The following is a 115,343-nucleotide window of genomic DNA, read 5'->3' as shown; positions in this document are numbered from 1 at the left end:
GATCGCCGCGGTCAGGATCATCGAGACGATCAGGGCGAACCAGCTCGGCCCGTGCTTCGCCTTCTTCGTCGATGGGGGCGCGACAACGGCCGAGGGCATCTGCTGCGCCCCCTCAGGCGCGCCGGTCCAGGCCGACGGGCCCTGAGGTCCGCGGCCCCCGGGGGCCGCGGACGGCATCCAGGCCCGGGGCGCCTGCGCCTCAGCCGGGGCCTGCGCGCCGTGGAAGGCCTGCGCGCCATGCGGCGCCTGCGCCTCAGCAGGCGCCGAGGCGGCCGTCATCGGCGTCGTCTCGTCCGCAAGGGGCGCTCGCGTCGCGCCCTCATCGCAGGCGGGGCTCATCGGCGCCGTCCGATCCTGCGCGGCGGCCGCCTCGACCGCGGGGGCGGCCTCGGGGCCGAGGGGAAGCGATTCTCCGGGCTGATCATTCGGGGGAAGGATCCGCGTGGATTCCTCTGCGCCCGCCTCGGGTTCCGGTGTCGGGACCTGCGGAGCTCCGGGACGCTGCCCCTCGTAGGGATCCGATTGCGTGTCGCTCATAGACTCCTTCTTTCCAAGCGGCCGATCGTGGCTGATGACACCAGTGTGCAGGCCTTGGCTTCCCTGTTACTGAATCTGATCTGTACGTTTGCTGTGAAGGCCGAGGCCCTGTGCCGCCTTCTTCACGTCCTGGAGCTCATCGGGGCGCGAGCAGACGATCCTGCACACGACGACGCCCCGCGGGGCGCGGTCGAGAAGAGCGCGCAGCTCTTCGCGCGTCGACGCCTCCCGGTAGGCGAGCCCGTGCGCCCGGGCGAGCCCCTCGATCGAGGTGGGCTGAGGGGTGGCGAACCAGCGGCCGAAAGTCGGGGCGTTCTCCGAGCGCCCGTGCTCCAATCCCCGGAAGATGCCGCCGCCCCCGTCATCGGCGACGAGGATGAGGAGATCGGGCGTCGGCTCATCCGCGGGGACGGCGAGCGCGCCGGCGTCGTGGAAGAAGGACAGATCGCCCATGAGGGCGGTGACCGGCTCCCCGGTGCCGAGGGCGAGGCCCATGGCGCTGGCGATCGTCCCGTCGATGCCCGCGAGCCCGCGGTTGGAGACGACCCGACGGGGGCGACCGCGCTCTCCGACCAGATCGGCGGCGCGCACCGAGTTGGAGGCCCCCAGGAAGAGCGTCCGGGAATCGGCGGACCACACGGTCCGGGCCGCATGAAGGACGCTCAGGGGGGCGGCGTCGAGGACGCCTCCGATCCTTTCACCCGCGGATCGGGCGAGGGCGCGCCACTGCTCGAGCCAGGAGCCGTCCGGGATCCGCCCGTCCGGATCTGCGGGCGGCGCCGCGAGCGCGGGCACGACGAGAGCCGCGGCTCCCGCGACGTCGGTCCATTCATTCGTCGGATCCACGACGATGATCCGCAGATCCCGACGGGCGAGGAGGGCCGATACGGGCCGCGACAGCGTCGGCCTGCCCGTGACGATGACCTGTTCGATCCGCTCGGCCAGCCCGGATTCGAGGAGCGACTGCTCGAAGGGGATACGGAGCTCATCGAAGGCGAGGCCGCTGGTGGGCTCGGCGAGGATCGGGAGCCGCGCCGCCGCGGCCCAGCGCGACGCCTCGGGATCAGCGGCGTCACCGGCGATGATGACCGTGCGCAGACCGCCTTCGACCGCCTGCTCCCATTCGAGCGGAACGGGCGGGCTCGGATGCACGCGCGCGGGCGCGGACCCCTCCAAGGAGAAGGGGGGAGCCGCGATCGAGCCCCCCCGGGGCGTGAGGGGATCCCGGAAGGCGATGTTGATCTGAACGGGGCCCGCGCTCCCCGAGGGCAGCCCCTGGGCGCGGGCGAGGACGCGCCCGATGCGCGAGACCAGACCCGGACCGGGCGGGGAGTCGGCGGGCAGATCGAGGCAGGCGCGCGCATGCGGCCCGAAGATCCCCGCCTGCGTCGTCGTCTGGGATGCTCCCACCCCTTGCATCTCCGCGGGCCGATCCGCGCTCACCACGATCAGGGGAAGGCGCGAATGATGGGCCTCGGCGACTCCCGCGTGCAGTTCCGCAACCGCTCCCCCGGAGGTCGTGACGATCGCGACCGGCGCCGGACGGCGCCTGAGAGCAGGATCGTCGGGGGACGAGTCGTCTCGCCGGCCCGCCCTCGACAATCCGACCGCGAGGAAGCAGGCCGAACGCTCGTCGAGGCGGACATGGGCGCGGACGAGGCCGGCGTCGACCGCGGCCGCCAGCGCATAGGCGAGCGGCGCCGATCGCGAACCGGGGCAGTAGACGACGTCGCGCACCCCCGCCGAGATCAAGGCGGAGAGCAGCAAGCGGGCGAGCAGTTCGGAGGGATGACTCATCGGCGCTCCCCGAGGTGTACGGCCATGGCGTCGAGGCGATCGATCCAGCGCGCGCGAAGGGCCTCATCGACCGGCGAGGCGAGGAGTCGCAGATCGGGCTCGAGCTCGCGAAGGGGCAGCGAGCCGGCCTCGACCCGCACGGGCTCGGCGACGACATCGGAGGCGAGGAAAGAGGCGGTCGCGAGCCCGCAGGCGAGGACCTCCCCGGGGATCGACGCGGCGGCGCGGACTGCGACCTGGAGGCCGATCGAGGATTCGAGGGCGGAGGAGACGACCAGTCGCAGGCCCGTCTCCTCCCCGATCCTCAAAGCCCTGCGGATCCCGCCGAGCGGAGCGATCTTGATGACCGCGACATCGGCGGCGCCCGCGCGCGCGACCGCCACGGGATCCGAAGCGCGGCGAATGGACTCGTCGGCGGCGATGGGAGCCCGAACCGCGCGACGCACCCGCGCGAGCTCCTCGACGCTCGCGCAGGGCTGCTCCACGTACTGAAGACCGCCCACCGCCTCGGCCGCCTCGTCGAGGAGCTCGATCGCGGCGATCGCCTCATCCGCCGTCCACGCCGCGTTCGCATCCACTCGGACGCGGCCCTCATCCCCGACCGTCTCGGCGAGCGCCCGGGCAACCGCGCGCACCCGTTCAGCGTCGTCCTCGAGACGCGCTCCCGGATCGGCGACCTTCACCTTGGCGGTCGCACAGCCCCGCGATCGGATGACGCGATCCCGCGCCGATTCGGCGGAGACCACCGGGATCGTCACATTCACGGGGACCGCATCGCGGTGAAGACGGGGCCCCGGCGAGGAGGCCGCATCGATCGCCCCCTCGAGCCACGTCGAGGACTCGGCCGGATCGTAATCCCAGAAAGGAGCGGCCTCCGCCCAGCCGGACTCCCCGTGGAGCAGGAGGCCGTCCCGGCTCGTCACCCGGCGGAAGCGGACGTTCATCGCGAGATCGTAGACGAGGACCTCGTCGATGCCCCCGAGGACCGCGCGCACGTGCGAGGGGAGGGCGCGGATGTCGATCCGCGAGAGCCGGGCGGAGTTCCGAGGTAGGGGCATGGCGTCCATCATGCCCGCCTCCGAGGATCTTCGCCCGCCCCGACGACGAGCATCGCCGAGGCCGGTCCCAGGAGCGCATGCCCCGTGCACTCCGATCCCGAAACGGCGTCACGGCCGATGATCGCCGAGAGCTCGCGCGCGCGATCGGCATGATTGAAGAGGAGCAGCGCCCCGGATCGACGCGCGCACTCGACCCCGTCGGGCATTTCGGGATGCGGGGGCGCCAGATGCGCGACTGCGGCAACGAGGGCGAGCAGCCCGCGGCTGGTCGCGGCGTCCAGGCGCGCCGAGATCCTCCACAGCCCGCCCGATGCGATCGGCTCGCGAGTGATGGCGGGCCCTGAGGCGTCGGGGACGGAGGCGATCAACTGCGCCGAGGCCCCGATGCCCCGAAGCGGCGGTGGCGAGGCGTTCAGGGTCCTCGGAGCGGGAGCCGGATCGCCCAGGAGGTCCATGGCGCGGTGCAAGAGCGGCGACACGTCCCGGAGCAGGGGTCCCGGCCCGTCCCCCGGCGAAGGCACGCCGCCCCCCGACTCAAAGAAGGCCCGATGCGCCCGGGAGATGCGATGCGCCACTATTCCCGAATCCGCGAAACGCGGATGCCCGTCCTCAGCGGACTCGTCCCGGATCACCTGGAGGCCCCGCCCGCACAGGTCCTCGATGAGCTCGCACCCGAGCCCTCCCTCGACGATCGCAAGACGGCACGCCCGCGTCAGCGCGAGCCCCCGTTCATCGGGCCGCAGGATCCGGGGAGCGTACCCCGCCTCCCAGGCGCTTCGGTGCCAGGCCCTGAGCGGCCCGGATCCTTCCGGATCCGCGCAGAGGAGAACGATCCCGGCGAGTTCATCGTCGCGGGCCGCGAGGGAGCCCAGCGCCTCGTCGAGTTCGCTCCCCGCGGCGACGAGGCTCTCGCCCGCGCCGCCCTGCGCACCCGCGGCTCCGTGGGCGGCGGCGAGGACCGCCCGCCCGGATCGTTCGGACTCGCTCATCCGCGCAGCGTCCTCGAATCGGGCGATCCAGGAGCGCGCACCCGCTTCGGCGCGCGCGCAGTCCAGGGCGAAGGCGAGGCCGTGCGCGGATGCCGGAGGGATCGTGAAGACGGGCATCTCGGTCATGCCCGAAGACTACCCGGCCTCACGGGCGTCTCCATCCGCGCGGACGCGGAGCGGTCGGCGAGGAACGACCCGGCCTCCCCGCCGCTCCCCCGGTGACGGGGGCGCGGCGGGCGCGGGGTCTCGGGGAGGCGGACGAAGGCCTTGCGGCGCAGGAGGAGCCCCTCCTTGCGTAGGCTTGCGGCATGAGCGCGCTTTCCTTCATCTCCGACACCTTCGATCCGAGCCGGTGGCGCGAAGTCGCAGGCTTCGACCTCCACGACCTCACGTACCACCGCGGGATCTCGCGCGGGGCGGAGGCGGACGGCCGCCCCGCGGGCGAGGACATGCCGGTCGTGCGCATCGCCTTCGACCGGCCCGATATCCGCAACGCCTTCCGGCCGACGACCGTCGACGAGCTGTACCGCTGCCTCGACCACGCGCGCCAGACGAGCGACGTGGCGGCAGTCATCCTCACCGGCAACGGCCCGAGCGCGAAGGACGGCGGTTATTCCTTCTGCTCGGGCGGCGACCAGAGGGTGCGCGGCGCCGACGGCTATCGCTACGAGGTCGAGGGTGCCGACTCGCAGGCCGACACCGCGACCCGGCGCGAGCAGGTCGACCCCGCGCGCGCCGGCCGCCTGCACATCCTCGAGGTGCAGCGTTTGATCCGGCAGATGCCGAAGGTCGTCATCGCGGCGGTGCCCGGTTGGGCGGCGGGCGGCGGGCACTCCCTCAACGTGGTCTGCGACCTGTCGATCGCCTCTAAGGAGCACGCGGCCTTCATGCAGACCGACGCGAACGTCGGATCCTTCGATGCGGGCTACGGCTCGGCCCTGCTCGCCCGCCAGGTCGGGGACAAGCGGGCGCGCGAGATCTTCTTCCTGGCGCACCGCTACGACGCCGAAACGGCCGAACGCTGGGGGGTGGTCAACGCCGCGGTCCCCCATTCCCGTCTCGAGGAGACGGCGCTCGAATGGGCCGCCACGATCGCCTCCAAGTCCCCGCAGGCGATCCGCATGCTGAAGTTCGCCTTCAATCTCGCCGACGACGGAATGGCGGGCCAGCAGGTCTTCGCGGGGGAGGCGACGCGCATGGCGTACATGACGCCCGAGGCCCAGGAGGGCCGCGACGCCTTCCTCGAGCACCGCGCGCCCGACTGGAGCGGGCACCCGTATTACTACTGAGACGCGGATGCGGGTGGGGGCGGACTCCGAAGAGTCCGCCCCCACCCGCGTTCCGCCGATCGCGCCCCCGTCGAAGGGATCGGCCTCAGTAGTGCGAGACCACCGTCGTACCGATCTCCGACCAGTCGTAGATGAACTTCGCAGCGGTCACCGGCATGTTCACGCAGCCGTGCGAGCCGCCCGGTCCGGACCAGCCGAAGGAGGAGCGCCACGGTGCACCGTGGAAAGCGTAGGAGCCGGTGAAGTAGGTGACCCAGGGAACGTCCGGAGTCTCGTACTTCGTCCCGTCGGAGTTGAGGCCGCGCATCGTCTGCGAAGCATACTTGAGGTAGACGTGGTAAGTGCCCGTCACGGTCGGCGTATCCGGAGCGCCCGGAACCATGTAGTAAGGACCGCCCACGACGGTGGCGCCCTCGTACGCGGTGATGGTCGCGGTCGAGAGGTTGATATCGACCCACTTCTCACCGGGGGCCGCCTGGTAGACGAGGTTCTCCGCGCCCTCCGCGACGAGGCGCTCCTCGTAGGTCGGGGCGACTTCGTCGTAGGTGATCTCGCCCGAGTAGGCCCGCCCCGAGTCGAGCGCCGAGACCAGGGCGTCCCCGAGGGCGTCCACGTTGTTGGCGGTCCTGCCGGCGACGCCCTCCTTCGCGACGGTCAGCACCGTGCCCTGGGTGTTGACGTTGTGGATGCCGTTGACGACTTCGATGTTCGTGCCCTCGACGGTGGACTTGACCCAGGCGTCCGATTTCGCGGCGTCGACCGACACCTTCACGCTGCCGTCGTCCTGCGGATCGGTCTTGACCCACGAGGCCTTGTCGGCGGCGGAGGCCTTGAAGGCGTCAACGCCGTCGGTGAGGACGACCTCGAGCGCGACGATCGCGTTCGCGGCGTCGGCGGCGGCCGAGGCCGCTTCGCTCGTCACCTTCGGGCTCACCTCGCGGGCCTCGAGCGAATGGGATCCCGAGGCGAGGGCGGCGCCCTGGGCCATCACGGCCTTCTTGACCGCCTCCTCATCGACCAGCGATCCGGAAGCGGACTGCGTCGCGGTGAAGGTCACGCCGTCTTCGCCGAGGGCCACCTCCGCCTCTATGACGGGGGTGCCCGTGGTGGTGGCGAGCTCGGTCGCGAAGGAGGCGAGGGCCTTCTCATCCGTCTTGAGGACCGGAGTCACATCCTGCGAATTGAAGAGGGCGCCGATCTTCGAGCCGAATCCCGCATTGGGCGCGAAGACGGCATCAGCGGTCTTCTCCGCGTCCACCGTGACGCCCGCGTCGGCGAGGCTCGTCTCGGTCGCGGTGCCGTTGATGTCGAAGGTGACCTTCGTGGCCGCGGCGCGCCGCTCGATCAGGGAGACGACTTCGTCGCGGGACATGCCGGTCACGGATTCACCCGCGACCGCGACGCCGGGAAGCGCCCGGTCGGCGTAGGAGAGGGCGTAGGCGGCGGTGGCGCCGACGAGGACGACAACCAAAGCGGCGACCGAGGCGATCGCCACCTTCATCTTTGTCGAAATTCGCGTAATCATCGGGCTCATGGTATCCCGCTGTGACTGCGCGCGCCCACAAGGTCCTCGTTTTCACCATGGGGCGCGCGCCACAGCGGCCCGGAGGAGGACCGCAACTTCGCAGTTCCTCAGCGGACGGCCTAGGCTGTTCGGGTCGAATCGGAGGGCCGGTCCGGTCCTCACCATCCGCTCCACGTTCATCGCCCAGGAGGTCCCGATGTCCCCAGCGCGCATCCTCGTCGTCCCCGGCGGCACGCAGATCGGGGCCGTCGCCCTCGCGAATGCGGCGATCCACAAGCTCGTCGAACTCCACGAGGAGCGCCTCGCGGACCCCGGGCATCCGGCGCCCCGCACGCTCGTCGCCCTGCGTGATCCCGGCGAGGTGCCGCCCTCGTCGCTCAGGCAGAGCACGGCGACGCCCGCGCAGGCCTTCCCCGCGGATCGCTTCCCCGCCCTGGCGGAGCGGATCGACGACCCCTCCTTCTTCGAGGGCGTGGACCTCATCGTCTCGACCTCCGGTTCGACCTCAGGATCGCCCCGCCTCGTCGGCCTCTCGATCGAATCCCTCGTGGCCTCCGCGAATGCCACCCATCGTGCGCTGGAGGGCCCCGGCCGCTGGATCCTCGCACTCCCCGCGCACCACATCGCGGGGGCGATGGTCCTCGTGCGGGCCGCCGTCGCCGACACCGCCCCCCTCATCGTCGACAGCCCGGGCGCCTTCGATCCGAGGGCCCTCCTGCCGGCGATCGCGGGCGCGACCCAGGAGCGCGACGTGCCCGGCTACCTGTCGCTCGTCCCCACGCAGCTCGCCGCCTGCCTCGAGGCGGGCGAGGAGGTGCTCGCCCCGATGCGGGCCCTGGCCGCGATCCTCGTCGGCGGGGCGGCGGCCCGCAACGGCCTGCTCGAACGCGCCGAGCACGCCGGTCTCAAGATCGTGACCACCTACGGAATGACGGAGACCTGCGGCGGGTGCGTCTACGACGGCGTGCCCCTCGAGGGCGTCCAGGTCCGCGCGGTCGACCGTGACGGCTCGAGCCGCTTGGCGATCGCAGGCCCGGTCCTCATGACCCGCTATCTCGACGCCGATTCCCCCTTCTTCGACGAGGGCGGGAGCACCTGGCTCCTGACGGGCGACCTCGGAGTCATCACCGGCGGCGGTCTGGTGCGCGTCGAGGGCAGGGCCGACGACGTGATCGTCACCGGAGGGCTCTCGGTCGCACCGGGGCAGGTCCTGTCCGCGCTCCTGTCGGCGCCCGGGATCGCGGACGCGTGGGTGACCTCGACCCCTGACGACAAGTGGGGGGAGCTCGTCACCGCGATCGTGGTCCCCGCTCAGATGCCGACCTCGCCCGAGCAGATGGCGGGCCTGGGGCGCGCGATCCGCGACCACGTCGGGTCCCGCATCGGCCGCGCCTACGCGCCCCGGCGCGTCGTGGCCGCCGATGCCCTGCCCTCCCTCAACGGAGTGAAGATCGACAGGATCGGCGCGCGCAGGATCGCCGAGGACGAGGACCGGCCCGAACGCGACTGGCGCAGGTGACCCGCCAAGACCGCCCCCGCTTGTGAATCGCCCGGAACGGCAAGGAGTTTGAGAGATGGCGACCCTACCCCAGTGGATCGAAGGCGCTCGCCCGCGCACCCTTCCCGCAGCCGCCTCCCCCGTGATCCTCGGATCGGCGGCGGCCCACCACCTCGGCGGATTCGACCCGCTGCGCGCGCTGCTCGCCCTCGTCGTCGCCCTCGCCCTGCAGATCGGCGTCAACTACTCGAACGACTACTCCGACGGGATCAGGGGCACCGACGCGGAGCGGAAGGGGCCCCTGCGCCTGACCGGTTCGGGCCTGGCCGCACCGAAGTCCGTCCTCGGCGCCGCCCTGGGCTTCTACGCGTTCGCAGGGTTCGCCGGACTGGCCCTCCTCGCCCTTTCCGGGCAGTGGCTCCTCCTCATCCCCGGAATCCTCGCGGTGCTCGCCGGATGGTTCTACACGGGCGGACGGACCCCCTACGGATACATGGGCATCGGCTTGTCCGAACTCTTCGTCTTCGTCTTCTTCGGCCTCATGGCCTGCGTCGGAACCACGTGGACGCAGATCCAGGAGGCGCCGGCCTGGCTGTGGGGGCTCGCCTCGGCCCTCGGACTGGAGTCCGTGGCCCTCCTCATGGTGAACAACATCCGGGACATCCCCTCCGACACCGAGTCCGGGAAGCGGACCCTCGCGGTGCGCCTCGGCGACGGCGCCTCCCGGAGCGTCTTCTCCGCCTGCTTCACGATCGCCGTCGTCATCCTGGGAACCGCGCTCCACGCGCTGGGCTTCACGGTCTTCACCTCGGTCTGCCTCATGCTCCTCACCGCCCTCGGCGCCGCACCGGCCGTGCTCCCCGTCTCCACGGGCGCCGCGGGCGCGGCCCTCATCCCCGCGCTGCGCAACACGGGCCTGTTCACGCTCGCCTACGCCGTCCTCGCGAGCATCCTCCTCCTCATCGCCTGAGCGCTTCGCCGAGGGCGCAACTCCCGCAGGGGCGTCAGGGCCCCCGAGGGATAAAATTGCCGGATGCTGAGGATTCTCATCGCCATTGCCTGGATCGCCGTCACCGTGTACGCGATCGCCGACTGGTTCCGCACGCCCGAGGAGGAGCTCTGGGCGCGGATGCCCAAAGCGATGTGGCTCGTCCTCATCCTCATCACGATCCCCTCCTTCTCCCTGGGCTCCATCGCCTGGATCGTCCTCCGCGCCGTTTCGCGCGCCGAAGCCGGGCAGTCGCCCCTGCCCCCGCTCCCCATGCAGCGCCCCGCGCAAGCTCGGCCCGAGAAGCCCCGTCCGCTCGCGCCGGATGACGACCCCGAGTTCCTCTTCAGGATCGAGCGCGACATTCAGCGCGAGAAGCGGCGCAGCGCCGAAGCGGGTGGCGGGGACGGAGCGGACGAATCCCCGGCGGCGCAGCCCGAGACGCGCGACGAGGGCGAAGGCGAGGGGGCCGAGGGCGGTCCGCGCGAGTAGGCGGGCCGACCGGACCCTCAGCGCTCGGGGCCCTCAGCGTTTGAGGGCGGCCGCCGAATCGCCCGGGGTCATGTCCTGGGCCTCGGCGACCAGGTCCGCCGCCGGTTCGGAGTACCCGATCGCCACGAGGGTCGAGCCGACGAACTCGAATGTCGTGAGCGATGCGAGCGAGCAGCGCCTCGACCAGGGCGCGTGGGCGAGGGGCTGCTTGCGCGCGAATCGGGTGAGGACCGTGATCGGGCTCTGATGCGAGACGACGAGGGCCTCGCGCCCCTCGGCGATCCGCAGGGCGGAGGAGAGCGCCGCGCTCATCCGCGCGGCGATCTGCGCGTAGGGCTCGCCCCAGCTCGGCCGCAGCGGGTTCGTGTAGTACCTGAGGTTCCCGGGCTTGAAGAAGATCGCGCGATCGGAATTGACCGCTTCGCCCTCGAAGACGTTGCCCGCTTCGATGAGACGCGGATCCGAGAGGATCGGCAGGCCGTAGGCGCGGGCCGTGGGCGCCGCGGTGAGCTGGGCGCGCAGGAGCGGGGAGGCGATCACCGCGCTGATGTCCGCGCCCTCTGCGACCAGGTGATCCGCGACTCTTCGGGCCATCGCCCCGCCGAGCTCGGTGAGGGCGAAACCGGGGAGGCGGCCGTAGAGCACGCCTTCAGGATTGTCGACCTCGCCGTGGCGCATCACGTGGATCTTCGTCGAAATCATGCCCCCAGTCTCCCACGCTTCGACGAGGCGCGCGCCGCCGCGGGGCGAAGCGAAGGGCCCGGCCGATCGGCCGGGCCCTCAACACTCACTTCTTGTTGCGACGCTGGTGACGCGTCTTGCGCAGCAGCTTGCGGTGCTTCTTCTTCGCCATGCGCTTGCGGCGCTTCTTGATCACGGAGCCCATGGGGTTCCTCCCTCGTGTATGAAAAAAGATGCGCGGCGGAGGTTACCACCGCTCGTCGTTCATGCCCGAGCGGGCACAGCAGCGACCATTCTACCCGCTTCAGCCGCCGATCCCGGCCGCACGCCCATCTGTGTGATCGGCGAGACCCGACGCGATGAGCGCGCCGACGGCGGCCTCGGGGACGCGGAAGCTCTTCCCGACCCTGATCGCGGGCATTTCTCCGGAGTGGATCAGGCGATACACGGTCATTTTCGACACGCGCATGAGTTCCGCCACCTCGGACACCGTCATGAAACGGGGTGCGGACTTCTGATCCATGAAGACTCCTGAGCTCATCAAAGCGGGACCCGGAACCCTGCGTCCTATGATTCACCCGCTTCAGGGCCATACTAGTGGTTGAGGGCGCCTTGTCGGCAACTTCGGAGGAGGAGAATCCTTCTCCCCGGACGGCCGAGCGCACCCCCTCGCTCACTATCCGTAGTCTTGTGCCGATCAAGCGCTCCCGATCGGAGGAAGGACGGGCCCGTGGCGCACCACGAGAAGCCGATCGACCTGCCCCTCGGCACGACGGCCCGCGCGATGGGGGCTTCGGGCCGACGAGCCCCCTCCCCGGCATCCGCGGAGGAGTTCGATGCGGCCCCCTCGCCCCTCGTCCGCCGGGTGGGCCGCACGGATCCCGCCCCGGAGGACACCCCCGTCGACCGCTTCAAGGCGTGGTTCGTCCGCCAGGCCCGCTACGCGCCCGCGCGCCTCGCCCTCGGCGTCTTCGCGCTCATCATCGCGGTCATCACCGCACTCCTCAGCCTGCCGATCGCGACGATCCCCCAGCGCCCGGTCTCCTTCGTCGACATCCTCTTCACCGCTGTTTCCGCGGTGTGCGTCACGGGCCTGACCACGGTGGAGACGGCGACGAGCTGGACGCCCTTCGGTCAGGGCGTCATCGCCCTCGGCATCATGATCGGCGGCCTGGGCGTGATGACCCTCGCCTCGATCCTCGGCTTCGCGGTTTCGCGCCACCTCGGCCTGACCCAGCGGATGCTCGCCGCCCAGGAGACGAAGTCGGACGGGCTGGGCCAGATCTCCGGCCTCCTGAAAGCGGTCATCGCGACCTCGCTCACCGCTGAATCCCTCCTCTTCCTCATCTTCCTCCCCCGGTTCCTCACGATGGGCGAAACCCTGGGCAGGGCGGTCTGGGAGGCCATGTTCATGGCGATCTCCGTCTTCAACAACGCGGGCTTCGTCATCCTCGTCGGCGGCCTCGCCCCGCACGTCTCCGATTGGTGGCTCCTCGCACCGATCGTCCTGGGGACCTTCGTGGGCGCGATCGGCTTCCCCGTCATTCAGGACCTCGCCGCCCGGTGGCGCACCCCGAGCAAGTGGGCGCTGCACACGAAGCTCACACTGTCGGTCTACGCGATCCTCGCGCTCGTGGGGACGGTGATGCTCGCCCTCACCGAATGGACTAATCCGCTCACACTGGGGTCGCTCGACACCTCGACGTGCCTGCTCAACATCCTGCTCGCGGGCGTGAACTCGCGCTCCTCGGGGCTGTCGGCCCTCGATGTCGGCGTCATGCGGCCGCAGACGCACTTCGTCCAGGACGTCCTCATGATGATCGGCGGCGGCTCGGCGTCGACCGCGGGCGGCATCAAGGTCACGACTTTCGCGGTGCTCGTCCTCGCGGTGATCGCCGAGGCGAGGGGCGATCAGGACATCGAGACCTTCGGGCGACGGATCCCGCCCTCGGTCGTGCGCCTTTCGGTCGCGGTGTCCCTGCTGGGCCTGACGCTCGTCGCCGTGTCCGTGGTGGTCCTGCTGTCGCTCACGAACTACTCGCTCGACACGATCCTCTTCGAGACGATCTCCGCCTTCGCGACGGTCGGCCTGTCGACCGGCATCACCGCGACGCTGCCGCCCCTGGGCAAGTACGTGCTCATCATCCTCATGTTCGCCGGGCGGACCGGCTCGATGACCATGGCCGCGGCTCTTGCGCTGCGGGACCGTTCGCGCGTGATCCGCATGCCCGAGGAGCGCCCGATCATCGGTTAGAGGACGCGAGGCTCCGCTGATCGACGAGGGGCGCCCGGCCCCGGCCGGCGCGGGGCGCCCGGCAGACCGCGTCCCCGAGATCGGGCTCTTCGGGGCATAATGGCGAGCATGGCTCACGAGGATGCACGCGAACTCGCCTCCGGAACACTCGTCATCGGACTCGGTCGTTTCGGTTCGGCTGTGGCCGTGACGCTCGACAAACTGGGGTACGAGATCCTCGCGATCGAGAAGAACCCCGCGCGCGTTCAGGCCTTCGCGGGGCGCTTCCCCCTCGTCGAAGCGGATGCGACCTCGATGGAGGCCCTCGAGCAGCTCGGGGCCCGCGAATTCCGCGCCGCAGTGGTCGGCGCCGGATCATCGCTCGAGTCCTCGGTGCTCATCACCGCGAATCTCGTCGACATGGGGATGCCCTCGATCTGGGCGAAGGCGATCTCCCGGGAGCACGGCCGGATCCTGAGGAGGATCGGCGCCCACCACGTCATCTATCCGGAATTCGACGCGGGTCAGCGCACGGCCCACCTCGTCGGCGGCCGGATGATCGACTACATCGAGATGGAGAAGGACGGCTTCGCGATCATGAAGCTGCGCCCCCCCAAAGAGGTGCACGGCTTCACGGTGGAGGACCTGGATCTGCGAGGGCGCTACGGCGTGAATCTGCTCGGCGTCCTGCGCCCGGGAACGCCCTTCGAGTACGCGACCTCGAAGACGCGCATCAACCCCGAGGACATCATCATCGTGTCCGGCGACGCCCGCCTGCTCGAGTACTTCGCGAACCGCCCCTAGACGGCGCGCCCGCGGCGCTCTAAGCAGTGCCGCACATGCCCATGCCCGCCGTTAGGCTTCGAGCATGGTGAAGGCGAAGACGATCTACCGCTGCACGGAGTGCGGCTGGACGAGCCCGAAGTGGGCGGGCCAGTGCCGGGACTGCTCCGCATGGGGCACCCTGGAGGAGGCCGCGCCCGGCGGCGCGATCGCGGGGGGCACCGCTGCGGTTGCGCCCCGTCGACCGGCGCTCCCCATCGGGGATGTCGACGGCGAACGTGCGCGCTCGCGCCCGACCGGTGTAGGGGAGCTGGATCGCGTCCTCGGCGGGGGCGTCGTCCCGGGCGCCGTCGTCCTGCTCGCCGGCGAACCCGGGGTGGGCAAATCGACCCTCCTCCTCGATGTGGCGGCGCGCGCCGCCCGCGGGACCGGGGACCATGGCCCGGTCCTCTACGTGACCGGTGAGGAATCCTCCTCGCAGGTCAAGGCGCGGGCGATGCGCATCGGCGCCTTGGACGACCGCCTCCTCCTCGCCGATGACAACGACCTCGCCTCAGTGCTCGGGCACGTCGACGCGGTCTCCCCTTCGCTCCTCATCGTCGATTCCGTGCAGACCGTCTCATCGGGCCAGGTCGAGGGCGGGGCCGGGGGCGTCGCACAGGTGCGCGCCGTCGCGGCCGGCCTCATCCGCGCCGCGAAGGAGCGCGATCTGCCGGTGCTCCTCGTCGGCCATGTGACGAAGGACGGGGGCATCGCGGGTCCGCGGGTCCTGGAGCACCTCGTGGATGTCGTCTGCCAATTCGAGGGGGACCGCCATTCGCGTCTGCGCCTCTTGCGGGCCGTGAAGAACCGCTACGGGCCGACCGACGAGGTCGGCTGCTTCGAGCTCGTGGAATCCGGGATCCGCGAGGTCCCCGATCCTTCCGGCCTGTTCCTCTCGGAGTCCTCGGCGAATGTCCCGGGGACCTGCGTGACGGTCTCGCTCGAGGGGCGCCGCCCGATGCCGACCGAGGTCCAGGCCCTCGTCGCCTCGAGCGCCGCGGGATCGCCCAGGCGGACGACCTCGGGCGTCGATCATTCCCGGGTCGCCATGATCCTCGCGGTCCTCCAGGCCCGGCTCGATGTCGACCTGTCCTCCTACGACGTGTACGTGTCGACCGTCGGCGGCGCGAGGAGCGCCGAACCGGCGATCGATCTCGCGATGGCGATCGCCATCGTCACGGCTCATGAGCAGATCGTCCCCCGGCCGGGAACGGTCGCGATCGGCGAGATCGGATTGACCGGGGAGATCCGCGCATCGACCGGCGTGGGCCGCCGCCTGCAGGAGGCCGCCCGTCTGGGATTCACTCGGGCGATCGTGCCGGCGAAGGGTTCGGAGGATCTTCCGCGGATCGACAGTCTCACAGTGCTGACCGTTTCCGACCTCGCGACCGCGATCCGCGCGGCGCTGCCGTAAACTTCGAATCGAAGCCGGTGCGTAGGAAGGCGGGATTGTGACATCCGATTCGGTGATCCTCAGGGAGGCCCTCGCGGCCGTCGCCCCCGGTACCGCCCTGCGCGAGGGCCTTGAGCGGATTCAGCGTTCGCACACGGGCGGCCTCATCGTCCTCGGTTACACGCCGGAGGTCGAGGCGATCTGCTCGGGCGGCTTCGACCTCGATGTGGACTTCACGGCCTCGCGCCTGCGCGAACTGTGCAAGATGGACGGGGCGGTCGTCCTCGATATCGAGAACATGAGGATCCGCAAGGCGAACGTTCAGCTCCTGCCCGATCCGACGATCCCCACGGATGAATCCGGGATGCGCCACCGAACGGCTCAGAGGACGGCGCGCCAGACCCACCTCCCGGTCCTGTCCCTTTCCGCCTCGATGAGGATGATCTCCGTCTACGTCGGCGAATGCCATCGCCTCGTCGAGGAGCCCGAGTCCCTGCTCTCACGCGCGAATCTCGCGGTCGACACGCTCGACCGCTATTCGCAGCGACTCGACGAGGTGCTTCAGACTCTCACCGTTCTGGAGATGCGCGATTCCGCGACGATCCGCGACGTCGCGACGGTCGTCCAGCGGATGGAGATGATCAGGCGCATCACTTCTGAGATCAACGGCTACCTCGAGGAGCTCGGCTCCGAAGGCCGCCTCCTGGCCCTTCAGGTCGATGATCTCGTTCGCGGCTCCGCCTCGGAGCGGGCGCTCGTCCTGCGCGACTACATCCGCTCCGCCTCGTCGATCGCGTCGGTCGATCAGCACCTGTCCGAGCTCGGCGGCGACAAGCTCGTCGATCTCAGCGCGATCGCGAATGTGCTGGGACTGGGCGTGTTCGAGGTCGCCGACCTCGATCGCGATATCCAGCCGCGCGGCATTCGCGCGCTCTCGCTCGTCCCCCACCTTCCGTGGAGCGTCATCAAGGAGGTCTCCTCCCACTGGCCGACCTTCCAGGAGCTGCGCGCCGCGAGCGTCGAGGACCTCCAGGGCATCGAGGGCATCGGCCCCTACCGGGCCAAGCTCATCCGCGAGAACCTCGATCATCAGGCCCAGATGGCGGCCAGCGGCATCGTCGGCTGGTGACCTCAGGGGACGATCTCGAAGACCGCTTCCCCCGTGACCGCCTCGCCCCCGACCACGACGACCGCGCGGTAGGTCCCGGCTTCGGCGTTCAGGGCCTCAGCGGGGGCGACGCAGCCCTCGGAGTAGACGCGGCCGTCCCAGCCGAGCGTTCCGCTCCAGGAGGCGCCCGGCGCCAGCAGGAGGGGCGTGGCATCGGGGGCGTAGCCCTCGCAGGCCGTCGAGTCGTACATGGTCTGCTCGCCGGAGATGACGCGAAGCCCCAATGCCCCCGCACGGGTCGTGCAGGCGATCGCGCCCGTGTTCTCGACCGACACGGACACCGTTTCACCCGCGCCGACCTTCGCCTGGGCGGCTTCGGCCGTGTAGCGCAGGGCGTCGGGCGCGCAGGCGGGAATGGTGACCCCTTCGCTCTCCGAGACGATCCCGTCACGGGTGGCCGTCTGATCCGCACGGAGCTCGATGACGGAATCCCCCGATTGGATGGTCTCCGCCTTGCGGATCGCGAGCGATTGGGGCTCCTCCTCGGCGGGCGCATCGCCTGAGACGAGGCCGACGATGCTGACGATCCCCCAGACGAGCAGGGCCACGACCGCCAGGAGGCCCGTTCCCGTGATGATGCGCCGGGGCCACAGGTTGGGGCGCTTGCGCACCGACGGTGAAGGGGAACGGCCTGATCCTCGAGTCATGATCGCCTCCTCGAAATACTGGCTGAAGGGTCGTGAGCGGGACTGACGGAGTCGGGACCGGGGAAGTGGCCCGGGGACTCCGCAGGGCCCTATGCGGGGCTGGCGCTCGGACGCGCGACCTCGCCGGGGTCCTTCGAGTCGTCATCGATGTCCGCGATGCACCAGCGTTCCACGACCACGGCGACGACGCACCACCAGAGGGCGCCCGCGCAGGCGAAGCCCGCCGCGAGGGCGTTCGAGGCCATGAGCGGCGCCTCGATGCGTCCCAGGCTGGCGACCAGCACGCCCGCCAGCACGCCCGCCGCCGCGGAGGCGACGTAGCCGGAGGCCCGCGCGGCGATCGCGATGCGCATCGCGGCGAGCGGCGTCACCCAGGTCCGCTTACGGTCCTTGAAGCGCCGGACATGAAGGCCCGCCCAGCCGAGCACGAGGCCGAAGACGGCGAAGAGCGGGGCGAGAAGCGGGGCGATGAGCAGCGGCGACCCGCCCGAGGAGACGAGGGCGAGACTGGCGGCCCCGGTGAGGACCGCGGCTCCGACGCCGAGGCCGAGGAGGCGGAGCCTCGAGATCGGCGTCATCGGCCTTCCTGCTCCCTCGTCACGGTGATCGGGCCTGAAACGGAGGGCCGGACGACCACCTTGCGCAGCAAGCCGGTCCGCGTGAGTTCTGAATCCGCGACGGGGCCGCGGAGCGCGTCTTCGGGCAGGCCCGGATCGACGATGGAGCGCCTCAGCGGGTGGGAGCCGCTCGTCTGCTCAGCGGGCGCGTCTAACGCCGAGGCCTCATCGACGATCCGCACGCACGCACCGGCGAAGTCCCAGGTGGGAAGGGTGCGCGAAGGGTGTGGCGCAGCCGGGGGCTCCCCGGCCCGGCCCGGGGCCGTCGAGGCGGTGCGAGTCCCGCTCGGCACCGGCGTCTCGGCGCCAGCGCTCGCCGATGCCCGCGCGTCGGCGTGCTCCTCCCTGTGCCCGAGGAGGGGGAGCCAGCGCGGGCGCCGCTTCGGCGCGTCGGCCTCGGCCCCTTCGGCGGGCGCGGCGGTGGTCGTCGGCGCTTCCTCGAATGCGGGCTCGGCCCGCGATCCCGCGTCTTCGTAGGTGCGAGTCGCCCCTTCGGCGGCCGATGCGGCCAGCTGAGGCGACACGGCCGATGCGGCGAGGGGACGGGGCGCGGTCGACCCCGTGAAGCGAGGGGATGCGGTCGGTCCGGTGAGCGCAGGGGCGGTGCTCGCCCGCGTTTGCGTCACGTCGATCGGGGCCGACCAGCGTTCCCACAGCTGCCGCCATACGAGGTCCAGGGAGCCCTCCGAGGGCGCGAGGCCCAGTCGGGACTCTTCGGGCACGAGATCGAGACGCGACTTCTGGACCGTCCTGTCACGGGGGAAGCCGAGCGGTGGCGCCGGGGGGTGGGCGACCGGCGGCGCCGGGACCGCGTTCTCCTCCAGGGCCTGAGCGATGAGGGCGTCCGACTCCGCCATGATCGTCCCGGGATCGCCGAGCCAATCGTCGACCGCGTCGATGATGCCCTCGATATCGGGGGCCTGCGCGAGGAGTTCGGCGACCTGCTCCCCGCCGAGTCGGGCCTGCGGATCGATGATGGACCAGGGCGCCAGCACGAAGGCCCGAACGCGGGCGCGCGGGTGCGGGAGGGTGAGATCCGCATCGGACATGACGATCCCCGCGTAGTCGATGAGGTCGACGTCGAGGGTCCTCGCGCCCCAGCGCTCGAGGCGTTCGCGCTTCGCCGAGGCCTCGAGTTCGTGCGCGAGTGCGAGCACTTCGCGCGGAGCGAGGGCGGTCGATGCGAGTACGACGGCGTTCCAGTAGTCGTCCTGGGGCGCCTGCCCCGGGGCGAGGACCGGCATCGTCCTCAGGAGGGGCGAAACGTCGAGCACGTCGATGCGCGGGTCGTCGATGAGGCGCTCGACCGCATCGGCCAGGGTCTTCGGGGCGTCGCCGATATTGCCGCCGAGGGCGAGCACGACGCGAACCGCGGGACGGGCGGGGGCCTCGGGGAGGCGGGCTTCGGGTACAACCCGGGCCCCGGGACGCGCGGGGATCTCGGGGACGGCCCGGGCCTCGGGACGCGCGGGGGCCTCGGGGACGTCTCGGGTCAATTCCACGGCGCCCCCGGCTTCACCGCAGCGACCCGCACGGACCGTGACGGACACGTCGGCGAAGGCCTGACGGATCGGGGCCTCCGGCTTGTGGACGGTCACCTCGACCCCGTGGACGCGCTCCATGGAGACGATCGCATCGGCGATCCTGTGGGCGAGGGTCTCGATGAGACGGACCGCGGGCCCCTTCACGATCGTCGAGACGACATCGGCGACTTCGGCGTAGGAGACCGTTTCGGCGATATCGTCGCTGCGCGCGGCATCGCGGCCGTCGACCCACAGGGCGAGGTCGACGACGAAGGGCTGGGGCGCCACGTGCTCCTCGGGAAGTACGCCGTGGACCGCCCTCGCCGATAGCCCGCGCAGAGCGATGACGTCGAGTGGACGGCTCATCCCAGGTCCCCATTCCCTTCCCGTGCGGCACGCGCGTTCCCGACGATCTCGTGTACGCGGACCGCCCATATGCCCGCCCGCGCGCACTTCACGGTGATCTCGGCGGTCCGCTCGTCGCGGTCACCGCCCATCGCCTTGACGAAGCGCTTGCGGGAGGCTCCGATGAGGACAGGGTAGCCGAGGTCCTTCAAGCGGCCCAGGTTATCGAGGATCTCCGCGCATTGGGCGTCGGTCAGGGAGAATCCCAATCCCGGATCGATGACGATCCTCTCCTCGTCGATCCCCCTGCTCAGGGCGTCCTCGACCTGGACGCTCAAACGCTCCGAAAGCGCGCCCATGAGGTCGTCCCCGTAGTCGAAGTCCTCCTCCGGCCCCGGCAGCGCCCGGAAGTGCTGGACGATGCAGGCGCAGTCCGAATCCGCGACCACGTCGAACATGTCCGGGTCCCAGCGGCCGCCCGAGACGTCGTTGATGATCGCGGCTCCGACATCGGCCGCCCTGCGGGCCGTGGAGGCGTGGAGCGTGTCAACGGACACGACGACCCCCTCCGCGGCGAGCTCGGCGACCACCGTCCCGATGCGCGCCCACTCCTCGTCAGCATCGATCCTCGTCGAGCCGGGCCGCGTGGATTCCCCGCCCACGTCGACGATGCGGGCGCCCTCGGCGATCATGCCGCGCGCGTGGGCGAGGGCGGCCTCGACCGTCGAGAAACGGCCCCCGTCGGAGAAGGAATCGGGGGTGACGTTGAGGATGCCCATGATGAGGGTCCGATCCTCGGGAAGCACGAGTCCCGAGGGGAGCCGCGGTCCGCCGATCCTCACCGTTCTCGCCGTCCCCCCAGGACGAGGGCCATCATCTCGGCGCGCGTCGTCCCGTCGTTCATGATGCCCCGCAGGGCCGAGGTCACGGTGGAGGATCCCGGCTTGGACACGCCGCGCATGGACATGCACATGTGCTCGGCCTCGATGACCACGGTGACGCCCTGGGGATGGAGGACCTCGTCGATCGCATCGGCGATCTGAGCCGTGAGGCGTTCCTGGACCTGGGGACGACGGGCGTAGCCCTCGACGACGCGCGCGAGCTTCGACAGGCCGGTCACGCGACCGCCGCGCGGGATGTACCCGACGTGCGCACGCCCGTGGAAGGGCAGCAGGTGGTGCTCGCACACCGAGTGGAAGACGATGTCGCGGACGAGGACGAGCTCGTCCGTGCCCGCGGTGAACTGCGTCCTCAGGTACTCCTTCGGATCCTCCTCGAGGCCGACGAGCATTTCACGCCAGGCGCGCGCCACGCGCGCGGGGGTGTCGACGAGGCCCTCCCGGGTCGGATCCTCGCCGATCGCTGCGAGCAGGTCGGCGGTCGCCTTCTCGACAGCCTGCAGGTCGTAGGTCATTCGCCCGCACCCTCGCCTTCGCTCACGCCATCGTCTCCTTCGCCCGCCGCCGTGGCCTCGGGCGCGCGCTCGATGCCGACCGGGCCGCCGAGCCTGGCGCCCTCGATCGCGGCCTCCGCCCCGTAGTTCCACACCGGGCGTTCATCCTGCTTCCTCACACCGGCGAAGATCTCGGCGAGCTGGGCCTCGTCAAGGGTCTCCTCCTCGAGGAGGCGCTCGGCGAGGCGGTCGAGGACGTCGCGGTTCTTCGTGAGGATCTCCCACGCCTCGCGCATCGCCGCGTCGAGGAGGAGGCGCACCTCGTCATCGATGATCGAGGCCATCTCATCGGAGAAGGCCCTCTGCTCGACGCCCGAGCCGTGGCCGAAGGCCTCGGTGTCGGTGGTGCCGAGCTTGACCAGGCCCACCCGCGAGGACATGCCGTAGTCGGTGACCATCGCGCGGGCGGTCTTCGTCGCCTGCTGGATGTCGTTGGCCGGTCCCGTCGAAGGATCGCGGAAGACGATCTCCTCGGCGACGCGCCCGCCCATCGAATACACGAGGTCGTCGAGCAGCTGATTGCGGGTCTTGTTGTAACGATCCTCAGTCGGCATCACCATCGTGTAGCCCAGCGCCCGCCCTCGGGGGAGGATGGTCACCTTCGTCACGGGATCCGTGTAGCGCAGGGCGGCCGCGCACAGGGCGTGCCCGCCCTCGTGGTAGGCGGTGACCGCCTTGTCGTGATCGTTCATCACGCGGGTGCGCTTCTGCGGGCCGGCGATGACCCGGTCGATCGCCTCGTCGATCGCGCGGTCGTCGATGAGGTCGGCGTTGGAGCGGGCCGTGAGCAGCGCCGCCTCGTTGAGGACGTTCGCCAGGTCGGCGCCCGTGAACCCGGGGGTCCGCTTGGCGATCTGGTGGAGGTCGACATCGTCGGTCATCGGCTTGCCCGCGGCGTGCACCTTGAGGATCGCCTCACGGCCCTTGAGATCGGGGGCCTCGACGGCGATCTGCCGATCGAAGCGGCCCGGGCGCAGCAGGGCGGGGTCGAGGATGTCGGGGCGGTTGGTCGCGGCGATGAGGATGATGTTCGCCCGTTCGTCGAAGCCGTCCATCTCGACGAGCAGCTGGTTGAGCGTCTGCTCGCGCTCATCGTTCCCGCCGCCGATTCCGGAGCCGCGATGGCGGCCGACCGCATCGATCTCGTCGACGAAGATGATCGCGGGCGCGGCCTTCTTCGCCCGGTCGAAGAGGTCGCGGACGCGGGAGGCGCCGACGCCGACGTAGAGCTCCATGAACTCCGAGCCCGAGATCGAGAAGAAGGGTGCATGGGCCTCGCCGGCGACAGCCTTGGCGAGGAGGGTCTTGCCGGTTCCGGGAGGGCCGTAAAGGAGGACGCCGCGGGGGATCCGCGCGCCGACGCGATGAAACTTGTCCGGGGAGGCGAGGAACTCGCGGATTTCCTCGAGCTCCTCCACCGCCTCGTCCTCGCCCGCCACATCGGCGAAGGTGATGTCCGGGCGCTCCTGATTGAACTCCTTGGCCTTCGACTGCGCGAAGCCCCCGAGCATCTTGGATCCGGACATCCGGCTCATGAGGAACCAGAAGGCCCCCAGGAGCAGGAGGATCGGGACGACCATCTGCAGGATCGCCAAGAACAGGGAGCCCTGCGGCCTCAGGGCGTTCCACCCCTTCGCTGGCGCCGCCTTGGAGACCGCCGTGAGGATGTCCTCGGTCTGCGAATAGGAGTAGGTGAAGTAGACCGACTTGCCGAGCTCGGCGGTCCGGTCCCCCAGGCCCGTCGACTTGTGGGTGTAGCTCTCCTTGAGAACGAGGTTCACCTGCTGGGTCGCCTCATTGAGGACGACGCGCTCGATCGTTAGCCCCTTGAGGATCTCCAGACCCTCTGAGGTGTCAACCTGTTTGGGCTGGAAGGTCTGCCACACGAACCAGCCCCCGATCGACAAGACGAGGAGCGGGACGAGGATCCACGCCCAGTTGATACGCTTCTGTTTCACATCCGCCATCCGGCAAGGCCTTTCAGTGCGCGTAGACGTGCGGGGCGAGCGTCCCGACGAAGGGCAGGTTCCGATACTTCTCGGCGTAGTCGAGGCCGTAACCGACGACGAACTCGTCGGGGATCTCGAAGCCGACGTACGCGACATCGACATCGACCTTCGCGGCGGCGGGCTTGCGCAGCGCGGTCGCGATCCTCACCGAGTTCGCGCCCCTCGACAAGAGGTTCGCCCGGAGCCAGGAGAGCGTCAGACCGGAATCGATGATGTCTTCGACGATGAGCACGTCACGGCCGGTCACGTCCTGATCGAGGTCCTTGAGGATGCGCACGACCCCCGAGGACTTCGTCCCCGAGCCGTACGAGGAGACGGCCATCCAGTCCATCTGCGAAGGAGTGTGGATCTTCCGCGACAGATCGGCCATCACCATGACCGCTCCGCGCAGGACGCCGACGAGGAGGAGCTCCTTGCCCGCGTAGTCCCTGTCGATGTCCGCGGCCATCTCCTGGAGGCGCTGATCGAGCTGATCGGCGGTGATGAGGACGTCCTTGAGCTCGTCTCCCATATCCGTGGTGTCCACGCGGTCCCCTCTTTCCGGTCGTGCGCCCTCATCACGAGGGCCCTACGGTCAAGACTGCCACACTTGCCCGCACGGGGGCGACGCGAGGCCCCCTCCCGGGGCGCGGAGCGGGCCCGGACGCGCCGCGCGGCGCCTCAGGTGCGCACGGCCACGAGGACGGGCAGGCCCCGGGGGTCGCGCGTCCGCTTCACCATGACCCCCGGCAGGTCCAGCGGCCCCTGGCCGTGCCAGTCGGTCACGAGCGCGTCGAGGGCGTCGATGTGGATGGAGGACAGCGCCGAGGGCCTCGCTCCGGCTTCGAGGGCGAAGCGGCGTTCGATCCGGGTCCGCACGGCACGGGGAAGGCCTTCGAGGGCGTGAAGCGACAGGGCGGGCGCTTTAGCGTCGACGGCGCGGAGCACGCGCCTGGCCCGCTCCCACTCCCGGGACGCCCACAGCTCGAGCGCCTCGTCGTCCCGTGAAGCGAGCTCAGCGCTTCTGGCCAGTGCGGGGATCGGATCGATCCTGAGAGCCTCGGCGAGCATCGGGATCGCGCGCGCACGCACGGCCGCCCTGCGCAGGGGCGAACCGTCTTCGGCGCGCCAGGGGCCCTCGGGCTCGTTCGACGGGTCCTCGATCCATGTCAGGCCCGCTTGCGCGCACGCCCCCCGGGTGTCGGCCCGGCGCACCCCGAGCAGCGGCCGGATCCATCGGACGCCGTCTTCATCGGTGGTGTCGGCGCTCATCGCCCTCAGGCTCGAGGCGCCGGAACCGCGAGCGAGCCTGAGCAGCACCGTCTCCGCCTGATCGTCCATGGTGTGGCCGAGCAGGACCGGCGCGCCCTCGTCGCGGGCGCACTGCGAAAGGGCGGCCAAGCGCGCCGAGCGGGCGGCCCCCTCGGGCCCGCCCTCATCCCCGACCTCGACGCGAACCACCCTGGCCCGTGCGCCGAGCCGCTCGGCGATCTCGGCGGCCCGGGCGGCTTCACGAGCGGAATCGGGCCTGAGGGCGTGATCCACGGTCACCGTGACGACGCGCAGCCCGGCCCTCGTCCCCGCGTCGATGACCGCGAGCGCGAGCGCGAGGGAATCCGCGCCGCCGGACAGGGCGACCACCGCACTCCCCCCTGCGGCGCAGCCTTTCAGCGCTCGGCGGACGGCGAGCGAGACCCTCCCGATCGCACCGCGCGGATTCGGGCCGACGATCCGGGACGCCGGGGATTCAGGAGGCACGCGCGGCCCAAGCATCGGGCCGGACGAGTTCGGCCGCGTCGGGCAGCTTCTCGGGGGCCGCGAGCAGGAGATCGAGCCGCCCGGAGCGCACGACGTCGAGGGCGAAGGAGGGGATCCGGTGGCGCTCATCCAGGAGGGGGCTCGACACCCCGATCCTCGTCGCCACGGAGCCCGCGAGCGAGGGGGAGGGCCCGTGGTGGCGGAGCCATTCCACGGAAGGCAGGCGAGCCGGGGTGATCGACGCCATCATCGCGTCGACGAGGGCCTCGGCCAGCACCAGTCGCTCCAGCAGGGATTCGACCCTCGCACCGGGGTCGACGAGGAAGGGGGCGCGCAGGACGAGCGCGCCGAGCAGTCCCGTCCTCAGGGCCACCCACTTCGACCAATCCGCTTGATCCAGCGAATAGCGGTGCGCGGCGGCCAGGGCGTTCGGCGGCACCAGGATCCGCGTGCGCGTCGAGGGGTCCCACAGGCCCGTCGCGCGCGTGGCGACGAGGCGCAGGACGCGCAGGCGCTTGCGGGCATGGTCGACGGACTCGAGGGGGGCCGCCGCATCCAGGATGCGCGCCAGGCGGATCGCGAGGGCGTGCCGATCGAGCAGGACGACCCTGGAGTCCGCGACGAGGTCGGCCTCGTCGAGGCCGGAGAGGCCCGTGAGCCGCGGAGCGGACCACGCAGCGGCCCTAAGGAGGCGCTTCGACATGCCTGATGCCGAGGCGGGCGAGGTCTGCGGCCCCGCGTACGACACGGCGTTCATGGCCTTGGCCATGGCGGTTGTGGTCATCGGGATCGGCATGGCCCTAGCTTACAAAGCGCGGGCTGGGCGCGGCACCCGTGCGCTTGAGGATTCCGGGAGGCCGCCGGCCGTCCAGCGGACCCGGTCGGCCGGCCGTCGCTCCGGGCTCGCTGCGGCCCGGAGGGGCGGTCACAGGGCCGCGAGCGAGGCGATGAAGCCGTCCAGGATCGGCCTCGTCGATGCGGCGCCCTGATCGGGAACGCCGTCCGCGCCCACTGCGAAGACCAGGAGACGGCCCGTCGTCGTTTCAACGATCCCCGCAAGGCTCGACACCGCTCCGAGGGACCCGGTCTTCGCCTGCGCATTCGCGAAGGCCGGGCCCTCGAGCATCCGCGTCGTCATCGTGCCGTTCAGGCCCGCCCAGGGCAGGGAGCGCGGGAGATCCGCAAGGGCGCCGGCGGATGCTGCCGCCGTCCGCAGCGCTTCGGCGAGGGTTCTCCCGCTCACCCGATCGTTGGTCGACAGTCCCGAGCAGTCCTCAAGGGCGAGGCCCCCGGTTGATACGCCCGCGCCCTCCAGGGTCTGACGGATGAATGCGGTCGCCCCGTCGAAGGAGGGCTCGGCGCCGCCGGCGCGGGCCGCGAGGCGGCAGTACTGCTCGGCCAGGGTGTTGTCCGAGGTGTGGAGCATCCAGCGGAGCTGTTCGGCGACCGTCGCCGATTCGATCGTGGCGAGCGTTTCGAATCCCTCGGGCGTCGGCGCCGGACCCGTCAGGCTCACCGCGACGCCGTGCGCGGCGAGGGCCTTAGCGAGGGTCGCGGCGACTGCGCGGGCGGGGTCGTCGAGGAATCCGACGTCCGAATCGCCCGCACGGCCCGCCCCGATCGCCATGGAGGCCGTCGGCCCGACGTAGTCGCGGGTCTCCTGGGCGATGAGCGCGCTCAGGCGGTCCTCGCCCGCGAAGGGCGGGGCGTCCCATGACAGGCTCGCCGAGGAGACTCCCGCTGCGCTCAGGGCGGCGGCGGCCTTCTGCGCGAGGTCGGCGATGCCCGCGCGCCCGGGAACGGAATCGGGGTCGGACGCCCCGCTGCCCAGGAGGAGGTCGCCCTCGGAGGTCAGGTGCAGTGATGATCCCGAAGCGAGGAGCGAGGTCGACAGGACGTCCGAGGGGTTCAGTGAGCTCAGGGCCGCAAATGCGGTCAGCGTCTTCGCGGTCGATGCGGGAGTATGCGCGTCCGCTGCGGCCTCCTCGAAGAGCACTTCGCCCGTTGCCGCGTCGAGGACGACGCCCCACGAGGACCAGCCGCCGCCGGCCGCGGCTTCACGAACGGGCGTCCAGAGCGGGGCGATCGTCCCCGGATCGACGGGGGTCCCCTCGGGGATCCTCATCCCCGCGCCTTCGAGGGGCGAGGCCTTCGGGAAGGCGGGCGGGGCGCTCAGGACCGGGGCCCGGGAAGGCGAGAGGAAACCCGGGACCTTACCCGCGAAGTCAGCCGCGCCATACCCCATAAGTCCCAGAGCGAGGACCGAAGTGCCTACAATCGCACCAGCAGTTCTGCGCCGCATGGGCCTCCTTCCGGGGTTCATCACCAACACACTAGCGGCACAGGCACGAATGGACTGATCCGACACCCGCGCTCCGCGGGCCAGAACAAGGAGGACGCGGTGGAATTCGATGTCACGATCGAGATCCCCAAGGGGAATCGGAACAAGTACGAGATCGACCATGAGACGGGCCGCATCCGCCTGGATCGCATGCTCTTCACCTCGACCCGCTACCCGGACGACTACGGCTTCATCGACGACACCCTCGGCGAGGACGGCGACCCGCTCGACGCGCTCGTCCTGCTGGAGGAGCCGACCTTCCCGGGCTGCGTGATCCGCTGCCGGGCGCTCGGCATGTTCCGCATGGCCGATGAGAAGGGCGGCGACGACAAGGTGCTCTGCGTGCCGGCTTCGGACCAGCGGGCCTCGTGGCGCACGGAGATCGAGGACGTCTCGGAGTTCCACCGCCTCGAGATCCAGCACTTCTTCGAGGTTTACAAGGACCTCGAGCCCGGCAAGTCGGTCGAGGGTGCGCACTGGGTCGGTCGCGAGGAGGCCGAGGCGGAGATCCGCCGCTCCTACGAGCGCCTCAAGGAGCACGAGGCGGCCAAGCACCGCGAGGGCTGAGTTCCGGGATCGGAAGCACCCGCGTCATCGGGGGCCTCGCGGCTGCGCGTCGCGAGGCCCCCGATATGGCGGAACGCCTGTGGGGGCGGTTCTGAAGAACCGCCCCCACAGGCGTTTCAGCTTCGGCCGATGAGCGGCGCAGGCCGGGTCAGAGCCTCGTGCCGAAGGGCATGAGCCCGTTCCAGTAGAGCGGGGCGACGTGGACGCTCGCGCCCGGATAGGGGGCTTCGATGATCTGCCCGCCGCCGATGTACATGGCGACGTGGTAGATCCCCCACTGGGTTCCGTTCGAACTCCAGAAGACGAGGTCGCCCGGTTCGAGGGCGTTGATCGAGACCTTCGCACCGACTCCGTACTGCGAGGAGGCGACGCGCGGGAGGGACACTCCCGCCTGGCCCCAGGCGAGGAGGACGAGGCCGGAGCAGTCGACGCCCGCGTAGGAGGTGCCGCCCCACACGTAGGGGATGCCGAGGAAGGTGCGAGCCGCGGCCACCGCCGCCGCTCCGCGCCCGGAGCCCGCGGGGGCGGGAGCCGGTGCCGGGGTCGGTGCGGGCGCGGGAGTCCATGTGGGCGTCGGCGCGGGGGCCGGGGTCGCCGCTTGCGCCGCGGCCTCTTCAGCGGCCGCCTGCTGCGCCGCGCGCTCCGCGGCTGCGCGCGCTGCGGCTTCAGCCGCGGCCTGGCGCTGCGCTTCCAGTTCGGCCGCGCGGGCCTGGATGAGTTCGACGGTCGTGTTCTGCTTCTTGGCGAGTTCGGCGATGTACGCCTCCTTCTCCGCAGCAGTCGTCTCCTCCAGGGTGAGCGCATTGCGGGCGGCGTTCTCGGCTGCTTCTGCGCGCTGAGCGACCTTCTGCGTGGCGCTCTCCTGAGCGGCGACCGCCTCATCGGCCGCCTTCTGCATGACGGAGGCGACCTGTTCGAGCGCGGCGACGCGCTGCATCTTCGCGTCGGCGGAGTTGGAGAAGGTCGCGAGCGAGGTCTGCTTCGTCTCGACGGTCCTCAGGCCATCGGCGTTGAGGTAGGGGGCGAGCGTGTCAAGAGTCGCGGCCCCCTCGCGGTAGGCCGTCTGGGCGACGGAGGCGATCTCCTTCTTCCCCTCGTTGAAGTCGGCCAGCGCCTTATCGGCGTCCTTCTGGGCGGACGCCGCGGTCGCCTTCGCCTCATCGAGCGCGACGCTCGCGACGTTGAGCTCCTCGGCGGCGATTTGAGCGGCCCGGCGCGCGGCTTCCGCGTCGGAGGCGACGGAGGCCAGTCGCACCTCGATCTGGGCGACCGACATCTTCGCCGCTTCCTCTTCGGCTTTCGCCCGGGCGATATCGGCTTCCGAGGTCGCGGCGAATGCGAGATTGGGGGCGACGAGGGCCGCAGTCGCGAGGATGGCGGCGAGGGCGACTCGCCGGGACTTCGTCCGCGTGATCGGAATGGGCACTGCTCCACCTGTCGTCGGGGCCAAGGGCGCGCACCGCGAAAACGGTGCTCCTCCCGGCGAGACTAGTCACTCGAATGACAATACGCAACAGGTTTCACAGTGATCATCAGTCGACACACATGCAACATTCGCCCCATCCACCACGGGGCGCCGTCCATCCCCTCTCCTCCCGGAGGACCGCCCTCGTCCCCGACGAGCCGCACCGGAGGCAGCAGCCGGAAGCGCCCGGGCCGAGCAGCGGATGTCACAAGCGTCCGCATCGCGGCCCGTCTCCCCCATCGCGGGGCTCCCCCATAGGCTCTCCACCATGAGCAAGCGAATGCCGAGCCGACTGCACGTCGGCCGCTGACCCCAGCGCACGCGACCCGCGCCGACGCGCAGTCGAGAACCCCAGCCCCGCGGCCATGCCGCATCCTCGCGGGGAGACCGGGCTCGACACCGGGCCGCCGTTCCGGCACGCACTCCCCGCTCCACTCACGATCAGACTGGAGCACCCCATGACCTCGACGAACGCCACCGACTGGAAATTCGAGACCAAGCAGATCCACGCCGCCTGGGATCGCGATCCCGCAACCGGCGCGACCGCCCTGCCGATCTACGCGACCTCCTCCTACGCCTTCGAGGACGCCGACCAGGCCGCAGCCCGTTTCGCGCTCAACGAGCTCGGACCGATCTACACGCGCCTCACCAATCCGACGACCGACGCCGTCGCCAACCGCATCGCGGCCCTCGAAGGCGGGGTCGGCGGACTCCTCGTCTCCTCGGGGCAATCCGCATCGGCGCTCACGATCCTCGCGCTCGGCACCGCCGGCAACAACGTCATCGCCTCCCCCTCCCTCTACGGCGGCTCGGTCACCCTCCTCAAGACGACGCTCGGGCGCCTCGGCATCGAGGCCCGCTTCGTCGCCGACCCCCGCGATCCCGAGCAGTGGCGCGCCCTCGCCGACGAGAAGACCATCGCCTTCTACGGGGAGACGATCCCCAACCCGCAGGGCGACATCTTCGACATCGAGCCCATCGCCGCCGTCGCGCACGAGATCGGGGTCCCGCTCATCGTCGACAACACCGTCGCGACCCCCTACCTCGTCCGCCCGATCGAATGGGGCGCCGACATCGTCGTCCACTCGGCGACGAAGTACCTCGGAGGGCACGGCGCCGCCATCGCCGGCGCCGTCATCGACTCCGGCAACTTCGATTTCGCCTCCCAGCCCGAACGCTTCCCCCTCTTCAACACGCCCGACGAGTCCTACCACGGCCTCGTCTTCGCCAGGGACCTCGGCGTCGGCGGGGCGCTCGGCGCGAACCTCGCCTTCCTCCTGCGGATCCAGACCCTCATCAACCGCGACCTTGGCGCCGTCACCTCCCCCTTCAACGCCTTCCTCATCGAGCAGGGCATCCAGACCCTCTCCTTGCGCGTCGAGCGCCACGTCGACAACGCCCTGGCCGTCGCGAAGCACCTCGAGGCCCACCGGCAGGTCGAATCGGTCTCCTACGCCGGCCTCGAGTCCTCCCCCTACCACGAGCTGCAGAAGAAGTACGCCCCCCGAGGCGCCGGCGGCCTGCTCTCCTTCGTGATCGCGGGCGGCGCTCAAGCCGGCAGGGCCTTCGCCGATTCGCTCGAGCTCCTCCCGACGGTGGCGAACATCGGGGATGCGAAGTCGCTCGTCATCCACCCGGCCTCGACGACCCACTCCCAGCTCACGCCCGCCGAGCTCAAGGCGGCGGGCATCGAACCCGGGACGGTGCGCCTCTCCATCGGCATCGAGCACATCGACGACATCCTCGCCGACCTCGAGATCGGCTTCGCCGCGGCGAAGGCCGTCAGCGCCGATTAAGACCCCGGGGGGCGGGCGCGCCCGCCCCCCCGGGCACGAACACCCGCCCCGCCCTCGTCCCCGCACCCGCCGACGCGAAAGGCCCGCCATGTCCGCCAGCGACTCCACCTCCCCCGCCGCCCCGGTGAGCGGCGCCTGGAAGGAGGGCGATCCCGTCGGCGAGCGCCGCTTCGCCGACCTGGGGGACCTGCGCCTGGAGAACGGGGCGGTCCTGCCGGGGGTGCGCCTCGCCTACGAGACCTGGGGCGAACTCGACGAGTCGAAGTCGAACGCCGTCCTCGTCCTCCACGCCCTCACGGGCGACGCGCACGTCCTCGGGGAGGCGGGCCCCGGACAGGCGACGCCGGGGTGGTGGCCCCAGATCGTCGGCCCGGGCAGGATCATCGACACCGAGACGCACTACGTCGTCGCGGTGAACGTCCTCGGCGGGTGCCAGGGCTCGACCGGCCCCTCCTCGCCGGCCCCCGACGGCGCGCCCTGGGGCTCCCGCTTCCCGGTCGTGTCGACGCGCGACCAGGTGCGGGCGGAGGCGCGGCTCGCCGAACTCCTCGGCGTCGAGGTCTGGAGCCTGGTGATCGGCGCTTCGCTCGGCGGGCACCGCGCGATCGAATGGGCGGTCTCCTTCCCCGATCGCCTCGCCCGTCTCATCGTCGTCGCCTCCGGGGCTCAGACGACGGCCGAGCAGGCCGCCTGGGCCCACACGCAGATCCGCGCGATCGAACTCGACCCCGCCTGGAGGGGCGGCGACTACCACCTCGAGGCGGAGGGGCCGACCCGGGGCCTCGCGCTCGCCCGCCAGATCGCGCATACGACCTACCGCTCCCCCGCCGAGCTCGACACCCGCTTCGGGCGCCTCCCCCAGCGCGAGGAGGACCCGCTCCACGGCGGGCGCCTCGCCGTGGAGTCCTACCTCGACTACCACGGCGAGAAGATCGTCCGCCGCTTCGACGCCGGTTCCTACGTCGCGCTCTCGCGCTCCATGCTCTCCCACGACATCGGCCGCGACCGCGGCGGGGTGAAGGAGGCGCTCGCGCGCGTCACCGCGCAGACGCTCGTCATCGCCGTCGACTCCGACCGGCTCTTCTACCCCGAGCAGGTCTGGCAGATGGCCGATGGCATCAAGGGCGCCTACTACCGCGAGATCCACTCCGATCACGGGCACGACGGCTTCCTCATCGAGGGCGATCAGCTCACCGCGCTCCTCGACGAGTTCCTCCGGCACCGCATCCCCTCGCGCGCCTCGATGTTCGCCCCCTGACCCCCTCCGCCGAGGTCATCACCTTTCTCCGCCGAGGTCATCACCTTTCTGCGCCGAAAGCATCACCTTCGCCCATCGAAAGCATCCATCTCCGACCCCGCCGAAGGCACGGGCGCCGTGCATTCGGCTTCTTCCGGCCTCGGCGCACGGGCGCGCTCGCGAACCCGATGGCCCCTCTTGACAACCCTTCGCCTCTCTGGTTCATTAGTCATGTAATGAACCAGAGAGGAGGAGGTGTCGCATGGACCTCGACGCCACAACCCCGATCTACATCCAGATCGCCGAGGACATCCGCCGCAGGATCCTCATCGGCGATCTCCTCGACGGCGACCAGGTGATGTCGACGACCCAATACGCGACGACCTACCGCATCAACCCCGCGACTGCGGCGAAGGCCTTCTCCGCCCTCGTCGACGACGGACTCCTCGTCAAACGACGCGGCATCGGCATGTTCATCGCCCACGGCGCCCACGCGCGACTCATCGCGCAACGCCGCAGCGACTTCATCGACGCGCGCCTCACCCCCCTCGTCGAAGAGGCGCTCGCCCTCGGCCTGGACCCCGAGGAACTCATCAACGCCATCCGCACACTCGCCGCCCCGCGCGCGCACGCCCCCGAGGAGCACCGATGATCCGCATTGATTCCCTCAGCCACGCCTACCCCGGCCAGCACTCCAAAGCCCTGAACGACCTGAGCCTCGAGCTGCGCGCCGGATCGATCACCGGAGTCATCGGCCCGAACGGCTCCGGCAAGACCACTCTCCTCAAAACCATCGGCGGACGGATCTCGCCCGATTCCGGCACGATCCTCCTCGAAGGCGAAGCGGCGACGCGCGAAGACCTCGTCGCCCACTGCCTCTACGCCGGCGACGATCGCGACCTCCAATCGACGACCGCGAAGAACGCGCTGCGCTACGCGCGCTTGCGCCCCACCTGGGACGAAACGGCCTTCGCGCGCCTCATCGACCGTTTCGCCCTCTCCCTCAAGGGCTCGCTCGGGCGCCGCTCACTCGGCCAGCGCAGCGCATTCACCAGCTGCCTCGCCCTCGCCGCGGGCGCCCCGATCACACTGCTCGACGAGCCCTTCGCCAACCTCGACGTTCCGACGCGCCTCGCCCTCGCCGAGGAGATCATCGCCGTGTCGGCCCAGTCCGACGGCGAACGCACGATCCTCATCTCGAGCCACCTCGTGTCCGAGCTCGAATCCCTCATCGAGCGCGTCGTCGTCCTCGACCGGGGGCGCATCCTGAGCGCGATGCCCGCCGAGGAGCTCAGATCGGCGGTGCTCGCCCTCGTCGGCGACCCGCAGGCGATCCGCGAACTCCTCAGGGCCGAAGCGGAGGTCCAGATCCTCGAGGAACGGCCCCTCGGGCGCCTCGCCGAGCTCCGCATCACCGGCCACTCCCGCGCACTGGTCGATGCCGCGCGCGCCCGCGGCATCGAGATCCAGCCGCTGTCCTTCCAGGACGCCTTCGTCTCCCTCATCTCCAAGGAGAAGTGACATGAGCACCCAACGGACCCGCCCCACCGCCCTCCGCGCGCCCGCACGCGCCCTCATCGCCGCGTCCTTCGCCGAGACCCGCTTCGCCTGGCCCCTCGTCATCGGCGTCTCCGGCGCGAACCTCGCCACCGGTGCGCTCATCGCCACCTTCGTCAATGAGCCCGTCGACTTCCCGGAGCTTCTGCAGGGCATCCCCCTCAACTGGGCCTTAACCTGGGCGATCTTCCTGGTCATCGCGCGGATCACCGAGGCCGCCGAGTCGACGGCCTCGACCGCCCTCGCCGGTGCGGGCCTGAGACTCCAGAACCGGGTCTCGTGGACGGTCCACCTCGTGTACGCCTTCATCGCCGCAGCGGTCTGGGCCGTCGGCCGCTCGACGATCCCCGGATCCGATGGGCTCGGAATCGCTCACGCCCTCGGCGGGCACTCCGCATTCGATGCGGGTTCCGGGGCCCTCGTCCCCCTCGAGGCCCTTGCGCTCTTCCTCGCACTGCTCGGAGTCGGCGCCATCGGCTCGGTGATCGGCCACGCCTTCCGCGTCGGACGGGCGAGGGGCGGTGTCGTCGCGATCGGCGTCTACGTCGCATGGCTGTTCGGCTGCGGGATGGTGCTCGCCTCCGTGTCGACGTCCGCCGCCAGCGGAGCGCTCGAAGCCGCGATCCTCATCATCGCGCTCGTCGTCCCGATCGTCTCGATCCCCCTCGCCTGGGTCCTCGCCGAACGCGGGCCGATCCGCACCGTCGGCTGATCCCCGCACCGTCGGCTGATTCCGCCCCTCTCCGCCGCTCCTCGTCCCGCTGCCTGCTTCACGCCCCTTTTTCACAGGAATCTGTCGAAAACCGCCGCGAAGCAAGCAGTGGGAGTCGAGGGCGGGGCGGATTCACTACACTCGGGTCATGACCGATCGGCCGAATGAACCCGCAGCCACATCCTCACCCCTCGACCACGAGGGCGAGGCCCCCTCGGCCCCGCAGATCGACGTCCTGGCCCCCTGGGGACCGGCCGGTCCCGCGCCCGAAGACGAATGGCGCGAAGACATCCTCGGCAGCGCCTACGAGTCGAGGACGATCCCCCTCCTGCCCGATGAGGAGGGCGAGGCCGTCGCCACCCTCATCCGCTACCTCCCCCACCGCGATCCGCTCGCGGGCCCGGAGGCCAAGGCCTTCCCGACCTCGGCCGCCCTCTATCTGCACGGCCGCAACGACTACTTCTTCCAGACCGAACTCGCGCGTTCAATGGCGGAGGCGGGCTCCGCCTTCTACGCTCTGGACCTGCGCAAATACGGGCGCTCACTGCGCCCCTGGCAGTCGGTCGGCTACGTCGACGACATCAGCGTCTACGACGAGGAGATCGGCGAGGCCCTGGACATCATCCGCACCGAGCAGGGCGACCTTCCGCTCATCCTCGTCGCCCATTCGACCGGCGGCCTGATCGCGACCGTGTGGTCGCATCGTCACCCGGGCGCCGCCGCCGGCCTCATCCTCAATTCGGCGTGGCTCGAGATGCAGACCATGGCGAATCTGCGCCCGGCCATGCAGCCGGTTCTGGGCAGGATCGCCCAGCGGAACCCGCATTGGGAGGTGCCGCTCGGCTCCGGGCCCGATCATTACGCGCGCTCGCTCAAGGACGGGTGGGCGGGTTCGGGCCTGCCGCTCCCCCCGGAATTGAAGGGTTTCGAGGGTGATCCCGCTGTGAAGGGCTGGGAATACGCCCTCGAGTGGAAGCGCCCGGGCTCCTATCCGGTGCCCGCGAAGTGGCTGGAGGCCATCATGGCCGGTCACGAGATCATCGAGTCCGAGGCGCATCTGGATTGCCCGGTGCTCTCGATGGTGTCGAAGGCCTCTTACACGGAGGAGGAGTGGTCGCCCCGGGTGTTCAGCTCCGACGTCGTCCTCGACGTCGACATCGTCGCCGCGCGGTCGTCGAATCTTTCGGATCAGGTGACGATCGCGCGTTTCCCGGGAAAGCACGACCTCTTCCTCTCCGATCCCGGTGTGCGCGCCGAGGTGTTCTCGACGATGCGGCGCTGGATCGGCGCTTTCATCAGCTAGGCGCCGGACGGGGTCTTGAATGCGGCGCCGGACGGCGCCCGCACGGTACGGTGCCGACGCGCGAGGGCCCTAGAAGATCCTCTCAAAGACCCTCCCTCCGGGCCCTCGGCGCAGGGGGTGATGGACCCGCCGGGGAGGGGTCAGTCGCGCGCGTGCCTGCGGCTCGATGCGCCTGCGGGGGCGTGGGCGTATTCGCGCGCGATCTCCCTGTTGATCTCGGCAACGGATTCCGCGAGCGAAGGGCCTCTGAGGTCGTTGATGCGCAGGTGCTCCCACGCGGGGACGAGGGCGGGCGCCGTCTGTTCGAGGTCGTGAAGGGAGGCCCACACCCAACCGGTCGATCGGACGAGTCCATCGCGGCCGAGGATCAGGCCGTCCGGCGCGTGGCAATCCGGATGCGCGACCAGTGGGACCTCCTCCCCGATGATCTGGGCGAGGACCTTCAATCCCTCGGCATCGTTGGCGAGCAGGGGGATCCCCTGTTCGCGGGCGCGGAGGATGTCAGACGGGACCTCCGGTTCAGCGGGGTCGAGCCGGGGCTGGGTCTGGGGTTCGATCTGGGGTTCGGGCTCGGTCTGGGGTTCGGGTTCAGGCCCGGATGCAGACTCAGGCCCGGGATGAGACGGAATCGGATCCGAAGGGCCGGGGGCTGCGGCAGGGGTCGGCTCCGCGGCGGGCGCGGCGGCCCCCTTCTGACGGGCCTCGATCTCCTGGACGGCCGCCGCCTGGCCGATGAGGACCTGGGGCGCGTGCCCGTAGAGGCGCGGCCCCACGGGGACGACTTCGAGGAAGGTCCGGCCGTTGGACATGCGGCGCAGGTTCACCTCGTGCACCTCCACGCCCGAGGTGGACAGGACGTCGAGCGCGGGACGGACCTGCGGATCGATCGCCCCTACGACCATGACGAGTCGGGGACCCGCCCCGGGGGAGGGCGGCATCGAGTCGCGGAAGAGCAGCCACCCCGCTTTGAAGGCTTCGACGCCGCCCTCGTACTCGCGGGCGAGGTCGGACCACGACAGGGCCGCGGCGTCGGCGAGCCGCGAGAGGGAGGTGATGAGCGTATCGGAGTCGAGACGCGGGACGACCTCGACGGAGACGACCTGCCCCGTCGCATCGAGGGCGGTGAGCCGCGGTGCCTCCCCGGCGTCCTGGGTCCGGACGATGTCGTTCCAGGTGATGGGGAAAAGCGGGCGCGACACGATCTCGAGGACCTGCGAGCAGATCGCGTCGATGATCTCAGCGGTGATGCCCGAGGGGACGGGCCGTCCGAACTGCGCGGGGATGAGCCGTCCGTCCTCGAACTCGAAAAGGGCCACCGGCCGTCCTTCCACTCACCGCACACGCTCACCCCATTGTTCCACAGTTGAAGGCGCGAAACCCAAGCCTGCGCCCTGGACGTCCCGTGTCGATCGTCGCGACACGTGGAAAGATCGGGCCATGAGCGTTGAATTCGCCTCGGAGATCGTCGGGCTTCGCGCATCGCACAGCGGTGCGCCGGTGGATCAGGACCCCGTCAATGGGACGACGGCGCTTCAAGCCGCCTCACCGGCCGATCCTTTCAGGGAGGACGGGGCCCGAGCCTTCCTCGACGCCCTCGCCGAGCGCCTCGAAGGCGAGCTCGACGCGACGAGGGGCACGCGCGCCCGGTACTCGAGCGATGCGGGCCTCTACCGGATCCCGCCGCTCGCCGTCGTCTTCCCCGCCTCGACCGAGGACGTCCTCACGACCCTCGAGCTCGCGCGCGAGCACGGCGTCCCGGTGACGAACCGGGGAGGCGGGACCTCCTGCTCGGGCAATGCGATCGGCCCGGGCATCGTCCTTGAATCCACGCGGCACCTCAACAGGGTCGTGTCGATCGACCCCGAAGCGAGCACCGCCGTGGTCGAGCCGGGCTGCATCGCGGCGGCCCTCCAGGCCGCAGCCGCCCCCTACGGGCTGCGATTCGGCCCCGATCCTTCGAGTCAGAACAGGGCGACGATCGCCGGAATGGTCGGGAACAACGCCTGCGGGCCCCATGCGACCGCGTGGGGGCGAACGGCCGACAACATCGTCGAGCTCGACTGCGTGGATGGTCTCGGCCGCCGCTTCACCGCGCGGCGCGAGCACGACCCGGAGCTTCCCGAAGTGCCCGGCCTGGCCGCCCTGATCGACGAGCACCTCGCGATCATCCGCACCGAGCTCGGCACCTTCGGTCGGCAGGTGTCCGGCTACTCGCTCGAGCACCTCACGCCGGAGAGGCACCGGAATCTCGCGGCGATGCTCGTCGGCACCGAGGGCACGCTCGTGACGATCCTGTCGATCACCGTGCGGCTCGTGCCGATCCCCGCCTCCCCGGTCCTCGTGGTCCTCGGCTACCCCGACATGATTCGGGCCGCAGACGACGTCCCCGCCCTCCTCGAGCACCGGCCCCTCGCCGTGGAGGGCCTGGATTCCCGGCTCGTCGACGTCGTTCGCCGCCACAACGGCCCCGGGGCCGTGCCCGAGCTGCCCGAGGGCGAGGGCTGGATGATGTGCGAGGTCGGGGGCGATTCCCCGGAGGATTCTCTCGAACGGGCCCGGGCGCTCGCCGCCGCGGCGCACACGGAGGCGGTCGGGATCTACCCGCCCGGTGAGGATGCGGCGCGGCTGTGGCGGATCCGGGCCGACGGCGCGGGGCTGGGCGGGAGGACCCCGTATGACCCGGCGACGGGGAAGGGCAATGAGCAGGGGTGGCCCGGCTTCGAGGATGCGGCGGTGCCGCCGGCGAATCTCGGCGCCTACCTGCGCGATTTCACCGCCCTCATGAAGGAGTTCGACATCGACGGGCTCCTCTACGGGCATTTCGGCGACGGCTGCGTCCACGTGCGCCTCGACATGCCGCTCGACACGGACGAGGGCGTGGCGCATTCGTGTCGCTTCCTCGAGCGGGCGGCGGCGTGCTGCGCTTCGCACGGGGGTTCGGTGTCGGGCGAGCACGGGGATGGGCGGGCGCGCACCGAGCTCCTCCGCTTCATGTACTCGCGTGAGATGCTCGACCTCTTCGGGCAGGTCAAGCACCTCTTCGACCCGAACAACCTCCTCAATCCCGGGGTGCTCGCCTCGCCGATCGCCCCGGTGTTGGCGACTTCGCGCGAGTCGCTCAGACGCGCGATGGCGGCGGGGATTCGGCCGGATTTATGGATCCTGCCGGGTGAGGCGATCGATTGGGACCTCGTCCCCGACCCGCAGCCCGGCGTCGACCTCGTCGATGAGTTCCTCCGCCGCCCGGCTTCGCGCAGCCTGCCCGCCGCGGGCGGTTTCGCCTTCCGCGAGGACCACGGCGATTTCGCGAATGCGATCCACCGCTGCACGGGGGTGGGCAAGTGCCGGGCGGGGGTGTCCGGCGCCTTCATGTGTCCGAGTTGGAAGGCGACGAAGGACGAGAAGGACGTGACCCGCGGGCGCGCGCGCATCTTGCAGGAGGCGGCGAACGGCGCCCTCGTCACCTCGATCGAGTCGCCCGAGGTTCTTGAGGCGCTCGACCTGTGCCTCGCATGCAAGGCGTGCTCTTCGGATTGCCCGGCGGGCGTCGACATGGCGAAGTACCGTTCGGAGGCTTTCTTCCGCCGGTATCGGGGCCGCTTGCGCCCTCTGTCGCACTACGCGCTCGGGATGCTGCCGCGCTGGACGCGCCTGTCGGCGAGGATCCCGGGCGCGGCGAGGATCGCCAACGCGGTGCTCGGCGTCGGGGCGCTTCGCAGGGCCCTCTTCTCCCTCATCGGCCTTGATGCCCGTCGCCCGATGCTGCCTTTGCAATCGGGGACCTTCGCGCGTTGGGCGAGGCGCCGCGGCTCCGTCGCCCCCGTGCCTCCCCTCGCCGAGGGCGCGGCTCCTTCGACGACTGCGGGCGGCTTCGGGCCCCGGGATCCGCAGGGGCGCCCCTATGTGCTCGTCTGGGCGGATTCCTTCTCGCAGACGCTCGATGACACAGGCGCCCGCGCCCTCGTGGAGCTGCTGGAGGCGAACGGCTTCGCGGTCATCGTGGCTTCGGATGTGTGTTGCGGGCTCACGTGGATCACGACCGGTCAGCTCGCCGGGGCGAAGAAGCGGCTCGGGAAGCTGCTCGGGGCGCTCGCTCCTTTCGCGGCGAACGGGATCCCGATCGTGGGTGTGGAGCCCTCGTGCACGGCCGTGCTGAGGGACGATCTCCTCGATCTTCTTCCCGAGGATCCGCGCTCGTCCCTCGTGTCGGGCAGGACGTTCACGCTGGCCGAGCTTCTCGCGCTGGTTCCCGAGGACGAGCTGTCGCTCCCGGATCTGTCGGGGGTGGAGGTCGTGGCGCAGCCGCACTGCCACCACTACTCGGTGATGGGCTGGGCGGCGGATCGCACGCTCCTCACGCGCCTCGGCGCGAGCGTCACCGAATTGTCGGGCTGCTGCGGACTCGCGGGGAACTTCGGCATGGAGAAGGGGCACTACGAAGTGTCGGCGGCTGTCGCCGACCAGTCGCTCCTGCCCGCGCTCGAGGAGCATCCCGACGCGGTCTACCTCGCGGACGGCTTCTCATGCCGCACGCAGGCGGCTCAGCTGGCAGGGCGCGGGGGCGTCCACCTCGCGACGCTGCTCGGCGGGGCGTCGTGAGAGGCTGGCTCTTGTCTCGGCGGTGTCGTCGACTGCGCCCCGCCCTCGCCGCCGCGCTCAGCGGACGGAGCGGAAGGCCCGTACTTTCGGCGCCACGGAGGCGACGAGGTCGTCGAGGTCTCCACGCGTCACACTGCGGAAATAGGTCGAATGGGTGCGTTTCACCGTCGCAATCGAATCCGATCCGACAAGGACGACATCCATCCGGGGGTTGTCGCGGTATAGGCGTTCCGCCTCCCGATATTCGGCGACCGCTGAATCGGCGTCGTCGATGAAGTCGCGCTGTTCGACGAGGCGGTCGAGCTCACGGTCGTAGACGAGGAGGTACTGGTGAATCGAGTCGGGCTCATCCGCCATTGTTCGCCTCCGTTTCATCGTCGTCTCGAGCATTCACCGGCAGCATATCGTCGAGCACCGCTTGCCACCGAGTGAGATCCGCGATGATCTCCTCCGAGGGGTCCTCGCCGCGGTCGATCGCCTGATAGACCTCCGAGAGCGATCGCGCGAATTCATCGACCGGGTGATGCCCGCCGTCCTACTTGAAGTTCCTTCCGAACTGCTGGCTCATCGCTTCGACGAGTTCGGCCCAGATGTGCATGTTGGCCGTGCGGAGTTGGATTTCAATGAGGCGACCATCGCGTTTGACGAGCAGGTGAATCGCACGGTACCCGGATTCTCGCGGTGCGGCGATGTAGTCCTTCTTGTGCACGAAGGCGTCGCTCCATCGGAGGCGGATGTGCTCGTCGAGATCGTAGAGGGCGGAGATCTCATCATCCTTGAGCACGACCCTGCACCCTCCGATGTCTCCCATTCGATCGAGGGAGAGTCCCGTCTCCCGCTCCGAAATCTTCTCGACGATCGTGTCCATTCGCTTGAGGCGTTGCGTCACCTCTGCATGGATTCCGAGTGTGCGGAGGAATCCTCGCAGGCCGTTGTTCACCTTCACGAGAGGAGCTGAGAAGGTCGCCCGATAGTCCGAAACGACTTCGAGGGCCGCATGGAACTCGTCCGCGCTGCTGTCTCCTCGGGCGTACCTCCGGATCGTGGAGCCGGCCTTGCGCACCGAGTTCTTTGACGGCCCTCTCGCCTGAACGGACATGTTCTTCTCTCCCTCGCCGGACCTGTTTTTCCCCGCCCGCAGACTAACGGGTCCCGGATCCCCGGAGGGCGGTGTCACACCCTCTCGCCCCGCACACATGCATCCGCCCCGCCCTCGCCGCTGCGCTCAGCGGACGGAGCGGACGGGGAGGATCGCGAGTGATCCGACGAGGACCAGGGCCCCCGAGGCGAGGTAGAGGCCGGGGTAGCCCCCGAGGTGTCCGAGGGAGAAGGCGGCGAAGAGCGGGGAGGCGATGTTCGCGGCCGCGATGGCGACGGTCATGACGCCCACGTCCCTGGCGCGCTTGCCGGGCACGGGCAGGACGGAGTTGACGAGGGCCTGGTCGACCGCGGTGAACAGTCCCCAGACGAGTCCGAGCATGATCGCGCCGGCAATCGCCGCGGGGAAGGTGGTGGCGATGGCCATGAGGACGCAGGCGAGGGCGATGCCGACTCCTGCGGCGAGGTAGAAGGGCTTGCGGCGCCCGACCCTGTCCGACCACATGCCGCCGATGATCGTCGAGATGATGACGAAGAGGGCGTAGACGCCGGTGAGGATGAGGACCCCGGTCTCCGGATCCGCGAGTCTGATGCGGTCGCGCAGGAAGTAGAGGAGGTAGAAGAGGGCGACGTAGTTGCCGAGGTTGATGGCGAAGCGTGCGATGAAGACCCAGATGAAGTCGGAGTATCCCTTGGCGAGGGATTCCTCGCCCTCGGCGAGGAGCATGTCGGTGGTTGATCCGGTGCCGACGAGGCCGCGCTTCCACGCGCCGGATGCCGCGAAGATCGCGACGAAGAGCACGACGATGCCTGCGGAGATGAGGTAGCCGAGCTCGACCCCTGCGAGGGCCGCGATGAGGGTTCCTCCGACGACGCCGAGCGTGTAGGTCGCCCCTTGCACCCCGGAGACGAGGCCGAATTGGCGCCTCGGCACCGCGTCCGGGGGCAGTGAGAGGGTTGAGGATCCGGCGATCGCGAGGAAGATCTGGAAGATGGACCAGGTTGCGAAGAGGAGCGCGTACGAGGGCGCGAAGGCTTGGATGACGAGGCAGGCGGCTGCGACTGCGTTGCCGATGAGGATCCAGGGCAGTCTCTTGCCCCAGCGCGAGCGGGTCCGGTCGGACAGGATGCCGCCGAGGAGGGATCCGATGACTTGGCAGGCGCCGCCGATGGTCATGAGGAGGGCGAAGGACGTCTCTTTGTCCTCCGGGCGGAATGCGAGGACTTGGAGGGCGATGAGGACTTGGACCGGGCCGGACCATGCGAGGTTCTGACCGGTGTAGAGGAGTCCGTAGGGGATCAACCATTCGCGTCCGACATTCTCCCTGCCGGTCTTCGCAGCCTCGTCGCTCATGCGCATGACCTCCTCGTCATCGGGCTGTCGCCTCCGTGCTCGGCGGGGGCTCCTTCGCCCGTTGCCGCCCTGTGGAACGGCATAAGTCTACGTCCGCATGCGCCTCTATCAGCGCAGGTGGCGAGGCATTTTGTCGGCGATTTCAGGGTTTCCGCCACGAGGGCGGGGCTGGGGCGGCGAGCTGGGTCGACACCAAGGAAGAAACTCTTCTCATTCAACTCGGTTTCCGAAATAGGGGCAGCGTAGGGTCCCTTCGACGCACGGAGCGGGTCGAGCGCCGCTGCTCGCCGCAGCGCTCGACCCGCCCACCCGCATCGCCTTCGTTCCGGGATCCGGATCCCTTCGAAGCCCTCCCCTCAGAGGGTGAGCCCGAAGACGGGAACGCCGATGAAGTACACGGCGAGGGTGATGAGGACGATGCCCCCGAGGTTGAGCCACAGGCCGGTCTTCGCCATGTCGCCGATCTTGATGTAGCCGGAGCCGTAGGCGACCGCGTTCGGCGGGGTGGCCACCGGGAGCATGAAGGCGAAGGTCGCGGCCAGCGCCACGGGGACGACGAGCAGCATGACGTTCATGGGATTGTCCGCGGTGATGCCGATTCCCGTGGCGACCCCGCCCATGATCGGGAGGAAGGCCGCGGCCGTCGCGGTGTTCGAGGTGAGCTCGGTGAGGAAGATGACGAGCGCCGCGACTGCGGCGATGATGACGACGATCGGGAAGGCGCCCAGCCCCTTCGCCTGCTCGCCGATCCAGAGGGAGAGTCCGAGTTTGGAGAACATCGCGGAGAGGGACAGGCCGCCGCCGAAGAGGAGGAGGACGTCCCACGGGAGGTCGTTCGCGGTCTTCCAGTCGAGGATCCTCGTGCCCGTTCGGACGTCGGCGGGGATGAGGAAGAGGACTGCGGCGGTGACCATCGCGATGAGGGAGTCGGAGATGTTGAGCTCGGATCCGGTGAAGTCGAGGACGATCGGGACGAAGACCCAGGACAGCGCGGCGAGGACGAAGACGACGGCGACGATGACTTCACCGCGGCTCATCCGGCCGAGCTCCTTCCACTGGCCCTCGATGAGTTCGCGCCCGCCCGGGATCTCGGAGATCTCGGGCCGGAAGAGGACGTAGACCATGAGCCACCACGCGAAAGCCATGAAGACGATGGCGAGCGGGGCGCCGACGAGCATCCACTGGCCGAAGCCGATGTCGATCCCGTAGTTCTCCGAGAGGGTCGCGACGAGGAGGGCGTTCGGGGGGGTGCCGATGATGGTGGCGACCGAGCCGATCGAGGCCGCGTAGGCGATGCCGAGCATGAGGCCGGTCGCGAACTTCTTCACCTTCTCGATCCCGCCCACGAGCCCGGCGACGAGGTTGAGGACGGACAGGCCGATCGGGAGCATGACGACCGCGGTCGCCGTGTTGGAGACCCACATGGAGACGAAGCCCGTCGCGATCATGAATCCGAGGACGAGGCGCCTGGGCTGGGCGCCGACGAGGAGGACGACCCCGAGGGCGATCCTGCGATGGAGGTTCCACTTCTGCATCGCGAGGGCGAGCATGAATCCGCCCATGAAGAGGAAGATCGTGTCCGAGGCGTAGGGGGCGGCGACTTCTTTGAAGCTCGCCACCTGGAAGGCCGGAAAGATGACGAGCGGGAGGAGGGCCGTGGCGGCGAGGGGGATCGCTTCGGTCATCCACCAGACTCCGAGGAGGACCGCCGCGAAGACGACGACCCGCAGACCGAGGTCGGTGAAGGGGACGAAGTCTTCGCCCGCCGAAGCGGCGGCGACTTCATTGACCTGATCGACGCCCGAGGCGGGGAAGAGGAAGAAGGCGAGGAGGGCCAGGGCGAGGCCGCCGACGATGCCGATGACCTGCCGCCTCCACTGACTCGCCTTGGGCGCTTCTTCGTCGAGGGCGCGTGGCGTTGATGTCGATGCGTGCGTGATGGGAACGCTCATGGCTGCACTCCTTCGGGCTGCCTTGAGGAGAGGACGGGGACTCGGCCACCATAAATGAGACTTAAGTCCTACTTTTGCGAAGGTGGGACTTCGGTCCCAAATTGTTACCTCTCGCAAGAATGCGCGGCGGACTCGCCCATCCGTTCAGCCCGGACCGCCCTCGGTGCGCGCCCTCCGCGCACACGCCTCCTGAGCGATGCGCGCGCCCTCCGGGTCACCGACTCGCGAAGCCGACGGGCAGGAGCGGGCACCCCGCGCAATGCAGGCGCGCCTCCTCCCCCGCGCCTGCGCCGCAGGCGCCCAATCCCGAGGCGCACAGGCTCTCGGCCCTGCCGAGCAGCCCCTGACGCTGCATCTCATCGACCATGAGCGCCGCCATCTGAGCGGGCATCCCCGCCTCAGCCGCCGCTGCGTTCACCGTCGCCCCTCGGCTCAAGGCGAGGAACAGGCGCTGACGCACCCCGATGGGACGCGGCGCGGGCAGCTGCCGCGCGCTCCCCGAGGACGCGCCCCGCCCGCGCCCCAGCAGCTTCACAGGAAGAGTCTTCCGATCTGGAAGATCGCGACCGCCAACAGCCAGGCCGCCACCAGCTGCACGCCGACGGCACCCGCGGTGATCCGCCCGCCGACCTGTCGCGCCTGCTCGGCGACGGTCGCGAGGCAGGGCGTGTAGGCGAGCACGAAGACCATGAAGGCGAAGGCCGCCAGGGGCGCGGCGTCCCCCGCCGTGCCTTGGAAGGTAGAGGTGATGAGTTCGGGCAGCGAGCCGAGGTCGGAGCCGCCCTCCTCCGCATCGCCCGCCGTCGCCGGGTCGAGGTTGTAGGAGGTGACGATCGAGGAGATCAGGGTCTCCTTGGCGACGAAGCCCGTCATGAGGGCGCCCGTCATGTGCCAGTCCCCGAAGCCCGCCGGTTCGAAGGCGGGCACGAGCAGCTGGGCGGTCGCTCCGTAAACGGAGTCCTCCATCGGGAGCTCCTCATCGGCGAAGGAGTAGCCGCCCGCGACGGGGATCGCCGACATGAGCCACACGACGAGGGTCATGAGGACGATCACCTTGCCCGCGCCCTTGACGAAGGCCCAGGCGCGCAGCCACGTGGATTTGAGCGTGACGAGCAGTCGCGGCATCTGATAGGCGGGCAGGACGAGCATGAGGGGGGCCTCGCTCGCGTTCCTGTTGAGGAAGGGGCGCAGGACGAGGGCCGCGATGATGACGAGCAGGATCGACAGGACGTACATCGCGAAGATCACCGTCCCCGCATGAACGGGGAAGAAGATCCTGGCGATCATGAGGTAGATCGTGAGCCGCGCGGCGCAGGAGGTGTAGGGGGTGATGAGCACCGTGATGAGGCGCTGGCGCGCGTTCGACAGGGTGCGCACCGCGGCGAGGGAGGGGAGGTTGCAGCCGAAGCCCATGATGAGCGGCATGATGACGCGCCCGTCGAGCCCGATCGCCCGCATCACCCGGTCGCCGAGGAAGGCCGCGCGGGCCATGTACCCGGAGTCCTCGAGGATCGAGATGAGGAGGAAGATGACGAACATCAGCGGGAGGAAGGAGGCGACGACGCCGAGGCCGGTCGCGAGCCCCCCGACGAGGAGCCCGTGGAGCCAGGTCCCCTGCCAGCCGAGGGCCGCAAGGCCGGCGTTGATGAGGTTGGCGAGGGAGACGGCCCCCGGGTCCTCGGAGGTGAAGAGCGCATCGAAGAAGTCCTGGACGGGCCCGACCCATTCGCCCGCGACTTTGAAGAGGAACCACATGAGCGCGAAGAACACGGGGATCCCCACGACCGGATGGAGGAGGAGCCGATCGATCCTGTCCGATCGCGACGGCTTCGCCTGGTCGGCGCGCGCGCCGAAGGCGTCGGCCTCGACCCCCTCGACCCAGGCGAAGAGGTCGTCGGCCACGGCGAGGGGATCCTTCTCGCGCATCTTCGCCGCGGCGGCCGCGGCCGAGGAATCGGGGGCGGGCTCGCGCATGAGGCAGTCGAGGCCGCGCCCGCAGCCGCATTCGGGGTCGAGGGCCTCGTCGGCGCCGCGCTCCTCCTGCGCCATCTCGAGGGCGCCGAGGGCGGCGGTCGCGCTGTACCCGGGGGCCGCGGGATCGGGCTCGATGCCCGCGACGCGCGGCCGCGTCCGCAGGGCGGCGCGGACCATGTCTTCAAGGGCGTCGAGGCCCTTGTGCGAGCGGGGGTCGATCGCCATGACGGGGACGCCGAGGGCGCGGCCGAGCGAGGCGACGTCGGTCGTCTCGCCCTCGTGGGCGGTGACGTCGGAGAGGGTGACGACTGCGGCGACGGGGCGGCCCGTGCGCGCGACCTGCGCGAGCAGGTAGAGCGAGCGCGTGAGGGCCGTCGCATCGAGGAGGACGAGGACGAGGTCGATGCCCCGGCCCCGAGCGGGGTCGGTGAAGGATCCGGGCGCTCCGGCGAGGGTGTCGACGACGACCTGCTCGTCGAGGGAGTTCGCGATGAGGGAGTAGGTGCCGGGCAGGTCGAGGATGCGGGCGCCGACGGCGGTCCATGCGCCGGCCATGACCTCGACGGTCGTGCCGGGCGCGTTGACGACGGCCTGGCGGGCGCCGGTGACGAGGTTGAAGAGGGTCGACTTGCCGACGTTCGGGTTGCCGACGAGGACGATCGTCGGATCGACCCTGAGGCGTTCTGCGTGCTCTTCGGGCACCGGGTTCGCCACGGCGGACGGGGCCGATGAGGGTGCGCATTTCGGGCAGCTCATGCGGCGACCTCCACGTCGATGCGCTTCGCGGAGCGTGCATCGACCGCGACGCGGGTGCCGGCGATGTTGAGGACGACGCCGCCGAAGGCGGCGCGGTTGGCGAGGTAGAACTCCGTGCCCGGTCGCAGTCCGAGTTCCTGGAGGCGGAGCCTGTGCGCGGGGTCGACGTCGATCCGCACGAGACGGCCGTGGCTGTTCCTGGGGCACTTCGAGAGCATCACGAAGGTAAGACTACACTTTGTTTTCTAATCCTTGATAAACAATCTCCCCCCCTCGGCCCCGCCGGCCCCGCCCTCGACTCAGGGGCATCAGTCGCTCCGAGGAGCCCAAGGCGCCCCGCCGGAGCGCACGGGGCCTTCGGAGGTCATGAGGACGAACTCCCATCCGCACCCGACCCCCCGCTCCTGCGCCCAGCGGCGGACCGCCTCCTCATCGACGCAATCGGCGCCCCCGACGACGAGGGCCGTCGAGAGCACCTCCGCCAGAACCCCCGAGGCGCACATCACCGTCGCCTGGCGGATCCCCGAAGACGCGAAACGCCCCGAGCGCGGATCGAGGATGTGCCGGGCGAAGGGGGAGGCGGCCCCGGGGAGCAGTGCTCCCGAAGTGGACAGGGAGCCCCGGGCGAGATCGACACGACTGCCCCATGAATCCTCGGGCCCTTCGGGATCGCGCAGGCCCACGCGCCAGGCGGACCCGTCCCTGCGCGAGCCGTGAACCGCGATCGAGGAGGTGCCCACGGAGACGAGGACCCCCTCCGCGCCCGCACTCGCCGCCGCGTCCCGGAGACGATCAGCCGTCTCCCCCTTCGCGATGCCGCCCAGATCGAGGCGGGGCCGCGGCCCCTCATCCCCGGCGATGCGCCAACGCCCCCTCGAATCCCTGTGAAGACGCGAGGGATCGCAGGCCCGCACGGCCCGCTCGACCTCCTCATCCGAGGGCGTCGGCGCGGGCCGGGCACCCCCGGCCCCGGGGCTCCGCGCTCCTTTGAGGCCCCAGAGCTCGACGAGCGCTCCGACCAGGGGCGAGAAGGCGCCGCCGCTCGCCTCCGACAGCTCCACGGCGTCACGGAGGAGCGCGTCGCTGCGCCGGTCCACCGGGCACCAGTCGGTACTCGCATTGATGCGGGAGACATCCGAATCACTGCGGAAGACGGACCACAGGGATTCCAGTTCGGCGACGAGCGCGCAGGAGTCGCGGGCGATCGCGGCGGGATCACCGCCCCGGCCCGCAACATCGATGCGCGTCCCCATCGCGGGGAAGGAGAATCGCCAATCGGACTCGCCCCCCGCCAGGGGGAGGGACAGATCGATGAGCGCCCCCATCACCCCTGCTTCCCGGTCCCGCCGAGGTCCTCGTCGAGCCCCGGGTCCCCCTCGCCCGTCGAGTCCTTCAGACCGGGGATGTCGATGCGGTCGGCGCCGGCGTCCTCGACCCCCTGGGCGGCGCTGATCGCCCGGATTGCGGCCTGCATGAACTGGCTGTGCGCGACGGTCGCACCGGAGATGACATCAACCTTCGAGGGGTCGTCCTCATCGGTGAGCTGCTGGGAGTAGCGGGCGAAGGACTCGACCGCCTTCTGCGCCCGGGCGTAATAGTCCTCGTTGAACACCTGGCCCGACGAGTCCTTCCCGTACTCGCCGTCCTTGTCCGAGCCGTCGGCGCGCTTCGTCTCGTAGACGGTCTTCGTGATGTCGCCGCCCTCGACGCTGATCGTGATGACCCCGACGGCGCCCTGATCGTCCGGATTCGAACGCGCGCTCCACTCCCCGTCCCTCATCGGCACCGACATGTCGATCGTGTACGAGGGCGAGCAGGCCGCGAGCATCATCGCGCCCAGTCCGACGGCCCCGATCCCCAAAGCGTTCCTCATCGCAGTGCGGCCTTGTCCTTTCCGGTCGCCCTGAAGGGGCGGTCCTGCTCGTGCAGAGTCTCCTTGAGGACCCTGCCGTGCTCGAGGGCGATCTCCCGCTGGCCGCAGCCCGCGACCCGGGCGTCGTGGGTGACGACCATGAGGGTCGTCCCCTCGCGGTGGAGCTGGCCGAAGAGGTCGAGGACGATCTCCTCGTTCCTCTCGTCGAGGTTGCCGGTCGGTTCGTCGGCGAGGATGAGCTTCGGGTAGTTGATGAGGGCGCGCGCGACGCACACCCGCTGCTGCTCGCCGCCGGAGAGCTGACGGGGAAGATGGGAGGCCCGATCGGCCAGGCCGACTCGGTCGAGGGCCTCCATGGCCTCGGCCTCGTCGGGCATCGAGTGGTAGTACTGGGCGACCATGACGTTCTCGAGGGCGCTGAGGTGGCCGATGAGATGGAACTGCTGGAAGACGAGGCCGATCGTGTCGCGCCGGATCTCGGTGAGCTCATCGCGGGTGAGGTCGGAGATGTCGTGCCCGTCGAGCAGGACCGTCCCCCGCGAGGGGGTGTCCATGCAGCCGACGATGTTCATCAAGGTCGTCTTCCCCGAGCCCGAGGGGCCGACGATCGAGAGCCATTGGCCCCGGGGGACCTGCAGGCTGATCTCGTCGATCGCGTGGAGGTCCCCGTAGATCTTCGACACCCCCCGCAGGTCGAGGAGGGGACGAGTCCGTTCTTCTTCAGTCATGCTTCTTCCTTCATTCTCCGCGCAGGACGAGGGCCGGATCGATGGCGGCGGCCCGTCTCACCGGGGGCAGGCAGGCGAGGACGGAGACGCCGATGGAGGCGAGGACGGTGATGACGAGGATCAGGACCGGCGCGTCGACGCTGCGGTGGAACACGTTGAGGGCGACGCCGGATGCGAGGGCGTAGCCGAACAGGGCGCCGAAGCAGCCCCCTACGAGTCCGAGCAGCGCGCTCTCCCCGACGAATTCGACGATGACGGAGCGCGACGAGGCGCCGAGGGCCTTGCGGAGGCCGATCTCGGTCCGGCGTTCGGCGACGACGGCGACCATCGTCGTCGAGACGCCGATCATCGTGAGGGCGAGGACGATTCCCGTGATGATCGCGAGCAGGGAGCGCAGCATGTCGAGCACCCCCGAGTCGGAGGCGGCGAGGCGTTTGACGACGCGCGCCGAGACGTCCTGCGCCCCGCTCTCGATGGACTGGGCGATCTGGGCGAGGCGCTCGGACTCCGCGGCGATCGAGTACTCGACGATGCTCGGGGCGGGTTCGGCCCCGGTGATCCCTTGAATGTCGGCGGAGCCCGTGTACATGTAGCCGTCCTCGTTGCCGCCGGTTTTGAGGACGCCGGAGACCAGGAGGGAGAGGGGCTCGTCCTTCTGGGCCCGCGATGACTGCCCGGCCGGGTCCCGCTTCGGGTCGAGGAGGGCGGAGACGAGGATCCGGTCGCCGGGGTTCGCGCCGATGGTCTGCGCGATCTCCTCCCCGATGAGGACTTCCCCGTCGCCGCCGGGCCAGGCGCCCTCGACGAACCAGTAGGGGTTCATGGCGCGGACCGAGGCCAGGTCGCTCCCCGCGGCGATGAAGGGCTGGTCGTTGATGAGAACGGTCGCGTATTCGAAGGCGGCGGAGCCGACGAGGAGGTCCTTCGGGACGGCGCGCTCGACCGCGGCCAGGGCCGCTTCGTCGAGCGAGGCGGCGCCCGGGCCCGGGGAGACGACGAGATTCGCCCCGTAGGAGCGGACTTCCCGGGCCATCTGCGCGGGGACGTCGATGGCGATCGTCGCCAGGCCCGACAGGGTGGTCGCGCCGATCGCGACCGCGAGGATCGCGATGAGGACCCGGGAGCGCCTACGGATGATCGAGGACATGACCATCCGCCAGAACATCGTGCGACGGCTCATGCTCACCTTCCGTGGAGGACTTCCGCCGCGTTGAGGCGCAGCAGGTAGCGGATTGCGGGGACCGAGGCGCCGAGGACGACGAGGAGGACGAGGACGGCGACGAGGACGATGACGATCGGGGCGAAGGCGATCGCCGAGCCGAAGACCGCCTTCCCGATGATCTGGGCGAGGCCGATCCCCGCCCCGTAGCCGATCAGGCCGCCGACGCCGCCCACGAGGGAGATCTCAGCGAGGAAGAGGGCGATGATCGAGCCGTTCTTCGCCCCGATGGCTTTCATGAGCCCGATCTCGGAGGAGCGCTCCATGACGTTCGCGGTGACGAGGTTCGCGATGGCCAGGGCCGAGGAGGCGAGGGCCAGGAGGGTGACGAGCATCATGAGGAGCTGGGTCTTGGACAGGATCGTGCCCTCGGATTCGGCGATCAGGCGGACGGGCCTCGCCACGGAGTCCGTCATCACTTCTTCGATCTGGTAGGCGATCGATGAGACGTAGGCGGTGCAGTACCAGGTTTCGCGTTCGGAGACCGACAGCGAACCGGGGTTCCTCGCCGCCTTGCGGGCGAGATCGTTGTCCGGGGTCGTCAGCGCGGAGACTTCGACGGACCCGACGGCCCCGGGGCGCCCGAGGAGCCGCTGCGCGAGGGCGAGAGGGGCGTAGACCCCTTCGTCGGCCTCGTCCCCGGAATCGAACACGCCCGTGATGACGGTTTCGATCCTCTCCTCCCCGCGGCTGAGGACGAGGGGATCGCCGGCTTTCAAGGAGCGCTTCGCCGCGTAGGAGGAACCGACCATGACGCCCGCGGGATCGGACTGCGAGGCCCACTCCCCCTCGATGGTCCACCATCCGCGCAGACGGTCCAGGCCCGTGTCGACGCTCTCCCCGGTCGCCAGGTCGAGATGGTGGGAGAACCACGTGCCCGTGACGGTGACGGGCCCGCCCTCGGCGTCGAGGGCCTCGACGGGCAGGAGGGGCGCGAAGTCGAGGATGTTGTAGGTCCAGAAGATCGTCTTGATGTTCTGGAGCTCGTCTTCGCGCAGATAGGACTCGCCGGCCCCCTGCGCGCCGTAGAGGTCTTCGAGGACGGCGGCTCCGCGCGGGCGGACGACGATGTTCGCCCCGTAGGACTTGAGCTCCTGATTGACCTTGTCCCCGACGTCGAACATGACCGAGAGCATGGAGGCTGCGACCGCGGCCCCCAGGGCGACGGTCAGGGCGATGAGGAGATGACGGTTTCCGCGCCGCACGAGGGCGCGCGAGAGCATCCTGATGAACATCAGCGCCGCCCCCGTCGCACGGCGACAAGGATGCGGCGTTCGTTCCGCCTCATGCGAAGACCCCTTCACTCGCCTCCAGGACGCTCAACGGCACGGTCAGCGAGCCGTTCGAGACCGTGTATTCGATGGGGATGGGGTTGCATCCGCCTTTGAAGCCGATCGTCGCGATGTTCATGGCGACTTCGCAGAGCTTGCAGATGATCTTCCCGTCCTTCTCGTAGTAGCCGCTCGGACCGCAGATCTCGCAGGCGTCGAGGCCGACCCCGAAGGAGGATCCGGCTTTTTGGATGACGATGAAGCGGACTTCGACCCCCGACTTCGTCGTGTAGACGAAGCGGTGGAGATGCCCGTCGGAGATCTTGGCGATATCGATCACGGCCTGCTCCTCGACGACCGAGTAGGACTCCGGTTCGGAGAGTTCGACCTCGGCGGATCCGACCACCACGCCCAGGGTGATGAGGAGGGCCCCGCACAGGTAGCCCCCCGCGGCGGCCCCGGCGATCGTCTTCCAGAGCCTGGCCCGCGCGCGGTTGAGGCGCCCTTCGGCGGGGTTGGCCCCGCTCCTGGGCATCGTCCTCCCCTCGGCCCAGGTGAGGGCGGCGAGGACGAGGAGGACGGACATGCCCGCGAGCGGGAAGACGGCTTCGTGGTTGATGAACCACGAGAGGGCCTTGAAGGCCGAGTTGGACATCTCGATGACCCGCTGGGCCTGGAGGATGCGGATGATGAGGAGCGCGTGGGTGAGGGCGAGGACGGCGGGGACGAGGACCGTGGGCCAGCGCCTGTGCGCGAGGGAGGTGAGCTTCCATGCGAGGGCGCCGAGGAGGGCGGCCGCCGCCCAGCCGAGGACGTATCCGGTGAAGGCGAGGACCGTTTGGGTGGAGGGCGTCCCGCTTCCCGCGGGCACCAGCATGACGGCCTGGGCCATCGCGCTCGGCGCGCTCCGGAAGAGCACGAGGGCGATGTAGGCGGCGATGAGGAGGCGCAGCGGGGTGTCGAGGATCGGCGCGCCCCCGGGGCGGCGCGCCCGCAGGAGGACGAGGACGACCACCGCGATCGCGAGGCCGATCGCGAGAGGGAGGCTCCACAGGGCGACGGTCTGCCGATTGACGGCTTTCGGGGCGAGGGTGTTGACGACGGTGAGGAGGAGGGAGGCGAGGAGGCCGAGCGCGAGACCGCTTCCGATCGTCCATGTCCGGATGCGCCGGGCCGAGCGCCCGCGCCCGCCCGCGGGGACGGCGGGGACGACCACTGCGACGGCGAGCGCGCTGAGGAGCAGGACGAGAGTCGTCTGCCCCATCTGCTCGATCATGACTCGTCCTCCTTGTGCTCGCTGCGGCTCATCGGGCGGGGCGCGCGGGCCGGAGCCGCCTCCGGCCCGCGCTTCGTCTCACCACTCGACGGCGCTGGGATCCCACTTCCAGTTCGTGAATTCGGCCGTGATCGGCTCGGTCCAGAAGCGGCCCTTGACACCGGTGGTCTCATCGGTGTGGAGGAGCCAGCCGTTCTCCTCCGGGGAGTGGACGATGAATTGGACCGTGTAGGTTCCGGCGTCCAGCTTGGGGAGGTTGAGGCCGTAGTGGGGGCCGTCGGAGGCGTTCATCGGCATGAAGGTGCCCTCGAGGACGGCTTTGCCGTCTTCGCCGAGGATCTTGTACTCGACGGTGAGGCCGGGGATGAAGTCGCCGACGCCGTAGCCGAGGTCGTTGCCCTCGACGGCGGAGATGTCCGCCTCGATGTGCATCGAGGCCTCGGAGGCCGGGGTCTGGACCTGGGGGTCCATGTCGACCGGCTGGAAGTAGACGCCCGAGATCTTCAGGGGGCCCGAGAAGACGTCATCGCCGAGGGGGAATTCGTCGAATCCGGCGTCCTCGCCGGGGGCGGCGGCCTCCGTCGGGGCGGATTGCATCGATTCGGCGGGTTTGGAGGAGGTGGAGGAGGAGCAGGCCGAGAGGCCCGCCATCAGGGCGAGGGCGCCGACGAGGGCGCCGACGCGCGTGAATGAGCGCTTCATGAATCGTTCTCCGTGTCGGTGTGTGGGATCGACGGTTCGTCACTTCGCGAGGGCGTCGCGGCGTTGACGACGCGATCCCCAGAAGTACAGGCCGACGATGATGGCGAGAACCAGGGCCTGTCCGGCGAGGTTCTCCACTCTGGGGTAGATCCCCAAGAGGTCAATGGTCGGGAAGCCGTCCAGGTAGGTGAGCGGCAGGACGTCGGCTTCCTGAAGTTCTTTGATCCCCGAGCCTGTGAAGGTGACGGCCATGAGGGCCAGGAGGAGCGAGGTGACGGTGAAGAAGGGGCGCAGGGGGATGCGCAGGGCCGCGAATTGGATGAGCAGGTAGACGAGGACGAGGATCGCCGCTCCCACCGCGAGGCCGATCCAGACGTATCCGACGGCCTCGTCCGCGTTGGAGATGACCGGGATGTAGAAGAGGATCGTCTCGGCCCCTTCGCGCAGGACCGCGAGGAAGGCGATGAAGGCCAGTCCGAAGAGGGAGCCCCTGTTCAAGGAGGCGTCGGTCTGCTCTTTGATGTACCGGTCCCAGGCTTGGCTCGAGGACTTGCTGATCATCCAGTTCGAGACCCAGATGAGCATGGCGACGGCGAAGAGCGCGGCGACGCCCTCGAGGAGCTCCTGGTTCGCCCCGGCGAGATGCGAGAAGGTGGAGAAGAGCACGGCGAGGAGGACCGAGGCCAGGAGGGCGAGGACGACCCCGGCCCACACGATCCGGCTCTTGTCCTTGTGCCCGGCCCTGCCGAGGTAGGCGAGGATCGCGGCGACGACGAGGATCGCCTCCATCCCCTCTCGGAGGATGACGAGGAGGGAGGGGAGGAAGCCGGAGAGCCAGGGCGAGCCGTTCGAGGTGTCCTCCGAGGGGCCGTCGAGGGCTTTCGCGTCTTCGCGGAGGTAGGTCTTGAGGATCTGCGTGTGCTCGGCCACCGCGGCGTCGTCGTGATCGGTCATCGCCTTCTTGATGAGGGAGAACTCCATCTCGACGGCGGATACCCGTTCGCCCGAGATCCGCGCCATCACCTGCTTCTCGAAGCCGAGGGTCTCGTAGCGCCTGTAGTAGGCGGTGTTGACCCCGTCTTTTCCGGCCTCGGCGTCTCCGGAAAGATAGGCCTGCTCGGCCTGGTCGAGGATCTGCCCCATTTCCTCGGCGACCTCATCCCAGGTCGATGCGGCGCCCTCGGCGCGCGCGGGCGAGGGGAGGAAGAGGAGAAGCGCGAGGGAGGTCAGGAGCAGCAGGACGGCCCTGATGCCCTTCGTCGTCCGTGCGATCGGGCGGGCATTGCCTCTCACTTCATTTTCTCCTTCGCGCCGGGCATCGGGTCTAAGGGCGCACGATGCCGTTGGGGATGACGAGCGCGATCAGCGGGCCGGAACGCGCGCGTACAGTCTATACTCATTTTAGTAAGGCGCAACTAAGTTAATTGACCGCCCCCTTGGCGCGGTTCAGGCGCGCAGCGCACCGTCCTCCATCGCGAGCACGCGATCGGCGAAGGGCAGGGCCTCGTCCTCATGCGAGACGAGGAGGACGGCCGCGCCCGCATCCGCCGCCCGGCGGATCGCCTCGAGGACGACCCTCGCATTCGCACTGTCGAGCCCCGCCGTCGGCTCATCGGCCAGGAGGGTTTCAGGCCCCAGGAGCAGCGCCCTGGCCACCGCCGCCCGCCTCAGCTCCCCGCCGGAGAGCTCCGTGGGCGCCGAATCCGCGAGCGGCGCGATGCCGAGCTCATCGAGAAGCTCCTCCGCCCTCGCCCTCGACGCCTCCCCGCCCCGGATGATCGAGGGGAGCATGACGTTCTCGAGGACGGACAGGCTGCGCAGGGCGGAATTGCCCTGGGGGATCACGCCGATGCGCTCATTGCGCAGGCGCGACAGGGCCGCCTCATCGAGGGCGTACACGTCCTCCTCCCCGAGGAGGACACGGCCCGAAGTCGGGACGAGCATCCCGGCGAGCATCGCGAGCAGGGTGCTCTTCCCGCTGCCCGAACGCCCCCGGACCACCACCAGCTCCGAGGGGGCCAGTTCGAGGTCGAGGGGCTGCACGGCGGTGAAGAGCCCTCCCCTCCTGCCCGCCCGCTGATAGTCCTTCCTCAGCTCCTGAGCCCTCATGACCATCTCATTCCCCTTCCTTCAAGACGAGGCCCGAATCCGCCCGCGCGATGCGGCGCATCGCGAGCAATGCCGAGGCGAGAACCGCGAACAGCACCGAGGCGAGGCAGACCAGGATCCAGATCCCCACGACCGGCGCCGAGGGGAGCACGAGCGCGGCCCCGAAGGACTGGCCGAGCAGGGCGCGGAAGGCCGCGATCACCCCGCCCGACAGGCAGATCCCCGCCGAGGCCCCCAGCAGGCCGATCAGCGCCGCCTCGGTCACGACCATCCTCGACACCGCCGCCCTATCGGCCCCCAGGGTCTTCAACAGCGCGAACTCCCGCGAGCGCTCATTGAGCATGGCGGAGAAGAGGAGGAGGGTCATCACCAGAGCGATCACCCACACGAGGACGACGAAGGCGCCGATGGCGCGCGAGGTCGAGGCGAGAGTCGACTCGAGCCCTTTGACCATGTCCTTCGCGGTCGCGACGCTCACCCCGGGCGTCGAGCTCCTGATCCGGTCCGCGACCTCCTCGATGTCCTCCCCGTCTTCGACGTCGACCATCACCGAGGAGATCACCCGCTCCGGGTCGACCTCCCCGTACTTGTTCAACCCCTTGTCGACGGAGGAGGCCGTGAGGACCCTGGCCGTGTCGAAGTCCGCGTAGACCGCGTTGTCCAGGGTGGAGCCCGTCGGGGCGAAGCGGCCGACGACCTTGAGGCGCTGGCCGTAGATCCGGAACTCCTCGCCCTCGGCGACTGCGACGTTCGCCCCTACGACGACCTCCATGGCGCCGACCATCGGCGCCCCCTCGTCTGCGATCCAGGGCCGGATGACGAAGTCGGTCTTCGGGTCGAAGGCGATGACCTGATAGCGGCCCGAGCAGCAGCTCGACCTCGCAGAGGCGAGGAAGAGCTGCGGACTGGCCGCGGCCACGCCCTCGACGCGCGCGACCTCGTCGCGGATCGCGGCGTCCATGTAGAAGTAGGCCGGCTCGGCCTCGATGAGGAACTTCTGGGCGTCGAACTCCCGAGCGGCCCCGGCGGGGGTGACGAGGAGGTCCGCGCCGAGGCGGGATTCGACGGTTTCGAGCCCGTGGCTGAGGCTCTGCACGAGAAGCGCTCCCCCGAAGGTCGCGACCGCCATGAGCGCGGCGAAGAGCAGGAGGGAGCCCGTGCGCACCGGGTGGGCGCGCAGGTTCCTCCCGGGCAGGCTCGACATCGTCAGCATGGTTCCCCCTTTTCCTAGACCGTGAGGAGCATCTGCGCGTCCGCCGAGCGCATCGCCCTCCTCAGGGCGAAGCGCGCGCTCGCCCAGCCGACGAGGAGGGAGGCGGCGAAGGCCGCGAGGAGCGTGAGCGCCATCGCGGAGGCGGTGAGCGCCTCCGCGCGGACGGGGCCGTTGATGCGGGCGAGGAGGAGCCAGGACAGGAGGATCCCCGTCCCGCTCCCGATCGCCTGAAGGATGAGGGATTCCGCGAGCATGATCCTCCTGACGGTCGCTTTCGGGGCTCCGACGACCCTCCATATGTGCAGTTCCCCGCGCCTTTCGTTCATCATCACCGACTGCGCGACGCCGAGGGCCGCGAGGAGGAGGAGCCAGGCGGCCCCTCCCAGAACGGCGATCCCCGCCGAATGGGCCCCGAGGGCGCCCGCCGTATCGACCAGGAGGGTTTCGGAATGGACGGCGGTCACCTTGCGGATGTAGAGATTGATCCAGTTCGCGACGGATTCGACCTTGGATTTGTCGCCGACCCGGATGGTCGCCACCGAGTAGTCCCTGAGGGGGTCGAGGCCCTCAACCCCTTCCACCCCGTATTGCGGGGCGCGCGCGAGGAGGCGGTCGAGCATCCGGAGCGGCACGAACACCGAGTCGTCGTACTCCCCGCCCGTGCGCGCGAGTCGGGCCGTGATCGGGAGGCGCTCCCCGAAGAGCTCGAGCCCGTTCGAAGCGGAAGCCCCCACCGCTGATCCGAGGACGACTCCCCCGGCCGCATCCGCCCCCTCCTCGAGCCAGGGGGTGATGACGAAGTCGGTCTCGGGGTCGTAGCCGATGATCCACTTCGGCCCTTCGCGCCCGGGGTTCGGCACTGAGACGTGGATCTGGTGGGAGATCGCGTTGATCTCGTCGTTCTCCGCGAGGAGGGCGAGACCCGAGCGGTCCCGGTAGTACTGTACGGGGCTCCCCAGCATGTTCACGCAACTGCTGTCGAGCTGGAGGAAGCCGGCTGAGGGGTAGACGAGGACGTCCGCGCCCAGGCGCTGCTCGGCGCGGAGCAGCTCGTGCCCGATCCCCTGGACGAGGAGGAGGGCGACGAGGGCGCAGGCGGCTTGAAGGAGGGCGAGGAAGACGAGGAACATGCTCCGGCCGGGACGAGCGAGAATGCTCTTGAGCGGCACTCTGCGCAAGAAGGCGCCCGTTTTCATCGTTCTTCGCCTCCCCGTTCGGGATCCACCCACAGTGCGGGTCGGACCGCGTACACCGCGTCGACGTTGGCGCCGGGCGCGTAGGGCGCGCCGTTCCTGTCGACGAATTGGGCGGTGAATCCGTAGTTGCCCCGGGAGCGCAGCCACCAGTCGGCGCGGCCGTCCTCGTCGAGGGGCAGCGCCGGGTCCTTCGCGGCTTCGGCGATGCGGGCCGCGCCGATGAGTTCGCGTTCCACGTCATCGCTCAGGTAGATATCGGCCTCGATCCGGCTGAGGGCGAAAACGAGATCCCCGCTCGGGGTCTTCTCCTCGGGGGCCCCCTCCTGGCGCGCGCCCGCGTCGTCAGCGGCACCGCTCGGAACGAGGAGGGCGCGCTGTGGGGCGGTGAAGGCGGTGTCGAGGAAGTCGGAGTTCATCCACTCCCGCAGATCGCTCGTCTCCCAGGAGGCCTCCTGGAAGGGGACGGGGTGGTAGGGGCGGGCGGCGATGGAGTCGAGGGCGAGGAGGAGAAGGCGCCCTTCGATCCTGTCGAGGACGATCCAGCGGAGGGGCTCGGGGCCGTTCGACGGGTCGCCGTCCTGCTCGAAGGAGCCGAAGGAGACGAGGTCGCCCTTCGCCGCGCTTCGCAGGGGCAGGGAGGGATCGTCTTCGAGGAGGCGCCGGGCGCGCTCGGAGGCGTCGGAGTATCCCCCGAGGCCGTTGAAGATCGCATAGGCGCTCTGCGCGTCACCGGATTGCGCCAGTCGCAGGGCGCTCCGGTACTCCTCGTCCCTGCGGTGCTCGCGCACGACGAGGAGCGTTGCGACCGAGACGAGGATCAGGACGAGGACGATCGCCAGCGTCCCCGCCCTCGTCCCCGGAATCGGGGTGCGGCGAGGGGGATCCGCCGGCGATTCGGGGTTTTCAGGAGTCAATCCGCTTCGCCTTGAAGGAGGGGACGAGGGCGAGGATCCCGGAGAGGGCGAGGAGGGAGCTCATCACTCGGGTGAAGGGCTGGAACACCGTGTAGCAGCGCATCGTGCGCATCATGCACATGGGGCACAGGCCGCCGGGGATGAAGAAGAGGAGGATCGAGGCGATCACGCCGAGGATTTGCATCGCGATCCGCATGGTCCTGTTGCGGACGAAGGCGCTCGCCCCGAAGACGGCGGCGACTCCGACGGCGCCGGCGACGACCGAGTTCTGACACTGATGGCAGTGCATCCACGTCCCGTCCTCGCGACGATCGCAGGCGGAGAAGGCCGTGGAGGCGCCGAGGGCAAGCAGCAGGCCGAGCGTCGCGGGGATCAGGGCGGGGATGAGCGTTTTCTTCGTCACGAGAGGGGCTCCTTTTCGAGAAGGTTCACCACCAGCGAGATGAACCAAATATAGATAAGGCCATCCTTACCTAATTGTCAATCCGCGGCCCCGCAGGGCGGCGCGAAGGCCGCGCCCGCCGCGACAACGCGCCGATCGGCCCCCTATCTGTGGCGCAGGAGCTCCCGATGGGATTATCCTGAGCCGTCTTCATCCGCAACGACGCGAGGAACCCCATGCTCACCAGTGCATTCACTCCATCTGTGACCGCTGTCGCCGGCTCTCTCCCCCTGAGCGCCCTTTTCGGCCTCCTCCCGCTGCTCGTCTTCTTCGTCATGCTCGGCGTCTTCAAGATCCCGACGCACTGGTGCGCCCTCGGCTCCCTCGGCGTCGCACTCCTCATCGCAGCCCTCGGCTTCCGCATGCCCTTCGGACTCGCCCTCCTTTCGGCGACCCAGGGCGCGGCATTCGGCATCCTCGTCATCTGCTTCATCGTCGTCGCCGCCGTCTGGCTCTACAACCTGTCGGAGGCATCGGGGCGCGGCGATGACGTCCGGGCGATCTTCTCGCGCGTCGGAAAGGGCGACCTGCGCATCCAGGCGCTCCTCATCGCCACCGCCTTCTGCGCTCTCATGGAGGGCCTCGCGGGATTCGGCGCCCCCGTCGCCATCACCTGCGCGATGCTCTTCGCCCTCGGCCTCGAACCCCTCAAGGCCGCGCTCGTCACGATGGTCGCCAACTCGATCCACGTCGCCTTCGGCGCGATGGCGATCCCGATGATCACGACCGCCCGACTCGGCGGCGCTGAAACCTCCCTCCTCACCTCGACCGGCGCGCGCATCACCCCGCTCTTCCTCATCTGGCTCCCCCTGGTCCTCCTCGCCATGCTCGACGGCAAACGGGCCGTGAAGCAGCTCTGGCCCGTCGGACTCGTCTCGGGCGCCGGCATGGCGGCGGGCCACTTCCTCACCGCGCATTTCGTCTCCTACGAACTCACGGCCGTCGTCGGCGCGCTCTTGTCCTTCGCGCTCGTCGCGCTCCTCCTCATGTTCTGGTCGCCCTCGACCCCTCAGGACCAGCTCACCACCTCCCAGGGCGAGTCGCTGGGGGCCGGACGCGCCCTCCTCGCACTCCTGCCCTACTGGTTCGTCGTCCTCGTCTTCGCGACCGCGAAGCTCTGGCGGATCGGCTTCGACCTGCCCGCCGCGCTCAAGGCCACCGATCTGAAGATCCCCTGGCCCGGCCTCGATGGCCGGCTCCTCACCCCGGCGGGCGAGGCCTCGGGCGACACGGTCCTGTCGATCTCGACCCTCGCCTCTCCCGGCACGATGCTCGTCCTCGCCTCCCTCGTCGTGACGATCGTCTATTCGGTGAATTCCTCCGGCGGCCGCTTCCCCTTCAGCGTGTCCAAGGGCATCGCGACCCTCGGAAGCACGGTGATCGGACTGCGCATGGCGATCCTCACGATCACGACGGTCATGGCGCTCGCCTACACGATGAACTTCTCCGGGCAGACCGTCGCGATCGGCACCGCACTGGCCGCGACCGGCACCGCCTTCGCCTTCTTCGCGCCCATTCTCGGCTGGATCGGCACCGCGGTCACGGGTTCAGCGACCTCCGCGGGAGCCCTTTTCGCCTCCCTCCATTCCACGGTCGCCGCCCAGACCGGCCTCAGCCCCCAGCTCCTCCTCTCCGTCAATGAGATCGGCGGCGGCATCGGGAAGATCGTGAGCCCGCAGAACCTCGCCATCGCGGCGACCGCGGTGAAGCAAGAAGGCCTCGAGCCCGAGCTCCTGCGCCGCGCGGCCCCCTATTCGATCGGGCTTGTGCTCCTCCTGTCGATCCTCACGACGCTCGCCTCCGTCGGAGTGCTCGGCTTCCTCATCGCAAGCTGAGCCTCCCCTCCTCCCCCCGCCGAGGTCATCACCTTTCTACGTCGAAAGCATCACTTTGACGCACCGAAAGCATCACTTTGTCGCGCCGAAAGCATCACGTTGATGCGCCGAGAGCATCACGTTATCGCGCCGAGATCATCACGTTGGCGCGCCGAGAGCATGGTGAGTTCAAGCGGTGAGTGCAACACCTTTGTCGGTGAGTAATGTTGCATGACCTCGACGTAGAAAGGTGATGACCTCGGCGTAGAAAGGTGATGACCTCGGCGGGGAGGGGGCTTTCGAGGCCGTGCGCCTCCGCTGCTTAACCCCGGAGGTGCCCAAGAAGGGCTTTCGACGAGAAACGGGTGCGCCCCAGGCCTTGGCCTGGGGCGCACCCGCGTGATACGGCTTCAGAGCCGTCCGATCACATCACGATCAGGCCTCCGGAGAATCGGCCAGCGCCGAAGCGCGACCGGCCTCGAGACGCGCCACCGGCACGCGGAAGGGCGAGCAGGACACGTAGTCGAGGCCCACCTCGTGGAAGAAGTGGATCGACGAAGGATCGCCTCCGTGCTCACCGCAGACGCCGAGCTTGATGCCGGGCTTCGTCGAGCGCGCACGGGTCACGCCCTCCTTGACCAGAGTGCCGACGCCGTGGACGTCGATCGACTCGAAGGGCGAGACGCCGAAGATGCCCGCCTCGATGTACTCGGGGAAGAAGACGCCCTCGACATCGTCGCGCGAGAAGCCCCAAACGGTCTGGGTGAGGTCATTCGTGCCGAAGGAGAAGAAGTCGGCCTCCTCCGCAAGATCCTCCGCCGTCATCGCGGCGCGCGGGAGCTCGATCATCGCGCCGATGGTGACACCGGACAGATCGACGCCCTGGTCCGCTGCGACCTCGGCGATGATCGCCTCGCCCTCTTCACGGATGAGCTGGAGCTCGCGGACGGAGCCGACGAGGGGGACCATGATCTCCGGCTTCGGATCCAGGCCGCGCCCGACGAGTTCTGCGGCGGCCTCGCACAGGGCGCGCATCTGCAGGGCGAAGAGGCCCGGCAGGTAGATGCCCAGACGAACGCCGCGCAGACCGAGCATCGGGTTCTGCTCGTGGAAGCGACGGACCTCGGCGAGCATGCGCTCATCCGCAGGATCCGCCCCGCCGGTGGCCTTCGCGACGGCGACCTTCACTTCGAGCTCGGCGAGCGCCGGGAGGAACTCGTGGAGCGGCGGGTCGATGAGGCGCACCGTCATCGCCTTGCCGTCCATGACCTCGAGCATCTCGAGGAAGTCCTGCTTCTGCAGCTTCTCGAGCTCGCCGAAGGCGGCGCGGCGCTCCTCCGAGTCCGGCTCGGAGAGGATTGCGCGCTCGACGAGCGGGCGGCGCGAACCGAGGAACATGTGCTCGGTGCGGCACAGGCCGATGCCCTCGGCGCCGAACTCGATGGAGCGGCGCGAGTCGGTCGGGGTGTCGGCGTTCGCGCGGACGCGAAGCCTGCGGACCTTGTCGGCGTGCGTGAGGATCTTGTCGACGGCCTTGACGAGCTCCTGAGTGCCCTCGTCGGATCCGGCGGCGATGAGGCCGGCTTCGAGGCCGTGCGACAGGTAGGTGGTGACGGGCGAGTCGGTGACGGGGACGTCGCCGATGAAGATCTCGCCGGTCTGGCCGTCGATCGCGACGATGTCGTCGGAGGTGAGGACGCGGTCGCCGATCGCCAGCGTGCGGGCTTCGGCGTCGATCTCCAGGGCCTCGGCGCCGCAGACGCAGGTCTTGCCCATGCCGCGGGCGACGACCGCGGCGTGGGAGGTCTTGCCGCCGCGCGCCGTGAGGACGCCCTCGGCGGCGACCATGCCGGGAAGGTCGTCCGGGTTCGTCTCACGACGGACGAGGACGCACTTCACGCCCTCGGCGACGAAGGCCTCGGCCTGGGCGTTGTCGAAGGCGATCTTGCCGACGGCCGCGCCCGGGGAGGCGGCCATGCCGCGGGCGATGAGTTCCTTCTCGGCCTTGGCGTCGAACTGGGGGAACATGAGCTGGGTGAGCTGATCGCCGGTGACGCGGGTGAGGGCCTCGTCGCGGGTGATGAGCTTCTCCTCGACCAGCTGGGTCGCGATGCGGAATGCGGCGGCGGCGGTGCGCTTGCCGACGCGGGTCTGGAGCATCCAGAGCTTGCCGCGCTCGATGGTGAATTCGATGTCGCACATGTCGCGGTAGTGCGTCTCGAGCTTGCGCATGATGCCGCGCAGCTTGTCGTAGGAGGCCTTGTCGATGTTCTCGAGGTCGGCGAGCGAGAGGGTGTTGCGGATGCCGGCGACGACGTCCTCGCCTTGAGCGTTCTCGAGGTAGTCGCCGTAGACGCCGGAGTGGCCCGAAGAGGGGTCGCGGGTGAAGCAGACGCCCGTGCCCGAGCCCTCGCCCATGTTGCCGAAGACCATGGTGCAGATGTTGACGGCGGTGCCGAGGTCGTGGGGGATGCGCTCACGACGGCGGTAGATGCGGGCGCGCTCGGTGTTCCACGAGCGGAAGACCGCCTCGATCGCCATGTCCATCTGGGCGCGAGGATCCTGCGGGAAGTCCATGCCCTTCTGCTCGGCGATGATCTTCTTGAAGGTCACGACGAGGCCCTTGAGGTCCTCGGCGGTGAGTTCGGTATCGCCCTTGACGCCGCGTTCGGCCTTGAGGGAGTCGAGGGCGTCGGAGAAGAGATCGCCCTCGATGTCGAGGACGGTCTTGCCGAACATCTGGATGAGTCGGCGGTAGGAGTCCCAGGCGAAGCGCTCGTTGCCCGAGATCTTCGCGAGGCCGAGAACCGACTGGTCGTTGAGGCCGATGTTGAGGACCGTCTCCATCATGCCCGGCATCGAGAACTTCGCACCCGAGCGCACCGAGACGAGGAGGGGGTTGTAGGGGTCGCCGAGGTGGCGCTCCATCATGTCTTCAACGCGGCGCAGCGCCGTGGTGACCTCGGTTGCGAGGGATTCCGGAACGACCGAATCCTTGAGGTAGGCGCGGCACGCCTCGGTCGTGATGGTGAATCCGGGGGGAACGGGAAGGCCGAGCTTCGTCATCTCGGCGAGGTTCGCTCCCTTGCCTCCGAGCAAGTCCTTCATGGACTTGTCGCCCTCGGAGAAGTCGTACACGTACTTGACCATCGAGGCCCTCAACTTCCGTAATCTCGTGAGTCGGCCCTCCATCGGGCCGCTAGCCGAAGGATAGCAAGAAAGGGACCTAAGTCACCAAAAACTTGTCAATCTGGATTTTTGCATTTGTTACGAGAGGGGGTGTTCCGAGGATCTGCGGGCCTTGTTTTCCCGGTCTTCGATCCGCGTCGGGCATACTTTCCACCTTCGATGACCCGTATCTTCTCAATCCACAGTCGAGCGCTTAACCTGGGGGGACTTCGACAAGGGCGGTATCGGAAGGGTGGCGTGATGGTTGGGCTTGAGTTTGATCGTGATGCTGTGGGGGTGAGTGCGAAACGGGATTGGGGTGATGCGGAGTCTTTCGCCTCGATCGGGGCTCGTTTCACGTCGCTGCCGCGCGGATTCCAGGTCGCCGCTGACGTTCCGGGAGCTGCGGGGGGAGGAACCAGCCGCTTGCGCAATGCGGTCGCAGATCATGTCGAGAAGATGCGGTGGGTGGTCCTGGAGTATTCCGACGCGTGCGCGACGCTCGGCTCAGGACAGGCCGAAGCGATCAAAGACTTCGACGCGACCGAGTATGAGACGAGTAGTGCTCTTTCGCGTATCACGCTCAGGCTGGGAGGCTGAATTATGGCAGGTTCAGATGTCATGCCCTTGCCCGAAGATACGCACGCGGGCGCAAGTGTCTTGTCTGAGGGCCTGCGTGCGATCGGAGCCGCGATCGCGAACACCCAGGTCGCCTCACACCACGGTAAGGAGGTCCCCGGGTGGATCGGTCAGGCCGCCGACGCGTACACGGACTCGGTCCTGCGCCTGGGAGAGCATGCCCGCGCCCTTGCTGATTCCTTCACGCCGGCCTCCTCGGCGATTGCGGACTGGGCCGACGCCCTTAGCGTCGCGATCTCTTCTACCGTCCCGGCACTGTGGGAACGCTATGACGAGGCGAGTGCGGTCTACGAACGCGCTCTTGCCTCCCTTGATGCCGAGATGGATACGCGCAGCGGCACTGATGACCCGATGCAGCACTACGAGTACGACCAGCGTCTGGGGCGCGCTGCGGGTGAACGCGATAGTGCTTACGACGATGCGCTCAGAGACTACCGTACGGCAATGAGTGAGCTGGACGCCCAAGCTGGGCGTGCAGCAACGGCATTGAGTGCCGCCCTCGAGTCGATCATCGACACGTCCCACGCTTCCTCGCGCACCGAAATCGCCGCCCATCTGTTCGATGACATCCCCCTCGTTGACGGACAGGCCGAATGGGAATACGCCCAAAAGATCGCGCCGAAGATCGCTCATTTCATGAATATGAACACTGTGACGCCCGAGCAGCTCGAAGAGTTCTACGAAAAATACGCGGGCTTGTTGGCCAATCCTTTTGTCGCCAATGCATTGAGCGAGCATGTGAGTGCGGGCCGCCTGGTCGAGTTCAGTACATTCGTCGGGACCGATCTTGCTCTTGCTCCAAAGACGCGCGAGGGGCTTTTGCTGAGTCTGGGAGCGGTCACAGTTTTGGCAACGGGAGGGATCAACACTTCTGATCCTCAGGCGGCTGCGGCCTTTGAGGCCGCCCGGGGCGGCCTGATCACTACAGGGGGTGTGAGTCTTGGCCAGCATACGCTCGAATACATTGACGATCTCAAGGCTGCGGGCCGGGCTACATACAACGCTTGGGAGATCAATGATCGGTCGGCCTACAACAAGGAGGTGTCCGGGTATGAGGTCATATTCCAATTGATGGGCATGGCCGGTGTCATGAATCCCAACCTTGCTCTCGGCCCGGCTTTCTTTGATACTCCCCCTTCCGGGGTCTCTTTGGCACAGGATCTGGTCCTGTGGGATTCGCAGACGCTCACCTGGAAGGGCCTGCACGGGTATATGGACAGTCCGCATGTGTTCTTTGGCGAGGCCGGCGACATGGTGTGCGATCCTTTGCACTCCATGTACACGCTCATGGACCGGCCCGAAAACCTCGATCTTTCCTGTGCTGACCCCGCGCTCATCGCGGGGGACCGTTTGCGCCTCGATGCCGTGCGGGGCTTCCTCGATTCTGACACTCCCGACGGTATGGACATCAATCATGATGGTGAGATCACCGGTGATGACAAGCCGAAGAACATGACCCGTTACCTGACGGGCGGGCGCACCGCATCACTGGACACCGCTATGAACGAGTACTACGGCTTCCAAGACGGGGGCGAGCAGTTCGGGCGGGTCCTTGACCAGGCGACCACCCCCGAGCCCTACCCCGATGGGGGGTTCGCCTCCAAGGCAGAGCTGCGCCACTGGCAAGAACGCGATGCGAAAATCACCAATATCGCCGCGAACTTCATGTTCGGCTACCAAGACGCTCTCGAAGAGGACCACGACTACGCGCTGTTCTCCGACAGCGACAAGATCGACGGCCAAGACGTCTACGGCTACCACAACCAGAACCTGCGCTCCTGGGCGGGCCTCATTCTCGCCGACCACATCGAGGGAATCGCCTGGACCCTCAACGACCATGGACTCTATGACGGCTACGTCCAAACAGACATCGACACGCACCACATCACCTTCGACGACGTGATGCGTCAAAAGCTGCTCGGCAAGAACGGGTTCTTCACCGACCTGGGTTTTGACGCCCCTGAAGTCAACGACAATGGGACACCTGAAGACCCCAGCGATGACTACTACACCAAAGGCCGAGCCCCGGCCTTGGACAACCTCACCTTGGCCGCCCAACACTCATACGCAGCCGAAATGGGCGCCGCCGTCGCCAAAACCGACCCCACCTTGGATGTCAGGACCGTCACCGACCGGTGGGCGCCCATCATGGAAGCCTTATTCACCGCCCCAGAAGACGCCACCAGCCAGGCCCTCGAGGCCCTCAACGCGCGCAATGAGCGTTGGCAGAACCTCATCAAGCTCGGCATCGGGGCACTTCCGGCAGGCAACCTCGTCTCTTCAGGCCTAGAAGGCGCCTCACAAGGCCTTGTGGGTTATTTCGCCGACCAAGCCCGCGACGGCGCCACCACTCACCTGCTCGACACCTACCTACCCACCCACAACACCAACGTAGCCGACCACGTCACCGCCGAAACCATGGTCGAAAAATACATGAAAGAATCCCTCTACTCGGCGATCAGCACCGACGGCGACCTCACCACCGCTTTTGAATCCCCCGCAGAGCACTCAGCAGGACTGCATAAAGGCTTCGGGTTTACCGATGCGAACGGCGACATCCTCCCCTACCACGACATGACCCCCAAACAACGAAGCGCATTCAGGGACTATGTGTCCGCCATGGGGCCCTCAACCGAATACGAGCAGGCCTTCAACCAGATTGACACCTCTGTCAACGATGCCCGTATAGCCCACGGCGACGCCCGCGTCATCACAGGAGGGAAAAGATGACCCACCCCCACCTCACCCGCAGAGGCGCGTGCGCCCTCACCCTCGCCCTATGCGCAGCCACTACCAGCGCCTGCACGCCCCAGGAGAACCCCATGTCCACAAACGCCCCCTCCACGTCCATCACAGTCACCCAAGACGAAGAAATCCCCATGACCTCCACCCTCCCCAAAGGATGGCACGCGCTGGAAGCCAATGGCTTCTCCCTGTCCTACAACGTCTCCTCCGACCCCGAAGACTCCCTCTACCACAACGCCGTCAACGCCCACCGCTACCGAAAGGCCGCGCTCAGAGAAATCTTCGCCCTCTACGGCGACCTCCCCGTCACCATTGATGTCGCCGAATGGGCCCGCAGCGACCGCATCGGCTCAGAAGAACTCGAAGGAAACAGTCACGTCGAAGACCTCCCACCCCGCATGATCGGAGGAGCCCCCGCCTACGGACACACCTTCATCGACTCCACAAAAGAGACTCCCGTGCGCAGGTGGGAGTGGCTCGTAGGACGCCCCGACGGAGTCTGGCGCATCCTGGCGACCTCGACTTCCACCAGTCCCGACATGCCCGTAGACGTCGCCCTCGTCATCAACACCATCACCTGGACCCCCACCACCACAACACCGCACTCCTCAGCCCCATCACCCACCCACTAAACACCCCACACACTGGAGACTCCCGGGCACTCACACAAGGAAGGAAGGGGGGAAGAAATGAAACGTCCGACTGTCATCCGCACCGGCGCGTGCGCCCTCACCCTCGCCCTATGCGCAGCCACTACCAGCGCCTGCACGCCCCAGGAGAACCCCATGTCCACAAACACCCCCTCCACGTCCATCACAGTCACCCAAGACGAAGAAATCCCCATGACCTCCACCCTCCCCGAGGGATGGTACGCGCTGGAAGCCGATGGCTTCTCCCTGTCCTACAACGTCTCCTCCGACCCCGAAGACTCCTTCTACCACAACGCCGTCAACGCCCAACGCTACGAAAAGAAAGTACTGAGAGAAATCTTCGCCCTCTACGGCGACCTCCCCGTCACCATCGATGTCGCCGAATGGGCCCGCAGCGACCGCATCGATACCGAGAACTCCGAAACAGACAGCCAAGTGGAAGACCTCCCGGTCCGCACGATCGGAGGAACCCCCGCCTACGGACACACCTACATCGACTCCACAAAAGAGACTCCCGTGCGCGTCTGGGAGTGGCTCGTAGGACGCCCCGACGGAGTCTGGATCATCGACGCGACCTCGACTTCCACCAGCCCCGACATGCCCGCAGACATCGCCCTCGTCATCAACACCATCACCTGGACCCCCACCACCACACCACAATCCACACCCCAATCCTCAACACCACCACCCACCCACTAAACACCCCACACACTGGAGACTCCCGGGCACTCACACAAGGAAGGAAGGGGGGAAGAAATGAAACGTCCGACTGTCATCCGCACCGGCGCATGCGCCCTCACTTTCGCCCTATGCGCGGTCACTATCGGTGCGTGCACGCCCCAGGAGGAGTCCCCCATGTCCGCTGCTTACCCTACGACTATCACCGTCACCCAAGACGAGGAAATCCCCATGACCTCCGCCATCCCCGAAGGATGGCACGTCCTGGAAGCCGATGGCCTGCCACTCTCCTTCAACGTATCCTCACACCCCGAAGATTCTCTCTACCACAACGCAGTCAACGCCCAACGCTACGACGCAAAATCACTCAAAGCCGCCTTGTGGATCTACGAGAAACCACCGACTGTGGACGTCGCCGAATGGGCCCGCAGCGACCGCATCGGTTCGGAGAACTTCGAGGGCTGCAGCCATGTCGAAGACCTCCCGGTCCGCCTCATCGGAGGAGCCCCCGCCTACGGCTACACCTTCATCGACTCCACAAAAGAGACTCCTGTGCGCAGGTGGGAGTGGCTCGTGGGACGCCCCGACGGGGTGTGGCGCATTAACGCGACCTCGACCTCGACCAGCCCCGACATGCCCGAAGACGTCGCCCTCGTCATCAACACCATCACCTGGGAAACACCCACCACCACAACACCCCAATCCTCAACACCACCACCCACCCACTAAACACCCCACACACTGGAGACTCCCGGGCACTCACACAAGGAACAAGGAAGGAAGGGGGGAAGAAATGAAACGTCCGACTGTCATTCGCACCGGTGTATGCGCCCTCACCCTCGCCCTATGCGCAGCCACTACCAGCGCCTGCACGCCCCAGGAGAACCCCATGTCCACAAACAACCCCTCCACGTCCATCACAGTCACCCAAGACGAAGAAATCCCCATGACCTCCACCCTCCCCGAAGGATGGCACGTCCTCACAGACAAAGCCCATACCCTCTCCTACGAAGTGTCCTCACACCCCGAAGACGGGTTAAGGGTCAAAAAGTGTGTCCGGAATCGCGGATTTTCACGGATTGACCTGTAGGTTTCCGGAAAGTATATGCTCCGGAAGCATATATCTAGCCCCCGACGGGAAATCCTCGGTGTGGCAGCCGTGATGTGCTATGCGCGGCGTGGTGTGGTGTCGCAATGTCGAAGAACCAACCACGCTGCCACTGCGGCGGTGAAATGAAACGCAACGGCACCACCAGCAAAGGCACCACCAGATGGCGCTGCAAACAATGCGGCGCCTCCAGCGTCAAACGTCGAAACGACATCACCAACGCGGCAGTGTTCACCCAGTTCATCGAGCATTGCACCACCGCAATATCACTCGACGACCTAGCCAAACGAAACGGTGTTAGCCGCGCCACCATGAAGCGGCGCTTCAAGTGGTGCTGGCTCGTTGATGTGCCTGACCCCACCGCCGGCCACCACAAGCGGATCTACGACCAGGTATTTCTCGATGGCACCTACACCGCCGGTGGCTGCCTGATCGTCGCGGCGACCATCGACCACGTGATCGCCTGGCACTGGTGCAAACACGAAACCACCCGCGACTACCAACTGCTGCTTGAACGCATCGAAGCCCCACTCATCGCCGTCATCGACGGCGGCCAAGGCGCATACAGCGCAATCAAAAAGTGCTGGCCGACTACGAAAATTCAACGCTGCCTCGTCCACGCCCAACGCGTGGTCCGCCGCTACACCACCACCAACCCACGCACCGATGCCGGGCGCACCATCTACCGACTTGCGCTGAAACTGACCCGGATCACCACACTGGATGAAGCCGCCGCGTGGGGTGTGCAACTGCACGAGTTTTCAACGATCTACCGGGAATGGATGAACGAGAAAACCATGATCAAAGACCCCAAAACAGGTGCATGGACCCGCGTGTGGACCCACCACAACGTGCGCAAGGCCTACAACAGCCTCAACCATCTTTGGCGGTCCGAGATGCTGTTTGTCTACCTCAACCCGCCAGCAGGAGTCCTTGCGCCCGAGCGGATCAAATCCACCACCAACAGCTTAGAAGGCGGCATCAACGCCCAGCTCAAACTGCTCGCCAGAACCCACCGCGGCAGATCAGGCGAACGACAACGCCGCATGCTGGATTGGTGGCTCTACTTAAAAACGGAACTGCCTGACGATCCAGTACGAATCGCCAGGCAGTCCGACTGGGGCCAGGGCCAACTCGCCAAAGTATCCACCCTGACCCAAACCGAGAACCAAGCCGACCACGAAACAGGACGCCCAGCCCTCTACGACAACGCTATCGACACCGACTACACCCACTCAATCGGCATTCAAAAAGGCCAAATCTAACCCCCGCGACACGCCGAGCCAGACACACATTTTGACCCTTAACCCCCGAAGACTCCCTCTACCACAACGCCGTCAACGCCCAACGCTACGACGCAAAATCACTCAAAGCCATCTTGTGGATCGACGAAAAACCCCCGACCGTTGATGTCGCCGAATGGGCCCGCAGCGACCGCATCAGCTCAGAAGAATTCGAAGGCTACAACCACGTCGAAGACCTCCCACCCCGCATGATCGGAGGAACCCCCGCCTACGGACACACCTACATCGACTCCACAAAAGACACTCCCGTGCGCGTCTGGGATTGGCTCGTAGGACGCCCCGACGGAGTCTGGCGCATCAACGCGATCTCGACTTCCACCAGTCCCGACATGCCCGTAGACGTCGCCCTCGTCATCAACACCATCACCTGGACCCCCACCACCACAACACCCCAATCCTCAACACCACCACCCACCCACTAAACACCCCACACACTGGAGACTCCCGGGCACTCACACAAGGAAGGAAGGGGGGAAGAAATGAAACGTCCGACTGTCATCCGCAGAGGCGCGTGCGCCCTCACTATTGCGTTATGCGCGCTCATAGCGGGTACGGATCCGAGAAGGCGCACACTTCGCGATGAGCCCAAACACCTGCCGCTTCCCTCTGTTCTAGGTGCACGCACTCAGCAAGTCTGATGCAAGCCGCGATATGCGCATGATCCCGGCGCTCCTCGGTGCGCGCACGGGCTCAAACCGCCCATGCACGGGGACGGCGCACCCCGAATCCGGGATGCGCCGCTCCTCAAGGGGCCTTCGTCTAGGGCCGCTCCTCGGAGGTTCCCTCGGCGGGAGGAAGGTTCTCGGGGGGAAGCTGGGCAGCCCCGGGCGCCGCCTGCCCCCAGACCTGCTGGGCCTCGGAGGCCGATTCCTGTCCACCCGGTTGAGGCATCTGCTGCGCCTGGCCCCACCCCTGAGACGGCATCTGCCCCTGCGCGGGCATCTGCTGCGGCTGACCCCAACCCTGCGGCTGACCCCAACCCTGCGGAGGAACCTGCTGCTGCGCTTGCCCCCAACCCTGCGGCGGCATCTGCTGGGGCTGGCCCCACCCCTGCGGCGGCATTTGGCCCTGCGAGGGCATCTGCTGCTGTTGCTGCCACTGCTGCTGTTGCATCTGCTGCTGGTTCGACTGCGAAGCGGCCTGCATGAAGCCGCCGCCCGCCTGCATGCCCATTCCCATGCCCATGAAGGCGATGCCGGCTCCGGCCTCGTTCGAACCGGCGGCCTCCATGCCGCGGGCGACCGTCCCCTGGACGTAGCCCTCGCGGACTGAGGGGTCGGAGAGCATCGCGCCCTGGTTGCGCATGTCGATGAGCTTGCGGGACTCGTCGTCGTAGGAGATCGAAGCGATGCCGACCGACTGGACCTCCATGCCGCGGCCGAGGAGCCAGTCGTCGTCGAGGGTGTCGCGCATGTACTTCGAGAGCTCGCGCATCTTCGATGCGACCTGGGAGATCCGGATCCCGTCGACGCTCATCTGATTGATCGAGGTCTGTAGAGCTTCGAGGAACTCCGACATGTACTGCTCTTTGATGTCGTCGATGTGCACGCGGATCGCGTCCCTGGGGATCGCCTGCTGGTAGAACAGGATCGGGTCGGCGATGCGGATCGAGAAGGTGCCGTGGCAGCGCAGGAAGAGTTCGGCGTTGTAGAAGGTGTCGAAGTAGTTGAGGGCGTTCGGCGTGCCGAACTTGATGCCCTTGATCTCCTGAAGGTTGACGTAGAAGATCTGCTGCTTCTGGGGGGTTCCGCCCCCGAACTTGAAGCGCTCCCACGAATCCATGAGCGTCCCCTTGAGGTCGCCCGAGAAGATCGTCGGCAGGCCGGCGTGGTTGACGCTGTACACGCCGGGCTGGGCCGAGAAGTCGGAGATCCTGCCGCCGTCGGTGAGGATCATCGCCTGATTGTCGTAGACGTGGATGACCGAACCGTTCGTCACGACGTCGTCGGTGCCCCTGCGGTTCGTGTTCCGGCGATCGTCTGCGCGAAGCTTCGCGCCCTTGGTGAAGACGATCCCCTCCCCCATATCGACGGCCTCGAAAGCGTCGAGATACTGATCGCCGAGATTCCCGCCGATAGCGTGGCGATTGCATACGGGGATGTCCGAGGCGGGTGCGAAGACGCGGCCCCTTGCGAGAATCGGGAGGAACGAGGCATGAGCGACATCCAGTACAAGTGCCCATCGTGCTCGGCGCCGATCGAATTCGATCCGACGAGCGGCCGCATGGTGTGCGCGTTCTGCGGTTCGCGTCACGAGGTCGAAACGGTCGAGCGTTTCAACGCGACGCCCTCGGCCCCCGCTCCGGGCAGCCGCGGGGCCGGCAACGCGTGGCGCGAATCGACGCCCGCGTACGTCGACCGGGGCGAGATCCCGCAGATGCAGACGCTCGTCTGCAATTCCTGCGGAGCCGAGATCGTCGCCGATCCGACGACCATCTCCACGCGCTGCGGCTTCTGCAACAGCACCTTCGTCGCCTCCGAGCGCATCCGCAATACGCGCATCCCGGACTTCATCATCCCCTTCGCCATCGACAAGGCGGGCATGCTCGACTCCTTCAAGAAGGCGACGCGCGGGAAGTTCCTGCTCCCGAAGGAATTCAGGGACAGGCACACCCTCGAGGAGGCGACCGGCGCCTACATCCCGTACTGGTATCACGACGGCACGACCTCGGGAACGATCGTCTACACCGCCGAGAACACCCGCACCTGGTCCGATAACGAATACGACTACACCGAGACGGACATCTACGAGGTGACGCGGGAGGTGAGCGCCGCCTTCACCGGTATCCCGGTCTGCGCCACGACGAAACTCGGCCCGAAGCGCTCCGAGGGCGTCGAGCCCTTCTCCCTGGAGGAGTCGAAGCCCTTCGCCACCCCGTACCTGTCGGGGTATGCGGCGACCGCCTACGACATCGAGGCCCGGGCGACGATCGCGCGCGCCGACGAACGCGTCAAGGCGACCGTGTCCTCGCTCGTGAGCGCTTCGGTCACGGGCTACAGCTCCGTGCGGCAGAGATCGGCGATGCTGAGCAGTGAGCATTCGGCGATCTGGTACGCCCTTCTGCCCGTGTGGCTGATCGTCATCGCCTACAACGGGAAGACCTACCCCTTCGCGATCAACGGCCAGACGGGCGAGGTCGTGGGCTCCTTCCCGATCAGCCAGGGGAAGTTGAGGCCCCTCCAGGTGGCGTTCGCGGCCTTCTTCTTCATCGTCTTCGGCGCCATCGCCTGGTTGATCCTGGGCTGGTTGGACCTGTGAGAAAGGTGCCCATCATGAATCCCACAATGAGCTCTCCAACCGAGACGCATCGGACCGCGCGCCTTGCAGCACTGGTCTTCGTCGCCTTCTGCCTCCTTCTGGCCGCGCCGCTCGGCGCAAACGCTTCGACCCGCCACGTGGTCGACGAGGTCGACTTCATCTCGGATGCGACCGAGGCCGAGCTCGAAGCGGAGATCGCTCGGATCTCGAAGACCTACGGTCAGGACGTCGTCGTGCTCTACCGGAATCTCAACGAGGGCGAGAGCCCCATGGCCGTCGCCGACGACTACTTCGATTACGAGGGTTACGGCCTGGGGGCCGAGCGTTCCGGCGTCCTCCTCCTCGTTTCGCCCTCGACCCGGGACTGGTGGGTCTCGACGCGCGGCGAGTCGATCCCCGCTTTCACGGACAAGGGCATCAAGGCCCTCGGCGAGATCCTCGCGGAGCCCCTGGGGGATGACGAGTGGGAGCAGGCGGCCCGCACCTACGTCGCGCAGACGGAGCGCTACATGGAGGCCGCCCGGAACGGCGCGCCGATCACGAGCGCCCCGAAGACCTGGAAGGACCGACTCATCCAGTGGGGCGGAGCGCTCGCCGCAGGGGTCCTAGGCGGCTTCGGGGCGGGGCGGGGACTCGTGCGGAGCCTCTTCGTCTCGAAGATGAAGAACGAGGGCCTCGAACCCGCGGCCTCCTCGTACGTGCATTCCGATGCCCTTCAGATCATCGGCGGTTCGGACGTGTTCATCACGACGAATACCACCCGGACGGCGAGGCCGGAGAGCAGTTCGGGGTCCTCGACTCACACCTCCTCCTCCGGAGCCACGCACGGCGGGGGCGGCGGCCCCGCTGTGCACGGGCGCCCGTCAGTGCGGGCATGGTCGCGCTGCGGAGCGCTGATTCGAACGGCGGGGCTCGGGGGTGCCGCCCCGCGGATCATTCCGCGGGGCGGCAGCCGGGCTTCCTCGGGCGATGGGCCCGAGCAAGCGCCGGTTTCAGCGCTTGCGCAGGCTGAGCGCGGCTCCCGCGAGCGCGAGGGCGAAGACGCCCGCGATGAGCCCGGAGCCGTCAACACCGGTCTTGGCAAGAGCCTGAGTCGTGGGCGCGGGCGCAGGGGCGGGTGCGGGCTCGGGTGCGGGAGCCGCGATCGGGCACGGCAGGTCCCGCGTCTGCCCGTCCGCGGTGGTGACCCTCAGGACGATGTCCGCGCACTTGCTCCCCTTGAACGGCGGATCGGCGCATTCGGAGACGAGCGTCCCGGCGGGGATGCGGATCCCCTTCAGGACAGCGGTCCCGGTGTCGGGGAGCTCGGCGGCGATGGCCGGGTCGACGTCCTGGCTCGCGAGGGTCGTGAAGGATCCATCGGGCATCTTGACGAGGGCGCTCACGGTCTTGGCCGCGGCTCCGCTCCCCTGCTCGCTGGTCGCCGAGAAGAGGAGACCGGCCAGGGAGATCGTCATCGAGCCGTCCTCCTCGACCTTGCCGGAGACTCCCACCTGGCGCTTGGCGAGGTCGGCCTTCGCGGGGGTCCCCTTGTCCGCGAGCTCCTTGAGGTAGGTCGAGGTCGCGGTCCGGTCGAGGATGCCGGTGTTCGTCATCGGCGCTTCGGACAGGACCGTGAACCCGTCGCCCCCCCCGCGAGGAGGAAGGAGTTCGAGGCGACGACGACGGGGTCGTCCGCCCCGAGCTCGACGCCGTCGACGAAGAGGCAGGAGATGACCCGCGAGCGGGCGTCATCGATCTGATCCTGGAGGCTCTTGATGAGCTCGGGGCGCTCCTCCTTGGGAAGGCCGTTGATCTGCTTCCAGTACCCCTCGAGCTCGGCGACCGCCGCCTGGTCGAGGCAGACCTTCACGTTGTCGGACACGCCCAGCATGAGCGCCGAGCGCGAGGTCGCGGGCTGGAACTGCTGGGCGAGGACCCTCTTGAGCTGGTCCGCCGTGTAGGTCCCGTAGCCCATCTCATTGCCGAAGGGCTGGACCGTGGAGCTCTGCCCCTCGGTGAGGTCGCCCGCCGCGTAGTCCGCGCGCACGCCACCGGGGTTCATGAGGCCGACGTGGTGCACGGCGTCCGGGACGATCCCGCCGGCCCAGGAGCGGAAGGAGTCGGCGAGGAGGTTGGATGCGGTGGATTCCGTGGAGCGGTTCGCCCCGTGTCCGTACCGGTGTTCGTGCCCCGCAGGAAGTCGGAGCCGAGCTGCGCGACGACCGCCTTACCGGCCGCCTCCGACTCGGTCTTCGCCTTGGCGACGATGGCCGCGACTCCGGGTGGCTCACGCAATCCGAGGCGCTCAGGTCCTTGTTCTCGGCGGTGACGGCCGCGATGGTCCACTCGTCCTCGGCGTTCTTCTTCAGGGAGAAGGAGATCTTTCCGAGGAGGGCGCCGTAATTCGCGGGCTGGACGACTGCGAAGGGCTTCCCGGAACGGTCGATGACCTGCGCGTATTCCAGGTGGGAATGGCCGCCGATGAAAGCGTCGACATCATTGGAGAAGCTGTTCGCGTTGAGGACGTCGATCGTCGGCTGATCCTTGAGGATGGAGGAGATGTAGGCGGAACCGCCCACATTGTCCCCGTTGGAGACGAAGAGGGTGTTCGCGTTCGCCGCACGCGCCTTGTCGACCTCGCAGGCCAGGGTCTGCGCACCGGGCTCCTTGACGGCGCCGGTCTTCTTGTCGACGACCCTTTCGATGTGCCCGTGGAAGTCGGTGATCGCAAGAAGATCGAGAGTCATCGACTCCCCGGGCGCGAGGGGCGCCTCGGGAGCGGGAGCCGCGTCGGCGGGCGTTTCGGCGGCCGCCGAAGAGCCCTCGGGAGCCGGATCAGCTCCGGTCCCGCTCTGCGGGGCCTCCGCCGAAACGGGTGCGGACTACGGGGCGTCGAGCGGTGCGGCGTCCTGCGCGAGGGCGGGCGTCGCCGCAGAGAATATGAGCGCGCTCGACGCCAGAAGGGAAATGGGAACTCTGCGTGTCATGGGACTCCTCTTCGAATCGCTGAGTAGCATCGCCTCCCCCGGAGGGGTGGCTTCACATGCTACTCGCCCTCGGACGCTCCCCGGCAGCGTTGAGAAAAAGCGGTCCCGCCCTCGTCGCCTCTCATCTCAGAAGCGGAGGCTTCAGAACGGAACCGGGATCTCAAAAGCACTTTTCGCTCCTCACCGGCCTCAGTATCATTGACGTCGACTGAGTCACTAGGAGAGAAGTCATGAAGCAACGTCAATACTCGCGACTCCTCGTACTTGCGGCGGCGATCGTCGCCGTCCTCGGATTGTGCGCCGCGCCGCCCGTTCGCGCCGAGGACACGATCACGACCCAGCCCTACGTCGATTTCCTCAACCTCCGCGCCCTCGACGATCTCGGTCTGTCCGGCGAGGGCGTGACGATCGCCCTCATTGATGCAGCAGTGGACCTGTCGGCACCCGAGTTGCAGGGGGCGGACATCACGAGCGTGTCGCCCTGCACCTTCACACCGGCGCCAAAGTCGATCACACACGGGACCGCGGTGGCCTCCATCCTGGTCTCGCCGGACTACGGGATCGCCCCGGGCGCGAAGGTCATCCATTACGCCATTCCCATGTGGCTTTCGGACACGCAGGCTGAGAAAGACATTGTGGACGATCCGTCGTGCACCTTCAGCGTTGGCCATGCGTTGCAACGCGCACTCGACGACGGTGCCGACATCATCTCCTACTCCGTGGCCGAAGGCTCGAGGGTCAATAGCGGCGCCGAGTTGGCGCGCGCCGACGTCGCTGGAGCCATCGTCGTCGCCGCCGTCGGCAACGACAACCAGGAGACCGATCCCACGTCTTTTGCCGCGACGAACCTCACGATCGGCGTCGCGGCAACGGACGCAAAAGGCGTGCGCTCGGAGTACTCCAACTACGGGAAGGGGACGACCATCGCCGCCTACGGAGGGCCGGTGAGCATTCGCAGATACGAGACGGGGACGATCTCTGACGATGCCAAAGGCACCTCTTTTGCCGCCCCGATGGTCTCAGGAATGCTTGCCTTGGCCAAGGAGAAGTGGCCCGAGGCGACGAACAGGCAGCTCATTCAGTCACTGGTCCGCACCGCGTCGCGCGATGACGGTGTCGAATGGGATCCTTGGTACGGCTACGGACTGGTCAATATCAACGGCCTCCTCAACGAGGATCCCACCGCTTTGCCCAATGTCAACCCCCTTGTGAACAAGAGCGAGGACTGGGTGCCCAGCGAGGAGTTCTACCACGAGTACCTCGACGGGCTCGTCGACCCGGGGGACTACATCATCAACGATCCCCAATACGTGTACCGCGGCACTTCCTCCGCCTACGTCGCCGCCAATCCCGACAAGAAGACGGCATATGGCACTTCGCCTCGATACCACCGGGATGAGAAATGACCTCCGCCGACTCCTCAAGACGACCGCCGATGAGGACTCGCCGAAACGGTGTTCTCAGTGGGAACCCTTGACGCCAGGAGGCTCGGCATGAGAAAGGGCTTTCGTTCCCCCTCCGAGGCTCTTAGGATTCAGGAGCGCCCGCCCATCGCGAAGGAGCAGCATGGCCACTGAGAGTGAATTCGACACCGAGAGCGTCACCGCTGCCTCCAATACCTTAGATGCACGCGGCACGCCGGCGATTTCGACCGCGACCGACAGTTCCTCCGACGTCCTTAGTCGTCAAAATCCCACCAAGTGGGGAACGGAACGTGGCCCGAGCGCATTCTCGCCCAGGTATTCCGCGTACCTCTCCTCGCTCGAGCGGGAGATGGCAACGATGCGCGATCAGCTCGCTTCCTTCATCGAGTCAGTCCGGCAGGTCGCGGTTGCGGTAGAGAACAACGAGGCCGATCTTCACGACGCCTTCCACCAGATATCCACAGATCTGGACGAGCAACCCGATGCGCCGACGAGGCCCTACGGCCACGAAGGCGCAGATGCAGACCCGACGATTGCTCCCGAATCCGAGGCAACTCCTGCGTCGGCGTCGGCTCAACCGGTCGCGAGTTCGTCCGAGTATTCGGCCATCGGCCCATCCGATGGCACCGGGGCATGATTCCCGGTCCAGATTCTTCCACCCCTGTATTACGGAGGCTCCCCGATGAGTGGCGAATACGATCGACTCCTCGCCCTTGACCATTTAACGACCGACGATTCCGCCGAGATCGACTCCGTCAACGCCATCACACAGTCAATGTCCGAGTGCGAAGCCGCTCTGGCGGCCTTCAGGTCGGACGCACAGATGTCAGGCGATATTGCACGCGCCGTCAATTCCTGGATTGAAGAATTCTCCGGCAAACTCGCCGATCGGAAGGCACAACTCGAACTCAACCTCGCCGTGCACAATGCGGCGCGCGCCGCCATGGCAACCGCTCGCGCGCGCCGTCTCGAGGAGGCTGAAGGCATCCTCATGTCCCCCTCCGAGTACAACGAGTGGGCCCGCCAGCCCTCCGTCGAGGTCGGCGGCGTCTGCTACACGGGTGCAGCCTATGCTGCGGCGCTTCAAGATCAGCTTCGCGCTCAACGCGACGAGATCGCCACGCTCATCCTCAACGACATGAATTCCGCAATCGAGGACTGCGCCAACGATGTGAACACGCAACCTGGCACACACGAGGACTCCGAACCGGATCCCGGTGCTGGCGATCAATACACGGGCACGCGATCCGGCGGCTTCAACGCGAACGCTGCCACTGCGAGATCGGTGGCGTCATCGGCCTCTTTCAGCGCCGCCTCCCTGGCCTCGGCGACTCTCGGCGGTGCCGTGCTCACCACCCGCGCAACCTCGACCGTCACCGGGCTAACCGCGCCGACGTGGCAGCGTCCACCTGCCGGGCATCAGGGCTCACCCGGCAACCCGATCAACGACCCCCAGCAACTCCACCACCACGACCTGCTCCGCACCCCTGTCAACCGGCGGATGACCCCCGACGGCCCGACGGGCGGATACCTGCCGCGCGACCCCCACGCGCTCGAGGCCCTGAGGCGCCAACGGTCGACGGCCGAATGGTTGAATTCCTCGCCCGGCGCCGGCAACGGCGGGCGCACACCGTCCATGGCCGCTATCGGCGGAATGCTCGGGGTCGGCGTCGCCACCGGCGCGACAGTTTCCGCCGCATCGGCCTCCGGGGTCTCCTCCCTTGTCACCTCGACCGCAGGCGGATCCGCACTCACCTCGCATGTCGGCGGAACCGGCATGCTCTCCATGAACAACCAGCAGGCCGCATCGGCGACTGCTGGCAGCGCCCCACAAGCCATGTTGAACGGCGGAGCCGCATCCACGGCAGCCAACGCTTCACGTGCAGGGGCAGGCGGCGAGGGTGGCACCGGAGCCCGCACAGGTTCGGCCCGGAGCGGGGGTGCTCTCGGAAAACTGGACCGCGCAGGGGCCGCGTCCTCCGTCCAGTCGGGACAATCCTCGAAGGATCAGAAGGATAAGAAGCGCTCCTCGTCCCGCATCGGATACGACGTCCTGCGGATCGATGACGAGCCGACCATAGAAACCCGCCCTCAAGCGGCCCTCGAATCCGGCTCCGCCCTCGATCTGGCGCCCCTGCCTTCACAGGAGTCAGATCAGTGGTAATTCTCCGGATGACGTCCTGATGCATCCGGTATCCGTCGAACAGCGCGCCGGGGTGGGCTCTCGTGAGAGCCCACCCCGGCGTCTACAGGATTTCAGTCATCGAATCCTGAACTCGATCGTCGTCCCCTCGCCGACATCAATGAGATCGCCATCAGTCAAGGGGACCATCACCATGGGGGGCACCTCCTCAAATGCGCCATCTGCATGACGCACGAGCGTGCCGTTGGCCGACCCCACGTCCATCAACGACCACACCCCCGGAGCGGTCGCCATCACCGCGCAATGCGAACGTGAAATCTCGGTCGCCGGACTCAGCACGCGCAGAGTCGTCGCCGCGGGACGACCGGAAATGGCACGCGCATCGGGGTCTCGGCCAATGACGACGTCACGAGTGACCTCCGTCGGAGCGGTCCCGCCGTACAGGAGGAAGGCCGTCGGCCCGGCCGGTGCGCTGCCCTCTGCCCGCCGCAGAATCGTCGCCTCCGCGTCCTTCACCGATCTCATCCGCTCAAGCATCTGAGGAGTCATCGTCTCCTCGAACGCCTCAGGATTCACCGGCGTGTCAAGCGTCGAGGCGACCGGCGGAACGAATTCTTCCACCAGTACCGCGGAAGCAGCCGGAACCAGCGGGGGAGGCTCTTCCTCCGGCATCGACACCTCCTGAACGAGGAACGGCTCCGGCTCTGCAGCAGGAGGATCGGGAGCCCACAGGAATCCCCCATCGGCCGGAGCGGCTTCCGCCTCCTCGACTCGCTCGACGCCCCCGACCTGCGTAAGCGTCGGGATCGGGACATGAGAAGCCGCTTCCTCTTCGAGCGCGATGGGAAAAGCCCTCCTCTCGGGCAGTACAGGCGCCGAGACCGATGGAGAATGCGCCTCAGGCCGTGGAACCTCCGGAACGCATTCGGTCTCATCCAAGCCCCGACCGATGCGCACCCACCCGGCCTCCATTCGATCGTGAGCGGCAACGCGCCACGCGGTGCCCTGCGGCTCGTCGGAACGCTGCCCGACAGATGCCTCCAGCACCCGCCACTCCACCGGATTGACCGGCCACGCCCAGATAGGCGCCCTCCACGCCATTAGATCATCAGAACCGACCCTTCGTCCCTGCACCATTGCGTCGCCAAGCGCCGTGAGATACGGCTGTGACCCCGAAAGATCGAAGAGAACGAGATCGCGCCCGGACTGCATCATCTGCGACAGCCAGCGGCCGATGTCCTCGCGACCCCACACGATATCAGCGGCCGCGTCCGCGAGGTCCGGCTCGACGAGGCACATCCCCACCGGCCCGCACACCAGAACAGCACCCGCCCCTCGAACGGCGAAACGTCCAACCTGGAGCATCACTCCCCCACTTCCGCATCTAAACCCCGACGCATAGTCGTCGTCGACGCGGGGCGCACTGCCCGAATGAGACGAGAGCCCGCCTCACGATCGTCTCCCACCCGCATCGCACGCGAGGCGTGAACGACGACTGCGGTCGCATTATCGCGCGTGCCACACGCGATCGCGGCGTCGACCAGCTCATTCGCGATCCGCTGCGGCTCGCCGCCCGAGCGGACGATCCGCAGGATCTGCCCCTCATCGACGACGCCATGAATCCCGTCGGAACAGATGACCGCATGATCGCCCTCGAAAAGGGGGACGAGGGCGTAGTCCGCTTCGGGCATGCCGGCCATGCCCGCGCCCAGAGCACGAGTGACGATATTCGACGGCGGGAAGGAGATCTCCTCCCCCGTGGCTTCAGCCAGATCGCGCGCCTCCTGAACAGCTGAATGATCCCGTGTTGCCTGGCGGATGGACTCGCCTCCCACGATGTAGGTGCGTGAATCCCCGATGTTGAAAGCCAGCCAGAAAGGGCCCTCGTCCGTGTCGAGGGTGAGAACGCCCGTGAGAGTCGATCCGGGAGCGGCCGTGGGATCCGCCGGGTCAGCGAGGACCGCGACCGCCTGGGCGGAGGCGCGAATCCCGGCATCCAGATCCATCAGATCGGCACGACGTCCGCCGAGAGCATCTGCACTCATATTCCCCTCGAGGACGCGAAGAGCGGTCGATGAGGCCCGTGCCCCTCCCTCATGACCGCCCATGCCGTCGGCTACGGCGAACAGCGGCGGCGACGCGAGCCAGGAATCCTCGTTCCGAGGACGCACCGGCCCGGCATCACTGGCAGCACCCCACCGGGTAAGCAGAACCGAGCCAAGTCGTGACAGATCCACCGCCCCTCACCTCACTGTCTTGTTGCAATCGCGCACCTCGTCCTCGTCAGCGGGAAGCGCCCCATCACTTCTTCACGAGCAGATCGCGATAGTTCTCCGCATCATCGGGTTCAACACCATTCGTGTTGATCGTGAATCTGTAGCGATCGGGCAAGCCCGACTCGATGACATAGGTGACGTCCCACGAGGAGTAGTACTCGCAGCTCTCATCCGTGCACAAGTCCATCGTGCGGTCACCGAGCCGCCAGTGAGTGGCATTGGACATCAGGGCGTGGAACCGATCGTTCGTGGCAGTAACGGTCCCGTCCTCGTTGAGCATGAACTCCGAATCGCTCATCTCGCCGAGGAGGTCGAAGGGCGACATCGGAGTGCCCACGACGGCTGAGATGCGCGTCGCCTCCTCGACGATGGCGTCCACGGCCGTTCGATCCTCAGCGGCCGCGATCCTCTCCTTGTAGTCGGATTTGAGTCCGACTCCGATATAAGGGAGGGCGTCAATCTTCTCAGCCGGATCCGTTGAGCAGCCCGATAGGCTCGTCGCCAGAAGGATGGCACCGAGAACGACCGTCGCGCGCAGGCGCGGAGAACATGATGCAGACACGCTGAACCCCTTCATGATTGCGATGATCCAAGGCTAGGCGAGCCTTCGGACGCCAGACAAGGCCGTTCGCCGCCCGCCGGGTTCACGGGTGCGGCTCCGTCCACACGAGCTGCGCTCGCAGATGCCCTGCGTCGCGCGAAACGACCTGTGCGCGTCCCGGAATGGACTTGACCGGCTTGATCCGGCCGATGACCGCCCCTTCATCGGGACTGCCCGACAGCATGATGCCCGTAGCGCCCAGCTCATTCATCGACTGCAAGACAGGTTCGAAGGCCGCTCTCGAAGCTCCGCCCATTCGGCGGGCCACGACGATGTGCAAGCCGATGTCCTGCGCCTGAGCCATGAGACCCTGCAGAGCCGTCAGCGGATTTCCCGAGACCGTGGACACGAGATCGTAATCGTCGACGAGGACCCAGACCTCGGCCCCGGTCCACCATGAGCGATTGCGCAGCTGATCGGCCGTCACCTGATCGCCGGGCATACGGGTGCGCAGATACCCCGCCAAGTCGCGCAGTTGCTGCTCTGCTTCGTCCTTCGTCGTCATATAGCCGGCGAGATACTCCTCCGGGACCTCTCCGAGGAGGCTCCGACGCAGGTCGACAACGAAGAGTTGCGCCTCCTTCGGAGAACTCGTCCGCATGACCTCGCGGGCGATACCGCGCAGGAACGTCGTCTTCCCCGACTTGGAATCGCCGAAGAGATACAGGTGCGACTCCGAGCGTGGGTTGAAGACGAGAGGCCCCAGTCGTGTCTCTTCGACACCCAGAACGAGAGGCGGGACAGTCGATGGACCCGGGTCGTCCACCGGCAGTCCGAGGATCTCGTCGACCGTGATCGCCGACGGAAGCAGACGCAGCTTCGGTCCCGGCCCCATCGGCGCAGCCGCGCGGATCCTCTCAATGGTCGCGGCAACCCCCTCGGCAAGAGTCGACGGGTCATGAATGCCGTCGGTACGAGGTAGAGCGACGAGGACGTGGTGCGCATCCGCATCGATCCCCCGACCCGGCCGCTCCTCGGGGATGCCCTCCTGGCCCCTGCGGTCGATCTGCGAGTCCGTCGCCTCCCCCAGACGCAGTTCCAGTTTCGACCCGATGAGGTCTCGAACCTGCTGGCGCAAATCCATCCAACGGGTCGTCGAGGCCACCAGGTGGACGCCGAAGGTCAACGCACGAGCGAGCATCTGCTGAACGCGCAGGTCCAGGCCGTCGAAATCCGATTTGAGGGTCCCCCACCCGTCGACGACGAAGAAGACATCGCCGTAACCGTCATCAAAACGCCCCTGTGCGCGTCCCTGACGGTAGGTGTCGATCGAATCGATCCTGTTCTCCCGGAAGTACTTCTCACGATCCGCGATGATGCCTTCCAGTTCGGAGAGCATGCGATTGATCGTCTCTTCGCGATCGCGCGTCGCGACGCCCGCGACATGCGGGGCGCCTTCGAAGGGGGTGAAGGTTCCGCCGCCGAAGTCCATGATGTAGAACTGCACCTCCTGCGGAGTGTGCGTGAGGCACAGCGACATCACGATGGATCGCAGCGCCGTCGATTTGCCTGTCAACGGACCGCCGACCACGGCCATGTGGCCGTTCGCGCCGGAGAAGTCGAATTCGAGGACGTCGCGACGCTGTTCGAGCGGCAGATCGACGATGCCCAAGGGGCACCGCAGGTGGCCCTTGGACCGCCATGTTTTCGACACGTAGCCCAGACGGGGATCGGCGGCGAGATCGGGCATCAACGAGTCCATCGTCTCCGGCACGTCGAGCGGGGGAAGCCAGACCTGATGGGCGGGGACGCCTTTGCCCGTCATCCGCGCGACCGCGATGTCCATTTCAGTCATGTCCGCCCACCGCGCATCGCCCGGCAGGACGAGCCCATCGGCTTGGGGATCCTCCGCCTGGGGCTCGTCGCGTTGGAGCACGGGAGTGACCGTGAACGGAAGGATTGTCATCGCCCGAGATCGCGAGCCCGCGTCCTCTCGGACGGGCACCGCCTTGCGAGCGGGCGGAGGAGCCGCGACGTAGGAGGCGCGGAAGCGGATCATCTGATCCGTCCCCGGTTTGAGGTAGCCGACACCGGGGAAGGACGGCAGCTCGTACGCGTCCGCGACGCCGAGGACCTCGCGCGATTCCGCCGCCGAGAAGGTCCTCAAGCCGATGCGGTACGACAAGTGCGAGTCCAAGCCCTTGAGGCGACCGGACTCCAGCCTCTGCGAGGCGAGCAGCAGGTGGATCGACATCGAGCGCCCCAGACGGCCGATGGCGACGAAGAGGTCGATGAATTCCGGTTTCGCGGTCAACAGTTCGGAGAACTCGTCGAGAATGATGAAGAGGGCCGGCAGCGGTTCTCCCCGATGCTTGCCTGCGACGCGGTCCGCCTCGTAGTCCGACACGTTCGCATAGTTGCCCGCCGCTCGCAGAAGCTCCTGGCGTCGGACCATTTCACCGCGCAAAGCGTCTTGCATGCGGTCGACGAGGGACAGCTCCGACTCGAGGTTGGAGATCATCGCCGACACGTGGGGCAGTTCCGACATTCCCGCGAAGGTCGCACCGCCCTTGAAATCGACGAGGACGAAATTGAGCTGTTCAGGTGAGTGGGTGAGCGCCATCGCGAGGACGATCGTGCGCAGAACCTCCGACTTGCCCGATCCGGTGGCGCCGATGAGCAGGCCATGCGGGCCCATGCCCTGTTGCGCGGCCTCCTTGATGTCGATGAGGACGGGAATGCCCTCCGGAGTCACGGCGAAGGGGACCTTCAGACGATCACGGCCTTCACGGCGAAGCCACTGCCGTTCCGGATCGAAATCACGAATGTCGCCGATTCCGAGCAGCTCCATGAGATCCTGCTGCCGTTTGGGATCGGAACGACCGACCGGCGATTCTGCCTCCGGGCGTTCCTCTTCCGAATACCGGGTCATGCGCCGCGCGATGGCCTCCGCCTGGGGAACGCCCACGGCGTCGGCGACGGCCACGACCGGGTTGCGGTCCATGAGGATGACCTCCATCGCCCCCGACGCTTCACCTGTCGCGGCGGGGTGGATGATGAGTCGAAGAGTCGATCGGGACGTCATCGGCCCCCAGTTATCGACCGGGCTGATGATCGTGACGCCGATGGCGCCTTCGATCGATCCGAGTCGAGTGTTGGCCGGAAGGTTCTTCCCATCGCAGACGAGGAGCAGGTGAGGCCACGGGGAGGCCCCATCTCGAGCGCGGAACGCGGGGCGCGTCGAGATCTCTTCACCCACGAGATCCGCCAGCTCCGCCGGATCCGTCGTCACCATTCGCGCAGGGCCGAGCGCATCGGAAAGCACTGCGGAGCGCGCATGAGGCAACCACTTGACCCATTCCCATTCGTTGAGTCGCTCGGGAGTCGTGAGAATCGCGACTCTCAGGGCATTCGGGGGAACGAAAGTCGTCAAGTGAGTGATCATCGCGCGAGCCTGAGATCGCGTCTGCTCATGGCCTCCGCAGATCTCGACATGGCTGAACTCGCCGAGCATGACTCCGAAAGGCATGTCGTCGACCGTCGAGTGAGCGGCGAGGAATCGGGACATCGCCGAATGACACACAACATCAGGATTGGCGAGCGGCGGAAGCTCCGGCTCGACCAACTCCATTGCGAGATCCTGGGTCGACGAACCCAATCTGACGTTGAGCAGCTGGTCGGAGCCGACTTCGCGCTCCCAGAGGCGAGAGCCTTCATCGGTGATCAGAACCAGGGCGTTCGGATCGGGCAGGTGCCAGTTGATGTATGTCCGTTGCCTCGAGGCAACCGCGCGCACCGTTTCGCGTGTCTCCGACAGATAAGCCAGATACTCGCGCCGAAGGCCGTTGACTTTCGCGCGATGCCCGGACACCTGCCGATAGATGTTGAAGGCCACCATCGACAGCATCGCGACGACCATGGCGCCAGCCATGAGCAGCATGCGCGTGTTCTGCCCTTGAGAAAGCGCCATGAAGACCATGACGCCCATCGAGCCCATCATCGGAATGACGGTGGCGAGGATGGAGCCCATGCCTGCAGGTTCGGCTTGATCCGGAGGAGCCTGCAAAGGGATGTGTCCGGATGGCAATTCAGGCGCACTTGTCCGGTCGACCTCGTCCGCACCGATTCGATCCATGAACCCCTCCTCTTGATGGATCCGAAGACCTCATTCGCGCGCTTCATACTATCGTCGGAGTGTCGGCACGAACATCCGCATCGATGACGGCGCGCGGATTCTGAGGATGCCCGCGGATCGTGATGAGTGGAAAGGAGGGCGCGCTTGAGACAGTCACTCGCCTACGCAACAATCGTCGACCGGACTGGCGCCCACGACTACACCGTTGCCGAGGGGACCACCGTCGCCGGTCTCATGGCGACGATCGAGGTCGACCTGAGCGACCGGTCCCTCAACATGACGACCTCGGATGGCACAGCGGTGGACGCCGGAGCGATCATCGGTCGCGATCTGCCCTCCGGCGTCGTCATCGCCCTCTCGGGACAGATGGAATCACGGAGGATCGCCACCCGCGCGGCCAGGCTCAACGAGTTCCCCTGGCTCCGCCCTGTGCTGGTGGACATCGTCTTCCTGTCATCCCTCGTCGTCGCCGAAGGCGCTGCCCTCATACTGCCTATCATCGGCTTCTGGACTCCGCCCGTGGCCACCCGGTGGATCACGGCGGTCATCTGCGTCATCTCCTGCGCTGCGGCGATCACCCGAGTGCGGGTCCGCGATCAACCGTGGCTAGTCCTGTCCCTGTCGGCGCTCTTCGGTGCGACCGCAGCAGCGCTCGTCCCGCTCGACGCCGAGTTCGCGATGACCGCGACCCTCCTCACGATGCTCTGGTGGGCGCTGATCGGAAGCCTCGCTGCATGGGCGATCTACGACTTCACCCTCGGGGCGTTGACCGCGCGAATCTGGGCCGCCGCCGTCTTCGCTGCGTCGCTGAGTGCGTATCTCGAGATCGATTTCGTCAGCGCGGCGCCTCTTCTCCTCACCTTCGCCGTCCTTCTCACAGCGTTCACTCCGTCCTTGGCGATCCGCGTCCCTGAAACGCAGCTCCTCGATCTCCCCGTGGTCGCGACGACGGCGGGTTCCCTGCGCCGCCCCGAGCCGTCCGCTCCTTCGAAGATCACAATGCGCCGCGTTCTGCGGACGATTGAGGATGGGCGCGTCCGAACACAGACGCTCCTCCTCGTCTGCACGGCGACCGTTCTCCTCAGCGCCCCTTCAGTCGTCCAGTTGATGGATCACCGGACATGGGAGGGTCGTGCGGCGATCGCCCTCGTCATCTGCTCATGGATCACCCTGTTGATCGCCGGTCGCAATCGACGCGAGCGCAGTGCACGCATCCTGCCACGGATCGCGGCTATCGTCCTTCTCGTCTCGGCGTTGACCTCCGCGCCATTGACTTCCCTCTTCGGAATGCGGATGTGCGCCATCGCCCTGCTGGTCCTCGGCGGCGCTCACCTCGTGAGCGCTCTCGTCTCTGTCGTGCACGAGCCCACTGCCCTCGTCAGCAGGATTCTGGACATCCTCGAGTCCCTGAGCCTCGTCATCCTTCTGCCCGCCGCCGTGTACACGGCCGGCGCTTTCGATTTCATTCGACAGGTGGCCTCATGACCGCGATCACTCCTCACACGCCGAGCGGTGCCCGCCCGGCACGCTCCGGATCGTATCCAACGGATTTCGCTCCCGCCCGAGCCGCGCAGAGGCTCGGCGCTCTCATGATCGATCTCGGTATCGTCGTCGCCGTCTGCGCAGCATTATGGATATCGCGCCCTTCCCTTCTCCTGATCGCGATGATGTCCATTCAGCTGACCATCATCGGCGCGCTCGTCGTTTCGATCACTGGGCGATCCCCCGGCGCGCTCGCCATGAAAACCGCGCTGCTCTCACACGACTCGACTCGCGCACCCGGCCTCGCCAAGGGGCTGTCCTCCGGATTCCTCTACTACCTCATGGCGCTCACCCTGATCGGGGCGCTACTGTCGGCACTCATCTGCACAGACGGGCGCGGATGGATCGAACGCATCACCGGCACCCGGTCGGTCGACCTCACAAAGGCGCTCGAAGAGTCCAATGACTTCGTCCGGCGCGTAGGCGGACGGGCTTCACGTCGCATTCCGTCCCCGCCCCAGGACCCAGAAACCATCGTGCGCAGCACCGACGCCTCCAACGGGTTCTCAGCAGTCGGAGCGACGACGGGATCCCGCACTCCCCCGGCACCCGCGCCGACTGCGCCGCAGATCCCGAGCGCCGCGACATACCGCCCCATCGTCCCCGTGTATCCGGTCGATGCCGGCGCCGGAGAAGGTGCGGCTCCGCCCGCCGAGGCGCCCGCCCCCACCGGCGCGCCCGTTCCGGCTGCGCCTCCGGTTCGGCCCGGGCCGTCCCCGTCAACGCCGCCCGCTCCGATGCCGAAGCGTGAGATCTGGGCGATCCTGGATTCCGGGGAGCGAGAACTCATCGATTCGACGCTCATCCTCGGACGGGCACCAAGCTCCGATGACCCCGCGGCCCGGCTCGTGACGATCGCCGATTCCACCCGCTCTCTGTCACGGACCCACCTCCGGCTGGGCCCGACCCGAAGCGGGGTCTGGGTCGAGGACGCATTCTCCGCCAACGGCACGAGCGCCCGCACTCCTGATGGCACGCTCGCCGAGCTGCCACGCGGTCAGAAGCGATCAGTCCCCATCGGAACGGTCCTCATCATGGGTGAGCGCACACTGACGATCACCGCGGATTCGCTCCGGGCCTGAGACTTGAGACTGGCGCTCCGAACGGCTCATGCCTGACTCGTGCAGTTTTTGTTGTTTTCTGGTTTTGTGTGTGTTTGGGCTGGTCGGGGGTGTGGAGTGGTCTGTTTGGGTCACTAATTTGTCGGGTAGGACCGGGGTGACGCCGTTCTTGCGTAGGGCGCGTACCGCTTCGGGGGCGGTTGCAGTGCAGATCGTGGAGACGCTTGGACGGACGAACCGTGTAGTTGAGCATGTGGGAGCCGCTCACAGTGCGGTCGAGCTCGCAGCTCTCGTGCAGGCGGCGAATGAGCATCTGCATCCTGATCAGGGTGCACTTGACGTTTTCGCGACCGGATCAACGCGGACAGCGGTCATTGAAGCGAAAAGATCACGCTGAATGTGGGAGGTCCTCGAGACCCCCTATGCGGACCTGGGCTTTGATGTTCTTGCTGATAAGGCGTTCAAACAGCTCGTGCTCGCCCGGATTGTGGAGCCGACTTCGACGGCGGACACGATCAGGGTGTTCGAGGATCTGGGTGTTGCGCACGCGAGCTTGCGGACACCGGGTCAAGTCTCAGGGGGTGGTGTGGTTTGGGTTCTTTCGATCTGGGGATGGGTTGGGCGTTGGGTTTGAGGAGGGTGTCGGTGTCGACGTCGTCAAGGAGTCGGTCGAACTGGGCGTGGACCGAGGTGGCGTCGGGCCGGTCGTAGACGCAGTGCAGCATCGCTCTTGACCGCGGACCACAGGCTCTTGGGGGTGACGGGCATCAGCTTCGCGGCGTAATGCGTTCTGCAGCGCTGCCAGACGGCGCCGGGCAAGGGCTCGCCGCGATCACACGAGACCCTGGTGAGCGTCGGAGGTGACCCGAGCGAACGGCCGGCAAGACCCCGGGCGACAGGGTTGGCGAAGAACTCGTTCCAGGCGGCCCCGGTCTCGGAGGTCGCGACCCGCATACCGAGGACCTCTCAGCGTCCGTCGGCGTTCACGCCGGTCGCGACCAGTACCACGGTGTTGATCACCCGGCCGCCCTCACGCACCTTCATGGTGAGCGCATCAGCAACGAAGGTGAACGGGCCGGCATCCCCGAGGAGGACGGTGGCGGAACTGCTCGACATACTCATCAAGGGTTGGTGGCCATGACACAAACCTGGGACTTGGAGAGCCGATCGATGCCGAGGCTCTTAATGAGTTTGTCCATGCGACGTGTCGAGACGCCGGCCAGGTAGTAAATCCGCGACGACGATGATCAGCGCGGTCTGGGCGCGTTTGCGAGGCTCGAGCAGCCATTCCGGGAAGCTAGGTGCCTTGTCGCAGCTTCGGGATCTGCACGTCGATCGTGCCGACCCGGGTGTCCAGGCCGCGGTGCCGCTAGCCGTTGCGTCACACGGTTAGCGCAACGCTGACCCCATTCCGCGCTGACGACGGTCCGCGCCGGCGCACAGCAACGCGTTGATCATCGTCTGCAACAAGCTGCGCATCAGATCCGAAGACGCATCGGCCAGCGCTTCAGCAAGCAGGCCAACAGGGCCGACAATACGAGGCGCGGTCATCGTGATGACGCCTTTCGAGTGGGATATGAGAGTCTCCCCGAAAGACCACACGATGACCACACCCACCTCATAACAACCAGGCCGACCACCACGAACCACACCACGATAAAGGACACTACCCAGACGAGCGATCGTTAGCCGTAGCGGGAGGCGCTAGCACGTGTCGTTCGAGTTCCCTCCCTTGATAGTTCAAGGAGAGCACGCTAAGGTGAAGCCCCGCGGCGAGGGAGCGCAGGTATGGCGGATTTCAGCATGAATAGCGACGAAATGTCCCGTTTGAAGGCGCACCTGGATGATCTGGAGACGACCTACTCGGGCTTAGAACTCCCCTCGAATCCCGGACCCTCGGCTTTCGGCGTGCCCATCGTCGCCTTGGCGTACGACATCTTTCGTTCAGACTTCGCAGAACGAAGCGGAACCATCTCAAAATGGTGCAGCAGAACATCCCTCGCCGTCACCGATACCGTTAAATTCGCAGAGGACGAGGATTGGTTCTGGGTCCAGGTCTGGTCCCTCGCCTTCAACTGGGATTCCACGATTCCGGAGTGAGAAGCGATGATCACTATCTTTTCGTCGATGGTTGCAGACGCCCCGGGTGATGCGAATGTGATCTATACCTTGGCCTCGTCGGTCCGAGACGCGAAGACAAAGCTGGAAGCGGCCGAGACGTCATTCGCCAGTCAGGCGAATATGGCCCCGAATTGGGAAGGCCAGGCGCGAGATGCTTATGAGAACTCGTTCAGCGAAATGCGTCGACGCACGGCTGCTCTGACCGACGGAACTGGCGATGGAGCTACGAGCCTCGAAATCTATGCAGGAGAGATAGCATCCACGCATTCCGCTGTCGAAGCTCTACAAACAGAAATGCAGCGCATGGACCAGCGACTGGAGGAGGCGGATCCCGCTGACCGCAGCGTCCTCTTCTACGCCATGCTTCCTTCGGCGTTCAATGTGGCCGGAGAATATCGCTTCCGCATCGGGCATTTGAAGCAGGCAGCGACAACGTGTGCGGCCGAATTGCGGGAGGCGCTGCATCTCGAGACTGTTGCAGTGGATAACGAGGGGAATCCAACGTCGGCTTCGGATCGCCGTGGACTCAGGCCTGATGAAATCGACGCGATTAATGCTCAGCTGAAAGGCGGCGATATCAGTTACCGTGACGTCAATCAAGGAGCTATTGGAGACTGCTACTACCTGTCCGCACTCATGGCGCTGATGAACACTGATGAAGGAGACGATTGGCTCCGCAGCTGTATCACGCCTCATTATGCGGCCGACGGGACGATTGACGGCTACCTGGTGACGGTCTACGACGACCCTTTGCATCCCGATGCCTCTGCATCGCAAACGGTCCTGGTTAGAGATATCTACGCCAATGGTGTCAAGGGAGACGATGGAGAAGCGGGCATCGCCACCCTCTTCGAAGCCGCGTACGGGCAGATCCACCCGCAGGGAGTTGGCGGCGCAGGTGGCAAGGGCAACGACATATGGGGTGGGTGGCCTGAAGAGGCCCTTGAAGATGTCACCGGTGAGGACGCCACGACCGTGAACAGCGGCGGCCAGGGCGTCTTCGGTTGGGGGGCGGGTTACTCCCACCAGGAGCAGCAGCAGATCATTGATGCGCTCGACAACGGACAGCCGGTCGCTACTGAGACAGCCACGGGCGCCGGTTCGTATGACAAGGATGGCCAGGCGTCGGTGAATGTCACTGTCGACGGGCAGCCAGAAACGATCCGGCTCTACGACGGTCACGCGTACATGGTGGTTGACGCCGATGAGAACGGCGTGGTCCTGTGTAATCCTCACGGTTCCAATCCGATCGCCGGCGGCGGGGCGACCGACGACGGTGAATTCAGGATGTCCTGGGAGGACTACGGCACCTACTTCGGTTCGACATCAATGGGGCGCATTCCATGATGCGGAATCGGAACCTCGACGAACGAATTGAGGAGATGACACATGATGGATGATAGGGGAGTCGTCGTCAGTATCTCGGGCACGACGGTTCTTCGCCCGGGCATGGGGAGGTTTCCGATGTACACGTCCCATGCGACCGTTGACAACGGCGAACTGGTCGCCTATTTGACGGGGCTCAACAACGATGGCGGAGGATTCCCCTCGACCCGTCTGGCGATCGGAGAATCCATCGTGGACTCGACGGCAGGTACTTTCACTCTGCTCGACGTGACCCCCGGATCGGGCGGGGGCCTTCCCGGCTCGGGAGGGACAGCGGCATTCCGATTCGTCCCCAAGAGGGGGTTCGAATTGTCCGAGGAACTCGCGTCGTCCAGGCCGTAATGGCTGATCCGAATCGACGAGGAGCAGTAATGGAGTATTCGCGCATCGCCGCACGCCTGTTGCCGGGCGCCGTTATGTGTTCGCTGGTGCTCACGGGGTGCTTCGCCGGCACGGACTCCCGCGAATCGAATCATGCCGAAAGCAGTCGCCAGTCGTCCTCGGCCGACGAAGCCCCGCCGACCCTCGGAACCCGCTCCGCCGCAGAGGTGACCTGCGACGATGGCCTCGTCGTCAGTATTTCCGGTACCGCTGTCCTGCGGCCCGGTGCGAGGATCCGCCCCGCTTACACCGCGTCCGTTGCCGACGAGGACGGCCAGTCCGTGTCCTATCTGACGGGCATGGGAGAAGGCGGCGGAGGGTTCGCCTCGACGCGGCTGATGATCGGGCAATCGATCGAGGACCGCGGCATCGGAACCTTCATACTCATGGATGCGATGACGGGATCCGAGGACGAGCCCGGCGGTGGCGGCACGTCGGTGTTCTGCTTCGTTCCGGAGGAGGACTTCGAATTGTCGTACGACCTCGCCGAACAGGCGGCGGAAAGGGGTCTCAAGCAGTCGTGAGGATGTTCCCGACGCCAACGGGGACGAAACGCGGGGCCGCAGACTCAGCTGGAAACTCCCGCCGGCCCGTCCTTGTCCTCGTCATACCCATTGCCTGGCCTAGACGGTATGGGTGACCCCGGTCTGGGGTGAGGGCTCTGGCGGGCCCCCGGCTCTGCCCCGATCCGGAAGAAGCGACGGCATTGATCAAGGCCCTGCCCGGCCCGCCGGCAGCGATCTATGAAGCTAGCCCGACCGGTTACGGTCTCGCCCGAACCCTCCTGTCGCACAACATTCGAACGGTCGTGGCGGCCCCGTCCGAACTCCAGCACCCCTCCGGTTCTCGGGTGACGACCGACGCATTCGACGCCGAGCTGTCAAGCGGCCCATCACTCGCTTGACCAACTCCCCCGGTCAGCACAGCTAGCCGTCGCCCGCTATCTCCAACAGACAACCAGGACCACAACCAAGAAACTCGTCACCGCACTCAAACCCCTACGCGAAGTCACCATCGAACTGCCCAGAGGACACCACGTCATCGCCCAAGCAGCCCTCCCCACACACGCACGATGAATCCTCAACACCCTCGAGGCCACTAAACCTGCACAAGTCAGGTGAGACTTGAGACTGCCGCTCCAAACGGCTCATGCACCCGGAAAAGGGCCCTGCATCCACTGTGGATGCAGGGCCCGAACGAGTGAATGGAGTATGAACTCCATTCGTTCACTGGAATCGTGCAGCGTTCGCCGAATCGGTCGAGTTGTACGACTGGTTGGCCGAATCGACGAGGGTCGAGATCTGCGCGAGGACATCGCGCATACCGGTCATGCCCTCGGTCCACTGCTGCTTGGCGATCAGGTAGGCCTCTTGCGCATCGCCCTCCCAGTTGGAGTGGAGCTGCTGAAGCTCAGCATCCATGTTGTCCAGGGTGGACTGAATGGCGGCGGCACCGGCATTGAGATCGCCGGAAGCAGTGCTGAGCGATCCGTAGTTGACTTTGAGATCCATGAGTTCTTCCTGTTCTGCTACCGGGGTCAGCCGAGACGGCTCGCGAGATTGGCGAAAGTGGCTTCCTGTTCCTGATCAGCGGTGTCGTAGTCGCGCTGAGCGGAACGGAGGTTGTCCTCGAACTGAACGAGGGCGTTGTTCACCTTCGAGGCCTCTTCGTTCCAACGGGCCATAAGGGCGTGAAACGCCGTAGCTGCGGGACCGGTCCAGTTGGAACCGATAGCAGCCATCTGGCTTTCGACAGTAGTGATGCGCGCCTTGAGGTCGTCCCGGGTCGCCGACACGGTGTCGGCACCCTTGAGGATCGCGCCCTCGGCCGCGGAAATCTGACCTGCCATGTTGTCTCCTCCATCGTGGGGTGCGCAGTGGATGCCGATCACACCCATCGCAGTTGGCATTCGTTACCCTAGACAAGGGGAACGGTCCGCGTCTACGCCCCGGACGAGATCCAGGTCCTGCGTTGGCGAAGCGATGTCCGCATGCGGGGAAAGTCGGCGAGTCGCCGACACAGGCGCCGCCCGTGGACGAGTGTTCCTGCGCGCGCCGTCTACGGCGCGCTCGCCGAAGCGAGGGTGACGACGCGTTCGCATCGCCGCCGCGTATCAACGCGGGACGGCCGTCCCGATCCTCCGCAGGTACTCGTCGACCACGGTCCGGGGGACGGGATCCCACAACTCGACGTAGTGTCGGGCTCGTTTGACGCCCCGCGCCCCCTGCGAGCACCACTCGTTGAGAAGTTCCTTATCAAGGAGTGATTCCGCGATCATCCGCTCAATGGAACCGCCGTATCGGACAGCGAAGAACTCACTGTACTGAAACTGTCGATTCGCTTTCGCACGGCGCAATTCTGCGATGGGAAAGAGAACCAACGGCGCCAGGCAGATGAGGGACGGTCCGGCGACGGCGATGATGAGCATGCCGATATCGGTCATTGAATCTCCTCGAAGCGGGCTCGTGCAAGTCTGCGCGCGACGTGATCGGGGACGTCCTCGTATTCCTGGATGTATCGGATCGCGCGTTTCTCCATATCAGGGCCTTCTCGCCGCAGCTGCTCCGGCGGGCGCTCCGACGCCTGCGTAGAACACGATCAGGCCGACTCCGGTCGCAACGAGCGAGTTCGCGATTGAGCTCGCCGCCGTCGAGAGCTTCGACGCGGCCCGGCCTCACCCCGGCCCGTACCCGATGCGAGTGTATGGAGCAGAGGAACGATGTCGTTGATCGCATCCTTGACGAGGACCGCGAGTGGGATATCGATGGCTCCCAGGCTCAGGGGCTGAATCGCAGCAGCCGCGCGTTGAGCAGGCGCCGTCTGCTGGTCCCACAGTCTAGCGTCAGCGCGGATCGCGTCGGTCACGGCTTTGATCTTGGGAGCCACGGTTATTCCTTCTTTCCGTGCAGGCTGTGCAAGGTGGACAGGAGACGCAGGATGGTCATGTCGGCATCGACGAGCCGTTGAACGAGCATCGCCGATCGCCGCGGTGAGTGCGCTCCCGAGTTCGGCTGGATCGAGGTCATCACGCCAGCGATAGTCGATCGGCAGATCGGCGATCGACCCCGTATTCCTGACGACGATGGCGATCATTCCCGTATCGTCCCGCCCCTCGGCGGTCTCGGGTACTTCGCGCGCCGCCCCTTCAAGCACGCCGACCACGCTCTCGAGTCGAGCGATAGCGGCAATGAGATCCTCATCGAGGGGAATCGATTGAGTCATTGGATTGTTCCCTGTTGTTTCGGATCATTACAGATCGACTGTATGACAACCGCATCGACGACGGAAGGGGAAGAAGCGCCTCATCACACATCGTCCGGGCTCATCGGCCGCCGAGATTCTGATTTCTCCGGGAAGCCACTAGCCTAGGAGAGGGAACTTGCGCCACGCGAAGGAAGCGAAGGACTCCATGACCACGTTGAGTCGAACGAGCACCGCCCTGATGCCGATCTCGGTGAATTTTGCCGGCGAAACCGTCGACATGTCGATCCCGCAATCGGTGTCCCTCGCCGAGGCCATTCCCGGCATGGTCGACGCCATGGGGAGAATGGACCCGCGCACGGTCTCCGACGGATTCGACGTCGTCGCCTCCGACGGTCGCACGCTCGACCAGTCGAAGTCGCTCCCCGACCAGAACATTCGAGCCGGCGCGCTCCTCACCCTCGAACCCATCGGGCACTCCGCCCGCGATCTGCGCTACGACGATCTTGTGGAAGCAGTCGGATCCAGCGTCGAGAAGAACTCGACCGAATGGACGCCCTCCGATTCCCTCCAGTTATCCTCGCATGCCTCCGCGGCGCTCGTCCTCATCGCAGCCCTCCTGCTCGCCCTGAGCCCGGAGCACGGGTACATCACCGCCGCGATCGGAATCATCGGCGCCCTCCTCGTCACCGCCTCCGCCGCGGTCGTCATCAGAATCCCCTCTTTCGCCGGGGCCATCTCGCTGCTCGCCACTGCGCCCCTGCTCATGATGTCGGCCGGCATTACTCTCGTCGGCGGCGGTTGGCGACCGATCGCCTGGCTCGCCGGTGGAATCGGCATCCTCATCGCGGCGGCGAGTTTCCTCATCCTCCCCCCACGTCTGCGGTCCATCATCGGGGCGCCACTCGTCCTCGGATCGACAATGGCCCTCAACGGCGCCGTCGGAGCCTTCACGACGATCCCCGCCGATCACATCGCGTCCCTTACGCTCGCCGCCCTCCTCATCACCTCCCTGTCGGCCCCGTGGTTCGCCCTCGCCCAAATCCCCGTCAGAGTGACGGGCCCCAAATCGATGGCGCCTGTCAACATCGCCGAGGTCGAAGGGAGGATCTCCTCCTCGCAGATCTTCGTCATCTCCCTCAAAGCAGGCGTCTCCCTATCCCTGGGATTCCTCGCCCCCCTGCTGCTCGGATCCCCCGAGTCGATCCTCCTCCTCGGATGCTCCGGCGCCGCCCTCATGCTGACGACGCGCTCGCTGCGTTCCCGCCTCGAGGTCCTCATCGGAGTCCTCGCGGGGATGATGCTCACCGTATGGGCGATGGTCGCTGCCGCCCGGTCGTATCCCTCACTCGTCCCAGGCATCGTCATCGCAGCACTCGCGATAGCCGCCTGCCTCTTGGCCGCCAACGTCGTCAATGCCCGCATGCGCCCGTGGCTCACCCGTACAGCCGACGGCCTGAGCATCATCGTCCTCCTGGCGATCCTCCCTCTGACCACCATGGTGTGGGGCGTGCTCTGATGCCCTCGAACAAAGACATCCTCGAAGCCGAGCGCTTCAACCGACGCCGCCTCGTCACCGCATTCTCATCCGGCACCCCCGGGGGGAAGGAGCTCGAGGCACCCAACAGCCTGCGTCCGATCCTCATCGGCGGCGTCATCGCAGCGCTCATCCTCATCGTCGCAGCGGTCATGGCTCGTTTCTCCCCGACTCTGCCCCAAGGCTGGGAGAATTCGACGATGATCGTCGTCAAATCGACCGGCGCACGCTATTACACGATCGACGGGTCCCTGCGTCCGGTCACCAACGTCACTTCCGCGAAGCTCCTGTCAGAGCCGGGCTCGTACAAGACGAGCAGCGTGTCGGCTTCGACCATCGAAGGGCTCCCCCGACGATCCCAAGTCGGAATCACCGGCATCCCCGATGACGTCCCTTCTTCATCCGACCTCGCCTCCGATAAATGGCTGTCCTGCGCACTCCCCTCGGGAACCCACACCTGGGTAGCCGGAACTCTCGAACGAACGGCGATCGCGGGCTCCACGCTCGTCACCAACGAGGGCAGGCAGTACCTCATCAGCGGGGGCACACGCTACCTGCTCGACACGACCGGCACCCTCGGCCCCGCCCGAGCCCTCGGCCTCGATCAGGTGGCTCCGGTCCAAGTCGAGGCCGCTTGGCTCGACCTCTTCGTCAAAGGATCAGATCTGGCCCCCCTGTCGATCGAGGACGCCGGACTGCCCGCAGAGAACATGCCCGAGCGTCTCGCGTCGGCCCGCATCGGTACCATCATCGAGGTCCGCAACGATGCTGACGACGGCTCGCCCAGCCGCAGCTACATCGTCACAGGAAACGGTCGCATCGCTGCCCTGTCATCCGTCGCGCGCCAGATGTACGAGCTGTCCGACGCCTACAGGAGTGCCGGGAATCCGCTCACCGCGTCCCTCGCCGACATCCAGGACCTGGGAGGGACCGAGTCCTTCGGTCCCTCCGACTGGCCCCCGACGATCGACCTCGAAAAGGTCGTCGACACCGAATCCGTCCCCTGCGCGAACCTCGTCCTGACCGAATCCGGTGCGAGTACCGAACTCCTGTCGATGAATGCCCTGGAGGCGACGAAGGCCGCCCTCGGCACCTCGGGGACCGGCACCGGATCCGACGCGACCACGATGACGAAGCCGAGCGGCACTGTCACCGTCCGAGGCGGTTCGGGCGCCCTCGTCCGCGCGTCCTCGGGCGGGACCCTCGGCTCCGTCATATTCATCTCCGACATGGGGAAAGCACACAGCCTGGGAGAGAATCCGGCCGACTCCATCGCCCGACTGTCGTGGACCGCCGACGATTTGGTCACAATTCCCTCGGCGTGGGCGCGACTCGTCGAGCCGGGTGAGGACATGACCGCTGAGGCGGTATGGAATACCGTGAGCGTCCAATGAGGAGGCGATTACTCACCAGCCTCATGATGACGGCGTTCATCGGCGTCTCTCTCCTCCCGGTACAACCGGCTCGTGCAGACGATCGTGCGGCGACAGATGATCCGTGCGTCGAGACCTTCAACGAGCACACTCTCGTCTCCCAAGCGCCCTCTTTCATCGCGCAGCTGGGGATGAACGATGCATGGCGCTTATCCGAGGGCAATGTCCTCGTCGCTGTCGTCGACTCCGGCGTCGATGCCTCCAACCCGCATCTTGCCGGAGGCACCGTCATTGCCGGCAAGGATTTCGTCGGCCAGACCGATGGACGAATCGATGTCTCCGGACACGGAACCGCCGTCGCGGGTGAAATCGCGGCACGGCGGATCGAGGGCTCAGGTGTCGTCGGAATCGCACCCCAGTCGCGGATTCTGCCCGTCCGCGTCTATGAGAGCAACGATCCGCAGACGGTCGAGGACGGTCACGGCCCGGACTCTCGAGTGACGGCCGAAGGGATCCGCTGGGCCGCCGACCAGGGCGCAGTCATCATCACCGTCCCCCTGTCGTCTCCGACTCCTTCGCCCGAACTCGAGAGCGCCGTCCGTTATGCGACGGACCGGGGCTCCCTGGTGGTCGCCTCAGCGGGCAACGTCGACGCTGCGAATGACTCGGGGGCCAATACCATCCGCTACCCCGCCGCTTACCCGGAAGTCCTGTCGGTGACGGCCGTTGACGACACCGGACTGCCAAGCGACAACGTCGTCGCAGGCACACACGTCGAGGTCGCTGCTCCCGGAGGCAAGGTGTTGACGACCTATAAGAGCTATGGTGACTGCGTGCTCGCCCCCGATGCCCCGACGGCCTCGTACGCCACCGGCTATGCGGCGGGCCTCGCCGCTCTCGTTGCCTCGGCTTATCCGTCCGAATCAGTGGCCGAATGGGAGTACCGGATCCTCGCGACTGCGCTCCGGACGAATGCGGCGAGGAAATCGGATCGTCTCGGCTGGGGGATCATCGCCCCGTATGACGCGCTCACCTTCACGAACGACGGGACGGCTCTCGGACCGGACAATCCGAAGTACCCGCGAGGGGAAAAGACCGTCGAGCCGTTGATGATTCGTCCCGCGCCCCTCGTCGATCATAGCGGAGCGCATCGTCGGCTCGTCCTCGTCATCACAGGAGCAGGATCCGCGCTCGTCGCAGCGGTGCTCCTCGTCTCATGGATGAGAAGGCGCCAGTGGGGGCCGCACGCGTCGGAGAATGCCTCTCCGATTCAGTCGAGGGTGACGCATTCCTCGACTGCCCTCGATTGACGCCCTCGTTCGCTCACTGCGACGACCTGCAGACAGTTCTCGCCCGGCACCCCGACGATCGTCACTGTGTTCGCATCGATATTGTTGAGGACAGGCTCCTCACCGGGCCTGGTCGCCGTGTACAGGTAGTGATCGGTCGTGGCGGTCTGGACGCCTCGCCCGGACTGGGTGCCCGACTGGGACTGCTCGGCGCCGATCCATGTCCACGTGACATTGCCGTCGTTGATCGTGCCCTTCAACGATGTGACCGGGGCCGGAGGGGCGTCGATCGGGTCAGCGGTCTCATTGCCCTGATCGGGAGTGATCGCGGGCAGAGTGATCCTCCGCCCTCCCCCCGTGAGCATGGCGACGACCAATCCCGCGATGATCACGGCTGCGATAAGGACGAGGGCGACGATCCCCCACACCGAGACCCGGCCGGGCGCGGACTCCTCCTCCGGATCATCAGCTCGGCGCCCGGTGGTCGCCGAGCTCGGCTCTTTCCAGGCATCGGCGCGGGCGACGACCCCTGAATCGAAGTCGAAGCTCGGCGCACGAAGCCTTGTTCTATCGGCGTCGATAGACGGTACCGACCGCAGTCGAGTCCCTTGATCGGCCTGTCGCGATTCAGACCCGTCCCGATGGCCTTCGTCCACTGCCCCGCCGAACGCACCGAGCGATGGCTGCGCCGAGCCACCATCGGATCGCGGATCACGAATCTCGAGACGGGTGACGGGCCTGCCCATGAGACGTTGAATCCCCTGGAGGGCCCGCCCGAACTCCGCGGCGGAGGGCGTTCGGGCCAGCGGATCGACGGTCATCGCGCGGAGGAGGACCTTCTCCAGTTGAGCGGGGGCGTCGGCGCGTCCAAGACCGCCAACGCGCCCGGATCGGACTCGCGCGGCGACGGCGACGGCGGAGTTGTCACCGAGGGGATCCTCGAAGGGGCTGCGCCCCGACAGGAGGGTCCACGTCGTGGTCGCCAGCGCCCATACGTCTTGCGTCGGATGGACGTGGGTGCGTTGATCCTGCTGTTCAGGAGGAGCCCAAAGGACGGAGAAACCGTCGAGGAAGCCGTCGGCGAGGGCGCCGACGGGAGAGGCCACCCCGAAGTCGGAGAGAACCGGACGCCCGTACGAGTCGAGCATGATGTTCGTCGGCTTGATGTCTCGATGAACGACGTCCGAGCGATGGAGCATTTCGACGCCGCCGCTGATCTGGATCATGATGTCGAGGGCCTGATCGATCGACATGGGACGCGCTCGCACTTGATCGCCGACATCGGAGACAGGGCAGTACTCCATGACGAGATACGGGCATCCGTCCTCAGCGGTCCCGGCGCCGTACAGCTGAACGATCGCCGGATGCCCGGCGACCGCCGTCATCGCATTGGCCTCGCGTCGCAGCTCCGCGGCGCCTCGCTCGTCCGTCTGCGAGCGGACGACCTTGATGGCCACGTCGCGCGAGGGCAGGAGTTGACGGTAGAGGTGCACATCCGCGAAGCCTCCCGCCCCCAGGGGGCGCACCCATTCGAATCCCGGCAGTTCAGGACCGGGAGCAATCGCGGTCATCGGAGTAGGCGTCATCGGGACTTCTTTCTGCTCGGCCGCCGAGACGCGGAGGCCTGAGAGGTACTGCGACTCGCTCGGGCGGCGTTCTCTGCGAGGTGCTTCCGGTTCCGGTGAGAGGCGCGTGCGCGCCGATATCGGGCGAGCAAGGATCTCAAGGACAGGGCACGATGGATCCGGGTAAGCGGTCGAGCCGTGCTCCGAAGTTCCCGACGCAAACCGTCGACCTCGTTCCAGGCGAGTACCGCCTCCGACTGGGACCCGCCTTCCTCTGCGAAATCGGCGATGTCCGCCCGACGGGCGACGGCGACGATCGTGGGGACCCTCTGCGCGAACAAGGTCCATCCGGGAATCACCGCAGCCTCACCGGAATCGCCCTCACCCCGGCGGGCATCACCACGGGATGAGTCGGCACGGTCCTGCCACAGGCTCGTGAGCTCCCACGCCGTCTCCTGGCGCGTCTTGTTCGGCATCACCGTGATGCCGGCATCAGTGGCCATATCGACCACTTCGTCCCACGATCCGACCAGTGCTGCGCGCGGGTCCGCGGTGTTGCGCCGAGCGCGCCGACGCAACGCCTTGGCGAGCAGGATCGCGAGGATAGGGCCGATGATCACCAGGATCGAAACCGAAACTCCGACGATCACCCCCCACGGGATCTCACGATCCTCGTCATCTTGAGACTCTGCGTCGCGATCGGAAGTCGTCGGCGGCAGATCCACCGGTTCTTCAGGAGGCTCGGGCGGTTGCAGGACCTGAGGCCGGGGCACGGAATTCGGCTCGGGCACGTCGGTCCGAGGCTTCTGGTCGCGCGGCGGCGTCGGATCGAAGACGCCCCACCCGGCGTCTTCGAATTCGACCTCCACCCACACGTGCATGTCCGCGCCGTAGAAGGACGCATCACCGGAGACATCCTCCGAGTAGAACCCCATAACGACCCTGGCGTTCATTCCGATGGAGTGAAGCATGAGCGCCATGAGAGCCGCGTACTGCTCATCGTCGCCGATGAGCTGTTCAGCGTCGAGCATGCGCTGAAGACGGTCGGCCCGATGCCCGGGACGCGAAGCCGCCGCATCCTCGTTCGAGTAGAAGCCGTCCTCGGACAGGTATCGTTCGATGGCTCGAGCCTTCGCGAGAGGGGACTGCTCCTTCGCAGAGACCGAAGCGGCCAATTCGGCGATGCCCTCGGGAACGTTCTCATCCCTTCCGTAGAAGTCGGTGGCCTCGACGTCGGCCAATCGGCCGTCGGAAGGCTTCGGCTCGACGTAGGAGATCACGGTGTAATCCATCGCGGAAGTCGGTCCGGTCGTCAGTGCCGAGTCGGACCACAGGTCGGCGTGCAAGCCGTCCTGCTGCTCATCGGCATCCTCGCCGCTGAAAGTGAGCGTCTGGACGGTGCCGACCGATGGAACCCAGGGACCGATGAGACCCGACGTTTTCATCGTCATCTCCGCGAGGCGGGCGTCCTCGCTGACGACCTGCTCGGGCAGGCGCGATCCGACGGACAGATACCCCGATCCGGGATGAGTTTCAGCCTCGCTCATGCCGAAGGTCGTGCCGTCGTAGACGTCCATGACGGCGATGCGCACCCGTGCGGACTCGGGAAGCCCCGTGACCGAGAGGAGCTTCTTGCGCTCCAAATCGGTCGTGTAGTGGCGGTAGGCGGCCAAGGGCGACGGGTAGGCGCGCACATCGAGCGGTGGTTCGACGACATCGCGGCCGACGATCCTTGAATTCCAGGGCCCCCACTCGATCGTCGCCGGAACGGCGAGTCCTACGCCGATCGCTGTCATGACGAGAGCCGACACCGCCCGACGGCCGATGTTGATGACGCTGCGAGAGCGGCCGGTCGTCGCCGTAGAGGTGACGTTCGTCGCTGTCGTCCTCCGTCCGATGAGGATGTCCTCACCGTCGGCGATCCGACGTCTCTGGGCAGCCGCAGCCCACCACAGGAGAAGCGCCGCCCACCAGACGATGACCGGCCAGATCATCGGTCGCGTTCCCGACGGTCCGAAGGCAATGCCGATCGCTCCCATGAGGATGATCGGAACGCTTCCGAGGATCGCGCTTCCCCTGCGCACGGTCGCAAGTCCGGCGAGCGTCGACGATACGAGGCCGCAGATCCACGGGACCAGGGCGGGGCCGATGTACGAGGAGGCGGGCGGGGTGACGGTCAGCAGGTCTTTCCAGGACTGAACCGCCCCGAGTACCAATACCTGGAGCGTCTGCGCCGTAGGGAGCACGTGATACAGAGTCGTCTTCGGCAGAGCGACGGCTCCGCCGAGGAGAAGATACGCCGCGAGCACCGCTGCCAGGACCGACAGTGCATCCCACTTCCAGCGAGTCGCCGCCGCAGCGATCAAGAGGCCGATGAAAACGCCGGTCCCGGCCGCGAGCGCACCCGAAGGATCGCCGAAGACTGGTGTATGAGCAGCGGTGGGGCCGATGAAGAGCGCCCCCACGACGAGAAGCGCCCATCCGGGGAGCCTTCCTCGAAGGCGTTCCTGCACGGCGGCGACCCTCGGAGGAGGGGTGCCGGTCGGGTTGTTCCGGGGACGCCGGCGTCGCGGAGCGGTCATGACAGCTTTCCCCCCACGATGAGGCGAGGCAGATCGTCCAGGCTCGGGCAATCGAGGAGCACCCCCCTGGAGAGTCGGCGACGCCGACGCGAAGCACCGGGACGGACGCGGATGACGAGGACCGACACGTCCGAGCCGGGCACGCCCGCCAGACGCGAGGCGTCCTCGTCCGACATCCCGGGATTGACGACGATCGTCACCGCCGATGCTCCGCCGCGTTCTTCGACGCAGCGCCTCACTCGCTCCTCGACATCAACGTTGTCCCCCGCTTCGATCTCGGTAAGGGCATCGAGCATGCGGACCGGTGAGCTCGTCGGCAGCCAGCCAGCCGATGTGCTCATCGATACCGTGCGAGACGCGCTGAGTCCGGTGAGAGCGAGCGAGGCTCCGATGGAAACCGCTGTTTCGAAAGCATCTCCGGGCCACACGCGAGCCGCCGTATCGATGATGATCATGTGGTGAGAACGGCGGGTTTCCTCGAACTGCCGAACGATCAGGCGTCCGAGGCGCGCAGTGGACGCCCAGTGCACGTTACGTCGGTCGTCGCCCGGTTCATAGTCACGCAGGGCGTGGAAAGAGACATCCGAGGAAGACAGTCTCGCCGTGGTCACCCCTTCGACGTCCAGCTGGAATCCCGTGGCATCGAAGGGGAGCCGTACCGTACGCGGATGGACTCTGAGGACATCGGGGCGGTCCCCTATGCGGACGCGGCGCAGTAAGCCCAGGCCATCGGAGCGGACCGATCTTGCGGGACCGATGCTGATGAGGCCGCGCCGACGGGTGACGACCGAGAAGATCTCCTCCCATCGCGCTTTCGGCCCCAGTGGCGGGACGAGGAACTGTCCGCTTCCGGCTCCGATGGGGAGCTCGATGACTCCCGAGCCGATCGGTCTGGTACGCGTATTGGTCACGGTGATGCCGCCGACAGCGGTTTGGCCTGCAACGATGCGCTTCTGCGGCAGGTCGATCGCGATCCGATGCGGGATAGGCCATGCGACGAGCACCAGTGCCGAGAGCATGACCGCAGCGCAGGTCGTCGCAATGACGTGCGCCTCGACCCACCCCCACGTCGTGGCGATCCATGCGGCGAGGCTCCCGCAGATGATCACCGCCCACCCTGTGGCCGTGATCGTTTTCAACCAGCTGATGCCAAGGGCGATCACAGGGGTGCGGGATGCCCGGATGAGGGCGTCGCGGGCCTTTTGGAGCGGCGCTGTGAGAGTCACTGGACTCAGGCGCTCACTGCCGGCGCAGGAACGGTGGTCAGAGCGCGGTTGATGACGCCCTCGGCCGTGGCCCCCGAGAAGAGGGCGTCCGGATCGACGACGATACGATGCGCCCACACGGGGATCGCGAGGTCCTTGACATCGTCCGGAAGGACGAAGTTACGTCCCTGGGCTGCGGCCCAGACACGGACGCAACGGGCCATGCCGATGGCTCCGCGCGTGGAGACGCCCAGCGTGGAGGACTCATCCTGACGGGTCGCCTCAGCGAGAGCAGCGATGTAGTCGAGGACGGCTCGATCCGTGTGATTCTGCGCCGCGAGTCCGGCGAGACGCACGACCTGATCGGCCTTGAGCAGCGGTCTCACGAGTTTCGATCGGTCGGGCGCAGCCGCACCGTCGAGGACGTCGATCATGGCGGCCCGTGACGGATAGCCGATCGAGGTCTTCATGAGGAAGCGGTCGAGCTGGGCTTCGGGCAGGGGGTAGGTGCCCGCCTGCTCGATCGGGTTCTGGGTGGCGATGACCATGAAGGGCTCCGGTGCGAGGTGGCGGATTCCGTCAACCGTCACCTGAGCCTCCTCCATGACTTCGAGCAACGCCGACTGAGTCTTCGGCGAAGCGCGGTTGATCTCATCGGCGAGGACGATCTCAGCGAAGATCGGTCCGCCGTGGAACCTCCAGTCGCCGCTCTTCTGGTCGTACATGTTGACGCCGGTGATGTCCGAGGGCAGCAGATCGGGAGTGAACTGGATGCGAGCGGTCCGCGAGTCAATGACCCTCGACATGGCGCGGGCGAGCGCGGTCTTGCCCGTGCCGGGTGCGTCTTCGAGAAGAAGATGCCCGCCCGCGAACATCGTCGTCAGGGCGAGACGGATCGTCGGCTCCTTGTCGAGGACGGCTGCGGAGATGCCGTCGACGAGGCCTGCGAAGGTCTGGGCGAAGCGCGTGGCATCGTCAATGCTGATCGTCATGTCGATCTTGAATCCTTGTCATTCTTGAGAACAGGTCACGAGGTCGGGGCGCTGCGCCCACAGGGCGTCGAGGGCCTCTTGCGTCGCCGCGAGAGTCCTCACGCCCGAGGGTGTTCCCGCATCGCCGGATACGGTGATGGTCTTTTTCGTCGAGTTGTCGACGTCGGAGATCACGGTGCACACGAGGGGTTTCGCATCGAGGGTCCACCCCACTGGAGCGACCGAATAGGTGAAGCAGCTCTCCGGAGTTCCTCCTTCCGGCGTTTGAACACCGGGAGTGACGTCAGCTGCACAGGTATTCGTCCATGCCAATCGGACGTCCATCGGAGTGACTGCGGTCGTAGTCGACGAGGCCGTGCCCCACGCGTTGGAAATCTCCAAGGTGAACGTGTAAGCGCGCCCCGGAGCCAGGTCTGAGACCGTATGCGCGCCGTTCGCGTAGGTGACGGGAATGCGGGATCCGTCGACCAGCAGCACGGCGCTCGACACGGGCGGGCTGGCGCTCTCGATGTTCCAGTTGAGGGCGATGCTCGTCGTCGAGACCGGTGTCGCCGTCAGGGTCGGCGCCTCGGGTTTCGACTCGGGCGCCACGGCTTGCGCCGTCACGATCGCCGACACGGACGGATCACCCGTCGAAGCGATGCCGACCTGGCAGAAGGAGTAGGAGACGGGAGTGTTATCGCCGGAGTTGATGAGCATTGACGACGTGTCGAGCTGCGGGCCGTCGGCGCCGCACCCGCGTCCAGTGATCGTGTAATGGATTCGAAGCTCATCCGGAGAATACCCGCGTCCGCCTTTCTTGGACAGACCGACCACCCGGAGTTCGCCTTTGACGCCGGTGGGCTCGAGCCTCAGAGCGTCGGCGGACGGGGCGAAGGGAACGGTCGAGACCCTCACGACCGATGTGCCGATGGCGGATTTGTTGCCGTGAGCGTTCGAGGTCTGAACCGTCACTTCATGCCCGAGTCCGGGTTCGATGCCGACGAGCAGCGCCGAAGTCCGTGTCTTATCGACGGTCGTCGAAATCCCGCCGACGGTCACCGTCGTCTCGCCCCAATCAGCGTCTTCGGGGCTGCCACGGTCCCACGATACTCCGACGGTCGCAGTCACCCCGTCGGCGCTGGCCTCAGTGACAGAGGCTGTGATGGCCGTCGGCGTATCGGGAGTACCGTACGGCGTTCCGATCACGCCGTCCGAACTCTGTGACGGTTCCTTCGCCCCGTTATGGGCGACAACGGTAACGGTGTAAGACTGACCGTTCTTCAGATCGGAGACGATGGTGCTCGTACTCGTCGCTTCGACGGTTCTCACGCCGTCGGCCCCGACGACGCTCACCGTGTACCTCGATATCGCGGATCCCTCATTCTCGGGAGGGGACCACGAGATTCTCAGCTGACGATCTCCCTCTTCGAGCGTCGGCGTCGGCATCTTGCCTGGCACTGCGTCGATGAGTTCCCGGTTCGATGCTCCGGAGGGATCGGAGTAACCGACGTCGTTGTGCGCGCGGACGGTGAACGCATGCTCAACACCGTTCGTCAACCCGGACGCCTCGCACACCGCGATCTCGCACCTGTAGGTCTGGCCTGTCGTCACATCCGTCATCTCGTAGAAGTCGATGTCCGCGCCGTTACTCGCACCGGGGGTGAAGGACACCGTTGCCCGGCCCGCCCCCGATACGGAGGCCTTGACCTCCGTCGGGGGCGCGGGACGATCGCGCACCGTCAGGATGATTTTGCCCTGGACGTTGCGGGACGGATCCTCAGTCGCATCGGCCACCTTATAAGTGACGATCATCGATCCGGTCTTCCCCGCCTGAGGCGTGATCGTCAGGCTGTACCTGTCGGAGTCGGGATCGAGGGTGCCCGCCCCCACTTGGAACTGCACCGAGTGGATGCGGAGTCGCGTCTCCTTGAACGGATTGAACAGGGCGGGGGTGAGGTCGATGGTCATCGACTGCCCGGCGTTCGCCGTGGTGATTTCGATGTCGGTCGCCCGCGGAAGCTCTGCGGTTGATGACACGACCTTCACCGGTATCTGAGCCTCGACCTCACCGGAGCCGTCGTCGACGGACACGACGATCGGGTCGAGGTCTCCCTTCTGCTGTCCGAGGACAGCCTGAACGGACAGCAGGTGCCCGTTGAGGGAGACAGCCACCCCGTTGGGGCTCTTGACGAGGGAGTAGGTGAACGAGGTCGGATCCGCGTCGTCCGGGTCATCGACCATCAGCGAGAGGTCGTAAGATACCGGATCGTCTCCCGCAGCGACTCTGATCGCCGTAGGAGTCAGCGTCGGCGGGTGGTTGGTCGTCGACTTGACTCTGATGGGGATCGTCAACACCGCCGAGAGTGCCGAGTCATCATCGGCGAGGCCGTCGCGGGCTTCGAAGGAGATTGAGCTCTTGCCGGTGTAGTCGGCAGTGACATGGAATTTCAACGAGTGATCGTCCACGAGTTCGATTCCCGGATCAATGCCGACGGAAGCCGTTACCGATGCTCCGTCGACGATGTGCGCCGTACGACCGGAGCGCACGAGGACGTAGTCGTTGATGTCGATCGTCACGTCCTCATCGGCACGAACCTCGAGGGGGACTCGTGTCTCATCGACGACCGGATTCGTCCGGTTGATGCCGGGGACGAAGAGGACCGCCGAGGAGCTCAGGCCGTCCTTGTCGGTGATCGTGTAGACGATCAGCGCGCGATTCTCGGTGGGAGTGACGATCACCTCCTGCCCATCGACGGATGCGAGGGAGGACTTCGTTGACACTGTGAGGTCGGTGAGGACCCCATCGGGATCGTCATCGTTGTCCGTCACCGCCACGCGAACACTCCCGGTCCTTTCGGGAAGCTCGGAGATCGCGACGACGTCGTCGCGCGCGACTGGAGCCTGCAACGGAGCATCCGTCCTCACGTGAATCGTCAGGCTTGCTGTGGCAGTGCCGCCCTTCCCGTCGGTGATCCGGTAAGCGATCGAGTAGTCACCCTCGTCCGCTGGAGAGGTGAAGGTGACGGTCTGCCCGGTGATGCGAGCCTCCAGTCCCGTGACGTTGGAGACCAGGGATCCCTCGAGCAGGGAGATCGTATCGCCGTCCGCATCGATGTCGTTGACCATTACTCCGACGGACACGTCACGGGCCGGGCGGATCGTGATCGAGTCGTTGACGGCGATCGGATCCTGGTTACGCGTCGAAGGCGGGGCTATGCCGACACGAACTCGGGCCGTCGCCTGTTTGCCCTTACGGTCCTCGACGATGTACGTGAAGACCTCGGTCCCGATCGCGCCTTTGGAAGGCGTGTATTCGAGCCAGTCGGTTCCCAGTTCGACGGTGCCTTTCGTCGGCGACTGTTCGATTCCGACGAGGGTCACCGAATCCCCATCGGGGTCGATGCCGTTGAGGGGGACGGAGATCCGGGTCATCTCCGAGGTCACCGCCCATGCGGTGAGGGCTTTCGGGCGGGGTGCGGAGTTCGCCTGGGAATCCGCGATCACTTCGAAGGTGACCGTTGATGATGCCGTGTTCCCGACCGAGTCACGCACCGTGTAAGCGAGAGTCACGATTCCCGGAGTGTCGCCGGCTTCGAGACGGACGAGATTGCCTGTGACGAAGGGGGTCCCGAGCTCGGGTCTCTTCGTGAGGTTTTCGATGGTGGTAGACACGGTCATCGGCAGGCCAGCAGGCGAGCGGTCATTCGCGAGGACTGCGACTGAGCCGATATCTCCCACGCGAACTTTGACGCTGTCCGGGTTGGCCTCGGGGGCGGCGTTGATGTCTCTGGCTCTCGTCGGTACGACGGTCACTTGGGCTCGCGCCGTATCCTGACCGTTGGATACCGTATATGTGAAAGAGACGGAGTCGTCGAGACCCGCAGGTGACGTGATGCGAAGGATGTGACGGTCGAGGAGCGCAACCTGCAGCCCGAGGGATTCGGGGACGTCGATGGTCTGGACGACGAGGACGCCGCCCGCCGGATCCGTGTCGTTGGCCAACGGCGCGACCAGTGTGGATCCTCCAGCAGGGAGCACAGCCAAGTCGTCCTCGGCGATGGGGGTGGCCTTCTCTTCGGCAGCTACGACGTCGACTCGGATGACGCCCAGAGCGGTGGACGGACCATCGGTCACCGTGTATGTGAACTGATACGAGCCGGGCGCGGTTCCCGTGAAGGTGATGGTCCCGAGGCCGAGATCGGGGACCACGGTGGTCGTCACGGGAGCGACGGAGACGGCGACCAAAGACAGGGCATCGCCATTGGGGTCGATGTCATTGGTGACTGGATCGAGGACGAGCGGTTCCCCTACCCTCGCGACATAGAAATCGGCGTTGGCGGTGGGGACGATATTGCCGGGTTCCTGCACATCGACCGTGAGGAGCCCGCTAGTGGTATCGCGCCCATCAGAGACCTCGATCTCGACAGCCTTCGTTCCTGCTCCGGCGCCCAGCTCTGTGATCGATATGGTTCCGTCCTCGGAGAATTGAACGGACAGGCCTGCAGGGGCCACGGCACTGGCGAGGTAGATCTGGTCGCCGTCGGGGTCGATCCAGTCGGTGAGGATGTTGTACTCGATCTGCGCCTCTGAACCGATCTTGACGACTGGATGACGCACTTGTCGAGGGCCTTCATTCACCGACCATGGATGAACCGACACCGTCACGGTTGCGGTGTCCGCCGCCTCGCCGTCCGTCGCCTCATAAACGAAGGAGGTCGTCCCCGCCTGGTCTTCGCCCACATCGGTGATCTGCAGAGCCCGACCGCCGCGAGAGCGCGTCAGTCTGCCGAAATCGGCGGGCTCGATAACCCTTGCTGTCAGGACATCGCCGTCGGCATCCGAATCGTTGTTGAGGACCGGCAGAGTCGTCGAGCGTCCTGGACGAATGCCGAACTCGTCGTCGACGGCTTCGGGAGGAGTGTTCTTCTCCTGGCGCTCGGGGTCGGCGATCTCCTCGGTAATCTCAGGAGTCTCCTCCTGCGTCTTGTTCTCGACGAGTTCCTTCGCCACCTGATCCCAGTCGTTCATCAGCACCATGTTGTCGTCGGGAAGCCAGACGGAACCGTTGCCGATATCATTGAGGACGATACGGGTGCGATTGGTGCGGAAAACGATCTCCTCGGCGCTCCGAAGACTCTCAACGGTGCCGGACTCATCTTTCGAGGAGTCGTCGCAGACACGCAGATACGCCCCCGATACCGTCCATGCGGCGTAAGCACAGCGGTTGTGGCGGACCGGGGGCGCTGCGTTACCCGCAAGGCCCTTCGGGGAGGTGCCGAGAACCGCCGCATCCCCGCCATCGAGGGGAATGGCGAAGAGCCCGGTCGTCGTCGCCACGAGGACCCGGTCCGAATCCGGACCGGGTTGTTGAAGGACCGCGCCCGAGGAGATGCCCTGGTCGGCGAGGTCGTACGAACTGCCGTCGGGCAGAATGAGGGTGTTAGTCGAAGAGTCGAGGCCGACGGGATGTTCTCCGACGACTGTCAGACTGAGGTCGGATGCCCTGGACAGACCCGAGACGGGGATCTCATGGGTGTCGATGACTGCTCCGGTGCGTTGAGCGATGAAGAATTCGCCGGCGACGGCGGAAAGCGCATAGACGTTGCCGCTGGTCGAAGTTGCGACGACCCCGGCCTCGAGGCCTGTCGTCAGTGATGTCTCCTGCGTGTAGGCGGTCGAGGAGGGGGCCGAGGCGTCGGCGAGCCACACGTTCCCTTCAGCGGGGTCGATGACGCCGACGGACTGTCCTCCTTGCATGGCGATGGCGCCTTCGGGTAGGGATGTCGCCGCCCCCAGGGCGACGCTCGACACATCTA

Annotated in this window: 93 protein-coding genes and 3 pseudogenes (2 of these 96 only partly in view); 38 read left to right on the top strand and 58 right to left on the bottom strand. The window is 67.2% G+C overall.

The genetic code is table 11. The annotated features are described in order from the left end of the window. From HD592_RS02920 to HD592_RS02905, 4 genes are all read right to left on the bottom strand, one after another. Positions 1–537, bottom strand: partial view of a S1C family serine protease gene (locus HD592_RS02920; protein ID WP_246429973.1) — the 5' portion only. 1,122 nt of this gene lie to the left of the window's left edge; the window shows 537 of its 1,659 coding nt (coding positions 1–537); its start codon is at positions 535–537; the stop codon falls past the left edge of the window. Between the two features lie 66 nt (positions 538–603). Continuing rightward, the gene (menD, locus tag HD592_RS02915) at positions 604–2,334 is read right to left on the bottom strand and encodes a 2-succinyl-5-enolpyruvyl-6-hydroxy-3-cyclohexene-1-carboxylic-acid synthase (protein WP_184451767.1); all 1,731 of its coding nucleotides are present in this window, start codon (positions 2,332–2,334) and stop codon (positions 604–606) included. After that, positions 2,331–3,401: an o-succinylbenzoate synthase gene (locus HD592_RS02910; RefSeq protein ID WP_407822463.1), complete on the bottom strand. Its 1,071-nt coding sequence runs from the start codon at positions 3,399–3,401 to the stop codon at positions 2,331–2,333. The genes menD and HD592_RS02910 overlap by 4 nt, the downstream gene beginning before the upstream one ends. Then, positions 3,401–4,507, bottom strand: coding sequence for a hypothetical protein (locus tag HD592_RS02905; protein WP_184451765.1), 1,107 nt, complete (start codon positions 4,505–4,507; stop codon positions 3,401–3,403). The genes HD592_RS02910 and HD592_RS02905 overlap by 1 nt, the downstream gene beginning before the upstream one ends. A 182-nt stretch (positions 4,508–4,689) precedes the next feature. Between HD592_RS02905 and HD592_RS02900 the strand changes: the two genes are divergently transcribed. Then, entirely contained in the window at positions 4,690–5,670 is a 981-nt protein-coding gene (locus tag HD592_RS02900; RefSeq protein WP_184451763.1) for a 1,4-dihydroxy-2-naphthoyl-CoA synthase, read from the top strand. Between the two features lie 85 nt (positions 5,671–5,755). On the opposite strand, the gene HD592_RS02895 is transcribed toward HD592_RS02900, so the two are convergent. Then, positions 5,756–7,195, bottom strand: a complete 1,440-nt coding sequence (locus HD592_RS02895) for a L,D-transpeptidase family protein (protein WP_184451761.1) — start codon at positions 7,193–7,195, stop codon at positions 5,756–5,758. A 196-nt stretch (positions 7,196–7,391) separates the two neighbouring features. Between HD592_RS02895 and HD592_RS02890 the strand changes: the two genes are divergently transcribed. The 3 genes from HD592_RS02890 to HD592_RS02880 all read left to right on the top strand — a co-directional run bounded on the left by HD592_RS02890 (position 7,392) and on the right by HD592_RS02880 (position 10,173). After that, positions 7,392–8,714 carry an AMP-binding protein gene (locus HD592_RS02890; RefSeq protein ID WP_184451760.1) on the top strand — a complete coding sequence of 441 codons (1,323 nt, stop codon included), beginning with the start codon at positions 7,392–7,394 and terminating at the stop codon, positions 8,712–8,714. Between the two features lie 55 nt (positions 8,715–8,769). After that, positions 8,770–9,663: a 1,4-dihydroxy-2-naphthoate polyprenyltransferase gene (locus HD592_RS02885; RefSeq protein ID WP_184451758.1), complete on the top strand. Its 894-nt coding sequence runs from the start codon at positions 8,770–8,772 to the stop codon at positions 9,661–9,663. Between the two features lie 63 nt (positions 9,664–9,726). Next, positions 9,727–10,173, top strand: a complete 447-nt coding sequence (locus HD592_RS02880; RefSeq protein WP_184451756.1) for a hypothetical protein — start codon at positions 9,727–9,729, stop codon at positions 10,171–10,173. A 33-nt stretch (positions 10,174–10,206) separates the two neighbouring features. Here HD592_RS02880 and HD592_RS02875 read toward each other — a convergent pair whose 3' ends face one another. From HD592_RS02875 to HD592_RS02865, 3 genes are all read right to left on the bottom strand, one after another. Beyond that, positions 10,207–10,875 (bottom strand): histidine phosphatase family protein, encoded by a 669-nt coding sequence (locus tag HD592_RS02875; RefSeq protein WP_184451754.1) that lies wholly within the window; start codon positions 10,873–10,875, stop codon positions 10,207–10,209. An 85-nt stretch (positions 10,876–10,960) separates the two neighbouring features. Next, the gene (locus HD592_RS02870) at positions 10,961–11,059 is read right to left on the bottom strand and encodes a 30S ribosomal protein bS22 (RefSeq protein WP_003792170.1); all 99 of its coding nucleotides are present in this window, start codon (positions 11,057–11,059) and stop codon (positions 10,961–10,963) included. Positions 11,060–11,158: 99 nt separating this feature from the next. Continuing rightward, positions 11,159–11,377 carry a helix-turn-helix domain-containing protein gene (locus HD592_RS02865; RefSeq protein ID WP_184451752.1) on the bottom strand — a complete coding sequence of 73 codons (219 nt, stop codon included), beginning with the start codon at positions 11,375–11,377 and terminating at the stop codon, positions 11,159–11,161. A gap of 261 nt (positions 11,378–11,638) precedes the next feature. Between HD592_RS02865 and HD592_RS02860 the strand changes: the two genes are divergently transcribed. The 4 genes from HD592_RS02860 (at position 11,639) to disA (ending at position 16,434) form a co-directional block, all read left to right on the top strand. Beyond that, positions 11,639–13,108 (top strand): TrkH family potassium uptake protein, encoded by a 1,470-nt coding sequence (locus HD592_RS02860; protein ID WP_184454376.1) that lies wholly within the window; start codon positions 11,639–11,641, stop codon positions 13,106–13,108. 99 nt (positions 13,109–13,207) lie between these two features. Continuing rightward, positions 13,208–13,891, top strand: a complete 684-nt coding sequence (locus HD592_RS02855) for a potassium channel family protein (protein ID WP_425503073.1) — start codon at positions 13,208–13,210, stop codon at positions 13,889–13,891. 64 nt (positions 13,892–13,955) lie between these two features. Beyond that, the gene (gene radA / locus HD592_RS02850) at positions 13,956–15,326 is read left to right on the top strand and encodes a DNA repair protein RadA (protein ID WP_184451748.1); all 1,371 of its coding nucleotides are present in this window, start codon (positions 13,956–13,958) and stop codon (positions 15,324–15,326) included. Between the two features lie 37 nt (positions 15,327–15,363). Next, entirely contained in the window at positions 15,364–16,434 is a 1,071-nt protein-coding gene (disA, locus tag HD592_RS02845; RefSeq protein ID WP_184451746.1) for a DNA integrity scanning diadenylate cyclase DisA, read from the top strand. A 2-nt stretch (positions 16,435–16,436) separates the two neighbouring features. On the opposite strand, the gene HD592_RS02840 is transcribed toward disA, so the two are convergent. The 10 genes from HD592_RS02840 to dacB form a co-directional block, all read right to left on the bottom strand. Then, positions 16,437–17,120, bottom strand: coding sequence for a hypothetical protein (locus HD592_RS02840; RefSeq protein ID WP_184451744.1), 684 nt, complete (start codon positions 17,118–17,120; stop codon positions 16,437–16,439). A gap of 89 nt (positions 17,121–17,209) precedes the next feature. Beyond that, positions 17,210–17,698 carry a DUF3180 domain-containing protein gene (locus HD592_RS02835; RefSeq protein ID WP_184451742.1) on the bottom strand — a complete coding sequence of 163 codons (489 nt, stop codon included), beginning with the start codon at positions 17,696–17,698 and terminating at the stop codon, positions 17,210–17,212. Then, positions 17,695–19,626 carry a 2-amino-4-hydroxy-6-hydroxymethyldihydropteridine diphosphokinase gene (gene folK / locus HD592_RS02830; protein ID WP_184451740.1) on the bottom strand — a complete coding sequence of 644 codons (1,932 nt, stop codon included), beginning with the start codon at positions 19,624–19,626 and terminating at the stop codon, positions 17,695–17,697. Before folK ends, HD592_RS02835 begins: the two co-directional genes overlap by 4 nt. Further along, positions 19,623–20,447, bottom strand: a complete 825-nt coding sequence (gene folP, locus HD592_RS02825) for a dihydropteroate synthase (protein ID WP_484592952.1) — start codon at positions 20,445–20,447, stop codon at positions 19,623–19,625. The genes folK and folP overlap by 4 nt, the downstream gene beginning before the upstream one ends. Beyond that, a complete protein-coding gene (gene folE, locus HD592_RS02820; protein WP_184451738.1) occupies positions 20,444–21,019 on the bottom strand; it encodes a GTP cyclohydrolase I FolE in 576 nt (191 codons plus the stop codon). The genes folP and folE overlap by 4 nt, the downstream gene beginning before the upstream one ends. Then, positions 21,016–23,025 carry an ATP-dependent zinc metalloprotease FtsH gene (ftsH, locus tag HD592_RS02815; RefSeq protein ID WP_184451736.1) on the bottom strand — a complete coding sequence of 670 codons (2,010 nt, stop codon included), beginning with the start codon at positions 23,023–23,025 and terminating at the stop codon, positions 21,016–21,018. Before ftsH ends, folE begins: the two co-directional genes overlap by 4 nt. Before the next feature lie 13 nt (positions 23,026–23,038). Next, positions 23,039–23,593 carry a hypoxanthine phosphoribosyltransferase gene (gene hpt / locus HD592_RS02810; RefSeq protein WP_277299422.1) on the bottom strand — a complete coding sequence of 185 codons (555 nt, stop codon included), beginning with the start codon at positions 23,591–23,593 and terminating at the stop codon, positions 23,039–23,041. A 134-nt stretch (positions 23,594–23,727) separates the two neighbouring features. Continuing rightward, positions 23,728–24,804 carry a tRNA lysidine(34) synthetase TilS gene (gene tilS, locus HD592_RS02805; RefSeq protein ID WP_343058718.1) on the bottom strand — a complete coding sequence of 359 codons (1,077 nt, stop codon included), beginning with the start codon at positions 24,802–24,804 and terminating at the stop codon, positions 23,728–23,730. Continuing rightward, positions 24,794–25,600 carry a hypothetical protein gene (locus HD592_RS02800; RefSeq protein ID WP_184451732.1) on the bottom strand — a complete coding sequence of 269 codons (807 nt, stop codon included), beginning with the start codon at positions 25,598–25,600 and terminating at the stop codon, positions 24,794–24,796. The genes tilS and HD592_RS02800 overlap by 11 nt, the downstream gene beginning before the upstream one ends. Positions 25,601–25,729: 129 nt before the next feature. After that, complete coding sequence (dacB, locus tag HD592_RS02795) at positions 25,730–26,929, bottom strand: D-alanyl-D-alanine carboxypeptidase/D-alanyl-D-alanine endopeptidase (RefSeq protein ID WP_246429971.1); 1,200 nt, start codon at positions 26,927–26,929, stop codon at positions 25,730–25,732. 276 nt (positions 26,930–27,205) lie between these two features. Between dacB and HD592_RS02790 the strand changes: the two genes are divergently transcribed. Further along, on the top strand, positions 27,206–27,712 hold the full coding sequence (locus HD592_RS02790; protein WP_184451728.1) for an inorganic diphosphatase: 507 nt from the start codon (positions 27,206–27,208) through the stop codon (positions 27,710–27,712). 148 nt (positions 27,713–27,860) lie between these two features. Here HD592_RS02790 and HD592_RS02785 read toward each other — a convergent pair whose 3' ends face one another. Then, positions 27,861–29,138, bottom strand: a complete 1,278-nt coding sequence (locus HD592_RS02785; RefSeq protein WP_320658285.1) for a C40 family peptidase — start codon at positions 29,136–29,138, stop codon at positions 27,861–27,863. Between the two features lie 497 nt (positions 29,139–29,635). Between HD592_RS02785 and HD592_RS02780 the strand changes: the two genes are divergently transcribed. The 6 genes from HD592_RS02780 to HD592_RS02755 all read left to right on the top strand — a co-directional run bounded on the left by HD592_RS02780 (position 29,636) and on the right by HD592_RS02755 (position 35,782). Beyond that, positions 29,636–30,973: an O-acetylhomoserine aminocarboxypropyltransferase/cysteine synthase family protein gene (locus HD592_RS02780; protein WP_184451726.1), complete on the top strand. Its 1,338-nt coding sequence runs from the start codon at positions 29,636–29,638 to the stop codon at positions 30,971–30,973. Between the two features lie 88 nt (positions 30,974–31,061). Continuing rightward, positions 31,062–32,231 (top strand): homoserine O-acetyltransferase MetX, encoded by a 1,170-nt coding sequence (metX, locus tag HD592_RS02775; RefSeq protein ID WP_184451724.1) that lies wholly within the window; start codon positions 31,062–31,064, stop codon positions 32,229–32,231. Between the two features lie 241 nt (positions 32,232–32,472). Beyond that, entirely contained in the window at positions 32,473–32,862 is a 390-nt protein-coding gene (locus HD592_RS02770; protein ID WP_184451722.1) for a GntR family transcriptional regulator, read from the top strand. Beyond that, complete coding sequence (locus HD592_RS02765) at positions 32,859–33,731, top strand: ATP-binding cassette domain-containing protein (protein WP_184451721.1); 873 nt, start codon at positions 32,859–32,861, stop codon at positions 33,729–33,731. Before HD592_RS02770 ends, HD592_RS02765 begins: the two co-directional genes overlap by 4 nt. A gap of 1 nt (position 33,732) precedes the next feature. After that, on the top strand, positions 33,733–34,479 hold the full coding sequence (locus HD592_RS02760) for a hypothetical protein (protein ID WP_184451719.1): 747 nt from the start codon (positions 33,733–33,735) through the stop codon (positions 34,477–34,479). A 148-nt stretch (positions 34,480–34,627) separates the two neighbouring features. Then, positions 34,628–35,782 (top strand): alpha/beta fold hydrolase, encoded by a 1,155-nt coding sequence (locus HD592_RS02755; protein ID WP_184451717.1) that lies wholly within the window; start codon positions 34,628–34,630, stop codon positions 35,780–35,782. A gap of 140 nt (positions 35,783–35,922) precedes the next feature. Here the strand turns inward: HD592_RS02755 and HD592_RS02750 are convergent, their stop codons facing one another. Beyond that, on the bottom strand, positions 35,923–37,098 hold the full coding sequence (locus HD592_RS02750) for a hypothetical protein (RefSeq protein ID WP_184451715.1): 1,176 nt from the start codon (positions 37,096–37,098) through the stop codon (positions 35,923–35,925). A 121-nt stretch (positions 37,099–37,219) separates the two neighbouring features. Here HD592_RS02750 and HD592_RS02745 point away from each other — a divergent pair, with 121 nt between their 5' ends. Beyond that, positions 37,220–40,381 carry an FAD-binding and (Fe-S)-binding domain-containing protein gene (locus HD592_RS02745; protein WP_184451713.1) on the top strand — a complete coding sequence of 1,054 codons (3,162 nt, stop codon included), beginning with the start codon at positions 37,220–37,222 and terminating at the stop codon, positions 40,379–40,381. 57 nt (positions 40,382–40,438) lie between these two features. Here the strand turns inward: HD592_RS02745 and HD592_RS02740 are convergent, their stop codons facing one another. From HD592_RS02740 to HD592_RS02645, 20 genes are all read right to left on the bottom strand, one after another. Continuing rightward, positions 40,439–40,738: a hypothetical protein gene (locus HD592_RS02740; protein WP_184451711.1), complete on the bottom strand. Its 300-nt coding sequence runs from the start codon at positions 40,736–40,738 to the stop codon at positions 40,439–40,441. 178 nt (positions 40,739–40,916) lie between these two features. Next, entirely contained in the window at positions 40,917–41,480 is a 564-nt protein-coding gene (locus HD592_RS02735; protein ID WP_184451709.1) for a RelA/SpoT domain-containing protein, read from the bottom strand. A 126-nt stretch (positions 41,481–41,606) separates the two neighbouring features. Continuing rightward, positions 41,607–42,833: an MFS transporter gene (locus HD592_RS02730; RefSeq protein WP_184451707.1), complete on the bottom strand. Its 1,227-nt coding sequence runs from the start codon at positions 42,831–42,833 to the stop codon at positions 41,607–41,609. Positions 42,834–43,189: 356 nt separating this feature from the next. Beyond that, positions 43,190–44,785: an SLC13 family permease gene (locus tag HD592_RS02725; RefSeq protein ID WP_184451705.1), complete on the bottom strand. Its 1,596-nt coding sequence runs from the start codon at positions 44,783–44,785 to the stop codon at positions 43,190–43,192. Positions 44,786–44,999: 214 nt separating this feature from the next. Next, positions 45,000–45,320 carry a hypothetical protein gene (locus HD592_RS02720; protein ID WP_320657783.1) on the bottom strand — a complete coding sequence of 107 codons (321 nt, stop codon included), beginning with the start codon at positions 45,318–45,320 and terminating at the stop codon, positions 45,000–45,002. Further along, positions 45,317–47,515, bottom strand: coding sequence for a ferrous iron transport protein B (gene feoB / locus HD592_RS02715; protein ID WP_184451703.1), 2,199 nt, complete (start codon positions 47,513–47,515; stop codon positions 45,317–45,319). The genes HD592_RS02720 and feoB overlap by 4 nt, the downstream gene beginning before the upstream one ends. Then, positions 47,512–47,733, bottom strand: a complete 222-nt coding sequence (locus HD592_RS02710) for a FeoA family protein (RefSeq protein WP_184454365.1) — start codon at positions 47,731–47,733, stop codon at positions 47,512–47,514. The genes feoB and HD592_RS02710 overlap by 4 nt, the downstream gene beginning before the upstream one ends. Positions 47,734–47,823: 90 nt before the next feature. Continuing rightward, the gene (locus HD592_RS02705; protein WP_246429970.1) at positions 47,824–48,840 is read right to left on the bottom strand and encodes an FAD:protein FMN transferase; all 1,017 of its coding nucleotides are present in this window, start codon (positions 48,838–48,840) and stop codon (positions 47,824–47,826) included. Beyond that, positions 48,840–49,388, bottom strand: coding sequence for an FMN-binding protein (locus HD592_RS02700; protein ID WP_184451701.1), 549 nt, complete (start codon positions 49,386–49,388; stop codon positions 48,840–48,842). Before HD592_RS02700 ends, HD592_RS02705 begins: the two co-directional genes overlap by 1 nt. Then, complete coding sequence (locus HD592_RS02695) at positions 49,385–50,116, bottom strand: ABC transporter ATP-binding protein (RefSeq protein ID WP_184451700.1); 732 nt, start codon at positions 50,114–50,116, stop codon at positions 49,385–49,387. The genes HD592_RS02700 and HD592_RS02695 overlap by 4 nt, the downstream gene beginning before the upstream one ends. Before the next feature lie 10 nt (positions 50,117–50,126). Continuing rightward, positions 50,127–51,296, bottom strand: a complete 1,170-nt coding sequence (locus tag HD592_RS02690; RefSeq protein WP_184451699.1) for an ABC transporter permease — start codon at positions 51,294–51,296, stop codon at positions 50,127–50,129. 2 nt (positions 51,297–51,298) lie between these two features. Continuing rightward, positions 51,299–52,570 (bottom strand): ABC transporter permease, encoded by a 1,272-nt coding sequence (locus HD592_RS02685; protein ID WP_184451698.1) that lies wholly within the window; start codon positions 52,568–52,570, stop codon positions 51,299–51,301. Between the two features lie 49 nt (positions 52,571–52,619). After that, positions 52,620–53,882, bottom strand: coding sequence for a DUF2318 domain-containing protein (locus tag HD592_RS02680; protein WP_184451697.1), 1,263 nt, complete (start codon positions 53,880–53,882; stop codon positions 52,620–52,622). A gap of 78 nt (positions 53,883–53,960) precedes the next feature. After that, complete coding sequence (locus HD592_RS02675) at positions 53,961–54,584, bottom strand: iron transporter (protein ID WP_184451694.1); 624 nt, start codon at positions 54,582–54,584, stop codon at positions 53,961–53,963. A gap of 39 nt (positions 54,585–54,623) precedes the next feature. Further along, positions 54,624–55,877: an FTR1 family iron permease gene (locus HD592_RS02670; protein ID WP_343058717.1), complete on the bottom strand. Its 1,254-nt coding sequence runs from the start codon at positions 55,875–55,877 to the stop codon at positions 54,624–54,626. Positions 55,878–56,030: 153 nt separating this feature from the next. Further along, positions 56,031–56,693 carry an ABC transporter ATP-binding protein gene (locus HD592_RS02665; RefSeq protein WP_407822383.1) on the bottom strand — a complete coding sequence of 221 codons (663 nt, stop codon included), beginning with the start codon at positions 56,691–56,693 and terminating at the stop codon, positions 56,031–56,033. 7 nt (positions 56,694–56,700) lie between these two features. Further along, positions 56,701–57,906, bottom strand: a complete 1,206-nt coding sequence (locus HD592_RS02660) for an ABC transporter permease (RefSeq protein ID WP_184451690.1) — start codon at positions 57,904–57,906, stop codon at positions 56,701–56,703. 14 nt (positions 57,907–57,920) lie between these two features. Further along, positions 57,921–59,102 (bottom strand): FtsX-like permease family protein, encoded by a 1,182-nt coding sequence (locus tag HD592_RS02655; RefSeq protein WP_184451688.1) that lies wholly within the window; start codon positions 59,100–59,102, stop codon positions 57,921–57,923. Further along, a complete protein-coding gene (locus HD592_RS02650) occupies positions 59,099–60,016 on the bottom strand; it encodes a DUF6273 domain-containing protein (RefSeq protein ID WP_246429969.1) in 918 nt (305 codons plus the stop codon). Before HD592_RS02650 ends, HD592_RS02655 begins: the two co-directional genes overlap by 4 nt. Continuing rightward, positions 60,006–60,419 carry a DUF4418 family protein gene (locus tag HD592_RS02645; protein ID WP_184451687.1) on the bottom strand — a complete coding sequence of 138 codons (414 nt, stop codon included), beginning with the start codon at positions 60,417–60,419 and terminating at the stop codon, positions 60,006–60,008. The genes HD592_RS02650 and HD592_RS02645 overlap by 11 nt, the downstream gene beginning before the upstream one ends. A gap of 215 nt (positions 60,420–60,634) precedes the next feature. On the opposite strand from HD592_RS02645, the gene HD592_RS02640 reads away from it, so the two are divergent. After that, entirely contained in the window at positions 60,635–62,293 is a 1,659-nt protein-coding gene (locus HD592_RS02640) for an L-lactate permease (RefSeq protein WP_184451685.1), read from the top strand. A gap of 414 nt (positions 62,294–62,707) precedes the next feature. On the opposite strand, the gene ppdK is transcribed toward HD592_RS02640, so the two are convergent. Beyond that, positions 62,708–65,422, bottom strand: a complete 2,715-nt coding sequence (ppdK, locus tag HD592_RS02635; RefSeq protein WP_184454359.1) for a pyruvate, phosphate dikinase — start codon at positions 65,420–65,422, stop codon at positions 62,708–62,710. Between the two features lie 279 nt (positions 65,423–65,701). Here ppdK and HD592_RS02630 point away from each other — a divergent pair, with 279 nt between their 5' ends. From HD592_RS02630 to HD592_RS02600, 7 genes are all read left to right on the top strand, one after another. Continuing rightward, entirely contained in the window at positions 65,702–66,040 is a 339-nt protein-coding gene (locus HD592_RS02630; protein WP_184451683.1) for a hypothetical protein, read from the top strand. Positions 66,041–66,043: 3 nt separating this feature from the next. Beyond that, complete coding sequence (locus tag HD592_RS02625) at positions 66,044–68,809, top strand: hypothetical protein (RefSeq protein ID WP_184451681.1); 2,766 nt, start codon at positions 66,044–66,046, stop codon at positions 68,807–68,809. A 92-nt stretch (positions 68,810–68,901) separates the two neighbouring features. Further along, positions 68,902–69,456, top strand: a complete 555-nt coding sequence (locus HD592_RS02620; protein WP_184451679.1) for a hypothetical protein — start codon at positions 68,902–68,904, stop codon at positions 69,454–69,456. A gap of 57 nt (positions 69,457–69,513) precedes the next feature. After that, the gene (locus tag HD592_RS12330; protein ID WP_184451677.1) at positions 69,514–70,173 is read left to right on the top strand and encodes a hypothetical protein; all 660 of its coding nucleotides are present in this window, start codon (positions 69,514–69,516) and stop codon (positions 70,171–70,173) included. A 156-nt stretch (positions 70,174–70,329) separates the two neighbouring features. After that, on the top strand, positions 70,330–70,881 hold the full coding sequence (locus HD592_RS02610; RefSeq protein ID WP_184451675.1) for a hypothetical protein: 552 nt from the start codon (positions 70,330–70,332) through the stop codon (positions 70,879–70,881). A gap of 465 nt (positions 70,882–71,346) precedes the next feature. Next, complete coding sequence (locus HD592_RS02605) at positions 71,347–72,525, top strand: IS256-like element IS1249 family transposase (RefSeq protein ID WP_005323424.1); 1,179 nt, start codon at positions 71,347–71,349, stop codon at positions 72,523–72,525. Positions 72,526–72,638: 113 nt separating this feature from the next. Then, positions 72,639–72,986 carry a hypothetical protein gene (locus HD592_RS02600; RefSeq protein ID WP_184451673.1) on the top strand — a complete coding sequence of 116 codons (348 nt, stop codon included), beginning with the start codon at positions 72,639–72,641 and terminating at the stop codon, positions 72,984–72,986. 337 nt (positions 72,987–73,323) lie between these two features. On the opposite strand, the gene HD592_RS02595 is transcribed toward HD592_RS02600, so the two are convergent. After that, positions 73,324–74,589 (bottom strand): SPFH domain-containing protein, encoded by a 1,266-nt coding sequence (locus HD592_RS02595; RefSeq protein ID WP_184451671.1) that lies wholly within the window; start codon positions 74,587–74,589, stop codon positions 73,324–73,326. Positions 74,590–74,718: 129 nt separating this feature from the next. Between HD592_RS02595 and HD592_RS02590 the strand changes: the two genes are divergently transcribed. Both HD592_RS02590 and HD592_RS12570 read left to right on the top strand, forming a co-directional pair. Beyond that, positions 74,719–75,822, top strand: a complete 1,104-nt coding sequence (locus HD592_RS02590) for a TFIIB-type zinc ribbon-containing protein (RefSeq protein ID WP_184451669.1) — start codon at positions 74,719–74,721, stop codon at positions 75,820–75,822. A gap of 14 nt (positions 75,823–75,836) precedes the next feature. Beyond that, positions 75,837–76,316 (top strand): annotated as a pseudogene (locus HD592_RS12570) (TPM domain-containing protein); the annotation flags it as partial. Positions 76,317–76,814: 498 nt separating this feature from the next. Here HD592_RS12570 and HD592_RS12115 read toward each other — a convergent pair. Beyond that, on the bottom strand, positions 76,815–77,417 hold the full coding sequence (locus HD592_RS12115) for a hypothetical protein (RefSeq protein ID WP_246429968.1): 603 nt from the start codon (positions 77,415–77,417) through the stop codon (positions 76,815–76,817). Further along, positions 77,414–77,905 (bottom strand): annotated as a pseudogene (locus HD592_RS12110) (5'-nucleotidase C-terminal domain-containing protein); the annotation flags it as partial. The pseudogene HD592_RS12110 and the gene HD592_RS12115, both read right to left, overlap by 4 nt. A 1,116-nt stretch (positions 77,906–79,021) precedes the next feature. On the opposite strand from HD592_RS12110, the gene HD592_RS02575 reads away from it, so the two are divergent. From HD592_RS02575 to HD592_RS02565, 3 genes are all read left to right on the top strand, one after another. Beyond that, positions 79,022–80,197 carry a S8 family peptidase gene (locus HD592_RS02575; RefSeq protein ID WP_184451662.1) on the top strand — a complete coding sequence of 392 codons (1,176 nt, stop codon included), beginning with the start codon at positions 79,022–79,024 and terminating at the stop codon, positions 80,195–80,197. Positions 80,198–80,357: 160 nt separating this feature from the next. Continuing rightward, the gene (locus HD592_RS02570) at positions 80,358–80,852 is read left to right on the top strand and encodes a hypothetical protein (RefSeq protein ID WP_184451660.1); all 495 of its coding nucleotides are present in this window, start codon (positions 80,358–80,360) and stop codon (positions 80,850–80,852) included. A 45-nt stretch (positions 80,853–80,897) separates the two neighbouring features. After that, positions 80,898–82,379, top strand: coding sequence for a hypothetical protein (locus tag HD592_RS02565; RefSeq protein ID WP_184451658.1), 1,482 nt, complete (start codon positions 80,898–80,900; stop codon positions 82,377–82,379). A gap of 96 nt (positions 82,380–82,475) precedes the next feature. On the opposite strand, the gene HD592_RS12455 is transcribed toward HD592_RS02565, so the two are convergent. The 4 genes from HD592_RS12455 to eccCa all read right to left on the bottom strand — a co-directional run bounded on the left by HD592_RS12455 (position 82,476) and on the right by eccCa (position 89,310). Then, positions 82,476–83,030, bottom strand: a complete 555-nt coding sequence (locus HD592_RS12455) for an FHA domain-containing protein (protein ID WP_321082990.1) — start codon at positions 83,028–83,030, stop codon at positions 82,476–82,478. Positions 83,031–83,722: 692 nt separating this feature from the next. Beyond that, complete coding sequence (locus tag HD592_RS02555) at positions 83,723–84,529, bottom strand: PP2C family protein-serine/threonine phosphatase (protein WP_343058716.1); 807 nt, start codon at positions 84,527–84,529, stop codon at positions 83,723–83,725. A gap of 130 nt (positions 84,530–84,659) precedes the next feature. Continuing rightward, entirely contained in the window at positions 84,660–85,196 is a 537-nt protein-coding gene (locus HD592_RS02550; protein ID WP_184451652.1) for a hypothetical protein, read from the bottom strand. An 82-nt stretch (positions 85,197–85,278) separates the two neighbouring features. Then, positions 85,279–89,310, bottom strand: a complete 4,032-nt coding sequence (eccCa, locus tag HD592_RS02545) for a type VII secretion protein EccCa (protein ID WP_184451650.1) — start codon at positions 89,308–89,310, stop codon at positions 85,279–85,281. A gap of 144 nt (positions 89,311–89,454) precedes the next feature. Between eccCa and HD592_RS02540 the strand changes: the two genes are divergently transcribed. Next, positions 89,455–90,795, top strand: a complete 1,341-nt coding sequence (locus HD592_RS02540; protein WP_184451648.1) for a hypothetical protein — start codon at positions 89,455–89,457, stop codon at positions 90,793–90,795. A gap of 104 nt (positions 90,796–90,899) precedes the next feature. Beyond that, positions 90,900–91,934, top strand: coding sequence for an FHA domain-containing protein (locus tag HD592_RS02535; protein WP_184451646.1), 1,035 nt, complete (start codon positions 90,900–90,902; stop codon positions 91,932–91,934). 629 nt (positions 91,935–92,563) lie between these two features. On the opposite strand, the pseudogene HD592_RS02530 reads toward HD592_RS02535, so the two are convergent. Next, positions 92,564–93,464 (bottom strand): annotated as a pseudogene (locus HD592_RS02530) (IS256 family transposase); the annotation flags it as partial. Positions 93,465–93,716: 252 nt separating this feature from the next. Between HD592_RS02530 and HD592_RS02525 the strand changes: the two are divergent. Genes HD592_RS02525 through HD592_RS02510 form a run of 4 tightly spaced genes read left to right on the top strand, consistent with a single transcriptional unit; the run spans position 93,717 to position 96,325 of the window. Continuing rightward, positions 93,717–94,013 carry a hypothetical protein gene (locus tag HD592_RS02525; RefSeq protein ID WP_184451644.1) on the top strand — a complete coding sequence of 99 codons (297 nt, stop codon included), beginning with the start codon at positions 93,717–93,719 and terminating at the stop codon, positions 94,011–94,013. A 6-nt stretch (positions 94,014–94,019) separates the two neighbouring features. After that, on the top strand, positions 94,020–95,381 hold the full coding sequence (locus HD592_RS02520) for a C2 family cysteine protease (RefSeq protein ID WP_184451642.1): 1,362 nt from the start codon (positions 94,020–94,022) through the stop codon (positions 95,379–95,381). Positions 95,382–95,423: 42 nt separating this feature from the next. Next, positions 95,424–95,762, top strand: a complete 339-nt coding sequence (locus HD592_RS02515) for a hypothetical protein (RefSeq protein ID WP_184451640.1) — start codon at positions 95,424–95,426, stop codon at positions 95,760–95,762. A gap of 29 nt (positions 95,763–95,791) precedes the next feature. Continuing rightward, positions 95,792–96,325, top strand: coding sequence for a hypothetical protein (locus tag HD592_RS02510; RefSeq protein WP_184451638.1), 534 nt, complete (start codon positions 95,792–95,794; stop codon positions 96,323–96,325). Between the two features lie 702 nt (positions 96,326–97,027). Here the strand turns inward: HD592_RS02510 and HD592_RS02505 are convergent. The 4 genes from HD592_RS02505 to HD592_RS02490 all read right to left on the bottom strand — a co-directional run bounded on the left by HD592_RS02505 (position 97,028) and on the right by HD592_RS02490 (position 99,023). After that, on the bottom strand, positions 97,028–97,312 hold the full coding sequence (locus HD592_RS02505) for a WXG100 family type VII secretion target (protein ID WP_184451635.1): 285 nt from the start codon (positions 97,310–97,312) through the stop codon (positions 97,028–97,030). 26 nt (positions 97,313–97,338) lie between these two features. After that, positions 97,339–97,650, bottom strand: a complete 312-nt coding sequence (locus tag HD592_RS02500) for a WXG100 family type VII secretion target (RefSeq protein ID WP_246429967.1) — start codon at positions 97,648–97,650, stop codon at positions 97,339–97,341. A gap of 264 nt (positions 97,651–97,914) precedes the next feature. Then, positions 97,915–98,244, bottom strand: a complete 330-nt coding sequence (locus HD592_RS02495; RefSeq protein ID WP_184451633.1) for a hypothetical protein — start codon at positions 98,242–98,244, stop codon at positions 97,915–97,917. Positions 98,245–98,399: 155 nt separating this feature from the next. After that, a complete protein-coding gene (locus HD592_RS02490; RefSeq protein ID WP_184451632.1) occupies positions 98,400–99,023 on the bottom strand; it encodes a hypothetical protein in 624 nt (207 codons plus the stop codon). 187 nt (positions 99,024–99,210) lie between these two features. Between HD592_RS02490 and eccD the strand changes: the two genes are divergently transcribed. The 3 genes from eccD to HD592_RS02475 are packed head-to-tail and all read left to right on the top strand — an operon-like array spanning position 99,211 to position 103,222. Beyond that, a complete protein-coding gene (gene eccD, locus HD592_RS02485) occupies positions 99,211–100,521 on the top strand; it encodes a type VII secretion integral membrane protein EccD (protein ID WP_184451630.1) in 1,311 nt (436 codons plus the stop codon). Continuing rightward, positions 100,521–101,933, top strand: a complete 1,413-nt coding sequence (gene eccB / locus HD592_RS02480; protein ID WP_184451628.1) for a type VII secretion protein EccB — start codon at positions 100,521–100,523, stop codon at positions 101,931–101,933. The genes eccD and eccB overlap by 1 nt, the downstream gene beginning before the upstream one ends. Further along, positions 101,930–103,222: a S8 family serine peptidase gene (locus tag HD592_RS02475; RefSeq protein ID WP_184451626.1), complete on the top strand. Its 1,293-nt coding sequence runs from the start codon at positions 101,930–101,932 to the stop codon at positions 103,220–103,222. Before eccB ends, HD592_RS02475 begins: the two co-directional genes overlap by 4 nt. Here HD592_RS02475 and HD592_RS02470 read toward each other — a convergent pair. From HD592_RS02470 to HD592_RS02450, 5 genes are all read right to left on the bottom strand, one after another. Next, on the bottom strand, positions 103,183–104,787 hold the full coding sequence (locus HD592_RS02470; RefSeq protein ID WP_184451624.1) for a serine/threonine-protein kinase: 1,605 nt from the start codon (positions 104,785–104,787) through the stop codon (positions 103,183–103,185). The genes HD592_RS02475 and HD592_RS02470 overlap by 40 nt on opposite strands. Next, positions 104,784–107,279, bottom strand: a complete 2,496-nt coding sequence (locus HD592_RS12450; RefSeq protein ID WP_343058714.1) for a transglutaminase-like domain-containing protein — start codon at positions 107,277–107,279, stop codon at positions 104,784–104,786. Before HD592_RS12450 ends, HD592_RS02470 begins: the two co-directional genes overlap by 4 nt. 65 nt (positions 107,280–107,344) lie before the next feature. Then, positions 107,345–108,574 carry a DUF58 domain-containing protein gene (locus HD592_RS02460; RefSeq protein ID WP_343058712.1) on the bottom strand — a complete coding sequence of 410 codons (1,230 nt, stop codon included), beginning with the start codon at positions 108,572–108,574 and terminating at the stop codon, positions 107,345–107,347. Positions 108,575–108,579: 5 nt separating this feature from the next. Beyond that, positions 108,580–109,545, bottom strand: coding sequence for an AAA family ATPase (locus tag HD592_RS02455; RefSeq protein ID WP_184451620.1), 966 nt, complete (start codon positions 109,543–109,545; stop codon positions 108,580–108,582). 18 nt (positions 109,546–109,563) lie between these two features. Continuing rightward, positions 109,564–115,343, bottom strand: the 3' portion of a protein-coding gene (locus tag HD592_RS02450) for an Ig-like domain-containing protein (RefSeq protein ID WP_246429966.1). 310 nt of this gene lie beyond the right edge of the window; 5,780 of the gene's 6,090 nt are visible here — the last part of the coding sequence; the start codon falls outside the window, past its right edge; its stop codon occupies positions 109,564–109,566.

It is taken from the genome of Schaalia hyovaginalis (assembly GCF_014208035.1).
Taxonomy (GTDB): Bacteria; Actinomycetota; Actinomycetes; order Actinomycetales; family Actinomycetaceae; genus Pauljensenia; species Pauljensenia hyovaginalis.
Note: the sequence above shows the minus strand (reverse complement) of the source record. Positions and strands in the feature narration are given on the sequence as shown.

Bases quoted from the DNA above. Each gene is read 5' to 3' on its own strand.
- HD592_RS02500 (WP_246429967.1), bottom strand. From the start codon at position 97,650: ATGGCAGGTCAGATTTCCGCGGCCGAGGGCGCGATCCTCAAGGGTGCC.
- HD592_RS02690 (WP_184451699.1), bottom strand. From the start codon at position 51,296: ATGAGCCGTCGCACGATGTTCTGGCGGATGGTCATGTCCTCGATCATC.
- HD592_RS02565 (WP_184451658.1), top strand. From the start codon at position 80,898: ATGAGTGGCGAATACGATCGACTCCTCGCCCTTGACCATTTAACGACC.
- HD592_RS02705 (WP_246429970.1), bottom strand. From the start codon at position 48,840: ATGGGGGCGCTCATCGATCTGTCCCTCCCCCTGGCGGGGGGCGAGTCC.
- HD592_RS02505 (WP_184451635.1), bottom strand. From the start codon at position 97,312: ATGGATCTCAAAGTCAACTACGGATCGCTCAGCACTGCTTCCGGCGAT.
- HD592_RS02525 (WP_184451644.1), top strand. From the start codon at position 93,717: ATGAATAGCGACGAAATGTCCCGTTTGAAGGCGCACCTGGATGATCTG.
- HD592_RS02780 (WP_184451726.1), top strand. From the start codon at position 29,636: ATGACCTCGACGAACGCCACCGACTGGAAATTCGAGACCAAGCAGATC.
- eccCa (WP_184451650.1), bottom strand. From the start codon at position 89,310: ATGGATCGAATCGGTGCGGACGAGGTCGACCGGACAAGTGCGCCTGAA.
- HD592_RS02595 (WP_184451671.1), bottom strand. From the start codon at position 74,589: ATGGGGGAGGGGATCGTCTTCACCAAGGGCGCGAAGCTTCGCGCAGAC.
- HD592_RS02695 (WP_184451700.1), bottom strand. From the start codon at position 50,116: ATGACTGAAGAAGAACGGACTCGTCCCCTCCTCGACCTGCGGGGGGTG.
- HD592_RS02835 (WP_184451742.1), bottom strand. From the start codon at position 17,698: ATGACGCCGATCTCGAGGCTCCGCCTCCTCGGCCTCGGCGTCGGAGCC.
- HD592_RS02680 (WP_184451697.1), bottom strand. From the start codon at position 53,882: ATGATCGAGCAGATGGGGCAGACGACTCTCGTCCTGCTCCTCAGCGCG.
- folE (WP_184451738.1), bottom strand. From the start codon at position 21,019: ATGACCTACGACCTGCAGGCTGTCGAGAAGGCGACCGCCGACCTGCTC.
- HD592_RS12330 (WP_184451677.1), top strand. From the start codon at position 69,514: ATGAAACGTCCGACTGTCATCCGCACCGGCGCGTGCGCCCTCACCCTC.
- HD592_RS02745 (WP_184451713.1), top strand. From the start codon at position 37,220: ATGAGCGTTGAATTCGCCTCGGAGATCGTCGGGCTTCGCGCATCGCAC.
- feoB (WP_184451703.1), bottom strand. From the start codon at position 47,515: ATGAGCTGCCCGAAATGCGCACCCTCATCGGCCCCGTCCGCCGTGGCG.
- HD592_RS02490 (WP_184451632.1), bottom strand. From the start codon at position 99,023: ATGACTCAATCGATTCCCCTCGATGAGGATCTCATTGCCGCTATCGCT.
- HD592_RS02475 (WP_184451626.1), top strand. From the start codon at position 101,930: ATGAGGAGGCGATTACTCACCAGCCTCATGATGACGGCGTTCATCGGC.
- HD592_RS02865 (WP_184451752.1), bottom strand. From the start codon at position 11,377: ATGGATCAGAAGTCCGCACCCCGTTTCATGACGGTGTCCGAGGTGGCG.
- HD592_RS02660 (WP_184451690.1), bottom strand. From the start codon at position 57,906: ATGCTGACGATGTCGAGCCTGCCCGGGAGGAACCTGCGCGCCCACCCG.
- HD592_RS02630 (WP_184451683.1), top strand. From the start codon at position 65,702: ATGGTTGGGCTTGAGTTTGATCGTGATGCTGTGGGGGTGAGTGCGAAA.
- HD592_RS02470 (WP_184451624.1), bottom strand. From the start codon at position 104,787: ATGACGCCTACTCCGATGACCGCGATTGCTCCCGGTCCTGAACTGCCG.
- HD592_RS02675 (WP_184451694.1), bottom strand. From the start codon at position 54,584: ATGAAGCGCTCATTCACGCGCGTCGGCGCCCTCGTCGGCGCCCTCGCC.
- HD592_RS02495 (WP_184451633.1), bottom strand. From the start codon at position 98,244: ATGACCGATATCGGCATGCTCATCATCGCCGTCGCCGGACCGTCCCTC.
- HD592_RS02860 (WP_184454376.1), top strand. From the start codon at position 11,639: ATGGGGGCTTCGGGCCGACGAGCCCCCTCCCCGGCATCCGCGGAGGAG.
- HD592_RS02905 (WP_184451765.1), bottom strand. From the start codon at position 4,507: ATGACCGAGATGCCCGTCTTCACGATCCCTCCGGCATCCGCGCACGGC.
- HD592_RS02900 (WP_184451763.1), top strand. From the start codon at position 4,690: ATGAGCGCGCTTTCCTTCATCTCCGACACCTTCGATCCGAGCCGGTGG.
- HD592_RS02880 (WP_184451756.1), top strand. From the start codon at position 9,727: ATGCTGAGGATTCTCATCGCCATTGCCTGGATCGCCGTCACCGTGTAC.
- eccB (WP_184451628.1), top strand. From the start codon at position 100,521: ATGCCCTCGAACAAAGACATCCTCGAAGCCGAGCGCTTCAACCGACGC.
- radA (WP_184451748.1), top strand. From the start codon at position 13,956: ATGGTGAAGGCGAAGACGATCTACCGCTGCACGGAGTGCGGCTGGACG.
- HD592_RS02625 (WP_184451681.1), top strand. From the start codon at position 66,044: ATGGCAGGTTCAGATGTCATGCCCTTGCCCGAAGATACGCACGCGGGC.
- HD592_RS02735 (WP_184451709.1), bottom strand. From the start codon at position 41,480: ATGTCCGTTCAGGCGAGAGGGCCGTCAAAGAACTCGGTGCGCAAGGCC.
- HD592_RS02605 (WP_005323424.1), top strand. From the start codon at position 71,347: ATGTCGAAGAACCAACCACGCTGCCACTGCGGCGGTGAAATGAAACGC.
- HD592_RS02875 (WP_184451754.1), bottom strand. From the start codon at position 10,875: ATGATTTCGACGAAGATCCACGTGATGCGCCACGGCGAGGTCGACAAT.
- HD592_RS02740 (WP_184451711.1), bottom strand. From the start codon at position 40,738: ATGGCGGATGAGCCCGACTCGATTCACCAGTACCTCCTCGTCTACGAC.
- HD592_RS02655 (WP_184451688.1), bottom strand. From the start codon at position 59,102: ATGAAAACGGGCGCCTTCTTGCGCAGAGTGCCGCTCAAGAGCATTCTC.
- HD592_RS02455 (WP_184451620.1), bottom strand. From the start codon at position 109,545: ATGACGATCAGCATTGACGATGCCACGCGCTTCGCCCAGACCTTCGCA.
- HD592_RS02770 (WP_184451722.1), top strand. From the start codon at position 32,473: ATGGACCTCGACGCCACAACCCCGATCTACATCCAGATCGCCGAGGAC.
- folK (WP_184451740.1), bottom strand. From the start codon at position 19,626: ATGAGCCGTCCACTCGACGTCATCGCTCTGCGCGGGCTATCGGCGAGG.
- HD592_RS02800 (WP_184451732.1), bottom strand. From the start codon at position 25,600: ATGCCGATCCCGATGACCACAACCGCCATGGCCAAGGCCATGAACGCC.
- HD592_RS02700 (WP_184451701.1), bottom strand. From the start codon at position 49,388: ATGAGGAACGCTTTGGGGATCGGGGCCGTCGGACTGGGCGCGATGATG.
- HD592_RS02575 (WP_184451662.1), top strand. From the start codon at position 79,022: ATGAAGCAACGTCAATACTCGCGACTCCTCGTACTTGCGGCGGCGATC.
- HD592_RS02885 (WP_184451758.1), top strand. From the start codon at position 8,770: ATGGCGACCCTACCCCAGTGGATCGAAGGCGCTCGCCCGCGCACCCTT.
- HD592_RS02730 (WP_184451707.1), bottom strand. From the start codon at position 42,833: ATGAGCGACGAGGCTGCGAAGACCGGCAGGGAGAATGTCGGACGCGAA.
- HD592_RS02640 (WP_184451685.1), top strand. From the start codon at position 60,635: ATGCTCACCAGTGCATTCACTCCATCTGTGACCGCTGTCGCCGGCTCT.
- HD592_RS02855 (WP_425503073.1), top strand. From the start codon at position 13,208: ATGGCGAGCATGGCTCACGAGGATGCACGCGAACTCGCCTCCGGAACA.
- HD592_RS02840 (WP_184451744.1), bottom strand. From the start codon at position 17,120: ATGACTCGAGGATCAGGCCGTTCCCCTTCACCGTCGGTGCGCAAGCGC.
- ftsH (WP_184451736.1), bottom strand. From the start codon at position 23,025: ATGGCGGATGTGAAACAGAAGCGTATCAACTGGGCGTGGATCCTCGTC.
- HD592_RS02685 (WP_184451698.1), bottom strand. From the start codon at position 52,570: ATGTTCATCAGGATGCTCTCGCGCGCCCTCGTGCGGCGCGGAAACCGT.
- HD592_RS02895 (WP_184451761.1), bottom strand. From the start codon at position 7,195: ATGATTACGCGAATTTCGACAAAGATGAAGGTGGCGATCGCCTCGGTC.
- HD592_RS02890 (WP_184451760.1), top strand. From the start codon at position 7,392: ATGTCCCCAGCGCGCATCCTCGTCGTCCCCGGCGGCACGCAGATCGGG.
- dacB (WP_246429971.1), bottom strand. From the start codon at position 26,929: ATGAGGATCCCCGAGGGGACCCCCGTCGATCCGGGGACGATCGCCCCG.
- HD592_RS02910 (WP_407822463.1), bottom strand. From the start codon at position 3,401: ATGGACGCCATGCCCCTACCTCGGAACTCCGCCCGGCTCTCGCGGATC.
- HD592_RS12115 (WP_246429968.1), bottom strand. From the start codon at position 77,417: ATGACGAACACCGGCATCCTCGACCGGACCGCGACCTCGACCTACCTC.
- HD592_RS02725 (WP_184451705.1), bottom strand. From the start codon at position 44,785: ATGAGCGTTCCCATCACGCACGCATCGACATCAACGCCACGCGCCCTC.
- HD592_RS02535 (WP_184451646.1), top strand. From the start codon at position 90,900: ATGATCGATCTCGGTATCGTCGTCGCCGTCTGCGCAGCATTATGGATA.
- HD592_RS02520 (WP_184451642.1), top strand. From the start codon at position 94,020: ATGATCACTATCTTTTCGTCGATGGTTGCAGACGCCCCGGGTGATGCG.
- metX (WP_184451724.1), top strand. From the start codon at position 31,062: ATGTCCGCCAGCGACTCCACCTCCCCCGCCGCCCCGGTGAGCGGCGCC.
- HD592_RS02570 (WP_184451660.1), top strand. From the start codon at position 80,358: ATGGCCACTGAGAGTGAATTCGACACCGAGAGCGTCACCGCTGCCTCC.
- eccD (WP_184451630.1), top strand. From the start codon at position 99,211: ATGACCACGTTGAGTCGAACGAGCACCGCCCTGATGCCGATCTCGGTG.
- HD592_RS12455 (WP_321082990.1), bottom strand. From the start codon at position 83,030: ATGCCGGAGGAAGAGCCTCCCCCGCTGGTTCCGGCTGCTTCCGCGGTA.
- HD592_RS02710 (WP_184454365.1), bottom strand. From the start codon at position 47,733: ATGCTCTCGAAGTGCCCCAGGAACAGCCACGGCCGTCTCGTGCGGATC.
- HD592_RS02760 (WP_184451719.1), top strand. From the start codon at position 33,733: ATGAGCACCCAACGGACCCGCCCCACCGCCCTCCGCGCGCCCGCACGC.
- HD592_RS02870 (WP_003792170.1), bottom strand. From the start codon at position 11,059: ATGGGCTCCGTGATCAAGAAGCGCCGCAAGCGCATGGCGAAGAAGAAG.
- HD592_RS02590 (WP_184451669.1), top strand. From the start codon at position 74,719: ATGAGCGACATCCAGTACAAGTGCCCATCGTGCTCGGCGCCGATCGAA.
- HD592_RS02665 (WP_407822383.1), bottom strand. From the start codon at position 56,693: ATGAGGGCTCAGGAGCTGAGGAAGGACTATCAGCGGGCGGGCAGGAGG.
- HD592_RS02620 (WP_184451679.1), top strand. From the start codon at position 68,902: ATGTCCACAAACGCCCCCTCCACGTCCATCACAGTCACCCAAGACGAA.
- HD592_RS02515 (WP_184451640.1), top strand. From the start codon at position 95,424: ATGATGGATGATAGGGGAGTCGTCGTCAGTATCTCGGGCACGACGGTT.
- ppdK (WP_184454359.1), bottom strand. From the start codon at position 65,422: ATGGTCAAGTACGTGTACGACTTCTCCGAGGGCGACAAGTCCATGAAG.
- HD592_RS02755 (WP_184451717.1), top strand. From the start codon at position 34,628: ATGACCGATCGGCCGAATGAACCCGCAGCCACATCCTCACCCCTCGAC.
- HD592_RS02610 (WP_184451675.1), top strand. From the start codon at position 70,330: ATGTCCGCTGCTTACCCTACGACTATCACCGTCACCCAAGACGAGGAA.
- menD (WP_184451767.1), bottom strand. From the start codon at position 2,334: ATGAGTCATCCCTCCGAACTGCTCGCCCGCTTGCTGCTCTCCGCCTTG.
- HD592_RS02765 (WP_184451721.1), top strand. From the start codon at position 32,859: ATGATCCGCATTGATTCCCTCAGCCACGCCTACCCCGGCCAGCACTCC.
- HD592_RS02510 (WP_184451638.1), top strand. From the start codon at position 95,792: ATGGAGTATTCGCGCATCGCCGCACGCCTGTTGCCGGGCGCCGTTATG.